Origin of the sequence: Aerococcus suis (genome assembly GCF_900176325.1) — a bacterium.
GTDB lineage: Bacteria > Bacillota > Bacilli > Lactobacillales > Aerococcaceae > Aerococcus > Aerococcus suis.
On record NZ_FWXK01000001.1, the window covers coordinates 1 to 93,379 of the forward strand.

Consider the following 93,379-nt stretch of genomic DNA (forward strand, 5'->3'; position numbering starts at 1 on the left):
CGAGGATTATATAAGAAAACCCGAAAAGAAGGCACTCTCTTCGGGTTTTCGGTCTGTACTGAAATCAAGGTATTATTGGGAATCCCAGCTTAAATCATAGATACCGTAAGGGATTTTATTCTTTATTTAAAACTTTGCAACAGAACCTTTAAAACTTTGCAACAGAACCAAAAAAAGCAAGTAACATAGCAAGGAATTACTACGATACTTGCTATTCGTGATCATTTTTGACCTAATATGCATTTGATTCAGTTTCAGCAACTAGCACGATTTTTCCTACTGCATGGTGCGTTTCACTGAGTTCATGTGCAGCATAAATCCCCGCTTGGTTCAGCGGAAATTCAGCGCCAATCACGCTTTTTAGTTTCTTTTCAGCCATCAGCTTAACTAAGGATGCTAATTCTTCGCCATTTGGTTTCAGCCAGATAGCCTCAGCATGAATCCCTTTTTTTTGAATCCGTGGATCTTTGTCTATCGAAAGAAGACTGATTAAACGTCCTTCAGGCTTCAGGACAGTGATGCTTTTTCGTTGTACCTCTCCTGCCATTGTGTCAAGAACCAAATCAATCTCACTTAAAGTAGTCTCAAAATCAGTCGTATGATAATCAATCACTTCATCAGCACCTAATTCTTTTAATAGCTGATGATTTTTCGGACTAGCCGTAGTAATTACATACGCGCCAGCTTCTTTCGCTAATTGAATCGCATATATTCCCACGCCACCAGCTCCAGCATGAATGAGCACCTTTTGTCCTGCTTGAAGTTTCCCATGGGTAAATAGTGCTTGATAAGCGGTCAAACCAGCTAAAGGTAGTGCACCTGCATCTTTAAATGATACTTCTTCCGGTAATTTTGCTAGAAGATGATCATCAACAATTGTGTGCTCTGCATACGTACCAAACCGAGTCGTATCTGGTCTAGCGGCAACCCAATCACCAACTTTCCAGTCAGAAACCTGTGAACCTACCTCTTCAATGATACCTGCAACATCCCAGCCTAAAATAATCGGGAATTCCCATGGCATCATTTGTTGCAAATATCCTTCACGTAACTTCCAATCAAGTGGATTTACCGAAGTTGCTTTTACTTTAACCAACACTTGATGAGCGGATAACTCAGGTAACGTCACAGTTGCATCTGTCAGTTGTTCTTTCCCGCCGTATTGATTAATTACGACTGCTTTTGTCGTTGTCATCTTGCTTCATCCTTTCAAATAAAATTAGATTGCTTTTACTGATACTTCAATATTTCCACGAGTTGCACGAGTAATCATTTTTGTTGAAAAAACTTTTTTCATATCTATTCCTACTTTCTGACATTTGTTTGGTTTTACCTTACTGAATACATTGTACACAATTTAATTGTATTTGAGGAATAATTTGTTTCTGTTAAAATAAAAAGAAAGGAGTTGCTTCAAATGAACGCAAATGACAATCCATTACAAAATGAATTATGTTTTCAACTTTATGTTGCTTCAAAAGAAAGCATTCGCATGTACAAACCTTTCTTAGATGAAGTCGACTTGACCTACACAGGCTTTATTACCTTAATGGCTATCGAGGACAACTTATCTGTAAAACAACTCGGTGAGCGACTATTTCTAGACTCGGGCACGCTAAGCCCTTTATTAAAAAAGATGGAAAAACAAGGACTATTGCATCGCATACGAGCTAGCACCGACGAACGGCAATTGGTTATTCAGCTGACCGAGAAAGGAAAATCACTGCAAGAAAAACTTCCGTGCATTTCACGTGATGTCTACCAATCAATAACCAAATCAAGTGAATCTGGTGTATATGGCAATCTGATTTCACAATTAATTCAGCTAAACCAAAGCTTCCGTAAGGTTTAATCTACAAAAATGAAACTAAATTTGCTAGAATAAAAAATCCATAAACTCCATTAGTTTGCGAAACACCTAATGGAGTTTATAGACTTTTTGTTTTTAGCTGAACAATTCTTTCTCAGGCTCTTTGAGTTAATCAATACTTCTAATAACTGGAATGGCAACCCTTTTTTGACAAAAATTATAAAGTGTAAAAAACAGGTACTTGTTATCTAATCCGATTGTCCTTGACAACGAGCCACCATGGACGTGGAATAACCGTGGCGAAGCAACGATTAAATGTATCGTCCACTACGCAACGCTACCACATCCATGCTCATTATCAAGGATTCGCTCCGCCAATCTCAGATTTCGAATGCCGATTGGTATCTCATATCCCAAAGAACCATGTAACTGGAATGAAGTCAATATCTGAGATACCTTTTCTTGAGCGTTTTTTCGAAAAAGTCCACTCCGGGAGTGTTCCAGAGTTTCCATCAGCCCTCAAGCTAAAAAATGCTTGACCGCTGATGGAAGCTCTGAAGAATTGAACCCGTGGTCTTTGTCGGAAAAAATGGGTTTGGAAGGCTATGCCGCCTCTCGTGACGCGTTTTCCATTTGAAGTGGTGTGAGATAGGATAACGAGCTATAGATTCGTTTCCGGTTGTAAAAACGATGGATATAACCGAAAACATCCACTTTGGCTTCTCCAAATGTTTTATAAACGGGCTGACAGTAAATGCGCTCTTTCTTGATTGTGGCGGGGAAAGACTCTATACCTGCGTTATCATAAGGACAGCTTTTCTTACTGAAGGAATGCTGAATTTCTGTCTTTTCAAGTGTTTCTTCGTAGCGTTGTGAGGTGTATTGGGATCCAAGATCACTGTGGAGAATCAACGATCCTTTTTCATAGTTTCGATTTAATAGCGCATCTTTTAATGTATCCAATATCAAACTAGTTTCCATTATTTTGCTAAAAGAGTAGCCGATAATCATTTTGGAATGCAAATCTAGGATGGTGGATAAATAACACCAACCGTCTTTCTTAGTTTGAACCTAGGTAATATCCGTCACCCATTTTTGATTAAGTGCCGTTGTGGTAAAACCTTGATTCAATAAATTAGGGCGTTCGGCTACTTTGTTTTGTGAAGGTGTCGGTTTATAGTTTGCTCAATGACAAGATACAAGACCGAGCTGACGCATAATCATTTGAACACGCTTGATACTGCAGATTCTCTCTTCTTGTAATGCCGCCAGTTCTTTTTCCAGAAGAGCGTGAATACGACGGGCGCCGTATGTGCCTTCACCTTCTTCATAGAAAATCCGCTTGATTCTCTTTTTTAAATCTTGAGCTTCTAGTTTACGAGCGGTAGGGGCATACTCCTTTAACCAGTCGGTGCCACTTTTTTCTCCCACCCATGTGTGTGCAATTTCATTAGGGTTTTTTGTCGTGAGAATCCGATACTTCTGTGGTCCCATTGTTTTTAAATGCAGCTCTAAATCATAAACACGATGTGTCCCAATCTGCGTAATGGGTTCAATCGTATGAATAGAAAAGAAAGCCTGTGCTAGCGCGCTATTCTTTAATTTTGACGCGTCTTTTAAGTTTACCTGCACATTTAGTTGTTCATGCTCTAAAAGTGTCTCTAAACGTGAAATAAGGGTATGTGAAACATGCTTTACTTCTTCCAGAGCCGTTTCGAGTTCTGTCACGTGTTCTAAATTCTACGTCCATTGTGCCGTGTAGTGCAAGGAATGGGCTTTCGTATCTAAGCCAAACGCATGTGCCACCACATAGGCCGTCATTTCAGCTTGGTATTCTAAGACTGGTGTCTCCTGCAGCGCTTTTTCATTTTTTAAGGCTTTTGTCCCAGACTCATTTAGAAAGCGGATTTATCATATTTTCACATTCTTTTCACGAAGCTTTGGTTTGAAAAAGACCCACATGAGTATTATAGTTAACTTATCAGAAAAGAAAAAGGAGAATGTACAATGAAGGAAGTACCAGAAACAAAGATTAAACTGACCGAGGCGAAAGATTTACTTGATCACGGTTATAATCTTTTATCGGTGATTCGTGAAGATGTCGATGCTCCGGTAGCAAAAGCAAAATTTTTAACTAAAGAAATAATTACGATATATGGTGAAGAAGCTGCTAAGAAATTCTATGATCCAACAAAGTTTAAACGTGAAGGGGCAATGCCTAAACCTGTATTGAAAACCTTGTTTGGAGAAGATGGCGTTCAAACCTTAGATGGAGAAGCTCATCATCATCGAAAGAATTATTTTATGGACTTAATGGTCCCAGAACGGATGGATGAGTACGCTGAAATCTTAGACAGACACCTAACAGAAAAAATGGAGGCACAACACGGAAAGTTTGAATTATTTGAGTTAGCGAAGCTAGTGTTGTTTGAAGCCATTGCAGAATGGTCTGGGATTAACTTGGATCGTTTAAGTGAAAATGAGATTAAAGATTTAGCTGAGAAACAAATTTCTATGATCAGTGGAGCAATTACCTCACCAACCGATCATATTAAAGGAATTTCTGATCGAAATGATTCGGAAGAGTGGGCACAAGAGTTAATTAAAGAAGCTCGCGAAAATCCTGTTCCAGGCAAAGAACATTTAGCTTTATATACTTTCGCTCAAGCGACAGATTTAGAGGGAGAATTATTGCCAGTAGAAGTTGCGGCAGTTGAATTACTGAACATTATTCGTCCAACAGTCGCTTTAACTGTCTGGATGGCATTGATGGGACATGCTTTATTTGCTAAGGACGGTGTATATGATGAATTGAAAGCTGACTTTAAAAACTTACAAGATCCTTTCATTCAAGAGATGCGTCGATACTATCCTTTCTTCCCAATGCTACCAGCAATCGCAATTGATGATGTTGAAATCGATGGTTACCGTATTCCTAAAGACACTTGGACAGTTTTAGACCTTTATGGTACGAATCATGATGAACGAACTGTAGATGACCCAGAAAAGTTTGAAATCCGTCGCTATCTAGGGCGTGCAAAAGATTTATCTTATGAAGAAGAATATGAAATGATTGCTCAAGGTGGAGGAAAATTCAGAGAAATGCACCGTTGTGCGGGAGAATGGATCACTTTACATAGTATGCGAGTATTCTCGGATCATTTAGTCAATAAGAATGAGTTCTCGATTCCGGAGCAGGATTGGGAAATTCCAATGAATCAGTTCCCAACCTATCCGAAAGATCGATCATTACTCTTTAAAGAATAAAATAAGCTATAAGCAAAAAAGAGGCTTTTGTCCCAGCCTCTTTTTTATTCCTAATTACACTTTCTGAAAGACTTATTATTAACAATATGGAGAAAAATATCTCTACTTCTCTACTATCAAAAAAAAACAGAAGATATTAATCCAAAAATACTAAATCAAAAAAATATTCCTTTACTTTATCCATAGCTCCTCCTTTATTTTTCATCATTTACCTTATCTAAATAATCATAGAATATTTAGTATGAAGTATATCAAAGTCAAAATACGCAAATTTAGGGTCGTTCATAACGTTGATAAAGTCCATATAATTGTGTAGAAGATAAAAGGTCATGTAACAGCCCTTTTACGGTACAATGTTTTTAACCACAAAAACATACCCAGGAGGACGTTACATGACCCAAGTACATTTTACACTGAACAACGAAGAGGTTCAAAGTATTATTGAACATTCGGTAAAAGATGAAGTTTCTAAAAGTATTTTGACCACTGTTTTCAACCAATTGATGGAAAATCAACGAACAGAATATATTCAAGCCGATGACTATGAACGTTCATAAAGTCGTCAGAGTCAAAGAAATGGCTATTATGAGCGAGACTTTACGATTCGTGTGAGCACACTCGAATTAAAAGTGCCATTCCACGATAAAAGCTTTGATGCCAGATCCATCCTAATAAAAATGGCATTAACAGAATAAACAAAGGAACAATAACTAAAACCATTTTGACATAAGTATTTTCAATTTTTTTAATATAGCTATTGGTACGTGATGGGGTGTTTTGTGCTTCATCAACCATTCGAATGACTTTGGAGAAAAGAGTATCTTCATTTTCTACAGTTACCTTCATATCAAAGGCATTATCGGTATTAATCGTTCCTCCGACAATCCCTTCTCCATTTTGTTTAGTTACAGGTAATGGCTCTCCAGTAATAGCTGCTTCATCCATAGTTGCAAAGTCCGAAAGTAATTCCCCATCAATGGGAACTGATTCTCCTTTCCGAATTTGAAGTCGATCCCCAATTTTTAATTCTTTAGTAGGAACTTCTTCAATTTCACCATTATCTGTATATCGTCTTGCCACATCTGGAGTTAAATTCATTAATTTAGTAATAGAGTCTGACGTTCTCGCTATTGCCATATCTTCTAAAGATTCCGCAAGTGAGAAAATAAAAATTAACATTGCACCTTCACGAAATTCGCCCATAAATGCTGCTCCTATGGCTGCTAGAACCATCAATAAGTCAACATTGACTTTATGTTTGTGAAATAAATCTTTATAAACATTTTTACCAGATTCCCATCCTCCAATAATGGCTCCGATGATATATAAGAATGGCGAGATAAAATTATCCTCATTCATTTCAAAAATAAAGGCAATAATAAGAAAAATAGCACAGATGATTGTCATCGTCATTTCCCTATTTTTCTTCATCCACTCTCCCATTGTTCTCTCCCCTTTTATTCAGATGATTGTGAAATTTTTTATAATCTAATTAAATTATCGTAATATCCAGAGTTAATCTATTTATAATCATTCTAAATAAACTTAGGGGTATGTTACTCTTTTCGCATGGTTAGTGAATAAATGGTCATTATTTCACGAAAAAAGAGAGTGAATTAACCACTCTCTTATCCTCACAATTTACGATGTTATTTAATAACATATGTTTTAGGCTTGTAAAAAATTAAATCATAAGCATTTTTTTCTTCATCAAATGTCATCGATTCGATATATAAGACATCACTATCTTTAATCCATTGATTAATTTCACCTGGTTGAACGACCATTTCAAGTCGATCATAAGATTGTTTCATTTCTGCTATGATAGCATCTAAAAGTGTCATTAAATCATCCTCATCTTGTGCAGAAATAAACACAGATGGTTGATTAAATAAAATTTTCGGATTGTCATCAACTAAATCTGCCTTATTGTATACAAACAGATGAGGAATGGTATCCATACCAAGCGCTTTTAACTGTTCTAATACAACAGTTTCTTGTTCAGCCGCATAGTTTGAAGACGCATCAATCACAATTAATAATAAGTCGACTTGTCGATTTTCTTCTAATGTTGAGTGAAAGGCATCAATAATCATCGGTGGCAAGTCTTGAATAAATCCTACTGTATCAGTCATAGTCATTTTAAAATGATTTTCTAATGAAAATGTTCGAGTTAATGGTGTTAAGGTTGCGAATAATTGATTCGCTTCATAAGTATCGGCTGCGGATATATTATTTATTAAAGTCGATTTACCTGCATTCGTGTACCCTATCAATCCAATTTGAAAAACTGAACTATTTTGGCGTCTTGCACGTGTTCTTTCTCGATGCGCTTCTACATCTTTCAATTCATGTTTAATTCGCTGAATTTCATTTCGCAATACCCGGCGATTTTGTTCAAGTTTGGTTTCACCTGGTCCACGAGTTCCAATGCCTCCACCTAATCTTGACATCATTTCACCAAATCCAGATAGTCGAGGGAGTAAATATTCATTTTGTGCTAATGCAACTTGTAGTTTCCCTTCAACCGACGTCGCCCGTTGTGCAAAGATATCTAAAATCAGTTGGACACGGTCAATCACTGGTACTTCCAATTGTCCCTGAATATTATTATTTTGAGAAGGACTCAGTTGTTCATAAAAAATGACCATATCTGCATCATTCTTGGTAATTTCTCGATTAATTTCTTCTAATTTTCCTTTTCCAACAATGTAACGCTTATCTATACGTTCTCTTTTTTGAGAAATAATGGAAACAACTTTACCTTGTGCTGTTTCAACGAGTTCTTGTAGTTCATTCATTTGCATTTCATAGCGATGATCACTAATTTCTTGAGTTTGAACACCAACTAAAATAATTTGTTGCATAAATTCTCCCTCCTAATGATTCAAAAAATATTTGATATCAGAAATTAATGTTTCTTTATCTTCATTAGTCAACGACAGTGGATCAATATAATGAACTTCTGTCATTCGATTTCTAATCCAGGTTAATTGACGTTTCGCATAGCGACGAGAGTCTTGCTTTAATTGATTGATAACATCCTCTAATTCTGCTTCTTTAGTAAAGTATGGGAATAATTCTTTATACCCAATTGCTTTCACTGCTTGGTTATCTGTTGGTAAATCTTGCCGAAATAGCCATTGTGCTTCTTCTAATAATCCAGCTTCTAACATGACATCAACACGTTCATTAATCCGTTCATAGAGTTGCGCACGATTTGTATCCAAAGCTATTACAAATAAATCATAAGGGCTCGTATGATGTTGATGCGTTTCTTGTTGCTCAGAAAACAATTGCTCAGAAAACTCACAAACTTCTAACATTCGAATAACACGTCTGACATTATTGGGATGAACTTGTTTAGCCGCCTCAGGATCTACTTTTTTTAATTGTTCATAAACAACATAAGACCCGTCTCTTTCTGCTAGTTGCGTCATTTTTTGCCGAAATTCAGGATGTGGTTCCACTTTTCCCCCTAACGACAAATCATATAAGAAAGCTTCTAAGTATAATCCTGTCCCACCAACTAAAATTGGTTGATGATTTTTAGTAAAGATTTTTTTCATTGCTTTTTGCGCCTCAAGCTTAAATTCTGAAGCACTAAATGACTGATCAACTGACCGAATATCAACTAAATGATGAGGAACTTTTGCTTGCTCTGCATCAGTTGGCTTTGCAGTTCCAATAGCTAATTCACGATAAATTTGCATAGAATCGCCATTAATAATCTCACCATCAATTGCTTGAGCAATTTCAATACTTAATGATGTTTTCCCAATTCCTGTTGGGCCAGTGATTACTATCAGTTTTGGTTTCTTCATATTTCCTCCCATCCGACTTTTTAAATTTGTGCTTTATAGTCTTCAGCTTGGTTTAATAGGTCTTCAGCGGCTGCTTTTGATGAATCACTCACCGTCTCGCCAGTGGTCATTTGAGCCACTTCAACCACACGCTGATCAGGTGACAACGTTGTCACTGTTGTTATCGTCCGTTGATCTTCTTCTTGTTTTTGGATGTGGAGATGATTGTCTGCCATAGCAGCTACTTGAGGTAAATGTGAAATACATAATACCTGAGCTTTTACCCCAATTTTATACATTTTATTTGCGATAGCTTGCGCCACACGTCCACTAACACCCGTATCGACTTCATCAAAAATAATGGCTGTAATATTTTGATTCGTTTGAAACACTGTCTTCATGGCTAACATAATTCGAGATAACTCGCCACCACTAGCTGTTTTTACTAGTGGTTTAAAAGGTTCTCCTAAGTTCGTGCGAATGTAAAATTCAACGTTATCAAGACCTGTCACTAAAATATGTTGACTAGGCTTAATCTCAATTTTAAATTCGGCATTTTGCATATAGAGATCTTGAAGCTCTTGATTAATTCGTTTAGCTAAATACTCACTTACTTGCAGCCGTGCCTCATGTAAATTTTTACCGGCATTAAGCACGATTTCTTCTTTTGATTTTAACTCCGCTTCTAATTCTGATTGGTAACTTTCCATATGGGTTAACTTATCTAATTCTTTTTGAGCACGTTCGCCATATGCAATGATTTTTTCAGCTGAATTTCCATATTTCCGTTTTAAATTGGAATACAATTGTAGTCGTGATTCGATTTCATCTAAACGGATAGGATCGTAATATAAATTTTCTTGAGTCGTTCGCAAGCTACTAGCCAAATCTTGAACAGCATAATAAGCAGAGTTGGCTTGTTCAGCATAATTGGCATAATCCTCGTCAACGTCACTAATACTATTTAAATCCCCAACGACTTGTCCAAAGAGGTCGACAACATTCCAGTCTTGGTCCATTAACAATGCGGTTGCATTTTGTAAGGCATCAACAATTTTTTGATAATTCCGCATTTGATCACGTTCAGTAATTAATTCTTCCTCTTCGCCAATTTTTATTGCACTCTCATCAATTTCTGATACTTGATAAGTTAATAAATCAATTCTTTGAGCCGTTTCTTGTTCATTTAATGCTGTTTTTTCTAAAGCTTCTTTTGCTTCACGATAACCAACAAAAGCTTCTTTATAATTTTGATAGATATCGCTATACTGATCAACACCAAAACTATCAACTAATCGTATATGACGTTTCGTATCCATCAATGCTTGGTGCTCATTTTGCCCATGAATATCGACTATAAATTGACCTAATTTTTTCAATAACGAAACAGTTAGCGGACTTCCATTCACCTTAATCGTATTTTTTCCACTTTGATTAAGTTCACGAGTAATCAATAATTGATTATCTGAAAAATCAATGCCGTTTTCAGATAAAAAAGTTTGGCCCTCTGCAGATAGATGAGGGACAAAAAATAATCCTTTTAGTAAGTATTTCTCTGTTTCATAACGAATAAAATCGCTGGATCCTCTACCGCCCATTAATTGACCAATAGCATCAATAATGATGGATTTACCAGCTCCTGTTTCACCAGTTAATACTGTCATTCCTTCTTCAAAATCAATATGTAATTGATCAATAATGGCAAAATTATGTATTTCCAAATGCTGTAACATTAGACCACCTCTTAATGGTTTGCTAATAACTCATGTGCCTCATCGATAACACTATCAATGTGAATTGTTGAAGCTACCCCAAGATTTTGATTTTGACACGGTTTTAAATGCATTAAAAACTCAATGTTACCCGTTCCTCCAGTAATAGGAGAATAAGATAAGTTTACAACATCGAAACCTGCTAAATTAGCTTTCTCAAAGACTTCCTCTATAATTTCTTTATGAACTTTTTTATCGCGAACTAACCCTTTTCGACCTACTTTATCTCTTCCAGCTTCAAATTGTGGTTTAATTAAAGCAGCCACTTCTCCATCTGACGCTAAAATATGATAAAGAGGTGGTAGAATAAGGCCAAGAGAAATAAATGAAACATCTATAGTTGCGATATTAGGTTCTCCATGTTTAAAATCTTCAGGTTGGCTATAGCGAAAATTAGTTTGCTCCATAACAATCACTCGTTCATCTGAACGCAATTTCCACGCTAATTGGTTAGTCCCGACATCCAGAGCATATGATAATGAGGCCCCATGTTGCAATGCAACATCAGTAAATCCCCCTGTAGAAGAACCAATATCTAGAACAATTTGATTCGAAAAATCGAGATTAAATTGTTCAATTGCTTGAAGAAGTTTTAATCCGCCTCGCGATACATAAGGAAAGTCATCTCCTTTTAAAGACAATTCAGTGGTTTCAGCTAACTTCTCACCAGGCTTATCAATCCGCTCTTGGTGATCATTATAAATTTTTCCCGCCATAATATAGCGTTTTGCTTTTTCTCGAGAATCAGCTAATCCCTGTCTCACAACAAGAACATCTGCTCTAATTTTTGCCAATTTTGCCACTTCCTTATATCTCTAAATACTCTAGAAAACCAGACATCAGCTCACTATCAAACTTGGAATTCAACTGCTTAATTTCATCTAAAATCTGATTGCAGTTAGCAATTTCTTCTGTTAAAGTGCGTTTCGCCCCTTCAGTTGTTAGTAACTCTGGATAAGTATTTTTATGATGCGCTTGATCTCCAGATTGTTTTTTCCCTCTTTGTTCGTCAGTCCATAAGACTTCCTGTAAATCATTTTGAATTTGATAAGCTAATCCATAATGATACGCAAACTGAGCCAATTTTTCTTTAATAGCTTCTGAAACTTCGCCGATAACTCCTGCGCCAACTAGTGCAAAACGAATCAGTTCACCGGTTTTCAAAGAGTGGACTGTTTGCAATTCAGACAGAGATAATCCATGATTTTCTCCTAACATGTCTCCCATTTGACCACCGACCATTCCATGACGCCCAGCTGTTGCACTTAACAAGTTAACTAATTGTACTTGAATAGCAGGTGTTACCTCACTATTAGGTTCACTTATTAAATGAAAAGCTTCTGTTAATAAAGCATCACCTGCTAGAATTGCAGTGGCTTCATCAAACTGTTTATGATTTGTTAGTTTTCCCCGTCGATAATCATCGTCATCCATCGCTGGCAAATCATCATGAATTAAAGAATATGTATGAATAGCTTCGAGAGCAGCTGCTGCTTGAAAGCCTTTAGATTCATTAACCATAAATGCTTTTAAGGTAGCCAATAATAGTAATGGTCGAATCCGTTTGCCACCATTGCTTAATGAATACCACATACTAGCGCCCAATTGATTCATTCCAGATTTCTGGCTAAAAATAGTTTCTAAATAGTTATCAAAGGTCGGTAATATCTCTTGACTAAACTCTTTTAACTGCATGCAAAACTCCTTAATTTTCTTCTTGCTTATCGTCTAATGGTTGTAATTTTCCAGCATCGTCCATTAATTTTGTCATTGTTTTTTCAGCACTTTCAAGCTCATTTGCACAATATTGACTCAATGTCATTCCATCTTGGAAAGCAGCCATTGATTCTGCTAAAGAAATATTGCCATTTTGTAATTTTTCTACAATCATCTCTAATTGATTCATTGCGTCTTCAAATGTTAAGTCCTCAGTATTAATTGACATTTTTTCGCCTACCTTTTTATCATTTATTTTTCCGTGTTCCAGTAATTTGAGCATTCAATTCCCCATCTGATACTTGAATTTTCACCTTATCTCCAATATCAACTTGGTTAATGGAAGAGATTTGCTGATTACGTGATTCCGTTATACTATATCCTTTTTTTAGTTGTTTTAATGGTGATAATGCATCCAAAGTAGTCATATGTTGGTTCAGATGTTGGCGTTGATTATTTAGAAATTGATTCATTGCAGAACTAAGTTTCTCTTGATTCCACTCAAACTGTTGTCTAGCATTTATCACATGATGTTTAGGATTATGTTGCCATAATTGGTTCGTTTTTGTAGTAAACTCTTGCTTATACTTCGTTAAGAACTTTTGACCATTCGTCCATAATCGATCATTCAATTGATCTAACTGTAATTGTTTCACCTCATATAACCGACTAGGATCTTGGAAAATATAGTTTCTTTGAACTTTTAATAACCGCTCATTCAAGTGGTTGATCCGTTGATGTTCAAATGCAAACATTTGCCGTTGCCAATTTTTTATTCTTATAATTTCATCTTGTAATACTGGAGTGGCTAATTCAGCTGCGCCAGTTGGAGTAGCAGCACGTTCATCACTAACAAAGTCAACTAATGTTGTATCAGTCTCATGACCAACTGACGTAATAATTGGTAGACTCATCTTAGCTACTTGACGAACAACAGCTTCTTCATTAAATGGCCATAAATCTTCAATTGATCCCCCACCACGGCCAATAATGACGGTATCGTAATCATGATTGGCTTCAATTCGTTTCAATTGCTTAACCAAACTATCTTTTGCTTTATTTCCTTGTACTACCGCAGGATAAAGAACTAGTTGTACGATGGGATAACGCCGATTAACTGTTGTTATAATATCCCGAATAACCGCTCCGCTTTGAGAGGTAACCACAGCAATTTTTTTAGGAAACCGAGGAATAGGTTTATGTTCAAAATCAAATAAACCTTCTTTTGCCAGCTTTTCCTTCAATTGTTCGTAGGCTTGATAGAGTGCCCCGATTCCATCCGGTGACATTTCATCAATATATAACTGATAAGATCCTTGACGTTCATAAACACCAATATGTCCTTTTACAAGGACTTTCATTCCTTCTTCGGGTTTAAAAGCTAATTTTTTATAAGCATTTTTAAACATAACAACTGAAATAACGGCATCATCATCTTTCAAAGAAAAATATTGATGGCCATTTGGTCGCAAACGAAAATTAGAAATTTCTCCAGTCACATATACTGTTTGTAAATAAGGATCTTTAGTAAATTTGGCTTTAATATATTGTGTAAGCTGATTAATTGTTAAATAAGATGTTTCAGTCATTGCTTTCCACTTCCAATTTTTCTACAAATTGTTTAAATAACATCACGTTAGTTAAAGGGCCGACCCCACCCGGAACAGGTGAAATACCTTTTACTTTAGCGGCAACCTCGTCAAATTTAACGTCACCGACTAGTTTCCCTTTATCATTGAAGTTAATACCAATATCAATCACAATAGCATTTGGATTCACCATATCTGCAGTGATAAATTCTGGTTTTCCTATAGCAACACATAAAATATCAGCTGTTCGTGTCAACTCAGCTAAGTTTTCAGTTTTAGTATGACACAATGTCACCGTACATTCTTTTTGTAAAAGTAATTCTGCAAGTGGTTTTCCTACAATCGCACTTCGTCCTACCATAACCGCTTTTTTACCTTGAAACTCAGTTTGATAATATTCAAGTAACTTAATCGCAGCTAGTGGTGTATTGGGTATGCGAGAGGGAGAGTATGTCAGTAAATTTCCTAGATGGGCTGGATGAATCGCATCACAATCTTTATTCGGGTCAATGGCAAGAACAATCTTTTTACGATCAATATGCGCTGGAAGTGGCATCTCAATCATAATCCCATCCACATCATCGTCATGATTTAATTCTTGAATTTTGTGGTATAACGTCTCCGTATCTGTTTCGTGGGGGAGATGAAGGATTGTTAAACGAATACCTAACTGATTCGCAAATTTTTGTTTTTGCTTAGAATATGTATTACTAGCAGGATCATTCCCTACAAACACGGTCTTAATATTAGGCATAATTCCTCGTTTTTTTAGTTGGATAACTTTATTTTTTAATAATACAATTTCTTCTTCAACTACCGGTTTTGATCGGTAAATCCTCATACTATTCCCACCTTTTAAAAAAGGCTAAATTGAATCATCAACTTAGCCCCGTTTAGTCTTATTTTATATCAATTAATCGATATCATCCATAATATTGGAAAGTACACCATTAATAAATTTTCGAGATTTATCATCTGAATATAATTTAGCTAATTCCAATGCTTCTGATAGCGCAACCACTTTGGGAACAACTTCTCGATCAGCATAAAGCATTTCATATACAGCAACCCGTAAAATTTCTAAATTAATCAATTCTAAACGATTAACAGACCAATTTCCTTGGATATGTTGATCAATCAATTGATCAATTTCATCTGAATTTTCTTGAACTCCATTAACAATTTGCTCTAAATAATGAGGAATCATGATGTCTTCATCATATTCAAATTGCTTGAAACTTCCTTTAGGTACAATTTTATCATTAGTTTGGATAGGTTTTAAATATTGTTTTAAAGAATCAAATTTATTTTCATCAATTTCATCTTTATTTAATGTTTGAGTTAATAATTCAGTATTGCTTAAAATGTGATGTAAACTATCCTCTAATGATAAATCACTATTTAAAGATTGTTGGTAAAGTAATAAAATAGCTAATTCGCGAATTTGTGAGTTTTGTAATTTCATTAGCATCACCTATTTCAATTTCTCAGGCGACAAATCTGCTACTGTGATATTAACACAATCAAGTCGAATATCAGTCATATAGAGAACTTGTTCGATAATTGCTTCTTGTAAGTTGAAACAAACATTAGGAACAGAAACACCATAGTCTAAAACAACCGTAATGTCTAAAGCAATATCCTCTGTTCCATCTTCATAAAGATAAACATTACCTTCTTTAGAAAATAAAGATGAAAAATTATTTTTCTCTTTAATGACGGTAGCAACTCCTGGTAACTGTTTTGCTGTTTCCATTGCAATTCCTTCAATTACTTGATCAGAAATATCAATATCTCCAATCACAGTATCTTGATTAGTGTAAGATTGTGTCATAGTATCCTCCTTTATCAAATTATAAATGAATCAATTCACGAGGAGAATGAGTTAATAATTCATTCCCTTTTTCAGTAATTAATAAATCATCTTCAATTCTAACCCCACCTAATCCTTCTAGATAGATGCCGGGTTCATTGGTCACTACGTTGCCAGGACGCAAAATATGAGAACTATGCATACTTAAATTAGGAATCTCATGAATATCCAGTCCAATGCTATGGCCAAGTGAATGGCCAAATTGAGAACCGTATCCTCGTTCTTTTATTAAATCTCGTGCAATAGCATCAGCTTCTTTACCTGTCATATCAGCTTTTAACGCTGTTGTGACACGTTCATTTGCATCTAAGACAATTTGATAAATTTCTTCTAATTTACGATCGACATCTCCCAGAGCAATCGTTCGAGTAATATCAGAAGCATATCCTTCATAGTAGCATCCATAATCTAATGTGATTAATTCTCCATTAGCAACTTTTTTATTAGAGGCCACGCCATGAGGCATAGCTGAACGTACACCAGAAGCCACTATAGTATCAAATGAGACTCCACTTGCACCTTTACTACGCATAAAGAAATCCAATTCATTAGCAATTTCAATTTCAGTCACACCAGGTTTAATGAACTCTAAAATGTGATGAAAGGCTAAATCAGCAATTTGGCAAGCTACTTTTATTTTTTCAATTTCTTCATGCTCTTTAGTTTCTCGAAGAATTTCAATTAATCCAGAAGCTGGAATTAAATCAGCCGTAATAATACTTTCTAAATCATCAAAATCAGCCACGGTAATATGTTCTTCTTCATAACCTACCCGTGAAATATTTTCTTCTGTTAAGATGTCTTGTACGACTTTTTGTGGAGAGCCAGTTCCAGCTGATCCACCTGCTAAAATAATTTTAAATCCGTCACATTGTGATTCAGCTTGTTCTTTATATCGAAAATCAGTAATAAAATATGCTCCATTATTTGTGATTAGAGCAATTCCACTTGTTCCTGTAAACCCACTAATATATCGTAGGTTGAATGGACTAACCACATAGTAAGCGCCTAATCCTTCTGTAGACATACTAGATTGTAGAGCTCTTACTCTCTCTTTCACTTCATTCACCTTCTAGACTTCTCTTTTTAACTTCTCGTTTATTAGCGTCTTTTAGTATATCATATTCGGCCTTTTTTGCCACCTCCCTATTCAGGATTCATCAATAGAACATTTTTAAATCATCTTTTTGTTTTTGTTTCGTACTTATAATTGACCGGTCAAAATGGGAGGAGAAAGAATGGAGGCAACAATTACACGATGGTTAAAAATAGCTGAAGAAAAACAAAGTGATGATATTCACTTAACTCCTTTAGCAGATAGCTATCAAGTCTATATTCGTTATCAAAGTCAATTAATCCCCGTAGAAAAAATATCTTTAAATCAAGGGGAAAAAATCATTCGTTACATTAAGTATATAGCTAATATGGAAGTTGGTGAAAAACGACGTCCTCAAGATGGTGCATTAGTTTTCCAAGGGGCTAATAAATCATATGAGCTAAGGCTATCGACGATTGCTAATTATAAAATGCAAGAATCTTTAGTTATACGAATTTTACACCAAAATCATCAACAATCGTTACCAATAGACGAATTTAATCAAGACATTTTCCGAGAACTAACTACCCAGATTAATCGCAAAACGGGCTTAATTATTTTCTCTGGGCCAGTCAGTTCAGGAAAAACCACAACTATCTATTACTTATTACGTCACGCTTATAAGAATAGTAAACGTGAAATTATTACTATTGAAGATCCAATTGAAATTAAAGAAGAAAACTTCTTACAAACAGAAATTAATTTAAGGGCAGGAATTGATTATGATGACCTGATTAGTGCAAGCTTAAGACATCATCCAGATATTTTGGTTATTGGTGAAGTTAGAACAGAACATACCGCTCGCATGATGATTCGGGCAGCTCTAACTGGTCATCTTGTCTTAGCAACCATTCATGCTAAAGATACTGCTGGTGTTATTGGGCGCTTGATTGAGTTGGGAATTACTAAAGAACAGTTGATTCAAACTTTATTAAGTGTCGTTTCCCAACGATTAGTGCCAAGAGATGATATCGCTAATCAGTGGTTACCTATCTTTGAATTGCTACACCATGAAAATTTACAACATGTGATTCTAAATAAACCTACTGATAATACCTTTAAGTCATTAAATAACCAACTAAGCGAGGCATTGCACCATGGATATATCAGTCAGAAAACTTACGAACACTACCACGTTGAAGCAGCTATTACACACTAATCTGACCAAAACATGGAACGAGGATTTACAAAGTGATGTGTTATTGTACACTGCTGAAATGCTCCAAGAGGGGTTTTCATTACTTGATACGATGACTTTTATTCAATTAATTTATCCTAAGCATTCCAATACTTTTAAGCAGATGACTGATGATTTAACGATGGGAGATTATTTTTTTGAGAGTACCAAACATATTAATTTGCCATCAGATATTCGCTTTCAAATTGAAATTGCTGAAAAACATACTGACTTTCCAAATCATTTAGCTACAATTGCTGCTTATTTAAAAGATCGTAGCACACAAAAAAAGAAACTCATTGCCATCATGTTTTACCCTTTAAGTCTCTTTACTTTAATATTATTGATGTTATTTGGTATTCGCTGGTTCATGCTTCCACAGTTAAATAGTTTACACACGTCACCCGATTCACAAATCATAAAAATCATTATTTGGTTTTTAACTAACTACCCTTATCTTTTATTTATCAACTTATGCTTAGGTCTGGGAAGCTACATTTATTATAAATTATGGAAAAAACGCGTTTCCCCTTTACAGCGTGCTCGATTCATCGTCAAATTGCCAATTATTGGCTATCTATTCAAACTTTACTATACCTATTTTTTTGGTAATGAACTTGGCCAGCTTCTTAACGTGGGGTATTCATTACAACAAGTAGCCTTAACCTTTCAAAACCAAACAAAAATGCCCCTATTAAATGATATTGGAACGGCATTAAATGTGTCATTACAAAATGGACAAACGTTCCCAGCAAGCCTAGAATCGTTACATATTTTTACAAATGAATTCCCAGCCATTATTTTACAAGGAGAAGTCCTGCATGGTTTAGGAATTAAAACAAAACTCTACGCCAAACGTTGTTTAGCACAACTTTATCGTGAACTATCAAAACAAACAAAAGTTATCCAAAATATTTTATTTTTATGGGTAGCGTTAACCGTGATTACGGTTTATCTCATTTTAATGTTACCAATGCTCACAATGATTGGAGGATTATAATTATGAAAAAATATTTAAATAGCATTCGCTCTAATAAAAAAGGATTTACGCTAATTGAAATGTTACTCGTCTTGTTTATTATTGCTGTATTATTACTTTTAATTTTACCAAATATGAATGCCCAAAAAGGTAAAGTGCAAGAGCAAGGAGATCAAGCGTTGTTGAAAACTTATGAATCTCAAACTGCGCTCTATCAAATGCAAAATGATACCAGTGAAACACCTAGTATCGATGAGTTGCTAGCAGAAAAATATTTGTCGCCAGAACAGGCAAAACGATTAAAAAATATCGCTCCTTAGAAAAAAATACGCTTAAAATGAATAATAAGGCATTTACCCTAAGTGAATTAATTGTAGTACTATTTATTTCAGCGACGGTCTATTTAATAACCAGTCTATATCTAGTTAATAATCGGCAAATATATGCCTCAGATGTCACGATTAAAGCTGCATTAACTTATTACAACAGTTTGCAGAAAAAAGCTAGACTAACAGAAACTTCCTATTATATGACTTGCTTTAATAACCAAATTGTTTTTCAATCACCGACAAATAACCACTTTTCAGATAAAGAATTTATATTGCCAAAAAATCATCACTTTACCAGGTATCAACGATTAAAAATACCCGGTAATGGAGAAATTATGCCCACAACATTAGCGATTCAAACTCCTTCAGGCATTAGAAAAATAACGATACAACTTGGAGGTCAGTATGTCATTAAATCCAATAACTAAAAAAACTGGTTTTTTATTGATTGAGTCTCTTATTAGTTTCTTTTTAGCTAGCACTTTGGTTGTACTTATGGTATCAGGAATCACATACCAAATCAGTCAATTAAATGAAGCAGATCGACAGTTAATGATATATCAGCGTATCTATGAAACTATTCAAAAAGATAGTATAATCCCCTCACTGCCAAAGAAATTCCCATTTATTGAGATTGAAGAACAACAAATTTATTACGAAGGGGATCGTGTTATTTATGCTCACTCATAAAACTGGCTTCACGTTAGTTGAAACCGTGTTTTCTTTGTTTTTATTACTATCTCTTCATTTTTTGATGCTATCAGCTATTGAATTAGAACTTAATTATCATCACCATTTAAAAAATGATACAATTGCTGATTGGGGTTACTTCGTTTATCAGCTTAATGAAGAACTCAGTGGTGGACGTATCATTACTAATAACTATCATGCGATAAAAATTGAAAATACAGATAAAGAAGTGATTACTTTTGATTACTACGCAAACAAAGATAGTCGTATGATTAGACGACGCGTCAATAGTCAAGGTCACCAACCAATCCTTATGAATGTTGCTACTTTTAATGTGACTAACAAAGGACATTATTTTCATCTCTATACAAAAATGATGAACGGTAAGGAGTATGAACTATGGTTACCAAAAGAAACTTAAAAGCGGGTAATATTTTACCATATACACTCCTTTTAATAATCATGCTCTCGAACCTTAGTCTCCTTACTAGCGACTATTATCAAGCTAAGTTAATTGAAAAACAAGATATGATGTATGGCTATCAAGCGATCATTTTAACGGAGTTAGCAAAAAAAGAAATTCAGAACAAATCTCCATCAAAAAATATTGTTTTTAAATATAATATTGGAAATGTAACCTGCACCAAAAAAGATAAATGGGAACTAACTGTTCATTTACATGAATCAAATGTCACCTTTACTAGCTATTTCATTCCCTCAAAATCAGATTTAAATGAATAACTATTATCCAGAATACTATCGACTAGGAGAACTCTCTTCTAGTCGCTTTTTTATTAAAAATATGCAAAAAACATCCCGAGCTGATTTCGTGAGGCTTTTTGCATAAAAAAAGCAAATAAAAATTGGTTCTGACTTGTTTATGAGATAATGTAAATAAGTCAGAAATGACAATAAAAAAGAGGAGGGGTATGATGGATTCAATTTTGGAAGACTTATATGATCTTGAAATGCAAGCTCAACACCACGAAGCATCGATTTCAGATCGTAAATTGCAAGTAAAAAAAGATTTTGAAAGCAAAAAACAGTCGTTAAAAACTGAGGTTCAACAAACATATGATAAGGATCTCGCTGCCTTTAAATCTGACGCTGAGGCATTCAAAACGACAATCATGAATGATTTAGCTACCAATTTCAAATCTGAAATGGCGAAAATTAATCAAGCCGTTAATAATGATCAACCAAAATATGTAGCTAATTTTATGGCCAAATTAAAAAATCTTGGAGTTGAAGCAAATGAGTAATGATGCTGCTATCAAAGCAAAATTAAAAGGCATGCGTCGACAATTGATGACTTCTGAAGAATTAGAAGAACAAGTCGACTCACGCTCCCTACGTAGCTTTTCAGATTATCTTTTGCAACACGATAGTTATCAAAAAGCTCAAAACACAATCAAAGTCAGTTTAGATTCTAGAGAAAATTTAGAATATTTAACTGAGTTAAGCTATTTCGAAGATTTTTTAAAGTTGTATCGTTTTGCCTCCCTAGATATGCGTAAGTTTTTAAAAGCTTATATTATGACATTTGAAACTCATGTAATAAAACGTATTTTTAAAAACTTAGCCCGTTTTCATACCGCTAATGTTTCTTTAAATAACTTTACCAATTTTCTCGCTGATAAGCGTCACGTTGATATTGGTGATTTATTATTAGCAACAAATGTTGAACAAGGAGTGGCTTGTTTCCAAAACTCGTCTTATAGTGACTTTTTTGAGTCCATTAATGACCATTTTACAGCTGATAACTTCAATAGTTATGTTTTTGAATTTAGCTTAGATCAATTTGTTGCCAAAAAAATTTGGCAGGCAGCTAAAAGTATTTTCTCAGTCAGTGATTTACACGAATTCAAAAAATTCTATGGTAGCGAATTTGATATTATCAATATTAATACGATTTATCGGTTAAAATTTTTCTATCATGTTGATGATAACTTTATTTTAACGTCATTAATTCCTGAGAAATTTCGTCTTAATGATGATAATATTCAACAACTCTTAACTGCCGGTGATGAACGAGAATTTATTCAAATTGCGCAACAAATCGGCTATTCAGCAATTTATAATGATGACTTTGATTTGAGTACTGTTAACCAGCTACAAGAAGATTATCTAAGTAAACTACGTCATCGTATCGCTCGTCAACATAGTACGAGCTTGTTTGAAATCATTAATTACCTCGATGATAAATATGATGAAGGACGAACAATAATTGATAAAGTTGAACGTCTAGCTACTGCCAAATACTCATCGATAGAAAGGAGCTTAAATTAATGATTACTAAAATGACATTAGTCAATATCACTGGTCCACGTGATGATATTGATCGTATGGCTGATGAGTATCTGAGCCATTATGAAATTCATTTAGTTAATGCGCTAAAAGAATTATCTGAAATCAGTACTCTTAAACCTTACACCAGTTCTAATCCATATGAACCGTGGTTAGAAAAAATTGATACGTTATTACAATTAACAAATGTCAATAACGAACATCAACATATCGATAAACCCTACTCTTTTGATGAGGCGAAACATTTAATTACTGATATTGATCATTCGTTAGTAAATGAACAATCAGAATTAGAACACTTACGTTCTCAATATAATGATGTGAATGACAAAGCGACAGCTTTTAAACCATTTGTTGGTTTGGATTTTGATTTAGAAAAAATCTTATCAATGTCGCACATCAAATTCCGTTTCGGTCGTTTCACAAAAGAGAATTATTTAAAATTCAAAAAATATATTGATCGAATGGTTCCTTCCATTTTTATTCCTGCTGAAGAAACTGATACTCATGTTTACGGTGTATACTTCACACCAGTTGAGTCACGTCAACGGGTAGACGCCCTATATTTATCGCTAGCTTGGGAACGTATTTATCTACCTGAAGAAAAAGGTCAACCTAAAGATATTTACGCTAGATACGCAAATCAAGCTGAACAGCTTTCTAGAAAAATTGCTGATTCAAAAAGTAAACTAAGAGCATTAATTACACCAGCTATTCCTGATTTATTAACTGCTCAAAGTCGACTTGAAGATTTATCTAAAGCTTACGGCGTTCGTAAATATGCTGCGATTACCCGTGAAGAATTCGCTCGTAAAGAAACCCGTTATCTAGTAATTGGTTGGATGGAGCAAAAAGCAGCGAAACAATTAGAACAAGAAGTTTCCGATGATTCTTTAATTACGATGTATATTGAAGATGATGAAGATAATAAAAATCAGACACCACCTACAAAGATGAAAAATAATCTTTTTATCCGCCCTTTTGAATTATTGACTAAGATGTATGGTGTCCCTAATTATCGTGAAATGGATCCAACGTTCTTAGTCGCTCTAACTTATACAATACTATTTGGTGCGATGTTTGGTGATGTTGGACAAGGTCTCGTACTCTTCCTAGTTGGTTTAATTGGTGTTTTCAAACCAAAACTTCGCCCATTAACTATTTTGTCCTCTGTTGGATTGAGTTCAACTATTTTTGGGTTCTTATACGGTAGTATCTTTGGTTTTGAAGACGTTATTCCTACCTTATGGTTAAACCCTATGGAACATATGACAGAAATTCCATTCTTTGGTCGCTTAAATACCGTCTTTATTGTTGCCGTTTGTTTTGGACTATTTTTAATGATTATGACAATGACAATCAATATTTGGCAACAATGGAAAAATAATAATCGTTGGGAAGCTTTACTGGATAAAAACGGAATTGCCGGCTTAATTTTTTACGGTATTCTAGTTTTCATGTTAGTTCTTTACATGACAGGAAATCCTATTCCAGCAACTGCTTTATTAGGAATTGTTTTAGCATTATCATTGTTAACAATTGCCTTCAAAGATGAAATTATTACTAAACTCGAACACAAAAAAGATGAAAATGGTGATGGAATTGTCATTAAACTATTAACCGTTTTCTTTGAAACGTTTGAAACATTATTAACCTACTTTTCTAATAGTATTTCATTTGTTCGGGTTGGAGCGTTTGCCATTAGTCACGGTGCCATGATGGGTGTCGTTCTTATGTTTGCAGGTGCTGAAAATGCTGATCAAATTAACTGGTTAGTCATTATTTTAGGTAACTTATTTGTAATTGGTTTTGAAGGTTTAGTCGTAGCTATTCAAGTGTTACGTCTTGAATTCTATGAAATTTTTAGTCACTTTTATAAAGGTGACGGTATTGAATTTAAAAACAGTTGGTCAAAATAAAAGATTAGGAGAGATATAAAATGACAATTGATATGATGATTAAACTTGTAATGGTAGCCACTTTTGTATTAGGTTTCGTATTACCTTTTGGATATTTCTTTTCAGGTAAACAAACAAAAACTCGGTATAAAAAATCATTCTACTCTAATTTAATTGCAGTTATTGCTGGTATTGCTATTGCAACAATTATTGCTTACAACCCTGGTATTGTTGAAGCTGCTGAAACATCAGGTGCTGCTGAAACTGGTTTAGCAACTGGTTTAGGTTACATTGCTGCTGCTTTATCTACTGGTCTTTCATGTGTTGGTGGTGGTATCGCCGTTGCATCTGCTGCTTCTGCTGCCTTAGGTGCTATTAGTGAAGATGGTTCAATTTTCGGTCGTTCATTAATCTTTGTTGGTCTTGCTGAAGGGGTTGCTTTATACGGGCTAATCATTTCCTTCATGATCTTAGGTCAATTATAATTATGAAACAATACGTTCTAACTGAGAACTTAGATACCTTAACTGGAATGCGCTTAGCTGGGGTTGATGGCACATTAATCACTGAAGATGTTGACTTTTCTGACGTTTTCGCGAAAGTGATTGAACAATCTGAGATAGGATTGGTACTCATCTCACCAAAACTTATTGAGAAAAACCAAGACCTAATCAATGAGGTGAGATTTAATCGTTCTACCCCACTAATCACTTCTGCACTTGGACCTGACGAATGGCAAAAACAAGATGATACATTAAGTGCCACTATTCAACAGGCCATCGGTATTCAGCTGTAGATAGGAGGCATATGAGTGGAATTAAATGAAAAAATGACCTTTTTTGATGAACAGGTCATGAAAGAAGCTAATGCGAATATTGACCAACAACTGGAACAATATCGTGAAACATTAGAAAAAGATTATGAAGACTATAGTCGTAAGCTTGAAGCTTCTGTCACTGATCGTTTAGATAACGAAAAAACAGCCATTCACAAACAAAACAACAAAGAAATTTCACAAACACAAATTAAACAACAACGTGATCTTTATGTGGAAGAAGAAAAACTAAAAAAATCTTTATTTAACTACTTTAAAGATGAAATGAATCAATATATGCAAACATCAGAGTATATTGAACAATTGCAAGCGATGATTCACTCAGTGGAAGAATTTGCTGATGATGAAGATTTTATTGTTTATCTAAATGAAACAGATAAAGACAAGCTTCCTCAATTAACCATTAATAATCATGGCGAGTTAAAAGTATCAGACCGTGATTTTATTGGTGGAGCTCGTGGTGTTTTAACGAAACGTAACATTCTAGTCGATTATTCATTTTCAACGTTATTAGCGAATGAAGAGGATAATTTTGTTTTGAAGGAGGTAGATGCTGGTGACCGCTAAAAGTCAAATATATGCTATTTCAGGACCTATCATTAAAATCGCTGGCCCTACTGAGTTCTCAATGCAAGAGATGGTCTATGTCGGTGATGACCAATTGATTGGTGAAATTATTGGTATCACAGATGAAGAAACGACCATCCAAGTTTATGAAGAAACAGCTGGTTTAACGCCTGGTGAGTGGGTTTATGGTACTGATTTGCCAATGAAAGTCCAACTAGGCCCTGGCCTATTAAATAATATTTATGATGGGATTGAACGTCCACTAAAAGAAATCGAAAAACAATCAGGTTATTTTATTAAACGTGGCGTTAATGTTAAATCCTTAAATACCGACAAAAAATGGCCAATTAAAATGAAAGTATCTGTTGGTGAACATGTACGTGGTGGATCAATCATTGCTGAAGTTGATGAGACAGCTGCCATCACTCATAAAGTAATGGTTCCACCAAATACAATAGGAGAAGTCATTGAAGTTGTTCCAGATGGTGACTATTCAATCGAAGACCCATTAATTAAAATTAAACAATTTGATGGCACGATTACACCAATTAAAGCTTACCAAGAATGGCCAATTCGTACACCTCGCCCTGTTGCTGAACGTTACGAAAGCAATATTCCTTTACTTACTGGACAACGAATTATTGATTCCGTCTTCCCAATTGCTAAAGGTGGTACAGCGGCAATTCCTGGTGGTTTCGGAACAGGTAAAACAACAATGCAACATCAAATTGCCAAATATGCCGATGCTGATATTATTGTCTATATTGGTTGCGGAGAACGTGGTAATGAGATGACCGAAGTTCTTGAAGATTTCAGTAAATTAATTGACCCGAGAACGAATGCCCCATTAATGGAACGGACAGTCCTTATCGCGAATACTTCTAACATGCCCGTTGCCGCTCGTGAAGCGTCAATTTATACAGGATTAACAATTGCGGAATATTATCGTGACATGGGATATGATGTTGCTATAATGGCCGATTCTACCTCTCGTTGGGCAGAAGCTTTACGTGAATTATCTGGACGTCTTGAAGAAATGCCTGCCGAAGAAGGTTTCCCCGCTTACCTAGCGAGTCGAATTGCAACTTTCTATGAACGTGCTGGTTTCATGCATAATCTCAACAATTCTGAAGGTTCTGTTTCAATCATCGGTGCCGTATCTCCTCAAGGTGGTGACTTCTCTGAACCAGTTACTCAAAATACCAAACGTTTCGTACGGTGTTTCTGGGGATTAGATTCAAACCTTGCCCATTCTCGTCACTACCCTGCTGTTAGCTGGATGAATAGTTATTCTCAATATGTGAATGACTTAAGCGATTGGTATAACAAAAATATTTCAGAAGATTTTGTTGCGAATCGAGCAGAAATGGTTGCCTTATTACATGAAGAAGATCAATTAATGGAAGTCGTAAAATTAATTGGTTCTGACGTATTACCCGATCACCAAAAATTAGTATTACAAACAGCTAAAGTTTTACGTTTAGGCTTCTTACAACAATCTTCATTCCATAATATTGATGCGGCGGTTCCAATGAAAAAACAAGCTAAAATGTTAGAAGTTATTCTATACTTACATCATCGAGCAAAATCATTAGTACAATGGGGAATGCCGATGACGTATATTGCGAAATCACCAATTTTTAATCATGTCATTAATATGAAATTTGACGTTGAAAATGATGATGATGAGAAATTCCAAGAATACTTTGATGAAATCGATGCATTCTATGAAAAAGCAATGGAAGAAAATGGCTAAGGAGGAAGTTTAATGGCAATAGAATATTTAGGTTTAGATTCCATTGAAGGCCCTCTAGTTGTCGTTGATGGAGTTAGAGGCGCTGCATACAATGAAATCGTACATTTTCGTGTAAATCGTCAAGAAGAAAAATTAGGTCAAGTAATCGCAATTGAGGGCGAACAAGCTATGGTCCAAGTCTTTGACTCGACAACTTCGATGTCATTAGATAATACTCATACAATGTTTTCCGGCCATGGAATGGAAATCGAACTATCCCCTGAAATTCAAGGGCGTGTATTTGATGGTATCGGTCGTCCAATTGATGATTTAGGTGCTATCCATTCCAACATTAAACGTGATGTAAATGGTGCGCCATTAAACCCTGTTTCTCGGATTTATCCTCGTGACTATATCGAAACAGGATTTTCAGCAATTGATGGGTTAATGACATTAATCCGTGGTCAAAAGTTACCTATTTTCTCTGGAGATGGGATGAGCCATAATGAAGTAGCTGCTCAAATTGTTAAGCAAGCAAAATTAGGTGAAAATTCCGACGAAGAATTTGCTGTGGTTTTCGCTGCAATGGGAGTTAAACACGATGTGGCTGACTTCTTCCGTCGTCAATTTGAAGAATCAGGCGCAATGGACCATGTGACAATGTTCGTTAATTCAGCAGATGACCCTGTTATGGAACGTTTAATTACTCCTCGTGTAGCTTTAACTACTGCTGAGTACTTAGCTTATGATCTAGGGAAACATGTATTAGTTGTTCTAACAGATATGACATCATTCTGTGAAGCGTTACGGGAAATTTCAAGTGCTAAACAAGAAATTCCATCACGTAAAGGATATCCTGGTTATCTTTATTCTGAATTAGCAACTATCTATGAACGTGCTGGTATTGTTGAAGGACGACCTGGTTCAGTTACCCAAATTCCAATCTTAACTATGCCTAACGATGATATTACGCATCCTATTCCTGACTTAACAGGTTATATTACAGAAGGACAAATCGTTTTAGATCGTTCCTTAGAAGGAAAAAATATCTTCCCTCCTATTAATGTCCTACCATCACTCTCTCGGTTAATGAAAGACGGTATTGGTGAAGGCTTTACGCGGGAAGACCACGGTGATGTTTCTAACCAATTATTTGCTGCCTATTCAGGAGCAGCGGAAGCAAAAAGTTTAGCTTCTGTTATTGGTGAAGAAGAGCTTTCTGATATTGATAAAACGTATTTAAATTTCGGAGAAAAATTCGAAAATCAATTTATTGGCCAATCTCAAGATGAAACACGTTCAATTGTAGATACACTAGATATGGGTTGGGACTTACTTCGTCAATTCCCTAAAGATGAATTAACTCGTATGGATACCGAAATCTTAAATAAATACTACGATAAAAATAGTCAATCAACATCAGAACAAGAGCCTCGCGAGGCAGGTGAAGATTAATGGATGTCAATAGTGCCCCAACTAAAGGGAACTTAATGCAAATCGAAAAGACTCTCGATTTATCTAAAAATGGCTATCAATTAATGGACCGCAAACGGATGATCTTAATGAATGAATTAGTGAGTCTCCTAGATAAAGCTAAAAGTATTCAGAAAGACCTTCATGATGCGTATCAAGAAGCCTATTATTACTTAACTTTAGCTGGATACGAAAACGGAATGTTAAATGTCCATGATGCATCAGAAAATGTCAAAATAACTGATGCTTTAGAGATTAAAGTGCGTAGTATTATGGGTTCTGAGGTCCCCGAACTCCGGTTTAATCAGCCTGATATCTTACCTGCTTATTCATTTTATATGTTAACGATGGCAGTCGATAAAGCGAGAATTGCTTTCTGTAAAGTGAATGAGTTACAAATTCAATTAGCTCAAGTTGAAAACTCTGCTTATCGCTTAGCGAATAATATGCAAAAAACTCAAAAACGAGTGAATGCGTTACAAAACGTGACAATTCCACAACTAGAATCCGCACAAAAAGTCATCAGTGCCGCTCTAGAAGAAAAAGAACGTGAAGAGTTCACTCGACTTAAAGTCGTTAAACGTATATTAAATGAAAATTAAAAAGGTAAAAAAATCCACTAGCCATTCGACTAGTGGATTTTTTTATATTAGTTAGAACCTTGAAAAGCGAAAACAGTTTTTGAATCGTATAATTTCATCACTTTTTCTAAAACAATTTTAGCAATCAAGCCTGCAATGATTGGCACAACAAACCAGGAAATAATAATTAGTGGAACACTTAGCCCTGCATCAAATGAAGCTAACGGTCCAACCAAACCAACTAAACCAAACCCAGCTGATTGTGGTGTCCCACTAACAGCAAATAATGCGACTGGAATTGCCGATACAACAGCTGTTACTAAAATTGGTAACATAATGATTGGATACTTAAATAAGTTAGGCATCATTAACTTCATAGCTCCAAGACCAACAGCTAACGTTACTCCACTCTCATTTACTTTCCAAGAATGAATAACCAATACAATTGTTGTTGCTGCTACACCCATAGCGGCTGCTCCAGCTGAAATACCTTGTAATTGAATAGCTAACCCAATAGCCACCGTTGATACTGGTGTAACAATTAATAAGGCAAATGAACAACTAATTAAAATCGCCATAATAATTGGTTGGAGATTTGTAAAGCTATTAATCACACTTCCAAGTGCACCAGTTAGAGAAGTTATAATTGGTAAAATAAGTAAACCAAGCATGGCCGCGCCACATCCAATTAAAATTGGCATCGCAATAACTGCAACAGATCCAAACTTATCTTTTACAAGCATTAATAGAAGTACAGCGATGGCAGCAGTAATCATGGTGTTAATTAAATCACCAGTCCCTGCCCCTATATATGCCCCGATTTCAGGGTTAAAGGCTACCACTCCCGAACCGACAAAAGCAGCGCCAGCTGTTACCATAATTTGCATCGGTTGCATACCAAATTGCATGGCAATTAAAGCACCAATTAATAACGGGGTGGCCATTTGGAAAATTAAGGCTACTTGAGAAAGCATAACTGCTAAAGGAATATCAGTAAAATATTTTAAAATACCTGATAATACCGCATTAGGGATTAATCCAATCACAACCCCTGTTGCTGTTCCTCCTAAAACCTTATTCAAAAACAATTTAGGCGTCATATTCTTCTGTGTCATATTGAATCCTTTCTTTCCATTTCCTTTTTTATCTCAATTTATTTAGCACCTAGTAACTCTTCTTTAGTATGAATTAAGCGAGTTAAGAAATCATTATATGGTGTCGCGATACCATATTTTTTGCCTTTATCTGCAATCGCACCATTAATAAAGTCAATTTCAGTTGAGCGATTATTTTTAATAAGATCTTGATACATAGATGGATAATGTAATCCAATGGTTTCAGGATTATAACATTCCTCAACATGAGCAATCATCTCTTCACGAGACATTTCCACATCTTCTGCTTGAGCAATTGCAACAATTTCACTCACTAATTGTTGAACAATTTCACGATTAGCTTCAGTAGCGCCTAATTCTGCCATATTACATTCTAATAATGAACATAATCCATTCATTGTTCCATTGACACATAATTTTTTATAGATTAAATAGAAAATGCCTTTTTCATATACACCATTAAGTCCAGCTTCATTGAAAATATCAATAACTTCATGAGCACCCGAAACTGCTGCATCGCTTTTACCTAAATTCAACAAATTAACCGAACCATCACCAAATAATTTAGGGCGTCCTGGACCCTCTAATCCAGCTGTCCACATCGTATTTCCAATAATAATTTGGTCTTCATCAAAATAACGACGTAAAATATCTTCATAACCAATTCCGTTTAATAAACATAAAACACGCGTTTCATTATGGGTATAAGCTTGTGTTTTTTGTAAAGTTGCTTCCAACTGCATAGCTTTAGTAAAAATAATCAATAAGTCTGCTTTTAATTCTGGATCAACAGCATCTTCATGATATGCCTCAATTGGTTGTTGAATTTCTTCTCCATTATAGTTAGCGATAATACCATCTTTTTGTAAAGCTTCAACATTTTTATCCCAACCGTCGATTAACGCCACATCTTGCCCAGCTTGTTTCAACATAAAGCCGAAACGACTCCCCATAGCTCCTGCACCAACAATAACAATTTTCATTTTTATCTTTCCTACTTTCTCTTAAGAAATATTTGATAGGGATATATTAGCATAGTATTTCACAAATAGATACGGTTTTTGGCTTTTTTATGAAAAAATATTATATATTTACACTTCTCCCCTCTAAAACAGTGATTTTATCGCATTCATTTTGCTTTTTTATATGTGAAATCCTTTACAATAATATAATATTATATTGTGAATTGTCTAACAACTCAAACAAATAAAAAAGCGAGACCAGATTGTCTCGCTCATTTAATACCGCATATCACTTGTTAATCAAGATCTGTATTGTAGTAAACGTTTTGAACGTCATCGTCATCTTCTAATTTATCGATTAACGTTTCAAATAATGTTCGTTTTTCATCACTTAAAGGAATTTTGGTTTTCGGAACCATTGTCAATTCGTTAGAAGCAAATTTAAACCCTTGTTCTAATAATGCATCACGAACATCGGCAAAGTCATCAGCTTCGGTATAAATTTCAAAAACATCATCTGAAGTTTGTAAATCTTCAGCTCCTGCTTCAATAACTGCTTCAAACATCTCATCTTCAGTAGTATCAAGATCTTCACGTTCAATAGCGAAATACCCTTTACGATCGAACATATAAGCTACTGAACCAGATTCACCTAATGATCCACCATTTTTATTAAAAATTGTCCGTACATTAGTTAAAGTACGCATATTATTATCAGTCAACGTTTCAACATACACAGCAATTCCATCAGGACCGTAGCCTTCATAAGTGATTTCTTCATAGTCTTCACCGCCAGCGGTATTAGATCCTTTTTCGATTGCCCGTTTCACATTGTCATTTGGCATATTTTCAGACTTCGCTTTGTCCATTACCATCCGTAATGCTGGGTTTGAATCCGGATCAGGTCCACCTTGTTTCGTTGCCATATAAATTTCCCGTGATAATTTTTGGAAGACTTTGGCACGTTTTGCGTCGGCATCGCCTTTTTTATTTTTAATCTTGCTCCATTTATTATGTCCAGACAAGAGAATACCTTCTTTCATTAAGAAAAATTTGCACTCTTTATTATAGCAAATCTACTAATCTATCGCAATTTAAGCTTTGGGTACCATAACAGAAAGTTTACTTGGTAAAATCGATAATTCAATCGGTAATTCTGGTCCTGGATCCCCGTCAACATTTGTTTCCATCTCTTTTTGACTTTCAGACAGAGCGATTTTTATTTGTTCCCCAGTTTCATACCAAGCATCTTTTGCTTCAGAAATATCCCCATTGATAAGTCCTTGGAATAATTCATGAACAAGTTTTAGGGTATTTCTTCCTTGAAGCGCTAAAAAGTGAATTTTCCCATCATCAACTTTAGCCTGTTTAAACATTTTTTCAAAGCCACCAACACTATTCGTTAATCCGATGACAATTGCCTCAGCTTTTAAATTCCGATAAGTCGTTCCATCTATCGTCACATCATAATACGCACTATCTTCTTTAATAGCTGCTTGCACACCATCTTTTAAATAAGCTAAAAAGCCAAAATTCGATTTTTCCTCTGATGACGTGTGATTAACTGCGTGAGGAATGGCACCAATACCAACAACATTCATAAAATATTGGTCATTAATTTTTCCAACGTCAAGAGGTTGTAGTTGATAATCTTTTAATCCTTTTATAGCAGCAGAAATTTCTTTAGGAAAACCTAATGCTCTCGCTAAATCATTGACTGTTCCCATTGGTAAAAAACCAAAAGACATCGGATGATCTAATGCCGCCAATCCATTGATGGCTTCATTAACCGTTCCATCTCCTCCGACGACAAAGTAAGCCTCAGCGTCCATTTCTTTCGCATCATCTACAAACTTTGTCGCATCACCTTCCCCTTCAGTATATTTAACAGTAACCTCGCCAAAGTGTTTCGCTAAAATTGGTTCAATTTCAGTTTGAATATTTTCCGCTTCTCCTTTTCCAGCACTAGGATTAATGACTAATAAACATCCACTCATATTGTGCCTCCTTTGTCGTTCTTTGGACTATCTAAAAATCATTTGCTCATTATGGAATATTAAGAAAATGAGTTTGTATAGTCACAATCATTTATATTTGCTATAATAATAGCATTAATTTGGCTTTTTGTATAAGCTAATCCAAAAAATTAGAGGGTTATATATGAAGAAAACAGCTTGGAAAAATCATTCTTTCACTTTTTATCTCAACGTTTTTTTTAAAGCGTTAAAACGTTTTTTTAGCATTATACTAATCATTCTTTTAGTTTCACTTCTAATAGTTACAGGCATTGGAGCGGGATACTTTGTTGGTCTCGTTGAAGATACTCCAATACCTGATAAGCAAGAATTTGCTTCTGCAATTAATAATATGGAAGAAAAATCCACTCTTACGTTTAATAATGGTGATGATATCGGAACACTGCGTACAGACTTAGTGCGAACGAATATTCCATTATCAGACATCAGTCCTAAAGTTGTCGAGGGATTGATTTCAACTGAAGATGAAAATTTCTTTAATCATTCAGGAGTCGTTCCAGCAGCTATCATGCGTGCTCTAATTTCTCAAGTAATTGGTGGCAATCAGTCTTCTGGAGGTTCTACAATTACCCAGCAATTAGTTAAACAACGTTTATTAACGAATGAAGTTTCTATGGAAAGAAAAGCAAAAGAAATTTTATTATCTTTACGTTTAGAATATTTCTTCTCTAAAGAACAGATTTTAGAATCTTATCTCAACGTATCACCATATGGACGTAATCATAAAGGTGAAAATATTGCAGGTATTGAAGAAGCTGCTCAAGGTGTTTTTGGTGTTTCAGCTAAAGAGTTAAACTTGGCACAAGCAGCTTATCTCGTCGGAATGCCACAAAATCCATACTCATACACTCCTTATAATCAAGATGGTGCTCTTAAATCTGACGATGAATTAGACTATGGGTTAACCCGTAGTCGTGAAGTGCTTAACCGAATGTATTTAGAAGATATGATTTCTAAAGCAGAGTATGATGAAGCGAAAGATTATGATTTAAAAGCTGATTTCTTAGGTCAAGATACGAGTGAAGATGATGACAATAATGATGATACAAGCGAAGACTATCCATTCTTATATCAAGCTTTAGAAAAAGAAGCCTCAGAAATTATTTATAATCATCTGATTGAAGCAGACGGTCTTTCAATTAATGAGGTCAATCAAGATGAGGAACTTGTTAATAGTTATCGTCAAGAAGCTGACTCTATGATGAGAAATAACGGATTAACGATTCAATCAACGGTTGATGGTGACATCTATGACACGATGAATCAAACAATTAACGACTATTACCAGTCATTTGGTCCTGTCTATTCAGGTAATGAAACTGATGATGAAACGGGAGAATCACAAGATATTAAAGAACCTGTTCAAAATGGTTCGGTATTAATCGAAAATCATACGGGACGCGTATTAGGATTTATTGGTGGTGTCGATTTTGATATGAGTCAAGTGGATCATGCTTTCTCAAGTCGGCGGTCTCCAGGTTCGTCACTAAAACCACTGCTTACTTATGCTCCAGCAATTGAAGAAGGTATCGCCTTCCCATCAACTCCATTAGCGGACACTTACATGCGAGCTAAACAAGCTGATGGTAGCTACTATGAGCCTTCGAACTTTGGGGTAAATATTTCTCATGATTTTATTACTGCTCGCGAAGCATTAGCTCATTCATTAAATAATCCAACCTTGTACTTATATAATGAATTATTAAAACAAGGCGTAGATGTTCAAAGTTATATGAAAAAACTTGGGTTAAATCAAGGCATTTCTGATGATGAATATGAAAATATTGCCTTATCTTTAGGAGGAACCTCGACTGGACCAACTGTAGAAGAATTAGCTGGTGCCTTCGCCACATTCTCAAATGATGGTCAGTACATCGCCCCTTACTTAATAGAATCTATTACTGATAGTAATGGACAAGTGATTTATAAACACGAAAGTAAACCTGTTCAAGTCTTCTCGCCTGATACCGCCTATATTACTAGTGATATGTTGCGGGATGTTGTAACTGATGGTACCTGGTCTCCATATCAAGGACAATTAAATGATGGTTATGATTGGGCAGTTAAGAGTGGGACTTCGGAAGACTTTAGAGACTTATGGGTATCTGGCTCTACGACTAACGTCACAATGACCAGTTGGATTGGTTATGATAATATTACCGAATCGCGTAACTTATATGATGATGCTTCACCAGATACGTATGGTCAACCTGGTGCTCGACACGCCAAATATTGGATTGCTTTAATGAACGATTTAAGTGCACAATACCCTGATATGTTTGGTGCTAATGAAACGCGTCGTCAACCGGAATCTGTCCATGAAGAATCCGTTGTCACTAAAACTGGTACTAAACCAGGAGCTTTCCAAGGTCCATATGGTACGTCTTATGACATTAGTAGTAATGTTGAAATGACAACCGACCTATTCCCTGGTGATGCTAATCCACCTAAAGCTCAATTCCCATTTGCTATCGGAGGTAAAGTAGATGAGTTAATTGATGCACTAGAAGATTATCGTCAATCTGGTAATTCTGATACTGAAAATACTGTTCAACAAATTTTATCTGATTATCAAAAACGTCGCCAAGAAAATGAAGAAGCTAGACAAGCATTGTATGATGCCAATAGTCAAACAGATTAAAATAAAAAAAGCCGATTAGTCGAATAACTGACTAATCGGCTTTTTTTTTATATCTTATAGAGAAGAGCCACGTTCATGAATTTCATGAGGTAGAATTGCTCGTTGAGTTAATTCTTCCCCATCTTCATCTGCTTTCCCCATTAATTTTGTTAAAATACGCATTGATACAGCTCCCATATCATATAATGGTGGTTCAATACTTGATAGATGAGGACGAACTAAGTTGACTAATGGTGAGTTATTTGAAGTCATCACTTGGAAATCTTCAGGAATGCGAATTCCTCGATCAAGTAGCCCATTAAATACGGTAACTGCTAATTCATCACCAACAACAGCTAAGGCATCTGCACCTGATTTTGCAATATCTTCAGCCACTTTATAGCCATCTTTGAATCGAGTATCTTGAACTTTAAATAATAACTGTTCATCGACTGTCATACCTGCTTCTGACAATGCGGCTTTATAGCCATCAAAACGATCGGTGTTTTCATCGAAATAAGGTTTAGCAGCTAAAAAAGCAATTTTTTTCGCCCCTTTAGTAATTAATTTTTCAACACCATCTTTAAAAGCTTGAGTGTAATCAATATTAACGGATGGAATTTTGTTTTCCGGATCTGTTAAACCGGCTAACACAAATGGTGTTCTAGACCGTTCGATCTCTTGGCGAACAGTATCGGGAATATAATGTCCCATATAAACGACACCATCTACTTGTTTAGCTAAAATATTGTTTAACACATCTTCTGGAGCTTTATGATCAGCATTAGCTAAGATAATATTGTAGCCATACATTGATGCGACATCATCAATGCCTAAAGCTAATGAACTAAAGAATAAATTCGTCACATTAGGAATAATAACACCCACTGTAGTGGTTTTTTTAGAAGCTAATCCACGTGCCACAGCATTTGGACGATAATCTAATCGTTCAATGACTTCCATTACTCTTTTTTTAGTCGCTGGGCGGACATTTGTATTTCCATTTACCACCCGCGAAACAGTTGCCATGGAGACTTCAGCCTCCCTGGCAACATCATAAATTGTTACCGTTTGTTTTTCCATTACTATACATCTCCAATTCTATTGAAAATTTGATTTAAATATAGCACTTACATTTCACCAATGCAAGCGTTTGCTTTCCTATTGATTTACGTTTTCATCAACTTTCATAGTTTAGCAGTACAAATTTAAAAATGCAAGAGGTAATTTAAAAATTTTTTCTTATTATCACTTTTTTAACAAAATAAAAAAGCTAGGATAATATCCTAGCTTTTAGCTTATAAATTACTTACTATTTATTTGCTTCTTTTTTAGCTTGGTCAGCTTCTGCTTTCGCTTTGTTAGCTGTTGCTTTAGCATCTTCAGCTGATTTTTTAGCGGCTTCTTTTACAGGTTTTGATGCTTTTTCAGTTTTTTTATTTGCTTCTTGTGCTTTTGCTTTACCATCAGCAACTTCTTTATCGGCTTCTTTTTTAGCATCTTTTGCTGTTTCTTTAGAATCTTTGTATGCTTTTTCAACTTCTTCGCGAGCAATTTGGTATTCTGCATTTGCGTTATCGCTTGCTTCTTGTAATTGTACTTTTAAGTTATCAGCAGACTCACGTAAATTAGCGCGAATATCATCAGCAGCTGATTGAGCAGTATCACGAATAGCAGAACCTTTTTCAGCAGCAATGTCAGCGTAATCCATAGCTGTTTCACGCATAGCATCTACTTGATTATTTAAATCAACGCGTAATTCTTTACCTGATTTAGGTGCGAATAATAATGCCGTTACTGCAGCAGTTGTTCCTCCGATAATTGCTCCTAATAAAAATGAACTTGTATTTCCTTTACCCATAAATAATCCCTCTTTCTAATTAAAATGCTTTGGATTCAGATTTTTCGTTAGCTTTGCGAATTTGACGTTTTTTTACTAATGCTTTCGCAGATTTACCTACTTTGGCGACACCACTAACGCGCGTTCCTGTTTGACGAGCAACATCTTCATCCGTTTTTTCATCATCATCTGATTTAAATTCATCAACTTTGGCATTAGCTGTATTTGTTACATTTAATACTAAATCACGTGTGGAGTCGTTAACGTCTGAGACTGTAATCCCAATTTCTCCAATCGCTTTAAACAATGGATCAATTTGTGATACTTTTCCGTTAACATCATTTAATAAGACATTAGATTTATTAAGTAACCCTTGTGCTTCAAGAGAAATACCATCTACATCTTTACGTAAAATAGCAATGGTTTCGTTAGCCTCTTTCACAGTATCCGTTACTTCGCTTACGGTTTTAGTCACTTGGCGAAGGAACAAAATAATGAATACTACTAAGACAGCAAATGCAACAGCAGCAATAAGCGCAGCTATTTGGCCTCCTGTCATCTCTACACCTCTTCCTATTATGCATGATAAGATAAATTATACAACAAGTTTACCATTTTTTGAAAGGCATTACAAAGATAACTATCGGCTTTGGAAAAAATAATCGATTTTTGGTAAAATACTATAGATAAAGGAAGGAGACCTGTTATGACCCATTTTTATAATCGAATCGTTAACTATTTTAATAATCTAGATATAGAAGGAATTTTTGATCTTGTCATTTCACGTGGCGTCCAACTTATTTTCACAATTATTTTACTCTCACTCTTGCGGTGGTTTGCTGAGCGATTAGTGAGTATCTATTTTAATCGCAATAATATTTCTGAAAAAGCGAAACAGCGTCACCTTACATTAAAAAAATTATTAGATAATATTATTCAATATACTTACTATTTCTTCTTAGGATATTCCATCCTAGCCATTCTCGGGGTTCCTATTGCAACCTTATTAGCTGGGGCTGGTGTTGCCAGTGTCGCAATTGGTTTAGGTGCTCAAGGTTTTGTTAGCGATATGGTCAATGGGCTATTTATCCTTCTAGAAAGACAATATGATGTTGGTGATATGGTAACAATTAATGATTATGAAGGGTTTATTACTAATATTGGTATGCGCACCACAGTATTGCAATCTGTAACGGGTGCTGTTCATTTCATTCCTAATCGTAATATTTTAGAAGTGACCAATGAATCCAGATGCCCTCGTCGTACAGAAGTCGATCTTGTCATTGATCCAGATGTTAATATGGAAAAATTAAATGCCGTTATTCATGAAACAGTAGAGGCTTCCTTACCAAATCACGATTTAACAGAAGCCCCTGAATATTATGGTGTTTGTCGTGATTTAGATGGTCGTTTAGTCTACCGGGTACGTTTTATGTGCATTAATGACCATCAATGGGATGTAGAAACCTACTACTATGAACTCTTAACTAATGCTTTAGCTAAAAACGGTATTGAACAACCAATTGTATTAAGCACTAAACAAGTGACAACGAGATAAAAAAGTAACCCTCAAGAGGCCGTTAAAAACAACTCTTGAGGGTTTAATGATATCTGACTTTTATCCGATTTCAGAAAGATCAATTGGTTGATGGTTTCGTTGATAAAATTGAACCGCTAGTTGATTATCCTTCCATTCAACAACCGCATAGGATGGAAATGGATATTGTCCTCTAGGTAATCGAACACTGCCAGGATTTAAGACATTGATACCATCCGTTTCATGCCAATCCATAACATGAGTATGCCCATAACAAACCAATTGCGCATCATTTTGTTTTGCTAATTGAATCAATTCAGCGTCTGAATGATGAACATTTAAAAGGTGGCCATGAGCAACAACGATATTCCCTTCTTCAGTTGAGATGACATCTGAATCTTTAAAATCATAAAAATCCATGTTGCCTCCAACTGTATGATAGACGCCCCAAATTGTATCAGCATTTGATAATTCCGAGTCACCACAATGTACAAAAAGGTCGATACTATCCTCATATTTCATATATAATTCATTTAAAATATCACTATCCCCGTGATTATCACTGACTACTAAAATTTTCATGATATTGTTAACTCTCCTGATTCTAATGCTTTTTGTAATTTTTGCATCGCACGACCACGATGACTAATTTTCCCTTTTTCTTCTGTAGTCATTTCAGCGGTTGTCTGATTAAATTTAGGAACATAGAACAAGCTATCATAGCCAAATCCATTGTTTCCTTGCTCGTTCGTAAGAATCATTCCTTCAAGCGTTCCCTGAAATTCAGCTACTTTTTCCCCTTGACCATTGGCAACAACTAATACACAGATGAAACGACCTTGCCGTTTTTCCTCAGGAACCGCAGCTAAATCCGACAATAATTTACGTCGGTTAGCAGCGTCATCTTTCTCAAGACCCGCATAACGTGCGGAGTAAATACCTGGTGCACCATTTAAAGCATCTACTTCTAATCCAGAATCATCTGCAATAACCGGTAAATGCAATATTTTAGCTGCTTCAGTCGCTTTAATCGTCGCATTTTCCACAAAAGTTGTCCCTATTTCAGGAATATCACCAACTTCTGGATGATCTAATAAGGTTTCTACTTTAATTTTGTAAGGAGCAAAAAATTCTTGGAATTCTTTTGCCTTGCCAGGATTCCCTGTCGCAATCACTACTTTATCCATTTACTCATCTCCTTCTAGTTCATTGAGTGACACATGTTTTGTAGTTATCGGTTTTTCTAACCATTCTGCAGCAATTTCATCAAACATTTGAGCAGATCCAGTAGTAAAAAATTGATAACTTGTGTCATTCTCTTCGTTGGAGGCTTCAATATTTTCGTACGATAGTATATAAGACACCTCACTAATTGTTTCTTTTCCAGAATCTATCAATGTCACCCCATCACCCATTGTCATCTGAATAATATCAGAAATAATAGGGAAATGCGTGCACCCTAAAATTAAGGTATCCACTTGTTGGTCAATCATTGGTTGTAACTGTTTTTTTACAACTTGTTTAGCTAACGGTGAATGGTATTCATGACTTTCGACTAAATTAACAAAACTTGGACAAGCTAAAGAAGTGACTTCTAAATGAGCGTTTTTTTGCCATAAAAAATGTTCATAGAAGTGACTTCTAACGGTTGTTTCTGTCGCAATTAAGCCAACCTTACCGCTCACTGTTTTACGATTGGCAGCTAACGCTCCTGGTTTAATCACACCAATGACAGGAATATCTAATCTTTCTTGTAAAACTTTAGCTGTCACTGCCGTTGCTGTGTTGCAAGCTATCACTAGCATTTTAATATTAAATTTCAATAAATAATCGACGAGTTGTGTCGTATAAGTTAAAATTTCTTCATTCGTCCGTGGCCCATAAGGACACCGGGCATTATCCCCAATATAAATCAATGACTCATGAGGTAATTGTCGCATCGCTTCCTTTACGACCGTTAATCCACCAACACCTGAGTCAAGAATTCCTATAGGTTGTTTCACGTTCATTTCCTCCAATAAATCTCATATGATACAATTATAGCAAAGAATAATTCGCAATAATATTATGATTATCTTACTTTTAGGAGGATTAATATGAATATCGCTCTAATCGCTCACGATTCTAAAAAAAGTTTAATGATTGATTTTGCGACTGCTTATCAAAACATTCTCAAAAATCATGAACTCTACGCTACCGGAACAACTGGATTACGCATTATGGAAAATACTCAGTTATCAGTGCATCGCTATCAGTCTGGTCCTCTCGGTGGCGACCAACAAATAGGAGCCGCTGTCTCACAAAACGAAATGGATTTAGTAATTTTTCTTAGAGACCCTCTTGCTGCTATGCCACATGAACCTGATGTTAATGCTTTAATTCGTCTATGTGACGTATATAATGTTCCTTTAGCAACCAATATTGGAACAGCTGAAGTTCTTGTCCGTGGTCTAGATGCCGGTTTAATGAACTGGCGTCCAAATTATGAACAAGGAAATTTCAATAAAGATATTTTAAACAATCTTGCTAACGGCCAAGTGAAATAAAAAAAGCCTCATCAGTCTAGTCAAATACTAACTGATGAGGTCTATTTTTATAGATATTGATCTAATACTTGTTCTAATTTTTCTTTTGGTGTATAGCCAACTAATTGTTCGACCACTTCACCATCTTTTTTAATCATTAATGTTGGAATTGACATAATATTAAAGTTTTGGGCTGTTTCAGGATTTTCATCAACATCCATTTTTGTGAACTTGACTTGGTCCCCCATGTCATCATCTAACTCCTCAACAACTGGTGATTGCATCCGGCATGGGCCACACCATGTTGCCCAGAAATCGATAAGAACAACGCCGTCTTTTGTTTCTTCTGTAAAGTTTTGATCAGTAATTGCTTTTACCATAAGTGAATCCTCCTTTTGAAGCTATTGTAGCATCTTTCAAAATAATTCAGAAGCATTCCGCTTCAAGAACTTACACTCAGTCTTTAAACTTAGCAATCGTCGCTCCTTTTCCTCCCATATTATAGGGAGCAAATTCAAAACTTGCGACTTGAGGATGTTGACGTAAGTATTTTTGCACGCCTTTTCTTAACACGCCTGTCCCATGACCATGAATAATCGTCACTTGAGGATGATTGGCTAATAGCGCAGAATCAATAAATTGATCTAAACGGACCATTGCTTGCTCATAGCGTTCTCCGCGTAAATCCAATTCTGTTTTAACACTTTTAGCATGAGCTGCTTTGACACCAGCTCGTTGACGTTTACCACTTTCTGGTTGGTTTTTAGTTTTAACTAACTCAATATTTTTTGAATCAACTTCAACTTTTAATGCTCCCATTTGAACCAACCACATGTTATCACGTTTCTCAACTAATGTCGCTGTTTGTTCATATGGTAAAATTTTGACTTCATCCCCTGCTTCTAACGTATGATGTTTTCCTTTTTGTTTTTTCGCTTTTTTAAGGACTTTATTTTTCCGTAGATTTTTCTCTTCTTGTGTCAAATCAGAAATTTCTTTTTGTTTTGCAATCATCTCATGTTCTTTTATCATTTCACCATTTGGATGATTTCGTTGCCACTCACGGATATCTCCGATTAATTGTTTGGCTTTCTCTTCCGTATCAGACACAATCACATTGGCTTCATGTTTTGCACGTTCTAGATATCGTTCTTTATCCGCAGACATTCGCTGATAAACTTCTTTAATATCTGCTAAAATACTATCAGCTTCTGCGATCTGTCCTTTCACCCACAATAGTTTATCTTCATAAGATTGGCGACGTTCTTCTAAATCTAATAACATCTCATTTAAAGATTGCGTTTCATTTGCCATCTCTTCTCGTGCTTCAGAAACAATTTCAGTGGGTAATCCTAACCGTTGTGAAATATCCAAAGCATTACTTCGACCAGGGACCCCAATTTGAAGTTGATACGTTGGTTGCAAGGTCTCTTCATCGAAAATCATACTAGCATTCGTCGCTACTGGATGATCAAAGGCATAAGCTTTTAGCTCTGGATAATGGGTTGAGGCTAATACCGATGCTTGTTGAAAGGCTAAGCGATTTAAAATCGCTTTGGCTAAAGCTGCCCCTTCTTTAGGATCGGTTCCTGACCCAAGTTCGTCAATTAAAACTAGTGAGTGACTATCAGCTTGGGCAATAATTTGAATAATATTTTTCATATGGCCGGAGAAAGTACTTAAACTTTGCTCTAACGACTGTTCATCGCCAATATCAGCATATATTTCATTAAATACGGCAATACGACTATCTTCATCAGCTGTAATATATAAACCAGATTGTCCCATTAGATGAAGAAGTCCAGTGGTTTTCAACGTAATTGTTTTACCACCCGTATTAGGCCCAGTGATAATTAACATATCATAGGTTTCATCGAAATAAATATCGTTAGCTACGACTTGATCTCTAGGGATAAACGGATGACGGGCAGCCCGTAAGGACAGTTGGTTATCATTTGCTAATTGTGGTCTCGTAGCTTGCTGTTTTTTTGCCAAACGATATTTTGCTTGCACAAAATCTAGATAACCTAAAATATAGGCATTGTGTTCAATCGCATCTAAATATGGGACCAACTCTTGTGAAAGTGCCATAAAGATACGTTGAATCTCATCTTTTTCTTGACTACGTAAACCGGTTAATTTATTATTTGCATCCACCACACTTTGAGGTTCGATATACAAAGTCTGTCCACTAGAACTTTGATCATGAACGACGCCTCCAAAGGCTGAACGATTTTCATGCTTAACTGGTAAAACGAAGCGATTATTTCGAATTGTAATGAGATGGTCTGATAAAAATCGTGCCTTATCGGATTTAATCAATTGGTTTAAACGAATGCGAATTTCTGCTTCTTCTCGTTTAATGCCTTGTCGTAAGCCTTGCAATTTAGCACTTGCCTCATCATAAACAGTTCCATCATCTGCAATCGCACGCGTAATTTGTTTAGTGATATCTCTAACATCGACTAGTTCATCGGCATACGGTAATAACGCTGGGATTTCAATGTCTTCCTCTTCAATTTTGGTAAAAAAAGCCGCAACTTCAGTTGAGGCACGTAACACTTTAGCAACTTGAGCGAGTTCTTTACCATTTAATGATGCTTCCATTGCTAATCGTTTTAAATGATGACGAATATTATTTAGTTGGCCAATAGGTAGCGTTAATTCGTGAGCGTTTAATTGCTTCACGTCATTTACTTCATTTAAAGATTGTTCAATTTCAGCTTGTTTCGTCATCGGTTCTAGCTTCAAGGCTCGTGAATGTCCTAATTCCGTTACGGTTTCTTTTGCTAGGTCACGTCTCATTTGATTAAAGGCAAGTGTTTCGTAAATTTTAGTATTCAACAAAATCCTCCTCTTAGTTTTATCCCATTAAATGGTTGCAACACCGTTTAGCCATAACCCTAAAGTATGTCTAGAAAAAATCATACTATTACGAATAAAAAAATCAGCAACGACATTATTGGCTAAATAATTTTGAATGATTGGAAAAGTAAGTAATGTCATAAAGGCAAAAGCTAAAAAAACAATGAACCAGGCTTGAGTGACACCTGAAATGACACCAAATAAATAGTCAATTGAGCGTGGATAACGTAAATCTCTTTGATTTCCGACTAGGTGATTAATGAGTGCCACAATTAATTGTCCAATTAAAAATATAAAAATAAAAGCAACGGCTTGATAATAAACGGTATCCAATTGGGTCATCATACTATCAGGATAATAGGTAAATGACACATCTAAGCGTAATCCTGGGTATGGAACCCATAACGATAAAAATTTTGACATTGGTTGATAGAATAACCAAGCCATTAAATAGCTACCAATTAAACCAAGAAGTTTGATTAAGCTATACCCAGATCCTTTAGTAACATGTAAATAAATCGTAGCTGCAAAAATTAGCAAGATAATGATTATGGTCATAAGCCCCTCCATTAAGATCTAGGCGTTTGGCGTAACCGATTGAGCTGTTGTGATGCTTGACTCATTTCGCGTTGCAAACGTTTAGGATTATAAGCATGTGTATTCAACGGTGCCTGTTTTTTTGATGATTTTGATTTCTTTTCAACTGGTCGGTGTGTTAACATGGATGATTTCGTGGAAGATGATTCATCTTCTTTAGATTCTGATAATGACATCTCACTATCATTTAATTCAGTAACATCATCGCTAATTTCAGTCACATCGTCATCTGATGATTTCTCACTTTCAGAGTCTCGTTCGTATTCCTGCTCTAGTAGATGTTGACGTTCTTGTAACTGTTTATTTTGTTGCTTTAATTCGTCAAGTTCATCCGTTAGCGATTCAATTTGTGAATAGGCATTAATAGCTAGCAATACAACATGATCTTCGAAGGTACGTTCAGGTGCTTGAAATGCCAGTTTTTTTAAATCATCGTTAATCTTAGCACTTAGTTCTTTAACTTCAGCAGCTGTTTTATCAGCTCGAACAGTCACTTTTTTAACTCCAATATGGGTTGTAAATCGTCTTGTCATTTTTGCTTGTCATTCCCATCTATACATAGACTTTTCACTTGAATAGTAATGCTTATATTTTAGCATTTTATCAGTATTCTGACTAGTTTGTATATTAAATTGATAAACTCTTTCTTGCAAAGTCGCTGTAAGTAGTGTAAAGTGTTAGACTAGTACAAAGTAATTAATCATTTTGAGATAGAGGTGCGAAATAAATCAGTAAATACTTGAGCGGGAGCTGTGAGAGTATTGAAAGGGTATTTTGCCGAAGAAGGACGTTTGCCAAAGCAACCTTCTGGGCGTAAATAGAAGATATTTACGACTGTCACTACGGTGTTGCGCTATCCTGAATAATAGTATGATATGAAGAGATGCCGTCATTCGGTTTTATCTATGATGTCTGTCATATCAGGAAATTTTCGTCTATTCTTCAAGCCTCTACTCAATTTGCAGTAGAGGCTTTTTTTAGGAGGAATATTATGGAAAATAGTCATCATCGTCTCTATCACTGGTTTATCATGGCCTTATTATTCATCTTTTGCCTACATCCTGTTTCGACTCAAGCAAAAGAGATTGACAAATCTGTCGCATCTGGATTGGAAGATTCTAAAACCTTAAAAGTGGGAATGGAAGCAAACTATGCGCCTTTTAACTGGACCCAAACCGACGACAGTAATGGTGCCGTTCCAATCAGTAATTCATCTGGCGAATACGCTAATGGTTATGATGTGCAAATGGCCCGAAAATTAGCTGATAAATTAGGCGTCAAATTAGAAATTGTGAAACTTGAGTGGGACGGTCTACCACCCGCACTCGAATCTGGGAAAATTGATGCCATTATTGCTGGGATGTCTCCTACTGAAGAACGTTTAAAACAAATGGACTTCACTAATAGCTACTATAATTCTGATATTGTATTAGTGGTTGATAAAGATAGTCCTTACGCTTCAGCCAACAGTCTTGATGACTTTGCAAATGCCAAAGTTACTGGTCAACTAAATACCTTCCATTACGATTTAATTGATCAAATTCCTAATGTCAATAAACAAACTGCGTTAGAGGCTTTCCCAACTATGATTTCTTCTGTAATGAGTGGAAAAATCGATGCTTATATTTCCGAACGTCCGGGTGCTATGTCAGCAATCGCAGCTAACCCTGATTTAACTTATGTTTCTTTTGACGATAATAAAGGCTTTGATTTAAAAGATGTAACTACTGAAGTCGCTGTTGGTTTAAGAAAAGATTCGCCATTGGTTGATCCTATTAATGATGCTTTGGATACCATTTCTAATGATGAACGTGAAGACACGATGGAAGATATGGTCGATTTAAATGAACAAGACGAAGATCGTGGTTTTCTTGGCGATATCTCTAATATTTGGTCGAAATATGGCTCACAATTCTTACGTGGCGCTGGTAATACAATGTTTATTGCCTTGACGTCAACAATTATCGGATCACTTATTGGTCTTATTATTGCGATTATCCGTTCAATCAAGGTTGCTAAAACAGATAAAATCAAATATGTGTTGTATAAAATAATTGATTTCATTATTGTTGCTTATATTGAAATATTCCGTGGAACACCAATGATGGTTCAAGCAATGCTAATTTTCTATGGTTCAAAATTATTCTTTGATTTTGATTTATCTTCTATGGCAGCAGCATTACTTATTGTATCGGTTAACACTGGTGCTTATCTATCAGAAGTCATTCGTGGGGGAATTACTGGAATTGATAAAGGACAAACAGAAGCAGCTAAAGCGATTGGTATGAACCATTTTCAAACCATGACATCCGTTATTCTTCCCCAAGCTATTCGAACAACATTACCAGCATTAGGGAATGAATTTGTCATTAACATTAAAGATACATCTGTTTTAAATGTCATTGCGGTTACTGAGTTGTTCTTTATTACCAAATCAACTGCTGGATCAACTTATTTAACATTCCAAACCTTTTTAATCGCATCTATCATTTATTTCGTTCTAACCTTTACTTCTACTCGTATTTTAAATTGGATAGAGAAAAAATTTAACGATTCTGATACTTACCGGATTCATACATCATCAACAATCCCAGAATAGGAGGATACTTATGGCTCAAGAAACAATTTTAACGGTGACACATCTCGAAAAAAAATATACAGATAATTTAGTTTTACGTGATATTGATTTCGCTGTCTCTCCCGGAGAAGTCATCAGTATCATCGGATCTTCAGGTTCAGGTAAATCAACCTTATTAAGATGCTTAAACTTATTAGAAACGCCAACTTCAGGTGATATACGTTATCATGGCGAATCCATTTTGAATCCTAAATTTAACCAAAATCATTATCGCTCTCGAGTAGGAATGGTTTTTCAACAATTTAATTTATTTAAAAATATGACCGCTTTAGAAAACTGTGTGATTGGACAGATGAAAATCTTAGGCCGTTCGCGCGAAGAAGCTGAAAAAGTAGCCCTTAAACATTTAGAAAAAGTCGGCATGGCACCTTATCGTGAGGCTAAACCGCATCACTTATCTGGTGGTCAACAACAACGGGTAGCTATTGCTAGAGCATTATCGATGGATCCTGAAGTGTTATTATTCGATGAACCGACTTCTGCTCTAGACCCGGAAATGGTTGGGGAAGTTCTAGCCACGATGACTGAATTAGCCAAAGAAGGTCTTACAATGATTGTCGTCACTCACGAAATGGAGTTTGCGCGTGATGTTTCTACCCGTGTCTGCTTTATGGATAAAGGGGTAATCGTTGAAGATGGCCCTTCTGAAGAAGTCATTGACCATCCACAACATGAACGCACAAAAACTTTCTTAACTCGTTATTTAAATGAAAGAAAATAATCAAAAAAGGAGACGTTGCCAGATGCAACGTCTCCTAATTTTTATCTACAATTTTAAAGGCTATTTCCTACAAGAAATCTATAGTGATTAGTCTTGACTATATTTGCTTTCAATTCCACTAAACCAATATGAAAACATCACACCTAAAATAAACATTAACGCTGAGAAGACTAATGTCGTTGTAAATGATAATCCACTAGCTGCTAATCCCGTCGCCGTAAAGGCCGGGAAGACTACTGTTGGAAAAATAGCTAATGAAGAGCCAATCACCGTTCCTAAAATAAAATGATACATTTTAGAATAAAATTGATCAAATGCCCAATTAGCTACTTTTGCTAAACTTAATACACAAATCGCTAATCCTAGAGTTAACGGAATAATAACACCTAAATTAATTGAACTAATTCCAGCAGCCATTTTGTCGTATAAACCAAAGTAAATTAAGAAGTTACTTGGGCTCATACCCGGCACGATAACACCTAAACCAATTAATGCGCCAGAGAATAACCAAGCTAGAAAACTAGGTTCTACAGCGGTCAATGATTGTCCTCCTAAAATCATTAAGAAGAAGATAGCGAGAGCACTAAGCCCTAGAATGATAAAATCGATACCTTGACGCCCTTGTTTCCCTGCTTGTTTAAATAGTTGTGGTAATGTTCCCACCACAAATCCAATAAATAAGCATGTAAACATCGCTTGGTAATTACCAAATGCTTTCTCTACAACAACAGAAAATAAGATAATTCCAATAACGCCACCAATACCAACAGGAATAAAGTAAATTACATTTTTCCAGAAGTCTTTGGTGATATTACCTAAAAAGTTTAAGATTTTATCATATAAACCAAAAATTACGGCTAGAACACCACCAGATAAACCTGGTAAGATACCTCCAATACCGACTGCTGCCCCTTTGAATAAACGGAGTAACCAGTCCTTCCAATCAATTGTTTGCATATCGTTTCCTCACTTTCAAAATCTTATTATACACAGGTCCCTATTTAATTGCATCCTTATAAATTAAAGAATTTAATAAATTAAAACCAGGTAGCGAGTCCTCACTCACTATCTGGTTTTTACTTAGCGAACGCCGCCACCGGTACCGCCACCGAATGAGCCACCACCGCCACCAAAACTTGCTGAACCACCACTACCACTACTTAAGTTTGGATGAGCTTTCAAATATCCAGTAGCACGTGACTGGTCCATAAGGTGACTAATAATATAGTAATCAGTAAATGTCATTCCCCTATTATTAATAAATATGGATTCTTGGCGGTATTGTGGATACAATTTGGTAAATTCCTTCTCAACTTCATCTAAAATGCCTAAAGAAGCAGCAAATATCATCAATTCGTCCCAAATATAGACCTCACTCGCAGAACGTTCATTCAATAATGAATAATCTAATAAGTAGTTATAAAAACGAACGAGATTATCGCGAAGAACGAGTCCCTCTTCAGTGAGAGGAAATACTGACGAACTATTCGCTCTATCTAAATCTGATTCTTCTGATTTTTTCTTCGCTTGCAGTTGTTTAAATAAATACTGATGATTAAACATCCACATTTGACTTTCAGCTTCCAAGTCATCTAAATAACTTTCTAATTTTTGATAATGACGTTCTATATATTTTTTCAATCGTTTTTGTTTAATAATGCCATCATTATCACTTACCGCTTCTAATATTTTATAAAAACGACTAAAAGTTTCTGGAACATCAGTTTTTCCCGTTAACTGTAACTCTTGATGTTTTTCACCAGGAACCATCACTAAATACTCGTTAAACACAAACCATAAAATAGTGGCAGTTAAGATATTTTCAGTAATCTCAGAAGAGCCATCTTCAGAATAGCCATGACTCGTATTATGATCATCTAATGTCAATAATAAGATGCATCCTAGTTCAAATGATGGATACGGAAGTTCCCGATAATATTCACCTGATAATTGTTTTGATCGTTCCTCTAAGATTGGATAAACTTTTTTACGTTGCTTATACGCTTTACGGTAATTATATCCAACGACTCCTGCACTTATAAGGCCAATGCCTCCGATTGTTCCAATACCACCTATTAATAATTTTTCCCCTGTTGACATGGGATCTTCTGATACATTGGTTAATTCCTCTTGAGTCGCATCAGGATCATAATCATCGAAAGAGTAATGACTCCCTTCAAATGCTTCTTTTACATAATCATCAAAGGATTTATCCAATTGAAATTGAGTCGGAAATTGTCCATCAGGTAAACGAATCAATAATGTTAGATGGCTGCTACTCCCAAAAGGTTCTGAACTTTGTGCCAAAATCTGACCATCAGAAGTGAATTCTGCAGTCCCTTGATAACCAACCCCCCATAAACGATAATCTTGAGGAGTCAATTCCCCTTTGTCGCTATGAATCGTCAGTGTGACATTTTCAGGACTGGGCTCCATCTCATCAGTAATAAATTCCCAATAAATCATCTGATAAGTCGAGGTTTGTGCAATAAAATTCGTAATGTCATAGGAAATTTCATAAGTATTTTCACCATACTCACTAATTCCCCAGTTGAGTTCATTCTCATGTTGACCATATTGGTAAGCCTTCTCATCGAAGTCACCATCAATATCCCAGTTAGCAACCTCTGTCATTTCTTGGCCATTAATCTTCACTTCATAGTTTTCTATTGTTTGATTGGATTCTAAAGTCAGTGGTTTATATAATTCACTTCCTTCATCTAAGTCAGCTTGCCACTTTTCTACAATATGAGCAGTCCCTGATGATTGTAATTGAACATCAACAGAAACATTCGAAATTTCATTGGCAGACCCAATTGTTGGTATAAATATTATAAATAATAAGAAGACAACCACAACTCGTCCGAATTTTCGTAGCAACTTTCCTACCATTGAGGCATCTCCTGTTTTTCAGGTGTGGATTCAAAATAATCTTCTGGTTGGAATCCAGTCATCCCTGCAACAATGGAATTAGGGAATGATTTGATTAAGCGATTATATTTTGTCACAGTATCGTTAAATACCATCCGTGAGTGACGAACATTATTTTCATAATTATTCACACTAGCCATCGTATTTTGATAAACATCAGCAGCTTTTAAATTAGGATATTGTTCAACTACGACGTCAATCGCACGTAACGCTTGTTGAAAAGCACGATCATCCTTTTCAATTGTATCGACAGAAGAGTTTTTATTAACACCAGAGCGTTGGGCCACAATATTTGTTAATGTTTCTGATTCGTGAGTTTGATAATTTTTGGTGGCTTGAATTAAATTACTTAACGCATCCCAACGTGACTCAACTTGAGTCGCGATTTGAGCCATTGCATTCGTCACCATTTCTTTATGACTAATCATGCGGTTGTAAAGCTTAATTCCCCACACAATTAATAAAATTATAATTAACACAATTACACCAATGATAATAACTGTCGGCATGTCATCACCTTCCTTGTTTTATGGGCTTATTATACCTTATTTTAAAAACTTTTTTCAATTAGCGTCACAAGATAAAAAAATACTGGAGCAATCACAACTTTGCTCCAGTATAACGAATCATTAAATTGTTTCTTTATTATCTTGTCGTTTGCTATAAATATAACCAGCGACACTTACCACAAAACAGAACAATAAGAAGAATGGTAAGTAAGTCGGATTGGACACATATCCACCAATAATAATCACTAATGAACCTACAATAGCTAGACTTGGAACGACAATGCCCAACCATTTATTTGGAATCTCACCTGCTAAAGAGAGCTTAATCACTTCAACATATAATAAAATGTACCCAACATAGTTAAAGACAATTGCGATTTCACTAATATCTCCTGCACCTAGTAGTAGATTTTTTTGAACAAAGTAATGCACAATCATCCATACCATCGTTAAGCCAAAAGCAATTTTTACAGAAGGTAATGATAATCCACGACGGAAATTAATCCGTTTTACTTTTTCAGAGTTAGGAATAAATCCGCGCAACGCCATTGCTTGAGGTAGACGAATAAATCCTAAAGTTAATCCGTTAATAACCCCTGTGACCGCTAGTAAAATAAAGGCGGTTAAAATTTTATCTCCGGCAGATCCTAACAAGCGCATCCCTATCACACTGACAATGCCATCACCTAGAGTTAAAATATCATCAACGCCACCAATATTGACAATTCCAATAAAGTAAGCTAAGTAAATGGCTAAAACAATAATTGGGCCTAACAGCAAGGCTAACGGCATCGTACGATGAGGATTTTTAACTTCTGGTGCAATACTTGTGGCAACAATCCACCCTTCAAAAGAAAAAGCAACCGGAATCATAGCAGCAATCCAGCTAAATGACGATTGACCACTGGCAGCTACTGTTTCTGTCACTTGGGTAGTTTGTGAAGGATCAGCCCAAAAAAAACTAACTAACCCTATTCCAATTAAAGGAACTAATTTCCCAATCGTTGTTAAATTTTGGAAACGACCAGCCATCGTTGTTGATAGATAATTCATAGCAAAAGCACATATAATAAAAATAAGACCGATAAGCATTTCAAGCTCAAGATTGGATGGTAATCCTAATAGTTGTAAACTATATAAACCGGCTACCCAGGCCACTACAGATAAGATGGTTGGATAATAGACCGCTAAGTAAAACCAGCCAAACCCATTCCCAAATGCTTTTGAGATAAACTCATCAAAATAAGCGACGATACCACCAGAAGCATTCGTTCTTACCGATAATTGAGCAATCGTAATACTCCCTAAAGCCACACATAATGCAGCAATAATAAAGACTAGAACACTCAAAAAGACATTCCCATGAGTGAGGATTAAAATATTGTCAGCTTTAAAAAATATTCCTGATCCGACACAAATTCCGACAATCATCGAAATAGTCGTAAACAAACCATAATGTTTTTCTGGTTGTTCCATAACATACCCCGTTCTATTTATAAATTAAATGATCATGCATTAAATCTTAGCCATCATCTATTGAATAAAACTTACTATTGTATTGTAAGAATTAAATACACTAAGGTAGGAATTATATCAGTTCATACTGTCGTGTCAACCGATTATTGGCAAAAAAGCACTTTTTTATTATAATAAAAAGTATTTTGCAATACTATTATTTTTTGGAGGCCTTATGAAAATTTTAATTGATGGTGATGGTTCACCTGTTAAACAAGAAGCCATTTCAGTGGCAATGCTTTATGATATTCCTGTTGTCATTGTCACTTCAATTGCTCACTATACGTCACAACCAGATAATCCGCTAGTAACGATTCACTATGTTGAAAAAGGACCAGACTCAGCTGACTACGAAATCTTTAAACTGACAAATAAAGGGGATGTCGTCATCACACAAGATTATGGGTTAGCATCATTACTTTTAAATAAAGCTTACGTTATCCATCACAATGGGAAGGAATACCATAAGAATTCTATTGATACGTTACTAACCCAACGATTTCTTTCTCAAAAGGAACGTCTAAAGGGTCACCATACAAAAGGCCCTCGTCAATTTACCCAAAAAGATCGTGACTACTTTACCAATCAATTGAATCAACTCATTGAATGCATTCTCTTAACAAATAAACAATAATGTTTGCTATTAAGAGCGAATCTGTTGAAAAGTTTGTGAAAATCACGTACAGTAAGAATGTTAAAGACTGAGAAAGGTGGACATTATGCGCATTCATTTATTAGAACCCTTACGTGTACCAGAAGAAAAAATTAATGAGTTAGCTCAACCGTTAATTGATGCTGGCCATACGTTTAAATATTTTGATCAAAAAACAACCGATACTGATGAACTTATTGCTCGCAGTAAAGATGCTGACATTATTACGATTGCTAATAATCCACTTCCTGACGAAGTGATTGAAGCTAATCCTAACATGCAGTTAATTAATGTGGCTTTCACAGGTGTGGATCATGTGAATACGAAACTAGCATCTGAACATGATATTAAAGTGGCTAATGCTTCCGGATATGCGAATACTGCAGTTAATGAACTTGTTATCGGTTTAGTCCTAGGATTATATCGTCAAATCCCTAAAAGTGATGCTGATGTCCGCTTAGCCGAAGATTTCTCTGGTCCTTTCCAAGGCAGAGAAATAAAAGGTAAAACGGTAGGAATTATTGGAACTGGTAAGATTGGACTTGAAACAGCTAAATTATTTAAAGCATTTGGTGCTCACCTAGTCGGTTACAATCGCAGTGAAAAAGAAGCCGCTAAAGATTTAGGCTTAGAATATCTTTCACTTGAAGAAGTGCTAAAAACCAGTGATATTGTTTCTGTACACCTCCCTCTAAACGAAGAAACAAAAGGATTTATTGGGAAAGGACAATTAGATTTAATGAAATCAGATGCAATATTAATTAATGCGGCTCGTGGTCCAATCATCGACAATCAAGCATTAGCTGACAAATTAAATGCTGACGAAATTGCTGGCGCAGGTATCGATGTTTTTGATGGCGAACCTCCATTAGATTCAGATAATCCTCTGTTACATGCGAAAAATGCCTTATTAACTCCACATATTGCCTTTTTAAGCGATGAATCCATGGATATTCGAGCACAAATTGCATTTGATAATATTCAGGCGTTTATCGATGGTCATCCACAAAATCTAATGAATTAAGGTGAATTTAGTGAGTAAAAAAATCAAAACTAACGCGATGCGTTTGTTAGACCAACAAAAAATTTTCTACGATGTCTTTACATATTTCGGTGACGATGTCGACAATGGTGTCGACGTTGCTATTAAGATGGGAAACGACCCTAAACAACAATTTAAAACCTTAGTAACAGAAGCGAAATCAGGTAACCATTATGTTTTCCTTGTTCCTGTAGAAGCTAGCTTGGATTTAAAAGCAGCTGCTCAAGCGGTCAATGAAAAAAATGTCCATATGATTAAGGAAAAAGAGTTAGAGCCGCTCACTGGCTATGTCCATGGTGGTTGTTCCCCATTAGGAATGAAAACTGATTTTCCTGTTACAATCGATCAATCGGCTGAAAATTTTGACGCGATTATTTTCAGCGGTGGTAAAGTCGGATTAGCCATTTCTGTCGCTTTAAGCGATTTACCTCAGGCGATTTCTGACTTGAATTTCGCTAATATTGTAACTTATTAATTGCCAAAAGGAGAAAAAACAAAAATGACAATTAACATTCGCCCATATCAAGAAACAGATTTCGATGCTTTGCAAGAAATGATTACTGAAACTTGGTACGCTGGCAATTATAAACTAGACCCTGACGCAACTAATACTTTCTCTGCGTTTGATACGAACTTAAGATTACATGACAGTTCTTTTGGGCTAACTGCTGAAGAAGATGGCAAGGTATTAGGTGTGTTCTTCGGAAATATTAAAAACCAAGAAAAAACATTAAAAGAAAATATTCAAATTGATTTTGAAGACGTGTCTACGTTTGCAATTGACGATAATCCCGTTAAACGTGACGTTTTAACCCAATTAACGAATGAAATTCATGCCAATCGTTATCTTGATGAACATCATGGTAGTCAACCTGATGCCGTTATCGAACTTTTCATTCTTAGTCCTGCTGCCCGCGGAAAAGGAATTGGTGGAAAATTATGGGAAAACGGCTTACAAGTCTTTGCTGATCATGATGTCAAAGATTACGTTTTACATACAGACTCTGATTGTGACTATTCATTCTATGATCATAAAGGTTTAACACCCGATAAATCGTATAGTTATTCTACTGATCCAAAATATAAATATTTCTTATATGCTGGTGAAATTAAATAATAATTAATGAAAACCTCCCACTTAACAGTGAGAGGTTTTTCTTATTTATTCATATAATCAGAATAAGCGTCTTCCCAATAGTGGTTATCTTCATCAGTGATTGCTCTTAATACGCGGCAAGGATTACCGACTGCAATGACATCTTCTGGAATATCCTTAGTGACAACAGAACCAGATCCAATAATTGAGCGACTACCAATCGTCACACCCGGATTCACTGTCACATTCCCGCCAATCCATACACTATCTCCAATGGTAATCGGCTTCGCATACTCTACTCCAGTATTACGAATATCAGCACTTATTGGATGACTAGGTGTTAGTAAATGAACATGTGGGCCTAAGAACACATGATTTCCGATAGTAATCGGCGCCACATCAACAAATGAGCAGCCATAATTACTATAAAAATGATCCCCTATTGATACTTGCTTGCCATAGTCACAATAAATGGGTGCTGTGACTTCAGGATTCTCCCCTACTCGACCAAACAACTGGCGAATCATTGCTTCTTGCTCTTCATTTTGATGAATTGACAATTGGTTATATTGTTTCACCAATTCTTGGGCATCCTGCATCTCCTGCTTCAACTCAGAATCAATTGTATATAGCTCACCCTTAAGCATTTTCTCCTTTTGCATAAAAAACTCCTTTATCTTTTTTACTCTCATTAACCAACCCTATTCTAGTAAAAAAATTTAGTTAACTTTCTTTCGGCATTTTACGATAAAACTATTCATCTTTTAATTTTGCTTCCAATTTTTTACTAACATACTTTCTAATAATAAATACCACCACTAAAATACCAAATAAAATATAATTCATTTTTAACCTCTAAATCAATTACTAACTATTTCCTAACACACATTCTTAATCCTTATTGTCATCCTTTTCAATCGCAAAGATTAGTAGCAAGATGACTGATAAAAACATATGAGGGAAAATCAACGACGTGAGTAAGAACCCTATGATGTAAACGAACCACGAAGAATCTATTTTATACTTACCAAATTTCATAGAAAAACTCCTTCGTTTTATAGTCGCTGTACATAAGTCTTCATTCTCTTACCGGCATTTTCTCTTTTAATCAAGTATACACTAAAAAATTAAATTACTATAAGCCCATATTAATTAGCCATTGTATTTTAAATAAAAAGAGACTATTATTTTGATAAAGTAAGTGTAACAGCATTTATTTAAGCACTAACTATTCGAACTATAGAAAGGTAATCTTAACGATTAATGGGTATACGATGATGAGTGAAAACATTTTTATGCTAGGATTTTTTCTATTTTTTTTTATTCTTTTCGATTTAGTTATCTATTCGATTTATTTACTTTATAAGAAAAAATTTCACCTAAAAATTGGTATTGCCCTGCTGATTAGTTTCTTACTAATGCTACTGTGTTATTCAAAACTATCCAGCACAACGGATACCAATCCCATCGTATTCAATGATGCTTATCAAACCGCTACGAATTTAAAGGAATCTATCGATATCAGTAATGCGACCGACTATCAACCTAAAACATCACAATTCAAAAAAGGCAATCAAGAAACCATAAAAGTTATTCCTGTTACCAATCATACGTTTGTGTGTGTCGGTGAGAACAAACAGGTTTCAGGTATCACGAGTTTATATATTGATAAAGATGAAGCATTGACACTGACAGATAATATTGACTCAAAACTCTCACAATACATTCAAAATCATTTTGAACAGAATCAAGAGATTTCTAATGCATCTGTTAGTGACTGGAATATTACCCTTGAAAAAGCAAATACAGAAGACTATCCAAATCTATCTTTGTATCATCTATATCTTACACCTCAACAAGTTAAAAAATAGCATGTCTTTCCTTCTATATTTCAATAATAATGATAATATTAGATACGAAACTAGAAAAATTAGAAATTGCCTATCGATATCAAGTAGAATCTATGCGTGAAAAAGAATTATTAAAAGCTCAAAAAGAAGAAATTAAAGAGCAACAATGCGCAGAAAAAGAACTTTAAAGTAAAAATAGCCAAAAGCAACCTGATATATGATTGCTTTTGGCTATTTTTTATATAAAAGGCACTAAAAAATCGACTACTTCAAAAACAGACCAACCTCTTAGAAAACGGTCGTCAAAAAGTAGCCGATAAGTTAATTCATATGTTTAAACTGTTAGTCCCAAACGAAATAGAGACTATTATTCCCACTCTTCTTTTCCAAATGTACGATAAATCTCAAACCATTCAAAATACTGGATTCTATTTTTTAGAGTATCACTAAATCCATCTAATTATAGAACATTTTCAATTTTTTTGTCCCGTCCCAGTCCCAGTACCAGAGAAATATTGTTTTAATATAATATCTCTTTTTGTCTTCTAAGCTATTAAAAGCAAAAGAACAAATAAGGAGTCAAGATAAGGAAAAAAAGTCCATATTAGGGCAAATAAAAAGCTTTAAGACAGACGAAAAAACTAAATCAAATAAGAAAGACCATAGCAAAGATACAGAGAGATAAATATCGGCAGTCTTCGGACTGCCTTTATTTTTTTTTTGCTAAGTTTAACGCAGTAAATCATATAATTGAAAGGAATCTGTATTATATGCTCTCATTAGATAGTTAATCTATACATTTAGAAAGGTAAAATATAGAATTGGAGAATGATATGGGATTTTCATATAACAAATTATGGAAGTTATTAATAGATAAAAATATGAAAAAAACAGACTTAAAATGTGCAATCGCAACAACACCCAAGATAATAGCAAAAATGGGAAGAGACGAAAATGTAAGTCTAGAAACATTAGGAAAGATTTGTGAGTATTTTCAATGTGATATTGGAGATATTATTGAATGTAAGTCAATGGGAATCAAGTATGATAACGGAATTTGATAGTATTCCATATTCAAATGCTGGTAGAGGGCTACAATGCTTACTAAAAACTGAGCTTGCTTTAAATAATATTAATACAAATAAAGATAAAATTATTTTAATTGAAGAGCCAGAAAACCATTTGTCATATTCTAACATGAATAATTTAATTGATATTCTACAAGAAAATAGTATTAAGGAATCTAGTCAAATAATTATTTCAACTCATAGCAGTTTTGTTTTAAATAAATTAGGCTTAGAAAATTTAATACTTTTATCAAACAAAAAAAGCTCTAAAATTACAAATTTAAGTAGTGATACAGAAAAATATTTTAAAGCTATTTCAGGATACGACACATGTGGAGACGGTGGTATTATTGTCAAGAAAATATAATAACAAGCTATAAAACTGCCGAAATAGGTGGCTTTTAGGATTTTAAAAGAAATCAGTTCTATAATAAATTAAAAATCGTGTTGGTAGAAAAATCATCTACTTCTACCAACACGATTTTACAAAGAGCCAGTACTTACATCTCTTTTTCTCCTGTAAAACTATTGTATCTTGATACTTTAAGGAGTTTTAATTATTCTATATGTTAATTGTCATTTTTTCGGATCTAATCTTAATAAAATAGCATTAATGGCGACGATGACTGTTGACACAGACATTAGAATTGCTCCTAATGCAGGGCTTAATGTGATACCAATAGGAGCCAAAATTCCTGCAGCTAGAGGGATAGCTATAAAGTTATAGCCGGCTCCCCAAAAGAGATTTTGTTTCATTTTACGAGTTGTTTTGTGTGCTAATTCAATGAATGATTCAATATCTCCTGGATCAGATTGAGTCAAGATGACATCAGCTGAATCCAATGCCACTTGGGTTCCAGCGCCTATAGCTATACCAACGTCTGCTAAGGCAAGAGAAGGGGCATCATTAACACCGTCACCTACCATGATAACTTTCTTTCCACGATCTTTAAGTGTTTTAACTAACTCATATTTGTCTTGTGGAGATTGATTTGATCTATATTCAATCTCTAAATCTTCTGCCGCTCCTTGAGCTGCTTTTTCATTATCACCTGTTGCCATAATTGGCTCTATATTGTTATTTTTAAGAGCTTCTATTAACTTTTTACTGGTTGCTTTTAATTCATCCCCCAAAGCTACAGCACCAATGGCATCATCGTTTTCTACTAAGACACTGAGGGTTGCTCCTTTTGGAATATCCATATCTAGATTACGTCCGTATGCTTTTTGACTGATTAATTGGTATTGGTGCCCATTAGCTTTACCTTCTACGCCAGCACCGGAAATTACATCAATGGAATCAAAGGATACTGGACTTATACCTTCTTGGTCGGCGAAGCTTATAATTGATTGAGCAATCGGGTGACTAGACCCTCCTTCAATACCTGCCAATAGTGAAATTATTTCTTCTTTTGTATATTTTTCATTAAAAAGTTCAACATCTAATACTTTAAACTCACCTGTTGTTAAAGTACCTGTCTTATCTAAAATCATCACATCTGCATCTTGAGCTATTTCTAAAGATTCTCGGTCTTTTACTAGTAAGCCACGACTTGCCCCTAAGCTTGTGCTACGAGCGGTTACCAATGGAATAGCTAGACCCAAAGCGTGAGGACAAGCTATAACTAATGTTGTGATAGCAAATTTTACTGCCGTTGGGATGTCCGCTATAAGCGTCCATACTACAAAAGCTATTAGCGCGACAATGACCGCAATATAGAAGAGCCACCCTGCAACCTTTTGAGCAATATTTTCTGCTCTGGAAGGCTGACTTTGAGCTTGGCTGATTAAATTCTGAACTTGAGAGATGAAGGATTGATCACCTGTCTCATTCACTTTAATATAGAGAACCCCTTCCCCATTTGTTGAGCCTCCGATTACTTCATCTCCAGGACCTTTTTTAACTGCTTTTGATTCTCCAGTCAAAAGAGCTTCATTTAGACGTGATTCGCCACGCTCGATAGTTCCGTCTGCTGGCACATTTTCTCCAGCTTGAATTCGAATTAAATCACCTACCTTTAAGTCAGCAACTGGTCGTGTTTCTATTGAATCGTCATCTAATACTACGTGAGCATCTTTTGGTACTAGCTTAGCCAGTTCTTCTTGTGCATCTCCTGCTTCTCCAATAGCTTTCATCTCAATCCAGTGACCTAATAACATGATTAATAATAATGAAGCAAATTCAAAGAAAAAGTCCATCACGTGTTCACCCGTTACGTAGGTAATGATAACAGCATAAATACTGTATAAATATGAAACACTTAAACCTAAAGAAACGAGAGCCATCATTCCAGGTTCTTTTTGTTTAAATTCGTCAAGTGCCCCTTGATAGAATGGACGTCCACCATAAATAATTAATATAGTAGATAAAATAGCTACTACAATATCAGAATATGGAAAAGTAAACTGGAATGGTAGGTCAAACCCAGCCATAGGGGATAAGAGCATAATAATGATTCCTATTGGCAATGATTTTAAGAAAAGTTCCCTAAAGTTTCCATGATGGTGATCATGCCCATTGTGCCCGCTGTGATCATGCCCAGCATGATGTTCTTGATGTTGATCCTTATGGTCTCCATGTTCTTCCGTGCTTACGTGCTCATGTTTTGAATGATCCATGTCGCCATGATTATGGTGACTGTGGGATGAATGTTCGTTGTTATTGTTCATTTTAAATTCCTCCTTATTCTTAATGATGATGTAAATGACATTTGCATTGTCCTTCTGGACAATTGCAATCCACTTCTTCTACTGCGAAAGCTTTTTTCATCTCTAATATTCTTTCTAATCGATCTATATCATCGAAGCTTAAGACATGATCTTCAATGATGCTTCCTATTACATTTCCGACTTTCTTTTTGCAAATACGGTTAAAAATATCTTCTACGTAATCCCTTACGGCTTCTTTCTCTTCAATATTGGCAGTGTAAATAAACTTTCTACCTTCTTGCTCTGTATTTAGTACGCCTTTTTCAACTAATCTGCCTAAGATCGTTTTGATAGTGGATTGTGTCCAGTCCATTTTTTCTTTCAATACGGAAATGACTTTTTTACTAGTTACTCGCTCATTTGCCCAAACTACACGCATGACTTCCCATTCAGCATCTGTGATATTAGTATTAAATTCTATTGTGCTCATTCTCCTTCCCCTCCTAGTTGTCTACATATGTAAACATATATACTCAAAACAAGTTTACCATTGTAAACGAATTATGTCAAGTCTCTTTAATAAATGTAAGCAACGCTTATAGCTTTTTATCTCTCCACTTCTATCCCATAATAATTTTCATAGTTTTTCCCATACTGAACAAGGTCAGAAAATTGTTCTTTATTCAAACAATACTCTTGCATAAGGGCGTTCTTTTTTTCTTGCAATTCATCGAGTTGAGTGATTGAATTAATTCCTTGTTATCTAAGTTTAATTATTGAATTAGCCATTGTTTTGATATTATGTTTTCTTGCCTAAACTTCATAACCTTTTGAGGATTGAGCTTTTTTATTAGTATATATATCAATGACGTTTCCTACACGTTTTTTAATAGGATTAGCTTTGTTTTTAATAGCTAAATCTATTCTTTCTTTGATTTTTTCTTCGGTATAATCTTCTCCGATAGTCTTAGCTCTTGTAAATCTTTGCTTATCTTTATTACGAAAAGCAATGTATTTACCAAACTTAATTTCATAATCAATAGATTTCATATTTTCTAAAAACTCTTCCCACGAGTTAGACCTATTAATCATTCTATCTATATCAAATTGCAGTTTAGACTTCCAAAAATTTCCTTTCTTGTTTTGGTCATATTAGTACCAAGATTTACCAGCAGTTTTATATTTTTTTGTAATCTTCATAATATTCATCAATGACTGAGAGCTTATTTTCTTTACATAATTCGTCACTTTGAAATCTGATTTTATGATAAGATTTTTTATTAGATTGGTAGCATTTGCCAGTCTTGTAATTAACATTATTAAAAATAATATGGTTATGGATATGCCCTCTATCTATATGAGTTGCAAGAACAAATTCATAATCTTGTTTTAAAATTTTCTTGCACAACTCCATTCCAATTTCGTGAGCTTTTATAGGTTCAACCTCTCCTGGTAGAAAAGATTGGATTAAATGTCTAGCCAAAACTGTACCCTTAGTATCATTATCTTCTCGAGTTTTCAAAAATTGAATATGGGCAGTAGATGGATGACATTTAAATGAAGATACCAAGACTTTTTCATCAGTTTTTTCGCTCTTAGTAATGTAATCTATTACCAAATTTAGAGTTGATTTTATAGGATGTATTTTTGTAATTGCCATACTAATCACTTTAACTTTCTTTTGATTTATTAAGAAGTAGGGAATGGATCTGCCATATTTCTTTTGATAATTTTTCTATTTGTTTATTCATTGTTTCAATTTCATTTTTGTAAATAACACCAGTTGTATTAGTAGCTTTTGCAATCTGGTTTATGTTATTTGTTACATTTGAAAGCAGCCATTGTAGGTTTCTAAATAGTTTTAAATCTACAACATAAATCTCTTTTTCCAATACACATTTTCTAAGAAAGTAGGACATAGTTTTGCAATTTGCAAGTTTCATTTTCTTTTCAAAAACTTCTTTTTCTTCATCTGTTAAATATATTTTAAGTTGTTTTTTCAATTTTTTAATTAAAAAAATGTTATTAAAATAAATATATGAACACAAAAAGACCGCAGTTTGAAACTACGGTCTAATTTTTTGTCCAAACGTAAACCACTTGGAACTATTATTCAATTTATTCTTTTTTACAAATGTTCCCATTTTAATCCCAATTACAGTTTTTAATCTTCTATAACCGTTGATTTTACAAAACTTTTAATTTTTTTGCGATTATTCCCACTCAATAGTTGCAGGTGGTTTAGAGGTAATGTCTAAGACGACGCGGTTAACATGTTTGACTTCGTTAACGATTCGTTGACTAATTTTATTTAAGACATCATAAGGAATATGTGCCCATTCTGACGTCATACCATCAACTGAGGTTACGGCACGAATACCAATTGTATAGTCATATGTCCGAACATCTCCCATAACTCCTACAGATTTAAAACCTGGAAGCACGGTGAAGTATTGCCAAATATCACGTTCTAATCCGGCATTTTTGATTTCTTCGCGTAAAATCGCATCAGATTCGCGAACAATTTCTAATTTTTCTTTCGTAACTTCGCCAATAACACGAATGGCTAAACCAGGTCCAGGGAATGGTTGACGCCAAACGATACTATCAGGCATTCCAAGTTCGGTACCTACTGCACGAACTTCATCTTTAAATAATGTATTCAATGGTTCCAATAGGTCGAACTGCATGTCTTCAGGTAATCCCCCAACATTGTGGTGAGATTTAATAGTTTGCGCCGTTTCCGTTCCAGACTCAATCACGTCTGTATATAATGTTCCTTGAGCTAGGAAGTCGATACCATCAAGTTTGGTTGCTTCATCATCAAAAACATACACAAATTCATTACCAATAATTTTACGTTTTTGTTCTGGATCGCTAACGCCTTCTAATTTACTTAAGAAACGTTCTGAAGCGTCTACTGGAATAATATTTAATCCAAATTTGCCACCTAGGGATTCCATCACTTGTTTGGCTTCGTCTTTACGTAATAATCCGTGGTCTACAAAAATGCAGACTAATTGATCACCAATCGCTTTTTGTAGTAACACACCTACAACCGATGAATCAACACCACCAGATAATCCTAATAGGACTTTACGGTCACCAACTAGTTCACGGATTTCAGCAATTTTTAAATCAATAAAAGAAGCAATTGACCAATCACCACTGGCACCACAAACATCGAAGACAAAGTTTTTCAACATGTCATTTCCATGAACAGATGCACGAACTTCTGGGTGGAATTGGAAACCAAAGAATGGTTTATCTTCGCTTTCAAACGCTGCTACTGGACTGTGCGGAGCGGTAGCGGTCACTTTGAACCCATCTGGTAATTCTGCAATACGGTCAGAATGACTCATTAAAACTAATTCTTCTTCATCCAATCCTTTAAATAATGGGGATTGCTCTTTAATTTGTAGTGGTTGTTGGCCAAATTCTCGTTTATCAGAAGCTTCGACAACCCCACCAAATGTTTTGGTCATTAGTTGCATTCCGTAGCAAACACCTAATACGGGAATTCCTAAATTAAAAATTTCTGGGTCAATATCAAATGAATTTTCATTATAGACGGAATGAGGTCCACCAGATAAGATAATTCCTTTGACATTTCCTTTTGCCATAATTTCTTGTGCAGATAATCGATGAGATAGTAATTCAGAATACACACCGAACTCACGAATCCGCCGAGTAATCAATTGGTTATATTGACTACCATAGTCTAAAACAATAATTTTCTCGAATTGTTTCATCTGTTCCAATTCTGGCATATCATCGCTCCTTTTTTGTTAGATAGAAGAATTTTATCAAATATTAGTCAATAAAACTACCCTCTCGTTTAGTATACGCTATTTTTTTATATTTTTTCTGAAGTTTTACTTTTTATTCGATATCATCACGGTTTATCCGTTATAATTAAAGAGATACACAGGAGGAGTTGACGAAATGAAGACTGGTATAGGAAAAGCACATGGTAAAATTATCTTTATGGGGGAACATAGTGTCGTCTATGGTTACCCTGCGATTGCTTTACCCTTTCGTGCGGTTGAAATGACGGCGAAAATCACCCCAAGTGACTGTTCAACGACTCTAGACAGTGACTTATACCAAGGTGATCTACTTTCCTGCCCACCTCATTTAACGAATATCAAATTATTAATTGAAAAACTGATGATGGATTACTTACCAAATCAACATACCCATGTTCAAGTCACTAGCTCTATCCCTGCTGAACGAGGGATGGGCTCTTCAGCATCGGTAGCATGTGCTATCATCCGTGCTTTTTTTGATTACCTTGATCAACCGATTGCAACGGATACGTTATTGAAATATGCGGATTTCGCTGAAGAAATCAGTCACGGAAATCCTAGTGGGTTAGATGCTCGATTAACAGCATTAGATCAACCATTACTTTATCGTAAAAATGAGCCTATAACACCTTTTCACTTTCAAACGCCTTATTGGTTAGTAGTCGCTGACACTGGTATTCCTGGTGAAACAAAAGCAGCGGTTGCGGCAGTTAGAGAAGGTGTGGACCAAGAAAAAATAACTGAGAATCAACCTTTTAGCGATGCCCTTCATCATCTAGGAAAATTAGTGACGAAATTACGAGCTTGCCTAGTAGACACTCAAGCACATAATCGTTATGCTGAATTATCATCATTAATTAATCAGGCACAACAAGATTTAAAAACGTTAACAGTGTCTAGCCACGCCCTTGATCAAGGAATTTCCTACTGTCAAACTCATCATGTTCCTGCTAAATTAACTGGTGGGGGCCGTGGTGGTTGCTACTTAGCATTGGCTAATAACAAAGCTCAAGCGGAACAACTTGCCCAACAATTAGAAAACAATGGTTTAGCTATTAAAACTTGGCTAATGCCCTTTGCTAGTTAGAAAGGATAAACTTATGCAAAAACGAATTGGTGCCTGTCGCGCACATACCAATATTGCGTTAATTAAATATTGGGGAAAACGTGATCAAACATTATTCCTACCCACAAGTTCTAGCCTCTCGCTAACTTTAAATGCCTTTTATACGGATACGCGAGTGCAATGGTTAGATAATTTATCCAACGATCTTTTTTATTTGAATGGTGAAAAACAATCTAAAGAAGAGACAAATAAAATCTCTCGCTTTCTTGATTTGTTCCGAGATGAACTAGGGATAAATGGTTACGCCAAAGTCGAAAGTTATAATCATGTCCCTACTGCCGCTGGATTAGCCAGCTCTGCTTCTGCTTTCGCGGCTCTAGCTGGTGCTTGTCGTGAGTCTTTACACCTTGACTGGTCCAATGAAAAATTATCAACCTTTGCACGTCGAGGTTCTGGAAGTGCCACTCGCTCCGTCTATGGTGGTTTTGTCGAATGGAATAAAGGAACGAGTTCAGTTGATTCTAAAGCAATTGCTATTGACGATGCGAATTGGGATGTTGGGATGGTCATCATCGCTATTAATAAAGCGAAGAAGAAAGTGAGTTCTAGAGAAGGCATGCAACTAACCGTAGCAACTTCACCTTTCTATAGTCAATGGGTAGAACAATCCGAACAAGATCTTATCGCCATTAAAGAGGCTATCGCTAATCAAGATATTCAACGTGTCGGCGAAATAGCAGAGACAAATGCAATGAGAATGCATGCGACAACTTTAGCTGCTAATCCACCTTTCACTTATTTTGAACCGGAAACGCTACAAGCTATTGCCTCTGTACAAGCACTCCGCGAAAAAGGATTTACAGCTTATTACACGATTGATGCTGGACCGAACGTTAAAGTCCTATGTAAAGCTTCTGAAATGTCACAAATCAAGCAACATTTGTCTGAGACATTTACAAATGACCAACTCATTACTACTACGCCAGGTGATGCTTTGACCCGTTTAGATCACTGGGAGTATGAAGATGTCACAAATTAACTATCAAGCACCTGGTAAACTATTTTTAGCAGGTGAATATGCGGTCACTAAAAGCTATCAACGCGCTTTGTTAGTACCAGTCAATCGCTTTTTGAGTGTTCACCTTGTTCCTACTTCAGAAGCTCAAGGAACAATGAACACAAATCAGATTGCTCAGACGATTACCTGGGAATTCTCAAATCGTCATGTGAAATATCATGAAAAAGCTGGACAATCTTTCGCATTAATATGGGCTCTTATTGAACATGTTAGTGAATATGCTGAGAAACAATTAGATAATTCAATCACTCTCCAACCGTTTCATTTAACAATTGAGTCTGAATTAGATGCGACAGATGGTACTAAATATGGCCTCGGATCTAGTGGTGCACTATCAGTCGCTTTAACAAAAGCCCTAGTGCATTTCTATTTAGGTCCCGAGCAAGCCAAAGACCCTCTCCTAATCTTTAAATTAATAGCCGTTACGCATTCCGATTTAAACATGTTAGGATCACTTGGCGATGTGGCCTGTCAATTATTAAGAACACCGGTAATCTACCAAAATTGGGATCGCGAATGGTTTAGCCAACAAATAAAAAACCACGATAATTGGATTGATTTAATTTCTAAAGACTGGCCAGGATTGCAACTTATTCCGGTTCCTTGGCCAAAACAGTGGCAATTAGCGGTGGTCTGGAGCCAATCAGCAAGTTCCACTGAAAAACTCTTAAAAAGTCACCAAACAAAAAATCAAAAGCAAATAAAAGATTTTAGCCATCAATTTAAAACAGATTCAGAAACGACTTTATTAGGTATTCAATCTGCCATCGAGTCTCAAGATTGGGAAGCCATGAAAACTCACATCGCCAATAATTATCGTCAAATTAAAGCATATACTAACCAACAAGATAAACCTTATCTTACTTCAACATTCATCACAGCAAATAACGAAATCGCGATGTTAGACTGTGTCTTTAAAATTGCTGGAGCTGGTGCTGGTGATTGCGCATATGCCCTATGTCAAGATGATAAAACAAAAGATTTAGTGATTAAAAAATGGCAAGAAGCCCATTTAACACCTCTGCCATTACAACTGATTTTATAACACGAAAGGATGACCGTCATGTCGACTAGTCGTAAAGATGATCATGTCAACGCTGCTTTCAAACAATATCAAACCAACCCTACTGATTTTGAATCGATTCGTTTTATTCACCATTCAATTCCTAAATATAATTTGAGTGATATCAATATTGAAACCTCAATACTGAATCATCAACTCACTACCCCTTTTTATATTAACGCGATGACAGGTGGAAGTGAGTGGACGGCTCAAGTCAATAAACAACTAGCAATGGTCGCTAAAGAAGCACAGTTAATGATGGCAACTGGAAGTATTTCCGCTGCAATTAAAGACCCTAAAGTGGCTCACAGTTTTCAAATCGCTAGAGAAGTCAATCCAGATGGTTTTTTATTAGCGAACTTAGGAGCCAACCATCCCTTAGAAAATGCTAAGAAAGCCGTTGATTTAATCGATGCCGACGCCTTTCAAATCCATTTGAATTCTCCACAAGAAATTGTCATGCCTGAGGGCGATCGAGAATTTCGCGAATTCGAAGATCATATTGGTGAAATTGTTCATGGTTTAGGTGTGCCGGTTATGATTAAAGAAGTGGGCTTCGGTATGAGTTCTGAAACGGTTCAACGATTAATCGATATTGGAGTATCAACAGTAGATGTTTCTGGATTTGGCGGAACCAATTTCGCTACTATCGAAAATTCTCGCCGAGAAAAAGAAGATTTTGCTTTCTTAGGCGATTGGGGCCAATCAACAGCTGTTAGTCTAATCGATAACTATCACTTAAAAGATGTTGTTGATTTAGTCGCCTCTGGAGGAATTAAACATCCCCTACAAATGACTAAGGCTTTTGCATTAGGGGCTAAAGCAGTTGGTATGAGTGGCGAATTTTTACAACGTGTTCTGACTAAAGGAGTCGATGACACCGTTGAACAAGTACATGCTTGGGAAGAACAGTTAAAATTAATCATGTTAATGCTAAATGCGCCAACTATCCCCGACTTGCTCCATACCGACTTAATCTTTACTGACTTTCCAAAAGAATGGGCAGAGCAACGACACATTGATTTATCCATGTTTAACACACGATCACATCATGCTCATTAATCAATAAAGCACGCCTCAATTAAGAGACGTGCTTTTCCTATATTATTGATTAATTGCGCGATTATAATTGGTAAATTTATCGATAAATCCATAGGGATCCACCAAATGAATTTGTTTCGCAAAGGTATAAAGATTGGTTGGTCGTAATTCGGCATCATGGATTAGTTGCGGATTAGTGGCGACATTTATCGGTGTCGTATCTGCAATCAAATGGCCTTTTTTCAAAACGAGTGTTCGTTGCGTAAACTCTAAGGCCATATCGATATCATGCGAATTAATTAAAACTAAAATATTTTCCCGTTGGCTAATGGTATAAATATATTGCATCAATTCGTTATAGTGATAATAATCTTGCCCTTCTGTTGGCTCATCAATAATTAAAACCTCTGATTGAAACAGTAACGCTTGCGCTAATAAGATACGTTTTTGCTGTCCATAGCTTAATGATTCAATAGGTAAATCAATAGCATAATGTAATCCTAATGCTTGTAAGCTTTGGTGCATACGTTCTTCATAATCACTAACAGCCATCCCTGCTTCAAGAATCGCATGCGTTAATTGCTCTCTGATGGTTTTTTCGGTTAATCGTTCCCAAGGGTCATGCGGAATGAATGTCACACGGTGGTGGTGATTGGCTTCATCACTATCATTATGAAAATAATAACGTCCCGAAGTTAATGTCAATTCGCCATTTAAAATCCGAGAGAGTGTGGTTTTACCTGCTCCATTCCCACCCACAACAGAAACAATTTCTCCTTTATGAAATGTGACTGATAGGTGATCGACTGTATATTCCTCACTATTAGGATATTGATAAGTTGCCTCGTCGAATGTCAATAATCGTTCATTGGATTTAGGAAGTACAAAATGCGGAATCGATAATAGCCATTTTTCAATGGTTGATTTTAAACCTTGTCCGTATATGTGGTTGACATTTTCAATGTTTCGTACTTGATGTAACGGATATCCTGAGTAGCGAATAGCTGAGACATACAATGGTTCACGAATATGAAATGTTGGTAACACTTCACTTTTTAACAAGTTAGGCACTGACCCATCAAACACGACACGTCCTTCATTTAGTACAATAACCCGATCAATTGGACGATACATGGTCTGTTCTAAACGAAATCCTGATAGAACGATGGTCGCATTATTCGCATAAGAAAAATCATCCAATAAATCAATAAACGCTTGTTGTGTTTTGGGAGCCAAATTGGCAAGTGGTTCATCAAATATAAACACCGATTGGTCGTAATCCATACCGCCCATCAACCGAACTATATCCCGTTGTCCGGTTGATAATTTGGCATAATTAGCCATAATTTCTTCCTGACTATCTAGATGTGTCCAATCAATCCCGGCAATTTGTTGCGTAGTTTCTTGACGATCAACGGCATCAATAATAGGTTCGCCATCAATCGTTTGAAGATTATGATGATCGCGAATAATTTCTCCTTCACTATATCCAGAAAATTGTCCAGTTCCTAGTTCGTTTTTCAAGGCACGAACAAATGTTGATTTACCAGAAGCATTAGCACCAAGAACTAGCACTTTTTCCCCACGGTATAATGTCAGATTAATCTCATCAAGCGCCGGACCATATCCATTATCATAGGTAAATGACCAATTTTTAAACTGAATCCATGGTTCAGACATGCTAATTCCTCCCTAACCGTTTCCAAACTCTTATTTATTAGTTTCGATATTATCTTCTCGTCCGATAATTCGAACTTCAGTTTCCAATGTCACATCGTTTTTATCTTTAATGACTTCTTGAACATGATGAATCACATCAATATAATCTGTAGCGGTTGCCCCACCAATATTGACAATAAATCCAGCATGTTTCATTGAGACTTGAGCGCCGCCTACTGTATATCCTTGTAGGTTGGCTTCTTGAATTAATTGACCCGTAAAATGACCTTTAGGCCGTTTAAATACTGAGCCGCATGACGGTAATTCTAATGGTTGTTTAGATTCTCTCAGAAATGTTAACTCGTCCATTTTGCCAGTAATCGCATCAGCATCCCCCAGTTCTAAATCGAATGTGACGCGAACAATAATATCGCCCGTTTCTTGTAACTCACTATGGCGATAAGCAAAATTCAATTCTTCTAGAGTATACGTTTTATATTGTCCACCTAGAGTCACGACATCCACTTCGCGAACAACTTCTGAGACTTCGCCACCATAAGCCCCTGCATTCATATAAATTGCGCCACCTATAGATCCAGGAATTCCACAAGCAAATTCCAAACCACTTAAGGTATGATCAGCAGCTAGACGACTCGCATCAATAATACGAGCTCCTGCTTCAGCTATTAGTTGGCGACCATGAACAGCCATTTTTTCCATATCCGTCAGCATTAGCACAATACCTGCAATTCCTTGATCGCGAATAATTAAGTTACTTGAATTACCTAATGCAATCAACGGTATATGTTCACGATTGGCATAACGTATAATCGTTTTTATTTCTTGGACTGAGTGCGGAAAAATTAATGCATCAACAGGTCCTCCAGTTTTCGTATAAGAATAGTTCGCCATTGGTTCGTCGAATTTAATCGTTGTTTCTGGGAACACATCACTAAGGTGTCGTAAATTCATTAATCATCGTCCCTTTTTTATTAATTAAAAGTTAAGCATAACGCTTATTATCTTCACTATCAATCATACCATAATCGAGGCTCTTCCTGTTAGTCTCCTCGGTGTCTATGATAAAATATTTATAAAGTGAGAAAGGAGTTGCCCGACGATGACAAAGCAGCAACGTAATGCATTAATGATTCTAGCATTAACATTAATTTGGAGTGGTATCCATTTAACACGTACTCCCGAAGAAATAACCATTTATCAATCTGTATTAAGTCTGTTATTACCTATTATCGGTATCATTTTTGCCTTAAATATAATGATTCCTAAATGGCGATGGACATTAATAGGTATCTACACGATTATCTTTTTAATCATGTTATTTATCACAGTTATGAGCTTTTAATAAGGAGGCAACTATGCGATTTGTTAGTTGGAATGTTAATGGCATTCGTGCCATTTTAAAGAAAAATTTCGAAGATGTTTTTTCTGAAATGGACGCTGATTTTTTCTCCGTTCAAGAAATTAAATGCCAAGAAGGCCAAGTGGATCTCAATTTCCCTGGTTATTATTCTTACTGGAACTACGCTGAGAGAAAAGGATATTCAGGAGTCGCCGTATTTACCAAACATCAACCCAATCATGTTTATTATGGTTTAGGAATTCCAGAATTAGATACTGAAGGTCGGTTAATTACATTAGAATACGACAACTTTTATCATGTGACTTGCTATACCCCAAATGCTCAAAGTCACTTAAAACGCTTAGAGCATCGCTTGATTTGGGAAAAAGCGCTACTTGAATATCTTGAAAAATTAGATGCTAAAAAACCAGTCATTTATTGTGGCGATTTAAATGTCGCTCACAAAGAAATCGACTTAAAAAATGATAAAATGAACCATGGTAACCCTGGTTTTTCCGATGAAGAACGGGAAAGAATGTCTATTTTATTAGACCATGGATTTATCGATACCTTCCGTTATTTCTATCCAGATTTAGAGCATGTCTATTCATGGTGGAGTTACCGTCATCAAGCTCGTAAAACAAACGCTGGCTGGCGGATTGACTATTTTATTACTAGCCAATCTTTAGCGTCTAAACTTGTTGATGCCAAAATTCATGATGATATTATGGGAAGCGATCATTGTCCTGTATCGTTAGAAATCAATTGGGAAAAATAATAAAAAGACTTCGCTGAAGAATATTTCAGCGAAGTCTTTTCCTTATTCTGAATCAACCATTTTTTCCATAATAATGGTATCTCCATATTCTCCGTCTATTTTCATCGCACCAGATAATCGTCCAACCTCTTCAAAATCATATTTTTCATATAATTTAATCGCCCGAATATTATCACTATGAACTTCTAAACGAATCAAGCGCAATGTCTCATTATCTTCTGCCCAATCTAATAAATCTTCCATCAATACGCGACTGAGGCCGAAACTCCAAAATCTTCTTAATATACAAATTCCGATTTCTCCCACATGAGACAATTTAGGATTTTGGCTAGCACCAATACTAGCAACGCCAATTATCTCATCCCCTAAACGGGCAATAATTAAACGATTATTGTCTGTCGTTTGCAATTGTTTAATATACCGTGTCTCTTGTTCTTGATTTAGCCCTAATCCTTCTGACCCGAAACTTAAATAAGGCGTTTCCTCCCCAACAATTTTATAAAAATCTAATAATGGTTTAGCATCTTTTGGTTCAACATCCGTTAATGTAATTTCAATTCGTTCTTTTTTCATTCATTTAGTCCTCCAAACATTGGATAATTGCTTGACTTCGAGCCCCATGACTTACTAAAGACACTTGGCGACTTGAAGAAGAAAGTTTCTTGATGGTTACCCAAAGATAATCATCAGGTAAATCTTCCACGATAAATTGTGGCCATTCAATCACACAAACACCATCACCATCGAAATATTCCCATAATCCAATGCCTTCAGCTCCCGTCTCTTCTAAACGATAGGCATCCATATGATATAAAGGAATGCGTCCCTGCTCATATTCACGAATAATCGTATACGTTGGACTTTTGACTGCTCGTTTAATGCCTAATCCTTTGCCAAAATATTGGGTGAAGGTCGTTTTTCCTGCTCCTAAATCACCTTGTAGACAGATAACATCCCCCGGTTGCACTAATTCAGCTAATTGTTGTGCAAATCGTTCTGTTGCCTGCTCATCCATCCATGTCACTTGTCGCTCCATTATATGCTCCTCTTATTACTTTTTTACTAGTATAATAGCTATTCTCTTCGACGTCTAAGTAAAACATAAAAAGCCTGCTGAACCCATTTGTTCAGTCAGGCTTCGAGACATCATTTACCGGAAACTAGTCTTGTAACGCTTGATTAGCTGTAATAATTGCTAATTTATAAACGTCTTCTTCAACACAACCACGAGATAGGTCAGAAACAGGTTTATTCATTCCTTGTAAAACAGGACCAATTGCTTCGAAACCACCTAGTCGTTGAGCAATTTTGTAACCAATATTTCCTGATTGAATTTCAGGGAAAACAAAAACTTTCGCTTTACCTGCAACATCTGACTCAGGTGCTTTCTTCATAGCGACTTCATGAGCAAATGCTGCGTCAAATTGCATTTCACCATCAATCGCATATTGTGGTGCTAATTCTTTCGCAATTTTAGTGGCTTCTGCTACTTTTTCTTGTTCTGGAGAACTTGCAGAACCTTTTGTTGAGAAGCTTAATAACCCAACTGTTGGGTCAATATTAAACATTTCAGCTGTTTTAGCAGATTCCACAGCAATTTCCGCCAATTGTTGAGCATTTGGATTAATGTTAATCGCACAATCAGCGAATACATATTTTTCTGCTTCATTACGAATCATAATGAAAGCACCAGAAGTTAGGGAAACACCTGGTTTCGTTTTAATAATTTGTAATGCTGGACGTACTGTATCTCCAGTTGAGTGAACGGCACCAGAAACTAAACCATCAACATGGTCTTGATAGACTAACATCGTACCAAAGTAATTTTCGTCTTTTAAAATTTCGCGAGCTTGTTCTTCGGTAGCTTTACCTTTACGACGTTCAACGAAAGCTTGAACCATATTTTCCATATCATCATAGTTAGCAGGATCAATAATTTCAATATCTCCTAAATCAAAACCACGATCTTTTGCTTTTGCTTTTAAAGATTCTGGGTTACCCAATAGTACAGGTTCTACTAATTTTTCAGCTTTTAGGCGAACAACTGCGCCTTGAATACGTTCGTCATAAGACTCTGGGAAGACAATTCGAAGATTTTTTCTCGCAATCTTTTCAGATAATTCACTAAACAAACTCATAAAATTTTTCCTCCAATATTTGATACCCCTATCATACTATAAATTCACCTATTTGTCAGATGATTCCATAGTTAGTTTATCTTTTACTCGTCGATCTTGATGATAAGCGTTTTGCTTAAATTGTTGATATTGCTGCGTATAAACATCGACTTGTTCTTTTACCGGATAAAATACTCCATCTGCTTGACTAACTGGTATTTCTTGATGGGTTAATAGCCGATAACCCCCAATTAAACTCGCATCTCCCATCGTTAATGGTTGAATCGGATAATTTAAAATCGTCGCGACTTTTTGACAAACAGTGGGATGCTGAAATATTTTACCGTTTACTAATAATGGTCTACCGCCATTATGAAAAAATTGTTCGTGAATCTTATCTAGTAATAATCGCACCTGATAAAAAATCCCCGCGAAAATAGCTTGTAATTTATCATGTGATGAGGCATTATGCCAATTCCCAATACATTGTACAGTTAATTCTGAATTCCAAAATGGTGCGCGTTCGCCATATTGATAAGGCAAATAAATGAAATGATTCGGAGGGAAATTTGAAGCGACCATCACTGATAACATATCTTCAAAACTCATTGTCTGATTCACATCTGGATTTTGATACGTATTCGCTAATATATTTCCCATATTGTTCAAAGCCCCTCCAATCAGATAAGGACCGTTATCAGCAACTAAATAACAAAATAAATCATTAGCAGATGAAAGATGTGGTTTCTCGCTAAGATAACGAATAGCGCCACTAGTTCCAAACGATAATAATAACTGTTTCGTCGTCAAAGCTTCATAGGCATAATTAGCTAACGCCCCATCCGTACTTCCTGGATAAATCAGCACTTGTCGGTTATGACTTCCTATTTCAACCATTTGCAATGGCATTAAACTGGACACAATTTTAGGTAATTGATTAGGAGTCATTCCTAGTAATGATAAAATCGTCTTGTCCCAATTTTTAGTCTGTAAATTCATCATTCCTGACGTGCTTGCAGTCGGGATATCGATGACAAATTCACCCGTTAATTGCCAAATTAAATACGTTTTGATTCCCATCATTCGTAAATTAGGATTTCCAAATTGCTTTGGCTCTTTTTGCTTATAATAATAAGCTTTGATAAACGGACTCATCGCATGAATAGGTGTTCCCGTTTGATGATAAATTTTATCCGCAAGAGCTGATTGCTGAAATTGTACCCCTAGTTTACTTGCCCGTTGGTCTGACCAAATTAGACTCGGTTGAATCACCTCTCCCGTTGCTGTGGTCAATATAAAACTATGCATTTGTGAAGAAAACAGAATCTTTGTAATAGACCACTTCTTATTAGCTTCATAAAACATACCCTTAACATCAGCTAAAATTTGCACGGGATTTTGTTCTTGGCTACCAGGATTAGGTTGATAAGTCACATTTTTTCGTTCAATCGTATCGACACAGTGACATTCATGAAAAACGGCTAATTTTAAATGACTTGTTCCAATATCAATAACTGCTAACATATCGTCTCCTCATCCTATTTTCGATAAAAAAGACTGAAACATAATATCTCAGTCTTTTAATTAAGTACTAGCGAATTTCCGCGTTCAATTCTGTTTGTAGAGCAGTTGTAATTTTATCAACGTCTGAAGAGATTTCTTCATCAGTTAATGTAGTTTCAGGATTTAAGTACGCTAGTGAATATGCCATTGATTTTTTACCTGATTCAATATTTTCACCACGATAAATATCAAACAGTTCAATAGCAACTAGTGGCCCATCACTTGCTGAGCGAATCACTTGAGTAATGGTTTCATGAGTCACTTCATCGGATACAAGTAAGGCAATATCACGACTTGAACCAGGATGTTTTGGTAATGGCATTTGAACCACTTGTTTTTCTGGTAAATTAAAGATGGCTTCTAATGACATTTCAAATACAAAGGTATTTTTTAAGTCATAGTTTTTAGCCGTATCGGGATGCAATTTACCCATGTACCCTAATTCAATAGTTTCGTCGTTAGTCGTTGCCAATACTTTAGCGGTTTGCCCTGGATGCATGTCGGCATAATCACTGACAGCCTCGTAAGTAATTTCAGCTTCACGATTAGCTTTCGTTAAAATAGTTTCAACGACACCTTTCATATCGAAGAAAGAAATGGCTTCCTTAGCGGTATTCCAAGTTTTTTCTGATTTCATTCCTGTCCAAACAGCAGCTAAATGTGTATTAGCACTTGGAAGCTCGTTATCATCTTCCCAACTAAACACTTGACCAATTTCATAAACTTGAACGTTTTTAGTTTGACGTGCTGTATTGTATTGAACAACATCTAAAAGCGCCGTAGTTAAATTAGTCCGTAATAACCGACGATCGTCACTCATTGGAAAATCTAATGCAACTGGATGACTTTCATGAATCTGCATGATAGGTTGTTTTTTCTCACTGGTTAAACTGTAGGCAATGGCTTGATCAAAGCCTAATGTTCGCATCAACTGATTGGTTTGACGTTTATAAGCTTGCCATGGAGTCAATCCAGCATTTACTGATTTAGATTCTGGTAAAGTGGCTGGTAATTTATCATAACCATAAATACGTGCCACTTCTTCCACTAAGTCAGCTGGAATAGAAATATCCCAACGCCGATTTGGAATCGTCACCGTGAAGTGTTCAGCGGAACCAGTTAGTGAGAAACCTAATTGATTAAATATTTGTGTTAATGTGTCATAATCTAAATCGGTTCCTAAGCGATGATTAATAAAGCTTAAAGAAGACGTCACCGTTTGTGGTGTAAAGTCTAATGCTTCAACACTTTCTCTACCTAAAACAACTTCCCCATCAGCTAGTTTATGCATCAATTCAGCTGCTCGTGCACCAGTTTCTGCAATTGTATCAATATTAATACCACGTTCATTACGCAAACTAGATTCGGATCTTAGACCGAATTTACGCGCTGTTTTACGAATATTTACTGGATTAAAGGTTGCGGCTTCAATCAATACATTAGTTGTATTATCAGTAATTTCTGTATCTAATCCGCCCATAACACCGGCTAAAGCAATTGGTCGTTCACCATCTGTAATGACAATATCTTCTTCAGACAACTCTCTTGTTTCTTCATCTAGGGTAACTAGTTCTTCGCCATTATTTGCCATTCGTGTCTCAATCGTATGACTTGGTAATTTGTCGTAATCAAAAGCATGTAAAGGTTGTCCATACTCCATAAGGACATAATTTGTAATATCGACAATGTTATTCATTGGCCGAATACCAGCTTTCATCAAACGAACTTGTAACCACAATGGACTTGGTTTAACCGTCACATTTTTTACTAAGTAAGCATAATAAGCTGGAACCTTATCAGTATCGGTTACTGAAAGTTTTAAGTCATCACCAAGACTAGCTTGTTCATAATCAGATGTATCAATATGGGAAACTGTCACATCTTTATTATAGACAGCGCCAACTTCATAAGCCGTTCCCATCATTGATAATGCATCCGCGCGGTTAGGCGTAATATCCAACTCAACAATATCATCATCTAAATTAAGATAATCAATTACACTATCGCCTGGTTGAGCATCAGCTGGTAAAACATAAATACCATCAGCATATGCTTTTGAAATGACTGCTTCAGAAAAACCTAACTCTTCTAAGGAGCACACCATCCCATTAGATTTCACACCGCGTAATTTACTTTTTTTAATTTTGACATTGTCTTTAATTCGTGACCCTGGCATAGCAACAATCACTTTTTGATTTGGGGCAATATTGGGAGCGCCACAAACAATTTGATAAGGTTCTTCTTCACCAACATCAATTTGGCAAATATTTAATTTATCTGCATCCGGGTGTTTCTCCATTGATAGCACATGACCGACAACTATTTTTTTAAGCCCTGCCCCAATATTTTCAACACCATCTACTTCGATACCAGTTCGTGATAACCGCTCAGCAAATTCAGAAGCTGGAATATCAGCAACCGGAACATATTCATTTAACCATGTTTTTGAAATTTTCATTTTTGCGTTATCCTTTCTCTGTAAATTGTGTTAAGAAGCGAGCATCATTTTGATAGAAGTGACGAATATCATCAATTCCATATTTCAACATTGCCACTCGATCTGGACCTAATCCAAAGGCAAACCCACTATACTCTTCGCTATCAATACCTGCCATTTCTAAAACATTCGGATGTACCATTCCGCCACCAAGGATTTCAATCCAACCTGTTCCTTTACAAATATTGCAGCCTTCACCACCACATTTGAAACAACTAATATCAATTTCCACAGATGGTTCAGTAAATGGGAAGTAACTAGGACGTAAACGAATTTCTCGTTCTTCTCCAAACATATGTTTCGCAAATAATTCTAAAGTCCCTTTTAAATCAGATAAGCGAATATTTTTATCAACAACTAGTCCTTCGATTTGATGGAATTGGTGAGAGTGCGTGGCATCGTCATCATCACGGCGATACACTTTACCAGGACTGATCATTTTTAATGGACCACGGCTAAAATCATGTTGGTCCATTGCTCGAGCTTGAACAGGACTTGTATGTGTACGTAGTAAGACATCTGGATTAATATAAAAGGTATCTTGCATATCCCGAGCAGGATGCGCTTTAGGTAAATTCATTCTTTCAAAGTTATAAAAGTCTGATTCAATTTCAGGTCCTTCTACAATTTCATATCCCATAGCGATAAACAAGTCTTCAATTTCTTCCATCACTTGACTTAGTATATGTTGTGTTCCGATATGACGAGGATTAGCAGGTAGTGTCACATCAACCGCTTCTGCTGCTAATTTCTTACGCGTTGCTTCAGCTTGTAACGTAGTTTCTTTTTCTTTTAAAGCTTTAGCTAACTCACCTTTTAGATTATTAGCATAAGCTCCTACTTTAGGTCGTTCACTAGGATCTACATTTTTTAATTCTCGCAATGCTTCAGTAATCGGACCTTTTTTCCCTAAATAATTAGTCCGCATAGCCTTTACATCAGCTAGAGTATTTACTTGAGTAAGTTCCTCTTCAATTGTTTGCTTAATGGCTTCTAAATTTGCAATGATGTCCATCATAAGCTCCTTTACTTTTCTAACGATTTTTTATTATCTTTCTTCTAATCAATAACACATCTTTTTAGGCAATAAAAAAACATGTCATCCAAAAAGGGACGACATGCCGTGTTACCACCCTAGTTCTAACTCTTTCTCAAGAATTAGCACTCTGTACGTGATAACGGTACGACCGGATCATCTTTCGCCGAATGGCTCCCGACGTCAACTAAAGAAGTGAAAAATAGTTTAGCTGTTGAATAAAACTTTCAGTCACTGGTTCTACTCCCTGAGTCAACAACATTCTAACTATCCGTTTCTCATTGCGTTATTGCTATCTTATTGTAGCGACAATTTATGCCAAGGTCAATACTAACCTTGCGATTATTCTTCTGGTTCCATCCATTTACTCGCCCAGTCATGTAACTCACTAAATACTGGCGCAAGCTCTTCACCCTTATCTGTCAATCGATAAATAGCCACTTCATGTTGGCCATCTTGTACGATTTCACGGATTACAATATTTTCTGCTGCGAGTTCATTTAACCGTTCAATTAATAATCGATCTGAAATGCCTTCAACATTATCGGTTAGTTCACAAAAACGCATCGGAGATTTCATCAAAACATCAATAATTAAACCATTCCATTTTTTCCCTAGTAATTTAAACGCTTTGTTAAAACGGGGACAAATATTCAAACTAACTCTTTCACTCATTATTATCCAACTCCTGCAATGAATTTTCGATTTCTAAACGTAATTTTTCAGAAGATTTCTTGGTCCCTGCTAATTTTAAAGCTGGGAGCACTAAACGTTTTAAGAAGATTTTGAAAGCTGCCATCATTTTTGCATAAGATGGTTGAATAAAATCATACATGGCCACATATTTGTCAACAAACGTTACAATATAAGATTCCTTATATTTAGGTAACGCTGTCGTCGCTAGCCACATATGCTTAAGTATAATATCTTCCTCAACTGGTGTGAGATCAGTAACTAATCGGGCATTGATTAAGGCGATTTTCGGATGATTGCGCAAATGGCCACCATTCGAAAAGGAAACATCTCCCGGGTAATAGTAGAATAAGTCGTGCAGCAATCCTGCTCGAGCGCATGCGCGAGCATTCCAACCTAATTTCCTAGCCAATCGATAACTGTAATAAGACACTAGATAAGAGTGGGTTAAACGATTACCATTCACATGTTGCTTAAATATCGCTAACGATTCGACAAATGGATGATCTTGAATATCAGAAATTTCATTTAAATAAGCCGTGTCTTTTTCCCAAGTTCTTGATTGTTCTTTCATATCATCACCTGACTCTAATACCTTACTGAAAATGAGAACATTTGTCTAGCTTAAACCTAGTTGATACATCGTAATGGCAGCAGCAATCGCTACGTTAAATGATTCCGCATCGCCTGACATCGGAATATAACAGGTTTTATCAGCCATATTCAATAATGAAGAATGAATACCATTGCCTTCATTACCAAACATTACGCCCCATTTTGATTGTTTAAAGGTCAACTCTGGCAACGGAACCGCCTGACTATCTAGAGCAGTGGCTGCAATTTGATAACCAGATTGCTGTAATTCAGGAATCAATTGCGTTAAGTCAGCTGAAATAATTTGGAGTCTAAAATGACTGCCTTGCATAGAACGTAAAACCTTATCGTTATATAAATCAACCGTCCCTTTTCCTAGAATAACGTAACGATATCCCAGAGCATCCGCTGTACGAATAATCGTGCCTAAGTTACCGGGATCTTGTATCGCATCTAATAGAATTAAAGGTTCTTCTAATGATTGCCAATTAGGAAGAGGTGCTTCATTTAAAGGAAGCGTTGCAAAGACACCTTGTGAATGTCCTGTGTCACTTAAATAATGCGCAATTTCCTCACTAATCTCTTCATAGTCATAACTAGCATAACTATCATCCCACGCATTTGGTGTACTATAAATCATTTGGATAGGCATCGATAGTTGAATAGCCATTGCCACTAAATGAGGGCCTTCAATGAGATAGGCGCCAAATCTTTGGCGCCCTTTTTTGGTTTGTATTTTCTTCAACAGCTTTATCTGCTGATTTTGTTTAGACGTTAACATTACACTTCAGACCCTGGTTTAATTAACTCATAAATAGCTTCACAATAAATCGCTGTTGCTGCCATTAAATCATCCACATCGATAAATTCATTGGCTTGATGCATCGTATCTTCACTGTGTGGGAACAAGGCACCATAAGCGACACCTCGATCTAACAATCGTCCATATGTTCCGCCACCGATAGATTTTTCATGAGCTTCTTCTCCAGTTTGACGTGAATAGACATCTAGTAACACTTTAACTAGTGGATCATCGCCAGATACATAGTGTGGCACTTTATTACCTTTTTGAGCAGCTTCAATGCGGAAACCATATGTTTCAGACAATTCTTTAAAGGCGACATCTAACTCACTATATGGTTTTCCTTTAGGAATACGTAAATTCAAGGCAATAGACATTTCGCGGTTTTCAGTTGCTACTACCCCTGGATTAACCGTCAAGACACCCATCACATCATCCGTATAAGCAATATTTAAGGCTTGTCCATAAAAGTCTTCGTGTAATACGCCACCAAGTAAACGAATGAATGAATCATTGTTAAACGCATCATCAAGTAACATTAAGAATTTAGCTAAATAAGTTGCTGCATTATATCCTTTGGCAGGATCCATTGCATGAGACGCTTTTCCAATTAACGTTAATACGTATGAATTTTCGCCTTGTTGACGAACAGACAACTCAATGTTTTCTTGGGCGTTAAAGCTATCAGCTAACTCTTTTAATTGGTCACCTTCATAACGAATAACAGCTGTTGCTTCACCAGGAACCATATTTTCACGTTGTCCTGCTTGGAATGAAACTAATTGATCCGTCGTTTCATCAAATACGAGTTTTGTTGAGTACATTCCTTTTTCACCATTAATAATAGGGAAATCAGCATCTGGTGAGAAACCAAAGTCAGGTTTGGGTTCGCTAGCAAAGTAACGCGTCATACATTCCCAATTACTTTCTTCATCCGTACCCACAATAAAACGTACGGCTTTTTCAACAGGTAAATCTAATTCTTTAATAATTTTCAATGCATAGTATGCTGCCATGGTAGGGCCTTTATCATCGCTAGCTCCACGAGCGTATAATTTACCATCGATAATTTCAGGTTTAAATGGGTTCGTTTTCCAAAAATTATCAACTGGCACGACATCAACATGTCCTAAGATTCCCAATGTTTGGTCACCTTCACCATAGGCAACGTGCCCAGCCATATTATCAACCATTTTAGTTTCAAAACCATCACGTTCAGCTAATTTTAGGAAAAATTCTAACGCTTCTTTTGGTCCAGGACCAACAGGGGCATCAGCTGTGGCTTTATTATCTTCACGAACTGATTCAATTTTTAATAAATCAAATAAATCAGCTAGTAAGTCTTGTTTTCGTTTCGCTACTTCTTCTTTCCATGCAATCGTCATAACGCATCCTCCTTATGTTTTCTCCTATTTTATCACAGATTATAAATCATTGTTATTTATCTCTCTCATTTCTTTTTAATCATAAGAAGTCTGCTCAAGCAATATTACAAATTATATGAGAAACTACTATCCTTAAATGAGTCAAAAAGTTCATTGACCAACTGCCGACAAGCGAGTAAAATTATTAATAAATAATATATTGGGAATGAATTCTCCCGTAGAAATAACAATTTCTAAAACCGCTTTTAGCTGATGACTTCTCCCCTACTTTAGGGGGAAGTGTCAGCTTTTTTGTGTGAAGGAGGAAAATAATGCTTACTGCGATTGTGATTATTATTATTGGTGGTGCGCTTTTTAGTCATATTTTTGAAAAATGTAAACTTCCTGGCTTAATTGGAATGATTTGTTTTGGTATCTTAATTGGACCAGATGGCTTTAATTGGCTACCTAAAGATTTTCTGGCTTGGAGTTCAGAATTACGACAACTGGCGTTAGTCATTATTTTATTTCGAGCAGGGCTCACATTAAATATTAAAGATTTGAAACAAAATAGTTGGCAATCTATAATGATGTGCTTTGTCCCTGCTTCATTTGAAATTATCGGAATTGCCTTACTAGCACCCTACTTGTTCAACTTACCATTAGCAGATTCATTAGTTTTAGGAACCGTTTTAGCAGCCGTTTCACCCGCAATCATTGTGCCTAGAATGATTGACCTAATACAAACAAAATGGGGAACAGAAAAAGGAATTCCACAAATGATTTTAGCTGGTTCATCAGCTGATGATATTTTCGTCATTATTCTCTTTAGTGCTTTCTTGACAATGGCACAAACGGGAGTCTTTCACTGGGTGACATTAGTTGAATTACCTGTATCTATTATAACCGGGCTACTTATCGGCTATTTAATAAGTCATTTATTCGCGTGGCTTTTTAAATTTTGGCATCCAAAACCAGCTATCACATCAGTGATGCTCTTAGGCTTCCTCTATCTCTTAGTAGCAAATGAAGAGACTATTCAACAATTGATTCCCTATTCAGCATTATTAAGTGTCTTCGCTTTCGGATTAAGTAGTCAACACTTAATGCCAGAGAAACATTCTTTATTCACCGATACTTTTTCTCGATATTGGGATATCGCCCAAATTTTACTATTCGTATTAGTTGGTACAACCGTTCGTTTAACCGTGTTACAAACCGTAAGTTTTAAAGGTGTTATCTTACTGTTTGGCGCCTTATTTATTCGATCAATTGGTGTTATGCTAGCAACAACCGGCGCAAGACTCTCTTGGAAAGAACGCGTGTTTACCGTGATTGCCTATCTGCCAAAAGCAACGGTCCAAGCTGCCATTGGGGCAACGCCATTAGCAGTCGGTCTGCAAAGTGGCGAAATCATTCTTGCTATTGCGGTACTAGCCATTCTTATTACTGCACCAATTGGAGCATTTCTAATCGATTTACTATCTCCTCATCTATTAACTCAAACTAAGGATAAATAAAAAGTGAGCGTTACTGCTCACTTTTTATTTATTGCCTCATTTAATTCATCATATGAATATTTCTTGTAATCCCCAAGCGCTAAGTCAGATGGTAAAGTCATTGCTCCAATTCGAATACGTTCTAACGTCATAACCTCACAGTTAAGCGCTTGAAACATGCGTTTTACTTGATGATATTTTCCTTCAAGTAAAATAACTCGAACTTTAGTGGCCATTTCACTCGCATCTTCCTCCTCAATCATTAATTGAGCGGGAAGGCATTTTTCATTGCCATCAATCACGATACCTTCAGCAAAGCGCTCAATCGCACGTTCAGGAAGGCGACCAGAAATCGTTGCACGATATTCTTTTTCGACATGACGATTAGGACTCACTATTTGGTGATTCAATTGACCATCATTCGTCACAATAAGTAACCCCGTCGTATCTTTGTCTAATCGTCCAACTGGCGCTGGTTCATAAATCACAACATCTTCAGGAGGAAGTAAATCAATCACCGTTGGCCACTGATTATCCCATGTTGCGCTAACCACACCTTGAGGTTTATTTAAAACGTAATAAATATAAGGTTCATATGAAATGTCAATGCCATCTAATGTCACTGTGTCTACCATTGGATCAATTTTTATATCAGTTTTCTTAATCACTTCCTGATTAACGGCAATTCGCTTTTTCTTAGCTAACTTCTTTATCTCTTTACGAGATAACACCGTTTGCTGAGAGAGGAATTTATCGACGCGCATATTTTTCGTCATAAGTTGTCACTCCTAATAAACGTCTTAACATGACTGCTTTATTACCTAACACTAAATCTAAAAATTGGTACCGTAATCCTAATAGTAAGTAAGTCCATGCACCAATAATTCCAACAATTGCTACAGAGATGAGTGACCCAATTTTATTTGGATCAGGAATGGCTAAGCGAACCGCCCAATGTGCAATATAGGCAACCACGGCCATTATAATTGCAGACAAAATGATGGTGCGTAATTTTTGAAGGAGTTGACCATAAGGGAAATCTAAAATCACGCGTATGCGAATTAAATAGTAAACACTCATTAATCCAAAACCAATAATAGACGAAATCATTGCTCCAGAAGTCCCAAATAACGCTAATAAAGGATATTGTAAAGCCAATTTAGCCACCATACCGATAACCATTCCTAAAATGGCGTCTTTTTGGTAATCCATCGCTTGCATATTATTCACTAATACATTAAACAATCCCATCGCAATTGCCATAATACTTGAAAGTTGCAAGAACCATGTTCCTGATGGATCGTAAGGATAAATCATCGTATATAGTGGGCGGGCAACTGCTGCCATCCCTAATGCACTTGGTAGCATAACAATAGCAAATAACTGAATGTTATGAGTTACCAGCGCAATGGTTTCTGGCCACTCTTGGCGTGATTTACGCACTTGATGGGTTAACTCATTCGTATAAGTAGATGACAATACTGGAATAGAAACAGAGGATATCGCAATTGCTAATGATATGACAACCGTCACTAATTTATTCGCATTGGCACTAAATACCGCATACTCATTGATTAATGCCGAATGTGATAAATCTGAGACACGTTCCATAATCGGAATAAAGGTATTCGTATCAATTAATTGGCTGACTTCAATAGCGGCCCCTGCGATAATGAACGGAATCGCTACTTTAATAATTTCTTTCAACAATGACCAAGTTGAAACAGATATCGTATCAACATGATTGGCAGGAATCTGATACTCACTGCGATTTTTTATAAAGTAATACCCTAAAGAACCAATCGCCACAACTGCTCCAATGAAAGCCGCAAAAGTGGACTGTGCTACTGCATTAACCATTGACCCATTTAACGTCATCCGGATAATATAAACCGCGACTAACATATAAATAACTCGGAATAATTGTTCTAAAATTTGCGAAATCGCACTAGGCTTCATGTCCTGATGACCTTGGAAGAATCCACGCAAAATAGATAAGATTGGAATGATTGCTAAAGCAGGAACAAGCGAACGTATGACTGTCACGGCATAGTCTAAACTTCTCGCCGGCGTATTGCTAGCTAATTGTGGTGCTAGAATCCAAAGTAATGCAGCTGACACCACACCTGAAATCGCCATTAAAATTAACCCACTTTTAAACAAACGCCGTGCTGTCCAATATTCTCCCCTAGCATTATAATTCGCAATTTGCTTAGAGATAGCACCTGGCACACCAGCAATCGCAATTGCAATAAAAATCGCATACCACTTGTATCCAATGTTGAATAAGGCATTAGCTTCATTGGCAACTTGTGGTTCTCCCATCCATGCCATCCAAGGAATAATATAGATTACTCCTAATACACGTGACAGAATACTGGCTGCTGACATCCAAGCTGAACCAGCATTCATCTTCTCTTCTGCTGTGTGCTCCCTTATTTGTTTGTCACTCACACTATCGAACTCCTCTATTTACTAGTCATTTGATATTAGATAGTTAATTCCAGACTAGTCATACTTTTCATAAATACCATCCAATAATTTTACTCAAATACATCAAGAAAGGCAACGTTTCCCCCCTAGTTTAACCTTTTTTAAGACTAACTGGCCAAAACGTTGCCTAATCAATTGCTATTTTTTCCCTTTCAATTCTCGTGCGTAAACAGATAAATCACCTAAGAAATCCTCAAATTGAAGCCCATTCCGTTCCATATTGGGGTCTGTCAAAGAGTGTTTGATAATTTTAGGTAATATATCAACCGCTTTTGTAGTCGCTTGCAATAGTGAGGCGCCATTTTCTAATGACCCAACTAATATAGAGCCAAAAATATCTCCTGTGCCATGATATTTGGCACCGACAAATTCAGATTGGACAATACCTTCCTCACCTGATCGACGATTAAAATAATAGGCCCCTGTTTTGCCATCGCCGTCGAAACCAGCTCCTGTTAAAACAATAGAAGCTTGGGAATTTTCAGCAACAGCTGCTTTAAAGGTGGCCAATTGTTCAGTGTTCCATAATCCCTCTTGATAGGGAAGATTATAGAGAAAACTGGCTTCAGTTTGATTCGGCATAATCACATCAGCAATTTCACATAATTGGCGCATCGCTTTAGCATATTCTAAATCAAAACCATAGTAAAAATCACCATCATCAGCCATTACGGGATCCAAATATATTTTTCCATCGGCTTTTAGTAATTTAGGGAGTTCTGCTCTTAGAAATTGAATTTGTTCAATACTTCCCAAGTAGCCAATATAAATCGCATCAAAACTTAACCCTAATTTACGCCAATGATTCGTAATTTTAGGCATTTCGTCCTTCAAATCTAAAAATGTAAAATCTTCAAAAATAGGCGCAGTATGGGTAGACAACAACGAGGTTGGAAGGACGGTCGTTGCCAACTCCATACTACTTAATATCGGTAATGCCACGCTTGTCGAACATTTACCAAATCCTGAAATATCATGAATTATCAAGATATTTTTCAACAAAAGTCACTCCTCTAATTAATTAGCCACAATATTGACGAGTTTGTTAGGCACAGCAATGACTTTACGAACTGTTTTTCCTTCAATAGCATTAGCTACTTTGTCATTATCTTGTGCTAATTGCGCTAAGTCGTCTTTATCCATATCAACTGCCACCATTGCTTTCGCTTTGATTTTGCCATTAACTTGGAAAACCACTTCGATTGTGTCATCTTCTAACATTGATTCATCATATGTAGGCCATGGAACGTATGAAATACCAGGTTCATTACCAACAATAACCCATAATTCTTCACCTAAGTGTGGCGCAATTGGAGCTAATAATTGAATGAATCCTTTGACGTAATCGTAGTATAAGCTTTCGGCTTTATTCGCAGCATTCACGAATACCATTAATTGTGAGATGGCTGTGTTAAAGTGAAGGTTCTCGAAGTCTTCAGTCACTTTTTTCACTGTTTGATGATAAACTTTATCTAATTCTCCTGTGTTCACAGTCGTAATACGATCACGCATATGACCTTCAGCGTCAACGAATAAGCGCCAAACACGGTCTAAGAATTTACGAGCACCTTCTAAGCCATTTTCACTCCAAGCGATTGACGCATCTAATGGTCCCATAAACATTTCATATAGACGTAAGGTATCGGCACCATATTGGTCAACGACTTCATCCGGATTGACAACATTACCTTTTGATTTAGACATTTTTTCGTTTCCTTCTCCTAAAATCATTCCTTGGTTAAATAATTTTTGGAAAGGTTCTTTCGTATTAACAACGCCTAAATCATAAAGAAATTTGTGCCAGAAACGCGCATATAGTAGATGAAGTACCGCATGTTCTGCTCCACCAATATATAAGTCAACATTCATCCAATATTCAGCTGCTTCTTGACTGATTAAAGCTTTGTCATTATGAGGATCAGCATAACGAAGGAAGTACCAAGAAGATCCTGCCCATTGTGGCATCGTATTGGTTTCTCGGCGACCTTTCATTCCGGTTTCTGGATCAGTAACCGTTAACCATTCCGTCATATTCGCTAATGGAGATTCACCTGTACCACTCGGTTTAATATTATCAGCTTTTGGTACTTGAACAGGTAAATCTTCTTCAGGAACGGCAGTCGTTGTTCCATCTTCCCAATGGATAATTGGAATAGGTTCTCCCCAATACCGTTGACGTGAGAATACCCAGTCTCTTAGTCGATATGACGTAACAGCTTCACCTTTACCTTTTTCTTCAAGCAATTCGATTGCACGTTTAAAGGCGTCTTCAGTATTTAAACCATTCAGTTCACCTGAATTAATGTGTTCTCCATCACCAGTATAAGCTTCGTTTTCCGTGTCTCCACCAGCAATAACATCAATAATAGGCAATTCATATTTTTTCGCGAAATCATAGTCACGTTCATCGTGAGCAGGTACTGACATAACAGCACCTGTTCCATATGAAGGTAACACATAGTCAGCAATCCAAATTGGTAATTTTTCTCCATTGATTGGATTAATAGCATAAGCACCTGTAAAGACACCGGTTTTATCTTTCGCTAAATCTGTCCGTTCTAAATCTGATTTCAAAGCTGCTTGTTTCACATAATCTTGAACGACTTCTGCTTGCTCATCGGTCGTAATATCATGAATTAATTCATGTTCTGGAGATAAGACGATAAAAGTTGCACCGAATAAAGTATCAGGGCGCGTAGTAAATATTTTAAAGGATAAGTCATCGTGACCAGCAACAGTAAATTGAACTTCAGTACCTTCAGATTTGCCAATCCAATTCCGTTGCATATCTTTAATACTTTCAGGCCAATCAAGGTCATCTAAATCTTCTAATAGACGATCAGCATAAGCGGTAATTTTTAACACCCATTGTTTCATTGGTTTACGTACTACTGGATAACCACCACGTTCAGATTTACCATCAATAACTTCTTCGTTGGCTAAAACAGTTCCTAATTCTTCGCACCAGTTAACCGCAATTTCATCTTCATAAGCCAATCCTTTTTCAAATAACTTCGTAAAAATCCATTGGGTCCATTTATAATACTCAGGATCTGTAGTACTAATTTCACGATTCCAATCATAAGAAAAGCCTAATGACTTAATTTGTTTTTTAAAGGTATCGATATTTTTTTGGGTAAATTCAGCAGGATCATTTCCTGTATCTAAAGCATATTGTTCAGCAGGCAAACCAAAAGCATCCCATCCCATTGGGTGCAAGACATTATACCCTTGTGCCCGTTTAAAACGTGACATGATATCTGTAGCTGTATACCCTTCTGGATGTCCAACATGTAGCCCAGCACCTGAAGGATAAGGGAACATATCCATTGCATAATATTTAGGCAGGCTATAATCATCTAATGTTTTAAATGATTGATGTTCATCCCAATATTTTTGCCATTTTTTCTCAATTACATGATGGTTAAAAACCATTTCAATCCTCTCCTTTTTTATCTTATCGCCCACCAATAATAAATAAAAAGTCCTATGAAGGCATAATGATGCTTTCATAGGACGCTTAAATTCGTGGTACCACCTAAGATTACTACTCTTCTTACCGATAACGCTGGCGATGCGATATGATTTTCCATTGTACTCATCATACATAATCTTAGATAAGTTCATAATAGAATGCCTTACGTATTCACACCGACCATACGCTCGCTGAAAAGTTTCCTGTTATTACTACTTCTAAGTGATTTTAGCTATTGCAATTATTCTAGCACCTGTCTTTTAAATTGGCAAGTTACTAACGTACCAAATACTAGTTTTTTACCGATTATATAATCTTACTTAAATACAATTAAAGTGCTTAATTAGGAATAACTAGTGTTTGTCCGACTAAAAGATTATTCCCAGATAAATGGTTAGCTGCTTTCAGACTAGCTAATGACACCCCATGATTTAATGCAATACGATACAAATTATCATTGGCTTTAACCGTATAAGTTCCTTGATTAGTGGTTGTTTCACTAGCTGTTAATTGAGTATTTTGGGTATTTCTTATCGGTGTTTGTGATTCTGTAGTACGGTTCACTTTAGCACCACTTACGTTTAATCGTTGTCCAACGTAAAGACTTTGGCTTGATAAACCATTCATTTGCATTAATTGATCAACAGTTAAGCTATTTGCTTGAGCAATACGCCAAATGGTTTCTCCTGATTGAACGACATGAACATTTCCAGATGTTGAAGCTTGAGTATTATTAGCAGCTTGTGTTTGTTGCCCTCTTCTTTGGGTAGAAGACCCCTTAGTAAAGGTTTGCCCTGCATAAATAAAATCTGAGCCGCCATTTAATTGTCGCGCTTCACTTACTGAAATCCCTAATTGACGAGCGACAGTATAAAGGCCATCGCCTGGTTTAACCGTATAAGCTCGACCATTAGACGTAGATGTTGCTGGTGCTTGAGTATTAGCTTGTGGCGCTTTAGCTGCTGTAATTGTTTGACCAGGATAAATAAAGTCTGACCCACCATTTAATCGACGCACTTCGCTGACAGAAATGCCTAACTTACGCGCAACCGTGTACAAGCCATCGCCTGATTGAACCGTATATGATAGATTTCCTTTATTAGTTGATGGCGTTGGTTTCGTTGCTGG

91 protein-coding genes, 3 pseudogenes, 1 riboswitch and 1 other annotated feature are annotated in these 93,379 nt (G+C 36.0%); of the genes and pseudogenes, 38 read left to right on the forward strand and 56 right to left on the reverse strand.

Annotated elements, in window-relative coordinates; translation table 11 throughout:
* Positions 1 to 232: 232 nt before the first annotated feature.
* Positions 233 to 1,195 (reverse strand): NADP-dependent oxidoreductase, encoded by a 963-nt coding sequence (locus B8955_RS00005; protein ID WP_084097633.1) that lies wholly within the window; start codon positions 1,193 to 1,195, stop codon positions 233 to 235.
* 222 nt (positions 1,196 to 1,417) lie between these two features.
* On the opposite strand from B8955_RS00005, the gene B8955_RS00015 reads away from it, so the two are divergent.
* On the forward strand, positions 1,418 to 1,852 hold the full coding sequence (locus tag B8955_RS00015) for a MarR family winged helix-turn-helix transcriptional regulator (RefSeq protein ID WP_084097634.1): 435 nt from the start codon (positions 1,418 to 1,420) through the stop codon (positions 1,850 to 1,852).
* Between the two features lie 561 nt (positions 1,853 to 2,413).
* Here the strand turns inward: B8955_RS00015 and B8955_RS00020 are convergent.
* Positions 2,414 to 2,860 (reverse strand): annotated as a pseudogene (locus B8955_RS00020) (transposase); the annotation flags it as partial.
* A gap of 135 nt (positions 2,861 to 2,995) precedes the next feature.
* Positions 2,996 to 3,538, reverse strand: a complete 543-nt coding sequence (locus tag B8955_RS00025) for an IS3 family transposase (protein WP_084097636.1) — start codon at positions 3,536 to 3,538, stop codon at positions 2,996 to 2,998.
* 279 nt (positions 3,539 to 3,817) lie between these two features.
* Here B8955_RS00025 and B8955_RS00030 point away from each other — a divergent pair, with 279 nt between their 5' ends.
* Positions 3,818 to 5,077, forward strand: a complete 1,260-nt coding sequence (locus tag B8955_RS00030) for a cytochrome P450 (protein WP_084097637.1) — start codon at positions 3,818 to 3,820, stop codon at positions 5,075 to 5,077.
* A gap of 392 nt (positions 5,078 to 5,469) precedes the next feature.
* A pseudogene (locus tag B8955_RS00035) lies at positions 5,470 to 5,712 on the forward strand (transposase); the annotation flags it as partial.
* Here the strand turns inward: B8955_RS00035 and B8955_RS07060 are convergent.
* The 12 genes from B8955_RS07060 to B8955_RS00095 form a co-directional block, all read right to left on the reverse strand.
* Positions 5,675 to 6,520 carry an HAD-IC family P-type ATPase gene (locus tag B8955_RS07060; RefSeq protein ID WP_084097638.1) on the reverse strand — a complete coding sequence of 282 codons (846 nt, stop codon included), beginning with the start codon at positions 6,518 to 6,520 and terminating at the stop codon, positions 5,675 to 5,677. The pseudogene B8955_RS00035 and the gene B8955_RS07060 sit on opposite strands and share 38 nt — an antisense overlap.
* Before the next feature lie 206 nt (positions 6,521 to 6,726).
* Positions 6,727 to 7,944: a GTPase HflX gene (hflX, locus tag B8955_RS00045; RefSeq protein WP_084097639.1), complete on the reverse strand. Its 1,218-nt coding sequence runs from the start codon at positions 7,942 to 7,944 to the stop codon at positions 6,727 to 6,729.
* Between the two features lie 12 nt (positions 7,945 to 7,956).
* Entirely contained in the window at positions 7,957 to 8,901 is a 945-nt protein-coding gene (miaA, locus tag B8955_RS00050; protein WP_084097640.1) for a tRNA (adenosine(37)-N6)-dimethylallyltransferase MiaA, read from the reverse strand.
* Between the two features lie 20 nt (positions 8,902 to 8,921).
* Positions 8,922 to 10,613, reverse strand: a complete 1,692-nt coding sequence (gene recN / locus B8955_RS00055) for a DNA repair protein RecN (RefSeq protein WP_084097641.1) — start codon at positions 10,611 to 10,613, stop codon at positions 8,922 to 8,924.
* A gap of 11 nt (positions 10,614 to 10,624) precedes the next feature.
* A complete protein-coding gene (locus tag B8955_RS00060; RefSeq protein ID WP_084097642.1) occupies positions 10,625 to 11,446 on the reverse strand; it encodes a TlyA family RNA methyltransferase in 822 nt (273 codons plus the stop codon).
* 13 nt (positions 11,447 to 11,459) lie between these two features.
* A complete protein-coding gene (locus B8955_RS00065) occupies positions 11,460 to 12,347 on the reverse strand; it encodes a polyprenyl synthetase family protein (protein WP_084097643.1) in 888 nt (295 codons plus the stop codon).
* Positions 12,348 to 12,357: 10 nt separating this feature from the next.
* The gene (locus B8955_RS00070) at positions 12,358 to 12,597 is read right to left on the reverse strand and encodes an exodeoxyribonuclease VII small subunit (protein WP_084097945.1); all 240 of its coding nucleotides are present in this window, start codon (positions 12,595 to 12,597) and stop codon (positions 12,358 to 12,360) included.
* Between the two features lie 19 nt (positions 12,598 to 12,616).
* Complete coding sequence (xseA, locus tag B8955_RS00075) at positions 12,617 to 13,957, reverse strand: exodeoxyribonuclease VII large subunit (protein WP_084097644.1); 1,341 nt, start codon at positions 13,955 to 13,957, stop codon at positions 12,617 to 12,619.
* A complete protein-coding gene (locus B8955_RS00080) occupies positions 13,950 to 14,798 on the reverse strand; it encodes a bifunctional 5,10-methylenetetrahydrofolate dehydrogenase/5,10-methenyltetrahydrofolate cyclohydrolase (RefSeq protein ID WP_084097645.1) in 849 nt (282 codons plus the stop codon). Before B8955_RS00080 ends, xseA begins: the two co-directional genes overlap by 8 nt.
* 72 nt (positions 14,799 to 14,870) lie before the next feature.
* Positions 14,871 to 15,422: a transcription antitermination factor NusB gene (gene nusB, locus B8955_RS00085; protein WP_159444398.1), complete on the reverse strand. Its 552-nt coding sequence runs from the start codon at positions 15,420 to 15,422 to the stop codon at positions 14,871 to 14,873.
* Positions 15,423 to 15,431: 9 nt separating this feature from the next.
* A complete protein-coding gene (locus B8955_RS00090) occupies positions 15,432 to 15,791 on the reverse strand; it encodes an Asp23/Gls24 family envelope stress response protein (protein WP_084097647.1) in 360 nt (119 codons plus the stop codon).
* A 19-nt stretch (positions 15,792 to 15,810) separates the two neighbouring features.
* On the reverse strand, positions 15,811 to 16,890 hold the full coding sequence (locus tag B8955_RS00095) for a M24 family metallopeptidase (RefSeq protein WP_084097946.1): 1,080 nt from the start codon (positions 16,888 to 16,890) through the stop codon (positions 15,811 to 15,813).
* Positions 16,891 to 17,068: 178 nt separating this feature from the next.
* Between B8955_RS00095 and comGA the strand changes: the two genes are divergently transcribed.
* The 16 genes from comGA to B8955_RS00175 all read left to right on the forward strand — a co-directional run bounded on the left by comGA (position 17,069) and on the right by B8955_RS00175 (position 29,518).
* Positions 17,069 to 18,085: a competence type IV pilus ATPase ComGA gene (comGA, locus tag B8955_RS00100; RefSeq protein WP_084097648.1), complete on the forward strand. Its 1,017-nt coding sequence runs from the start codon at positions 17,069 to 17,071 to the stop codon at positions 18,083 to 18,085.
* Positions 18,024 to 19,103, forward strand: coding sequence for a competence type IV pilus assembly protein ComGB (gene comGB, locus B8955_RS00105; protein WP_084097649.1), 1,080 nt, complete (start codon positions 18,024 to 18,026; stop codon positions 19,101 to 19,103). Before comGA ends, comGB begins: the two co-directional genes overlap by 62 nt.
* 2 nt (positions 19,104 to 19,105) lie before the next feature.
* On the forward strand, positions 19,106 to 19,402 hold the full coding sequence (gene comGC / locus B8955_RS00110) for a competence type IV pilus major pilin ComGC (RefSeq protein ID WP_084097650.1): 297 nt from the start codon (positions 19,106 to 19,108) through the stop codon (positions 19,400 to 19,402).
* A gap of 17 nt (positions 19,403 to 19,419) precedes the next feature.
* Positions 19,420 to 19,839, forward strand: a complete 420-nt coding sequence (locus B8955_RS00115; protein ID WP_084097651.1) for a hypothetical protein — start codon at positions 19,420 to 19,422, stop codon at positions 19,837 to 19,839.
* Positions 19,817 to 20,101, forward strand: a complete 285-nt coding sequence (locus B8955_RS00120; protein WP_084097652.1) for a hypothetical protein — start codon at positions 19,817 to 19,819, stop codon at positions 20,099 to 20,101. Before B8955_RS00115 ends, B8955_RS00120 begins: the two co-directional genes overlap by 23 nt.
* Entirely contained in the window at positions 20,088 to 20,522 is a 435-nt protein-coding gene (gene comGF, locus B8955_RS00125) for a competence type IV pilus minor pilin ComGF (RefSeq protein ID WP_084097653.1), read from the forward strand. Before B8955_RS00120 ends, comGF begins: the two co-directional genes overlap by 14 nt.
* Complete coding sequence (locus B8955_RS00130; RefSeq protein WP_084097654.1) at positions 20,501 to 20,842, forward strand: hypothetical protein; 342 nt, start codon at positions 20,501 to 20,503, stop codon at positions 20,840 to 20,842. Before comGF ends, B8955_RS00130 begins: the two co-directional genes overlap by 22 nt.
* A gap of 191 nt (positions 20,843 to 21,033) precedes the next feature.
* A complete protein-coding gene (locus B8955_RS00135) occupies positions 21,034 to 21,363 on the forward strand; it encodes a hypothetical protein (RefSeq protein WP_084097655.1) in 330 nt (109 codons plus the stop codon).
* Positions 21,356 to 22,390 (forward strand): V-type ATPase subunit, encoded by a 1,035-nt coding sequence (locus B8955_RS00140; RefSeq protein ID WP_084097656.1) that lies wholly within the window; start codon positions 21,356 to 21,358, stop codon positions 22,388 to 22,390. The genes B8955_RS00135 and B8955_RS00140 overlap by 8 nt, the downstream gene beginning before the upstream one ends.
* Entirely contained in the window at positions 22,390 to 24,327 is a 1,938-nt protein-coding gene (locus tag B8955_RS00145; protein ID WP_084097657.1) for a V-type ATP synthase subunit I, read from the forward strand. The genes B8955_RS00140 and B8955_RS00145 overlap by 1 nt, the downstream gene beginning before the upstream one ends.
* 20 nt (positions 24,328 to 24,347) lie before the next feature.
* Complete coding sequence (locus tag B8955_RS00150; RefSeq protein WP_200804245.1) at positions 24,348 to 24,791, forward strand: ATP synthase subunit C; 444 nt, start codon at positions 24,348 to 24,350, stop codon at positions 24,789 to 24,791.
* Positions 24,792 to 24,793: 2 nt separating this feature from the next.
* Positions 24,794 to 25,102, forward strand: coding sequence for a V-type ATP synthase subunit F (locus B8955_RS00155; protein WP_084097658.1), 309 nt, complete (start codon positions 24,794 to 24,796; stop codon positions 25,100 to 25,102).
* A 15-nt stretch (positions 25,103 to 25,117) separates the two neighbouring features.
* Positions 25,118 to 25,708, forward strand: a complete 591-nt coding sequence (locus tag B8955_RS00160) for a V-type ATP synthase subunit E (protein ID WP_084097659.1) — start codon at positions 25,118 to 25,120, stop codon at positions 25,706 to 25,708.
* Positions 25,692 to 27,464, forward strand: coding sequence for a V-type ATP synthase subunit A (locus tag B8955_RS00165; protein ID WP_084097660.1), 1,773 nt, complete (start codon positions 25,692 to 25,694; stop codon positions 27,462 to 27,464). Before B8955_RS00160 ends, B8955_RS00165 begins: the two co-directional genes overlap by 17 nt.
* Positions 27,465 to 27,476: 12 nt before the next feature.
* Positions 27,477 to 28,898, forward strand: coding sequence for a V-type ATP synthase subunit B (locus B8955_RS00170; protein WP_084097661.1), 1,422 nt, complete (start codon positions 27,477 to 27,479; stop codon positions 28,896 to 28,898).
* Complete coding sequence (locus B8955_RS00175) at positions 28,898 to 29,518, forward strand: V-type ATP synthase subunit D (protein WP_084097662.1); 621 nt, start codon at positions 28,898 to 28,900, stop codon at positions 29,516 to 29,518. The genes B8955_RS00170 and B8955_RS00175 overlap by 1 nt, the downstream gene beginning before the upstream one ends.
* 47 nt (positions 29,519 to 29,565) lie before the next feature.
* On the opposite strand, the gene B8955_RS00180 is transcribed toward B8955_RS00175, so the two are convergent.
* From B8955_RS00180 to B8955_RS00195, 4 genes are all read right to left on the reverse strand, one after another.
* Positions 29,566 to 30,612, reverse strand: a complete 1,047-nt coding sequence (locus tag B8955_RS00180) for a PTS sugar transporter subunit IIC (RefSeq protein ID WP_084097663.1) — start codon at positions 30,610 to 30,612, stop codon at positions 29,566 to 29,568.
* A 38-nt stretch (positions 30,613 to 30,650) separates the two neighbouring features.
* Complete coding sequence (locus B8955_RS00185) at positions 30,651 to 31,595, reverse strand: 2-dehydropantoate 2-reductase (protein ID WP_084097664.1); 945 nt, start codon at positions 31,593 to 31,595, stop codon at positions 30,651 to 30,653.
* Positions 31,596 to 31,870: 275 nt separating this feature from the next.
* Positions 31,871 to 32,599: a YebC/PmpR family DNA-binding transcriptional regulator gene (locus tag B8955_RS00190; protein ID WP_084097948.1), complete on the reverse strand. Its 729-nt coding sequence runs from the start codon at positions 32,597 to 32,599 to the stop codon at positions 31,871 to 31,873.
* Between the two features lie 69 nt (positions 32,600 to 32,668).
* Entirely contained in the window at positions 32,669 to 33,571 is a 903-nt protein-coding gene (locus B8955_RS00195; protein WP_084097665.1) for a diacylglycerol/lipid kinase family protein, read from the reverse strand.
* 163 nt (positions 33,572 to 33,734) lie between these two features.
* Here B8955_RS00195 and B8955_RS00200 point away from each other — a divergent pair, with 163 nt between their 5' ends.
* Complete coding sequence (locus B8955_RS00200; protein ID WP_084097666.1) at positions 33,735 to 36,251, forward strand: transglycosylase domain-containing protein; 2,517 nt, start codon at positions 33,735 to 33,737, stop codon at positions 36,249 to 36,251.
* 54 nt (positions 36,252 to 36,305) lie between these two features.
* Here the strand turns inward: B8955_RS00200 and ccpA are convergent, their stop codons facing one another.
* The 3 genes from ccpA to B8955_RS00215 form a co-directional block, all read right to left on the reverse strand.
* Positions 36,306 to 37,313: a catabolite control protein A gene (gene ccpA / locus B8955_RS00205; protein ID WP_084097667.1), complete on the reverse strand. Its 1,008-nt coding sequence runs from the start codon at positions 37,311 to 37,313 to the stop codon at positions 36,306 to 36,308.
* A gap of 229 nt (positions 37,314 to 37,542) precedes the next feature.
* A complete protein-coding gene (locus tag B8955_RS00210; RefSeq protein ID WP_084097668.1) occupies positions 37,543 to 38,091 on the reverse strand; it encodes a YtxH domain-containing protein in 549 nt (182 codons plus the stop codon).
* Positions 38,092 to 38,110: 19 nt separating this feature from the next.
* Entirely contained in the window at positions 38,111 to 38,629 is a 519-nt protein-coding gene (locus B8955_RS00215; RefSeq protein WP_084097669.1) for a DUF948 domain-containing protein, read from the reverse strand.
* Between the two features lie 147 nt (positions 38,630 to 38,776).
* Here B8955_RS00215 and B8955_RS00220 point away from each other — a divergent pair, with 147 nt between their 5' ends.
* On the forward strand, positions 38,777 to 39,628 hold the full coding sequence (locus B8955_RS00220; protein ID WP_084097670.1) for a mechanosensitive ion channel family protein: 852 nt from the start codon (positions 38,777 to 38,779) through the stop codon (positions 39,626 to 39,628).
* Positions 39,629 to 39,688: 60 nt separating this feature from the next.
* Here the strand turns inward: B8955_RS00220 and B8955_RS00225 are convergent, their stop codons facing one another.
* From B8955_RS00225 to racE, 3 genes are read right to left on the reverse strand one after another with little or no spacing between them, the layout of a single operon-like run.
* Positions 39,689 to 40,189, reverse strand: a complete 501-nt coding sequence (locus B8955_RS00225) for a YfcE family phosphodiesterase (protein ID WP_084097671.1) — start codon at positions 40,187 to 40,189, stop codon at positions 39,689 to 39,691.
* Positions 40,186 to 40,794, reverse strand: coding sequence for an XTP/dITP diphosphatase (locus tag B8955_RS06950; RefSeq protein ID WP_143238300.1), 609 nt, complete (start codon positions 40,792 to 40,794; stop codon positions 40,186 to 40,188). Before B8955_RS06950 ends, B8955_RS00225 begins: the two co-directional genes overlap by 4 nt.
* The gene (gene racE, locus B8955_RS06955; protein WP_143238302.1) at positions 40,795 to 41,616 is read right to left on the reverse strand and encodes a glutamate racemase; all 822 of its coding nucleotides are present in this window, start codon (positions 41,614 to 41,616) and stop codon (positions 40,795 to 40,797) included.
* Positions 41,617 to 41,703: 87 nt separating this feature from the next.
* On the opposite strand from racE, the gene mgsA reads away from it, so the two are divergent.
* Complete coding sequence (mgsA, locus tag B8955_RS00235) at positions 41,704 to 42,153, forward strand: methylglyoxal synthase (RefSeq protein WP_084097672.1); 450 nt, start codon at positions 41,704 to 41,706, stop codon at positions 42,151 to 42,153.
* A gap of 47 nt (positions 42,154 to 42,200) precedes the next feature.
* Here mgsA and trxA read toward each other — a convergent pair whose 3' ends face one another.
* The 4 genes from trxA to zapA form a co-directional block, all read right to left on the reverse strand.
* On the reverse strand, positions 42,201 to 42,512 hold the full coding sequence (gene trxA, locus B8955_RS00240) for a thioredoxin (RefSeq protein ID WP_084097673.1): 312 nt from the start codon (positions 42,510 to 42,512) through the stop codon (positions 42,201 to 42,203).
* A 76-nt stretch (positions 42,513 to 42,588) separates the two neighbouring features.
* A complete protein-coding gene (locus B8955_RS00245; RefSeq protein WP_084097674.1) occupies positions 42,589 to 44,976 on the reverse strand; it encodes an endonuclease MutS2 in 2,388 nt (795 codons plus the stop codon).
* A gap of 27 nt (positions 44,977 to 45,003) precedes the next feature.
* Positions 45,004 to 45,555 carry a CvpA family protein gene (locus tag B8955_RS00250; RefSeq protein ID WP_159444399.1) on the reverse strand — a complete coding sequence of 184 codons (552 nt, stop codon included), beginning with the start codon at positions 45,553 to 45,555 and terminating at the stop codon, positions 45,004 to 45,006.
* Between the two features lie 11 nt (positions 45,556 to 45,566).
* Entirely contained in the window at positions 45,567 to 46,127 is a 561-nt protein-coding gene (gene zapA / locus B8955_RS00255; protein WP_143238303.1) for a cell division protein ZapA, read from the reverse strand.
* Positions 46,128 to 46,297: 170 nt separating this feature from the next.
* Positions 46,298 to 46,458: riboswitch (Lysine riboswitch) on the forward strand.
* Between the two features lie 127 nt (positions 46,459 to 46,585).
* Here zapA and B8955_RS00260 point away from each other — a divergent pair.
* A complete protein-coding gene (locus B8955_RS00260; protein WP_407639087.1) occupies positions 46,586 to 48,193 on the forward strand; it encodes an ABC transporter permease subunit in 1,608 nt (535 codons plus the stop codon).
* Between the two features lie 10 nt (positions 48,194 to 48,203).
* A complete protein-coding gene (locus tag B8955_RS00265) occupies positions 48,204 to 48,953 on the forward strand; it encodes an amino acid ABC transporter ATP-binding protein (RefSeq protein WP_084097677.1) in 750 nt (249 codons plus the stop codon).
* 87 nt (positions 48,954 to 49,040) lie between these two features.
* On the opposite strand, the gene B8955_RS00270 is transcribed toward B8955_RS00265, so the two are convergent.
* From B8955_RS00270 to B8955_RS00285, 4 genes are all read right to left on the reverse strand, one after another.
* Complete coding sequence (locus tag B8955_RS00270) at positions 49,041 to 49,910, reverse strand: DUF368 domain-containing protein (protein WP_084097678.1); 870 nt, start codon at positions 49,908 to 49,910, stop codon at positions 49,041 to 49,043.
* Between the two features lie 123 nt (positions 49,911 to 50,033).
* Positions 50,034 to 51,845, reverse strand: coding sequence for a DUF2207 family protein (locus B8955_RS00275; RefSeq protein ID WP_084097679.1), 1,812 nt, complete (start codon positions 51,843 to 51,845; stop codon positions 50,034 to 50,036).
* Complete coding sequence (locus tag B8955_RS00280; protein ID WP_084097680.1) at positions 51,839 to 52,393, reverse strand: LemA family protein; 555 nt, start codon at positions 52,391 to 52,393, stop codon at positions 51,839 to 51,841. The genes B8955_RS00275 and B8955_RS00280 overlap by 7 nt, the downstream gene beginning before the upstream one ends.
* Before the next feature lie 120 nt (positions 52,394 to 52,513).
* Positions 52,514 to 53,869, reverse strand: coding sequence for an APC family permease (locus tag B8955_RS00285; protein ID WP_084097681.1), 1,356 nt, complete (start codon positions 53,867 to 53,869; stop codon positions 52,514 to 52,516).
* A gap of 214 nt (positions 53,870 to 54,083) precedes the next feature.
* Between B8955_RS00285 and B8955_RS00290 the strand changes: the two genes are divergently transcribed.
* The 4 genes from B8955_RS00290 to B8955_RS00305 all read left to right on the forward strand — a co-directional run bounded on the left by B8955_RS00290 (position 54,084) and on the right by B8955_RS00305 (position 56,719).
* A complete protein-coding gene (locus B8955_RS00290; RefSeq protein WP_084097682.1) occupies positions 54,084 to 54,542 on the forward strand; it encodes a YaiI/YqxD family protein in 459 nt (152 codons plus the stop codon).
* Positions 54,543 to 54,627: 85 nt separating this feature from the next.
* A complete protein-coding gene (locus tag B8955_RS00295; protein ID WP_084097683.1) occupies positions 54,628 to 55,584 on the forward strand; it encodes a 2-hydroxyacid dehydrogenase in 957 nt (318 codons plus the stop codon).
* Positions 55,585 to 55,594: 10 nt separating this feature from the next.
* Positions 55,595 to 56,077 carry a Cys-tRNA(Pro) deacylase gene (ybaK, locus tag B8955_RS00300; RefSeq protein ID WP_200804246.1) on the forward strand — a complete coding sequence of 161 codons (483 nt, stop codon included), beginning with the start codon at positions 55,595 to 55,597 and terminating at the stop codon, positions 56,075 to 56,077.
* Positions 56,078 to 56,101: 24 nt separating this feature from the next.
* Positions 56,102 to 56,719, forward strand: a complete 618-nt coding sequence (locus B8955_RS00305; RefSeq protein ID WP_084097684.1) for a GNAT family N-acetyltransferase — start codon at positions 56,102 to 56,104, stop codon at positions 56,717 to 56,719.
* 41 nt (positions 56,720 to 56,760) lie between these two features.
* Here B8955_RS00305 and B8955_RS00310 read toward each other — a convergent pair whose 3' ends face one another.
* A complete protein-coding gene (locus B8955_RS00310; protein ID WP_084097685.1) occupies positions 56,761 to 57,360 on the reverse strand; it encodes a sugar O-acetyltransferase in 600 nt (199 codons plus the stop codon).
* Between the two features lie 615 nt (positions 57,361 to 57,975).
* Here B8955_RS00310 and B8955_RS00315 point away from each other — a divergent pair.
* The 3 genes from B8955_RS00315 to B8955_RS06960 all read left to right on the forward strand — a co-directional run bounded on the left by B8955_RS00315 (position 57,976) and on the right by B8955_RS06960 (position 59,982).
* Positions 57,976 to 58,569 (forward strand): hypothetical protein, encoded by a 594-nt coding sequence (locus tag B8955_RS00315; protein WP_143238305.1) that lies wholly within the window; start codon positions 57,976 to 57,978, stop codon positions 58,567 to 58,569.
* An 812-nt stretch (positions 58,570 to 59,381) separates the two neighbouring features.
* On the forward strand, positions 59,382 to 59,609 hold the full coding sequence (locus B8955_RS00320) for a helix-turn-helix domain-containing protein (protein WP_084097687.1): 228 nt from the start codon (positions 59,382 to 59,384) through the stop codon (positions 59,607 to 59,609).
* Entirely contained in the window at positions 59,593 to 59,982 is a 390-nt protein-coding gene (locus B8955_RS06960) for an ATP-dependent nuclease (RefSeq protein ID WP_234983487.1), read from the forward strand. Before B8955_RS00320 ends, B8955_RS06960 begins: the two co-directional genes overlap by 17 nt.
* A gap of 209 nt (positions 59,983 to 60,191) precedes the next feature.
* Here the strand turns inward: B8955_RS06960 and B8955_RS00330 are convergent, their stop codons facing one another.
* The 5 genes and pseudogenes from B8955_RS00330 to guaA all read right to left on the reverse strand — a co-directional run bounded on the left by B8955_RS00330 (position 60,192) and on the right by guaA (position 66,034).
* A complete protein-coding gene (locus B8955_RS00330) occupies positions 60,192 to 62,285 on the reverse strand; it encodes a heavy metal translocating P-type ATPase (protein ID WP_084097688.1) in 2,094 nt (697 codons plus the stop codon).
* Positions 62,286 to 62,304: 19 nt separating this feature from the next.
* Positions 62,305 to 62,754, reverse strand: coding sequence for a CopY/TcrY family copper transport repressor (locus B8955_RS00335; RefSeq protein WP_084097689.1), 450 nt, complete (start codon positions 62,752 to 62,754; stop codon positions 62,305 to 62,307).
* A gap of 116 nt (positions 62,755 to 62,870) precedes the next feature.
* A pseudogene (locus B8955_RS00340) lies at positions 62,871 to 63,924 on the reverse strand (relaxase/mobilization nuclease domain-containing protein).
* Positions 63,925 to 63,934: 10 nt separating this feature from the next.
* On the reverse strand, positions 63,935 to 64,276 hold the full coding sequence (locus B8955_RS00345) for a plasmid mobilization protein (protein ID WP_084097951.1): 342 nt from the start codon (positions 64,274 to 64,276) through the stop codon (positions 63,935 to 63,937).
* A gap of 201 nt (positions 64,277 to 64,477) precedes the next feature.
* Entirely contained in the window at positions 64,478 to 66,034 is a 1,557-nt protein-coding gene (guaA, locus tag B8955_RS00350; protein ID WP_084097690.1) for a glutamine-hydrolyzing GMP synthase, read from the reverse strand.
* Between the two features lie 175 nt (positions 66,035 to 66,209).
* Here guaA and mvk point away from each other — a divergent pair, with 175 nt between their 5' ends.
* Genes mvk through fni form a run of 4 tightly spaced genes read left to right on the forward strand, consistent with a single transcriptional unit; the run spans position 66,210 to position 70,342 of the window.
* Entirely contained in the window at positions 66,210 to 67,160 is a 951-nt protein-coding gene (gene mvk, locus B8955_RS00355) for a mevalonate kinase (RefSeq protein WP_084097691.1), read from the forward strand.
* Between the two features lie 13 nt (positions 67,161 to 67,173).
* Positions 67,174 to 68,178 (forward strand): diphosphomevalonate decarboxylase, encoded by a 1,005-nt coding sequence (mvaD, locus tag B8955_RS00360; RefSeq protein WP_084097692.1) that lies wholly within the window; start codon positions 67,174 to 67,176, stop codon positions 68,176 to 68,178.
* Entirely contained in the window at positions 68,165 to 69,262 is a 1,098-nt protein-coding gene (locus B8955_RS00365; protein ID WP_159444400.1) for a phosphomevalonate kinase, read from the forward strand. The genes mvaD and B8955_RS00365 overlap by 14 nt, the downstream gene beginning before the upstream one ends.
* 18 nt (positions 69,263 to 69,280) lie before the next feature.
* Complete coding sequence (fni, locus tag B8955_RS00370; RefSeq protein ID WP_084097694.1) at positions 69,281 to 70,342, forward strand: type 2 isopentenyl-diphosphate Delta-isomerase; 1,062 nt, start codon at positions 69,281 to 69,283, stop codon at positions 70,340 to 70,342.
* A gap of 42 nt (positions 70,343 to 70,384) precedes the next feature.
* Here fni and B8955_RS00375 read toward each other — a convergent pair whose 3' ends face one another.
* Both B8955_RS00375 and murB read right to left on the reverse strand, forming a co-directional pair.
* A complete protein-coding gene (locus B8955_RS00375; protein WP_084097695.1) occupies positions 70,385 to 72,001 on the reverse strand; it encodes an ATP-binding cassette domain-containing protein in 1,617 nt (538 codons plus the stop codon).
* A 30-nt stretch (positions 72,002 to 72,031) separates the two neighbouring features.
* Positions 72,032 to 72,952, reverse strand: a complete 921-nt coding sequence (murB, locus tag B8955_RS00380) for a UDP-N-acetylmuramate dehydrogenase (RefSeq protein ID WP_084097696.1) — start codon at positions 72,950 to 72,952, stop codon at positions 72,032 to 72,034.
* A gap of 148 nt (positions 72,953 to 73,100) precedes the next feature.
* Here murB and B8955_RS00385 point away from each other — a divergent pair, with 148 nt between their 5' ends.
* Positions 73,101 to 73,343: a hypothetical protein gene (locus B8955_RS00385; RefSeq protein WP_084097697.1), complete on the forward strand. Its 243-nt coding sequence runs from the start codon at positions 73,101 to 73,103 to the stop codon at positions 73,341 to 73,343.
* A 13-nt stretch (positions 73,344 to 73,356) separates the two neighbouring features.
* A complete protein-coding gene (locus B8955_RS00390; protein WP_084097698.1) occupies positions 73,357 to 74,118 on the forward strand; it encodes an exodeoxyribonuclease III in 762 nt (253 codons plus the stop codon).
* A gap of 42 nt (positions 74,119 to 74,160) precedes the next feature.
* Here the strand turns inward: B8955_RS00390 and B8955_RS00395 are convergent, their stop codons facing one another.
* The 10 genes from B8955_RS00395 to pepV all read right to left on the reverse strand — a co-directional run bounded on the left by B8955_RS00395 (position 74,161) and on the right by pepV (position 84,805).
* On the reverse strand, positions 74,161 to 74,691 hold the full coding sequence (locus tag B8955_RS00395; protein ID WP_084097699.1) for a GNAT family N-acetyltransferase: 531 nt from the start codon (positions 74,689 to 74,691) through the stop codon (positions 74,161 to 74,163).
* A 4-nt stretch (positions 74,692 to 74,695) separates the two neighbouring features.
* Entirely contained in the window at positions 74,696 to 75,154 is a 459-nt protein-coding gene (gene tsaE, locus B8955_RS00400; RefSeq protein ID WP_084097700.1) for a tRNA (adenosine(37)-N6)-threonylcarbamoyltransferase complex ATPase subunit type 1 TsaE, read from the reverse strand.
* Positions 75,155 to 75,278: 124 nt separating this feature from the next.
* Positions 75,279 to 76,256, reverse strand: coding sequence for a phosphate acetyltransferase (pta, locus tag B8955_RS00405; protein ID WP_084097701.1), 978 nt, complete (start codon positions 76,254 to 76,256; stop codon positions 75,279 to 75,281).
* Positions 76,257 to 76,304: 48 nt separating this feature from the next.
* Positions 76,305 to 77,759 (reverse strand): FGGY family carbohydrate kinase, encoded by a 1,455-nt coding sequence (locus tag B8955_RS00410; protein WP_084097702.1) that lies wholly within the window; start codon positions 77,757 to 77,759, stop codon positions 76,305 to 76,307.
* 67 nt (positions 77,760 to 77,826) lie between these two features.
* Entirely contained in the window at positions 77,827 to 80,256 is a 2,430-nt protein-coding gene (pheT, locus tag B8955_RS00415; RefSeq protein WP_084097703.1) for a phenylalanine--tRNA ligase subunit beta, read from the reverse strand.
* 7 nt (positions 80,257 to 80,263) lie between these two features.
* Positions 80,264 to 81,310 carry a phenylalanine--tRNA ligase subunit alpha gene (pheS, locus tag B8955_RS00420; RefSeq protein WP_084097704.1) on the reverse strand — a complete coding sequence of 349 codons (1,047 nt, stop codon included), beginning with the start codon at positions 81,308 to 81,310 and terminating at the stop codon, positions 80,264 to 80,266.
* A gap of 363 nt (positions 81,311 to 81,673) precedes the next feature.
* Positions 81,674 to 82,006 carry a winged helix-turn-helix transcriptional regulator gene (locus B8955_RS00425; protein WP_084097705.1) on the reverse strand — a complete coding sequence of 111 codons (333 nt, stop codon included), beginning with the start codon at positions 82,004 to 82,006 and terminating at the stop codon, positions 81,674 to 81,676.
* A complete protein-coding gene (locus B8955_RS00430) occupies positions 81,999 to 82,598 on the reverse strand; it encodes an HD domain-containing protein (RefSeq protein WP_084097706.1) in 600 nt (199 codons plus the stop codon). The genes B8955_RS00425 and B8955_RS00430 overlap by 8 nt, the downstream gene beginning before the upstream one ends.
* Positions 82,599 to 82,643: 45 nt before the next feature.
* Positions 82,644 to 83,399, reverse strand: a complete 756-nt coding sequence (locus tag B8955_RS00435; protein WP_084097707.1) for a TrmH family RNA methyltransferase — start codon at positions 83,397 to 83,399, stop codon at positions 82,644 to 82,646.
* Positions 83,399 to 84,805, reverse strand: a complete 1,407-nt coding sequence (gene pepV / locus B8955_RS00440; protein ID WP_084097708.1) for a dipeptidase PepV — start codon at positions 84,803 to 84,805, stop codon at positions 83,399 to 83,401. The genes B8955_RS00435 and pepV overlap by 1 nt, the downstream gene beginning before the upstream one ends.
* 311 nt (positions 84,806 to 85,116) lie before the next feature.
* On the opposite strand from pepV, the gene B8955_RS00445 reads away from it, so the two are divergent.
* Positions 85,117 to 86,304, forward strand: coding sequence for a cation:proton antiporter (locus B8955_RS00445; RefSeq protein WP_084097709.1), 1,188 nt, complete (start codon positions 85,117 to 85,119; stop codon positions 86,302 to 86,304).
* Positions 86,305 to 86,321: 17 nt separating this feature from the next.
* Here B8955_RS00445 and B8955_RS00450 read toward each other — a convergent pair whose 3' ends face one another.
* From B8955_RS00450 to B8955_RS00470, 5 genes are all read right to left on the reverse strand, one after another.
* Positions 86,322 to 87,059 carry a pseudouridine synthase gene (locus B8955_RS00450; protein WP_234983489.1) on the reverse strand — a complete coding sequence of 246 codons (738 nt, stop codon included), beginning with the start codon at positions 87,057 to 87,059 and terminating at the stop codon, positions 86,322 to 86,324.
* On the reverse strand, positions 87,034 to 88,737 hold the full coding sequence (locus B8955_RS00455) for a putative polysaccharide biosynthesis protein (protein ID WP_084097710.1): 1,704 nt from the start codon (positions 88,735 to 88,737) through the stop codon (positions 87,034 to 87,036). The genes B8955_RS00450 and B8955_RS00455 overlap by 26 nt, the downstream gene beginning before the upstream one ends.
* Before the next feature lie 177 nt (positions 88,738 to 88,914).
* On the reverse strand, positions 88,915 to 89,778 hold the full coding sequence (locus B8955_RS00460; protein WP_234983490.1) for a pyridoxamine kinase: 864 nt from the start codon (positions 89,776 to 89,778) through the stop codon (positions 88,915 to 88,917).
* A 15-nt stretch (positions 89,779 to 89,793) separates the two neighbouring features.
* The gene (leuS, locus tag B8955_RS00465) at positions 89,794 to 92,211 is read right to left on the reverse strand and encodes a leucine--tRNA ligase (protein ID WP_084097712.1); all 2,418 of its coding nucleotides are present in this window, start codon (positions 92,209 to 92,211) and stop codon (positions 89,794 to 89,796) included.
* A gap of 74 nt (positions 92,212 to 92,285) precedes the next feature.
* Positions 92,286 to 92,487, reverse strand: a binding site (T-box leader).
* A 103-nt stretch (positions 92,488 to 92,590) separates the two neighbouring features.
* Positions 92,591 to 93,379: LysM peptidoglycan-binding domain-containing protein (locus B8955_RS00470; RefSeq protein ID WP_159444401.1), on the reverse strand; the 789-nt coding region annotated here is incomplete at its 5' end.

Excerpts from the sequence above, each read along its gene's own strand:
- B8955_RS00005 (WP_084097633.1), bottom strand. The coding sequence starts at position 1,195 with ATGACAACGACAAAAGCAGTCGTAATTAATCAATACGGCGGGAAAGAA.
- B8955_RS00015 (WP_084097634.1), top strand. The coding sequence starts at position 1,418 with ATGAACGCAAATGACAATCCATTACAAAATGAATTATGTTTTCAACTT.
- B8955_RS00030 (WP_084097637.1), top strand. The coding sequence starts at position 3,818 with ATGAAGGAAGTACCAGAAACAAAGATTAAACTGACCGAGGCGAAAGAT.
- B8955_RS07060 (WP_084097638.1), bottom strand. The coding sequence starts at position 6,520 with ATGGGAGAGTGGATGAAGAAAAATAGGGAAATGACGATGACAATCATC.
- hflX (WP_084097639.1), bottom strand. The coding sequence starts at position 7,944 with ATGCAACAAATTATTTTAGTTGGTGTTCAAACTCAAGAAATTAGTGAT.
- miaA (WP_084097640.1), bottom strand. The coding sequence starts at position 8,901 with ATGAAGAAACCAAAACTGATAGTAATCACTGGCCCAACAGGAATTGGG.
- recN (WP_084097641.1), bottom strand. The coding sequence starts at position 10,613 with ATGTTACAGCATTTGGAAATACATAATTTTGCCATTATTGATCAATTA.
- B8955_RS00065 (WP_084097643.1), bottom strand. The coding sequence starts at position 12,347 with ATGCAGTTAAAAGAGTTTAGTCAAGAGATATTACCGACCTTTGATAAC.
- B8955_RS00070 (WP_084097945.1), bottom strand. The coding sequence starts at position 12,597 with ATGTCAATTAATACTGAGGACTTAACATTTGAAGACGCAATGAATCAA.
- xseA (WP_084097644.1), bottom strand. The coding sequence starts at position 13,957 with ATGACTGAAACATCTTATTTAACAATTAATCAGCTTACACAATATATT.
- B8955_RS00080 (WP_084097645.1), bottom strand. The coding sequence starts at position 14,798 with ATGAGGATTTACCGATCAAAACCGGTAGTTGAAGAAGAAATTGTATTA.
- nusB (WP_159444398.1), bottom strand. The coding sequence starts at position 15,422 with ATGAAATTACAAAACTCACAAATTCGCGAATTAGCTATTTTATTACTT.
- B8955_RS00090 (WP_084097647.1), bottom strand. The coding sequence starts at position 15,791 with ATGACACAATCTTACACTAATCAAGATACTGTGATTGGAGATATTGAT.
- comGA (WP_084097648.1), top strand. The coding sequence starts at position 17,069 with ATGGAGGCAACAATTACACGATGGTTAAAAATAGCTGAAGAAAAACAA.
- comGB (WP_084097649.1), top strand. The coding sequence starts at position 18,024 with ATGGATATATCAGTCAGAAAACTTACGAACACTACCACGTTGAAGCAG.
- comGC (WP_084097650.1), top strand. The coding sequence starts at position 19,106 with ATGAAAAAATATTTAAATAGCATTCGCTCTAATAAAAAAGGATTTACG.
- B8955_RS00115 (WP_084097651.1), top strand. The coding sequence starts at position 19,420 with ATGAATAATAAGGCATTTACCCTAAGTGAATTAATTGTAGTACTATTT.
- B8955_RS00120 (WP_084097652.1), top strand. The coding sequence starts at position 19,817 with ATGTCATTAAATCCAATAACTAAAAAAACTGGTTTTTTATTGATTGAG.
- comGF (WP_084097653.1), top strand. The coding sequence starts at position 20,088 with ATGCTCACTCATAAAACTGGCTTCACGTTAGTTGAAACCGTGTTTTCT.
- B8955_RS00130 (WP_084097654.1), top strand. The coding sequence starts at position 20,501 with ATGGTTACCAAAAGAAACTTAAAAGCGGGTAATATTTTACCATATACA.
- B8955_RS00135 (WP_084097655.1), top strand. The coding sequence starts at position 21,034 with ATGGATTCAATTTTGGAAGACTTATATGATCTTGAAATGCAAGCTCAA.
- B8955_RS00140 (WP_084097656.1), top strand. The coding sequence starts at position 21,356 with ATGAGTAATGATGCTGCTATCAAAGCAAAATTAAAAGGCATGCGTCGA.
- B8955_RS00145 (WP_084097657.1), top strand. The coding sequence starts at position 22,390 with ATGATTACTAAAATGACATTAGTCAATATCACTGGTCCACGTGATGAT.
- B8955_RS00150 (WP_200804245.1), top strand. The coding sequence starts at position 24,348 with ATGACAATTGATATGATGATTAAACTTGTAATGGTAGCCACTTTTGTA.
- B8955_RS00155 (WP_084097658.1), top strand. The coding sequence starts at position 24,794 with ATGAAACAATACGTTCTAACTGAGAACTTAGATACCTTAACTGGAATG.
- B8955_RS00165 (WP_084097660.1), top strand. The coding sequence starts at position 25,692 with ATGCTGGTGACCGCTAAAAGTCAAATATATGCTATTTCAGGACCTATC.
- B8955_RS00170 (WP_084097661.1), top strand. The coding sequence starts at position 27,477 with ATGGCAATAGAATATTTAGGTTTAGATTCCATTGAAGGCCCTCTAGTT.
- B8955_RS00175 (WP_084097662.1), top strand. The coding sequence starts at position 28,898 with ATGGATGTCAATAGTGCCCCAACTAAAGGGAACTTAATGCAAATCGAA.
- B8955_RS00180 (WP_084097663.1), bottom strand. The coding sequence starts at position 30,612 with ATGACACAGAAGAATATGACGCCTAAATTGTTTTTGAATAAGGTTTTA.
- B8955_RS00185 (WP_084097664.1), bottom strand. The coding sequence starts at position 31,595 with ATGAAAATTGTTATTGTTGGTGCAGGAGCTATGGGGAGTCGTTTCGGC.
- B8955_RS00195 (WP_084097665.1), bottom strand. The coding sequence starts at position 33,571 with ATGAGTGGATGTTTATTAGTCATTAATCCTAGTGCTGGAAAAGGAGAA.
- B8955_RS00200 (WP_084097666.1), top strand. The coding sequence starts at position 33,735 with ATGAAGAAAACAGCTTGGAAAAATCATTCTTTCACTTTTTATCTCAAC.
- ccpA (WP_084097667.1), bottom strand. The coding sequence starts at position 37,313 with ATGGAAAAACAAACGGTAACAATTTATGATGTTGCCAGGGAGGCTGAA.
- B8955_RS00210 (WP_084097668.1), bottom strand. The coding sequence starts at position 38,091 with ATGGGTAAAGGAAATACAAGTTCATTTTTATTAGGAGCAATTATCGGA.
- B8955_RS00215 (WP_084097669.1), bottom strand. The coding sequence starts at position 38,629 with ATGACAGGAGGCCAAATAGCTGCGCTTATTGCTGCTGTTGCATTTGCT.
- B8955_RS00220 (WP_084097670.1), top strand. The coding sequence starts at position 38,777 with ATGACCCATTTTTATAATCGAATCGTTAACTATTTTAATAATCTAGAT.
- B8955_RS00225 (WP_084097671.1), bottom strand. The coding sequence starts at position 40,189 with ATGAAAATTTTAGTAGTCAGTGATAATCACGGGGATAGTGATATTTTA.
- B8955_RS06950 (WP_143238300.1), bottom strand. The coding sequence starts at position 40,794 with ATGGATAAAGTAGTGATTGCGACAGGGAATCCTGGCAAGGCAAAAGAA.
- racE (WP_143238302.1), bottom strand. The coding sequence starts at position 41,616 with ATGAACGTGAAACAACCTATAGGAATTCTTGACTCAGGTGTTGGTGGA.
- mgsA (WP_084097672.1), top strand. The coding sequence starts at position 41,704 with ATGAATATCGCTCTAATCGCTCACGATTCTAAAAAAAGTTTAATGATT.
- trxA (WP_084097673.1), bottom strand. The coding sequence starts at position 42,512 with ATGGTAAAAGCAATTACTGATCAAAACTTTACAGAAGAAACAAAAGAC.
- B8955_RS00250 (WP_159444399.1), bottom strand. The coding sequence starts at position 45,555 with ATGACCATAATCATTATCTTGCTAATTTTTGCAGCTACGATTTATTTA.
- zapA (WP_143238303.1), bottom strand. The coding sequence starts at position 46,127 with ATGACAAGACGATTTACAACCCATATTGGAGTTAAAAAAGTGACTGTT.
- B8955_RS00260 (WP_407639087.1), top strand. The coding sequence starts at position 46,586 with ATGGAAAATAGTCATCATCGTCTCTATCACTGGTTTATCATGGCCTTA.
- B8955_RS00265 (WP_084097677.1), top strand. The coding sequence starts at position 48,204 with ATGGCTCAAGAAACAATTTTAACGGTGACACATCTCGAAAAAAAATAT.
- B8955_RS00270 (WP_084097678.1), bottom strand. The coding sequence starts at position 49,910 with ATGCAAACAATTGATTGGAAGGACTGGTTACTCCGTTTATTCAAAGGG.
- B8955_RS00275 (WP_084097679.1), bottom strand. The coding sequence starts at position 51,845 with ATGGTAGGAAAGTTGCTACGAAAATTCGGACGAGTTGTGGTTGTCTTC.
- B8955_RS00280 (WP_084097680.1), bottom strand. The coding sequence starts at position 52,393 with ATGCCGACAGTTATTATCATTGGTGTAATTGTGTTAATTATAATTTTA.
- B8955_RS00285 (WP_084097681.1), bottom strand. The coding sequence starts at position 53,869 with ATGGAACAACCAGAAAAACATTATGGTTTGTTTACGACTATTTCGATG.
- B8955_RS00290 (WP_084097682.1), top strand. The coding sequence starts at position 54,084 with ATGAAAATTTTAATTGATGGTGATGGTTCACCTGTTAAACAAGAAGCC.
- B8955_RS00295 (WP_084097683.1), top strand. The coding sequence starts at position 54,628 with ATGCGCATTCATTTATTAGAACCCTTACGTGTACCAGAAGAAAAAATT.
- B8955_RS00305 (WP_084097684.1), top strand. The coding sequence starts at position 56,102 with ATGACAATTAACATTCGCCCATATCAAGAAACAGATTTCGATGCTTTG.
- B8955_RS00310 (WP_084097685.1), bottom strand. The coding sequence starts at position 57,360 with ATGCAAAAGGAGAAAATGCTTAAGGGTGAGCTATATACAATTGATTCT.
- B8955_RS00315 (WP_143238305.1), top strand. The coding sequence starts at position 57,976 with ATGAGTGAAAACATTTTTATGCTAGGATTTTTTCTATTTTTTTTTATT.
- B8955_RS00320 (WP_084097687.1), top strand. The coding sequence starts at position 59,382 with ATGGGATTTTCATATAACAAATTATGGAAGTTATTAATAGATAAAAAT.
- B8955_RS06960 (WP_234983487.1), top strand. The coding sequence starts at position 59,593 with ATGATAACGGAATTTGATAGTATTCCATATTCAAATGCTGGTAGAGGG.
- B8955_RS00330 (WP_084097688.1), bottom strand. The coding sequence starts at position 62,285 with ATGAACAATAACAACGAACATTCATCCCACAGTCACCATAATCATGGC.
- B8955_RS00335 (WP_084097689.1), bottom strand. The coding sequence starts at position 62,754 with ATGAGCACAATAGAATTTAATACTAATATCACAGATGCTGAATGGGAA.
- guaA (WP_084097690.1), bottom strand. The coding sequence starts at position 66,034 with ATGCCAGAATTGGAACAGATGAAACAATTCGAGAAAATTATTGTTTTA.
- mvk (WP_084097691.1), top strand. The coding sequence starts at position 66,210 with ATGAAGACTGGTATAGGAAAAGCACATGGTAAAATTATCTTTATGGGG.
- mvaD (WP_084097692.1), top strand. The coding sequence starts at position 67,174 with ATGCAAAAACGAATTGGTGCCTGTCGCGCACATACCAATATTGCGTTA.
- B8955_RS00365 (WP_159444400.1), top strand. The coding sequence starts at position 68,165 with ATGTCACAAATTAACTATCAAGCACCTGGTAAACTATTTTTAGCAGGT.
- fni (WP_084097694.1), top strand. The coding sequence starts at position 69,281 with ATGTCGACTAGTCGTAAAGATGATCATGTCAACGCTGCTTTCAAACAA.
- B8955_RS00375 (WP_084097695.1), bottom strand. The coding sequence starts at position 72,001 with ATGTCTGAACCATGGATTCAGTTTAAAAATTGGTCATTTACCTATGAT.
- murB (WP_084097696.1), bottom strand. The coding sequence starts at position 72,952 with ATGAATTTACGACACCTTAGTGATGTGTTCCCAGAAACAACGATTAAA.
- B8955_RS00385 (WP_084097697.1), top strand. The coding sequence starts at position 73,101 with ATGACAAAGCAGCAACGTAATGCATTAATGATTCTAGCATTAACATTA.
- B8955_RS00390 (WP_084097698.1), top strand. The coding sequence starts at position 73,357 with ATGCGATTTGTTAGTTGGAATGTTAATGGCATTCGTGCCATTTTAAAG.
- B8955_RS00395 (WP_084097699.1), bottom strand. The coding sequence starts at position 74,691 with ATGAAAAAAGAACGAATTGAAATTACATTAACGGATGTTGAACCAAAA.
- tsaE (WP_084097700.1), bottom strand. The coding sequence starts at position 75,154 with ATGGAGCGACAAGTGACATGGATGGATGAGCAGGCAACAGAACGATTT.
- pta (WP_084097701.1), bottom strand. The coding sequence starts at position 76,256 with ATGAGTTTGTTTAGTGAATTATCTGAAAAGATTGCGAGAAAAAATCTT.
- B8955_RS00410 (WP_084097702.1), bottom strand. The coding sequence starts at position 77,759 with ATGTTAGCAGTTATTGATATTGGAACAAGTCATTTAAAATTAGCCGTT.
- pheT (WP_084097703.1), bottom strand. The coding sequence starts at position 80,256 with ATGAAAATTTCAAAAACATGGTTAAATGAATATGTTCCGGTTGCTGAT.
- pheS (WP_084097704.1), bottom strand. The coding sequence starts at position 81,310 with ATGGACATCATTGCAAATTTAGAAGCCATTAAGCAAACAATTGAAGAG.
- B8955_RS00425 (WP_084097705.1), bottom strand. The coding sequence starts at position 82,006 with ATGAGTGAAAGAGTTAGTTTGAATATTTGTCCCCGTTTTAACAAAGCG.
- B8955_RS00430 (WP_084097706.1), bottom strand. The coding sequence starts at position 82,598 with ATGAAAGAACAATCAAGAACTTGGGAAAAAGACACGGCTTATTTAAAT.
- B8955_RS00435 (WP_084097707.1), bottom strand. The coding sequence starts at position 83,399 with ATGTTAACGTCTAAACAAAATCAGCAGATAAAGCTGTTGAAGAAAATA.
- pepV (WP_084097708.1), bottom strand. The coding sequence starts at position 84,805 with ATGACGATTGCATGGAAAGAAGAAGTAGCGAAACGAAAACAAGACTTA.
- B8955_RS00445 (WP_084097709.1), top strand. The coding sequence starts at position 85,117 with ATGCTTACTGCGATTGTGATTATTATTATTGGTGGTGCGCTTTTTAGT.
- B8955_RS00450 (WP_234983489.1), bottom strand. The coding sequence starts at position 87,059 with ATGACGAAAAATATGCGCGTCGATAAATTCCTCTCTCAGCAAACGGTG.
- leuS (WP_084097712.1), bottom strand. The coding sequence starts at position 92,211 with ATGGTTTTTAACCATCATGTAATTGAGAAAAAATGGCAAAAATATTGG.